Genomic DNA, 111,703 nt, shown 5'->3' with positions numbered 1-111,703 from the left:
GGCGCGGTGTGTGACCGGCGCGCGCAGCGAGGCCGACGCGGTCCAGCCAGTGCAGCGCGCGTTCGCGGGCGTCGGCGCGGCCGGCGAGTTCCAGCGGCAGCAGGATGTTTTCCAGCGCGGTGAGCGCGGGCAAGAGCTGGAATGACTGGAACACGAAGCCGACGCGGCCGGCGCGCAGCCGCGCGCGGGCATCTTCGTCGAGGCCGCCCAAGCGCTCGCCGAGCAACACGATTTCACCGGCCGACGCGTGGTCGAGTCCCGCCAGCAGGCCGAGCAGGGTGGACTTGCCGGAACCGGAGGCGCCGGTGATCGCAAGCGTTTCGCCCGCCTGGACGGCGAGCCCGACTTCGCTCAGGATGGTGAGCGTGCCATCGGCAGTCGGTACGGTCTGGGACAGGGCATGCGCGGAAACCGCGGTGGCGGGGAACTGGGGACTGTCGGCAGGCGTCATTGAAATGGGTCGACTCAGGAAGAATGAATGAATTATCGCTTGTGGTTGCTGTTGTTGCTGACTTTGCCGGGCTGGGCGCAGGCCGCTTCGTGCATGGTGTTGATCGTCGGCGACAGCCTGAGTTCCGGCTATGGCCTCGCCCAGGGTCAGGGCTGGGTGGATTTGCTCGATGCGCGTCTGAAGAAAACCGCGCTGCCGCAAAAAAATGCGCAGTGGCGTGTGATCAACGCCAGCATTACCGGCGACACCACGCAGAATGGCTTGCAGCGTCTGGCGCCTGCGCTGGATCGGCACCGGCCGCAAGGCGTGCTGATCGAGCTCGGCGGCAACGATGCTTTGCGCGGCACGCCGCCGGCGGCGATCAAGCAGAATCTGGTCGAAATGATCCGCCAGGCCAAGGCGGCCGGCGCCTGGGTGATGCTGCTGGAGGCCCCGGTGCTGCCCAACTACGGCAAGCCGTATGCCGACGCAGTGGCGCGGATATACGTTGACGTGGCGCGCGAGGAGAAGATCGTGCGCGTGCCGTGCTTCGTCTGCGACGTGGGGGTCAAGGACGGCATGATGCAGGCCGACGGCATCCACCCCAACAGCAAGGCCCAGCCGAAGATGCTCGACGCCGTGTGGCCCTACCTCAAGCCGAAGCTGCAATGCCCGGTGAAGACACGCTGACCGGCGCCGCCTGCCCCTGCGGGTCGGCGCGCGCCTTGGCGGACTGCTGCGGCCACTACCATGTGGGTGTGCCCGCGCCGGATGCCGAAAGCCTGATGCGCTCGCGCTACAGCGCGTATGTGCTGGGGCTGGAGGCGTATCTGCGCGCGACCTGGCATCCGGCGACGTGTCCCGCCTGGCTCGGTCTGGATGAGGTGCCGCGTCCGCAATGGCTGGGCCTGACCGTGAAAGCACACGCGCCGCAGGATGCGACCCATGCGACGGTGGAATTCGTCGCCCGCTACAAGCTCAATGGGCGCGCATTCAGGCTGCACGAGACCAGTCGCTTTGAACAAGTGGACGGACGCTGGCTGTATGTCGACGGGGTGATTCAGGAATGAAGGAGCGATGATGCGTGCACTCAAGCTGGGCCATGCCGTATTGAGGGTGCGCAGCCTCGACGTGTCGGTGCCGTTCTACCGCGACGTGCTGGGGCTGACCGAAGTGGCGCGCCACGGCGGCCGCATGGTGTTCTTCTCGTGCGGCGACAATCATCACGACCTTGCGCTGCTGGAACTCGGCGCGGATGCACCGCTGCCCGAAGACCGCCAGGTCGGCCTGTATCACCTGGCTTTCAAGGTCGGCGATTCGCTCGACGACCTGCGCGCCTGCCGCGATCACCTCGCCGCGCATGGCGTCGAACTCGACGGCCAGTCCGACCATCGCGTCAGCCAGTCGCTGTATTGCCATGATCCGGACGGCATCATGATCGAGCTGTACGTCGACGCTGATCCGGCGCTGTGGCGCGACGACCCGGGCGCGGTGGCGCATATCGGCACGCTGAAGCTTTAGAACTTAAATGAACAAAGCAAATGAACAAAGCCCGCATGCGCGGGCTTTGTTCTGCTTCTTTGTAAGGTGGGGTGGACGATGGGGCTCGAACCCACGACAACAGGAATCACAATCCTGGACTCTACCAACTGAGCTACGTCCACCATTGGTGTCGCCAACAAACGCTGGCAACGGAAAAACTTGGCCTGCCCGACAGGAATCGAACCTGTAACCCCCAGCTTAGAAGGCTGGTGCTCTATCCAGTTGAGCTACGGGCAGAGACTCACTTCTCGGGCGCTACTCTTACTTGCCGGATAGGGGGTGGTCGGGGTGAGAGGATTCGAACCTCCGACATCCTGCTCCCAAAGCAGGCGCGCTACCGGGCTGCGCTACACCCCGAAATCCTATCGCGCCCAGGTGCATGGCGGGCGCATTTCGGAGAGGCGAGACTATACATTGGGGACACGACGGGGTCAATTTTAGCTTGAGTCGCGTCGTGCGTTCCGGGAAAATCACGCTTTTGCTTCAGGGTGGTTTGAATGAGCGCACGGATTCTCGACGGCAAGACCATGGCCGACACCATCCTCGCAGTGATCCACGACAAGGTGGCTGAGCGCGAGGTGCAGGGCAAGCGCCGGCCGGGCCTGGCGGTGATCCTGGTCGGCGGGGATCCGGCCTCGGCGGTGTATGTGCGCAACAAGAAGCGCGCCTGCGAGCGCGCCGGCGTCACCAGCGTGGCGCACGACCTGCCGGAAACCACCACCCAGGACGAACTGTTGGCACTGATCGATACGCTCAACGCCAACGGCGCCATCGACGGCATTCTGGTGCAGTTGCCGCTGCCGGTGCACATCGACGCCGAGACGGTGATCGAGCGCATCCGTCCGGACAAGGACGTCGACGGCTTCCACCCCTACAACATCGGCCGGCTGGCGGTGAAGATGCCGACGCTGCGGCCGTCCACCCCGCGCGGCATCATGACGCTGCTGCGTGCCACCGACGTGGAACTGCGCGGCAAAAATGCGGTGATGGTCGGCGCCTCCAACATCGTCGGCCGCCCGATGAGTCTCGAACTTTTATTGGCGGGCTGCACGATTACCGTGTGCCACAGCGCCACGCGCGACCTGGAAAGCTTCGTGCGCTCGGCCGAAATCCTGGTGGTGGGGGTGGGCAAGCCGCGCATGATTCCGGGCGACTGGATCCGCGAGGGCGCGATCGTGATCGACGTCGGCATCAACCGCCTGCCTGACGGCAAGTTGTGTGGCGACGTCGATTTCGACAGCGCGCTCGAACGCGCAGGCTGGATCACCCCGGTGCCGGGCGGCGTGGGGCCGATGACGGTGGCGACGCTGCTGGAAAATACGCTGGAAGCGGCGCTGATGCACAATCCCTAGGGCTAGTTAAAATTCGCGGCCTCCGGCCGCTCATCCCCTGACTCCTAGATCCTAAGCCCTTCCTCAGCCCCGATACAGCGCTCTCAAATACCCCACATCGACGAATGGCTGGCCGAGGTCGGGGCCGGACACCACCCGGTTGGGCGCGCCGGGATCGCCCAGGTCGGACAACACCACGGCAGCGCCGCTGAAGTCATGGTCCAGCGTGTAGTCGTTGATGGTAATCAGCGTTTTCAGGCCGGCACCGAGGCTGGCGCGCAGGCCGTTTTCCGAATCTTCGAACGCCAGGCAGTCGGCGGGGTCGAGCCCCATTTTTTCCAGCGCGTAATGGTAGATGTCGGACGCGGGTTTCTTCGCCGGCACGATGTCGCCTGCGGCGATCACTTCGAACCAGTCCTGCGTACCCGGCCCCAGGCTGTGTTCCAGCAGCACGGTGACGTTTTCCGGGGTGGTGGTGGTGGCGATCGCCAGCCGCAGGCCGGCGGCGCGCGCCTCGGCCAGCAGGCGCTTGACGCCGGGGCGCATCGGGATGCCACCCTGGGCGGCCAGCGCGCTGTAGTGGCGGGTCTTGGCCTGGTGCAGTTCGGCCACCAGTTCGTCGAAGTTGTCCGGCTTCCTATAGTCCGGCCGGAACTGGTCGATATAGTGCTTCATACGCTCCTTGCCGCCGGTGACGGCAAGCAGCTTGCCGTAGAGGGCGACATCCCAGTGCCAGTCAAGACCGGCGTCCTTGAAGGCTTGATTGAAAGCGGGACGGTGGCCGTCACGCTCGGTGTCGGCCAGGGTGCCGTCCACGTCGAAGAGCAGGGCTTGTAGTGTCATATGGGTTGCGGCGTTTAAGCGATTCTGATATTAAGTTGGGTCGGGTCTGACCCGGAATAACCGATATTTGCAAAGAGAACGAGATGGCTGAAACTTTGATGCGCTTTGAGCCGTACAAGGCCAAAAAGGGCGAAGAATACATGAACGCGAAACAGCTCGCGCATTTTCGCAAAATGCTCGAAGACTGGAAAGCAGAACTGTCGCAGGACATCGATACCACGCTGCATTCCATGCAGGACGAGCAGACCGTATTTGCCGATCCCAACGACCGTGCCACGCAGGAATCGGACATGGCGCTCGAACTGCGCAACCGGGATCGCGAGCGCAAGCTGATCAAGAAAATCAACGAAACCATCGCCAAGATCGACAGCGGCGACTACGGTTACTGCGATTCCTGCGGTGTCGAAATCGGGCTGGACCGTTTGCAGGCGCGCCCGACTGCGACGCTGTGCATCGACTGCAAGACGCTCGAGGAAATCCGCGAACGTCAGGTCGCCAAATAAAGCTTGGCACGTCAGGCCCGCCCAATAAGATGGCACGTCAGATTGCCACATAATCAACCGGAGAACGCCATGGCCCAGAGCAGTTCGAATCAGCCCGACGAATTCGACCGTTACTACAACGGCCTGCTATACAGCGTGATGCGCTGGGACCAGCTCACGGCGTTCTGGCAGAAGGTCGATGCCGGGGCAGGCTGGTACCTCTACGCGGTGGGCCAGCAGGTGCCGCAGGCACCCTCGGCGGCCGACAAGGTGCAGCAGTTCACGCGCGAGCTGGACGAACTGCTGCGGCGCGAGCATCACGAGGATTACTGCGCGATCGTCTACGCTGACAACCTCGATGCCCCCAATTTCATCAAGATCTACGACCCCAACCATCTGGGCAGTTCGTGCGGCTCCAGCGCGACGAAGTCCTCGGTGCTGCCGGGCTGGCTGATGAGCAAGACGCCGCCGCGCGAGCTTGAAATGCGCGGCGTGGTGACCGGCCAGCGCAAGCGCTGGTGGCAGTCGTTTCTGGGCGAAGCGGTCTGAGACGCATCCGCAGGAACGGCCAATAAAAAACGCGCCGGGGCGCGTTTTTTATTGGCCGAACGCCCCGTGGGGCGGCGCTGTTCAGCTGGCCTGTTCTTCGTCGCTCGGCGTCGGGGCCGGCGCTTCGGGGGCTTCCAGCAGGGCCTTCATCGACAGGCGCAGGCGGCCTTTCTCATCGGCCTCCAGAATCTTCACCCGCACGACCTGGCCTTCCTTCAGGTAGTCGCCGATGGTGTTGACGCGCTCGTGGGCGATCTGCGAAATGTGCAACAGGCCATCGCGGCCCGGCAGCACGTTGACGATCGCGCCGAAGTCCAGCAGCTTGATGACCGGACCTTCGTAGACCTTGCCGACTTCGACCTCGGCGGTGATCTCCTCGATGCGCTTCTTCGCCAGTTCGCCGGCTTCCATGCTGGTGCAGGCGATCTTTACGGTGCCGTCTTCCTGGATGTCGATCTGGGTACCGGTTTCCTCGGTCAGTGCGCGGATGACGGCGCCGCCCTTGCCGATGACGTCGCGGATCTTTTCTGGGTTGATCTTCATCGCGATGATGCGCGGCGCGTAGGCCGACATCTCATGCGTATCGGAGACCGACGACTTCATGATCTCGAGGATGTGCATGCGGCCTTCCTTCGCCTGGGAAAGCGCGGCCTGCATGATCTCCTTGGTGATGCCGGTGATCTTGATGTCCATCTGCAGCGCAGTGACGCCTTTTTCGGTGCCCGCGACCTTGAAGTCCATGTCGCCGAGGTGATCCTCGTCGCCGAGGATGTCGGTCAGCACCGCAAAGCGGTTGCCTTCCTTGATCAGGCCCATGGCGATGCCGGCGACGTGCGCCTTCAGCGGCGCGCCGGCATCCATCAGCGACAGGCAGCCGCCGCACACCGACGCCATCGACGACGAGCCGTTGGATTCGGTGATCTCCGACACCACGCGCATGGTGTAGCCGAATTCTTCCTTGGTGGGCAGCACCGCCAGCAGCGCGCGCTTGGCGAGCCGGCCGTGGCCGATTTCACGACGCTTCGGCGCGCCGACGCGGCCGGTTTCGCCGGTGGCGTAGGGCGGCATGTTGTACTGCAGCATGAAATGCTCGGAATAGGAGCCTTCGAGCGCGTCGATCGTCTGCTCGTCACGACCGGTGCCGAGCGTGGTGACGACCAGCGCCTGGGTTTCACCGCGGGTGAACAGGGCGGAACCGTGGGCGCGCGGCAACACGCCGGTGCGGATCGTGATCGGACGCACGGTGCGGGTGTCGCGGCCGTCGATGCGCGGCTGGCCGGACAGGATGCGGTTGCGCACCACGCCGGCTTCCAGGCGGTGGAATGCGTCCTTGATGTGGTTGGCGGCGACGGTGTCCATGTCGGACGTGATCAGCTCAGCGAAGGCCTTGTTGCGGACTTCGTCGATGGCGGCCATGCGCGCCTGCTTCTGCTTGATGTTGTAGGCCTGCTGCAGGCCGTCTTCGGCCAGCGTCTTTAGGCGCTCGACCATCGCGGCGTCTTCTGCGACCGGCTGCCAGTCCCAGGCGTCGGCGCCGGCTTCGTCGGTCAACTCGTTGATGGCGTTGATCGCAGCCTGCATCTGGGTGTGGCCGAACACGACCGCGCCCAGCATGATGTCTTCCGGCAGTTCCATCGCTTCGGACTCGACCATCAGCACGGCGGACTCGGTGCCGGCGACGACCAGGTTGAGCGCCGAATTCTTCAGTTCGGTGTTGGTCGGGTTCAGCACGTATTCACCGTTGATGAAGCCGACGCGCGCAGCGCCCACCGGGCCGTCGAACGGCAGGCCGGACAGCGACAGCGCGGCCGAGGCACCGATCAGCGCGGGAATGTCGCCGCTGACTTCGGGGTTGGATGACATCACGGTGGCGATGATCTGCACTTCGTTGAAGAAGCCTTCGGGGAAGAGCGGGCGGATCGGGCGGTCGATCAGGCGGCAAATCAGCGTTTCGCCATCCGACGCACGGCTTTCGCGCTTGAGGAAGCCGCCGGGGATACGGCCGGCCGCGTAGGTTTTTTCCTGGTAGTCGACGGTCAGCGGAAAGAAATCCTGACCAGGCTTGACTTCATTCTTGGCCACCACGGTGACCAGCACCACGGTGTCGTCCATGTTGACGATGACGGCGCCGGAGGCCTGGCGGGCGATTTCGCCGGTTTCCAGGGTGACCTGATGACGGCCGTAGGTAAACGTTTTCTTGATTGCGCTCACACGTATTCCTTTCAAACAAAAACGCCCCGCTTCAGGCGGGGCGCAAAAAGCTCAGGGGCGCAGCCCCTGGGCCAGATTTTCGACGATGATGCGACAGCGGCTCACCGATTTCGATGCGCTTACTTGCGCAGACCGAGGCGATCGATCAGGGTCTTGTAGCCTTCGAGGTTGGTGCGCTTCAGGTAGTCCAGCAGCTTGCGGCGGCGGCTCACCATCTTCAGCAGGCCGCGGCGGGAATGGTGGTCCTTGATGTTGGCCTTGAAGTGGCCGGTCAGGTCGTTGATGCGTGCCGTCAGCAGGGCAACCTGCACTTCGGGCGAGCCGGTATCGGCGGCAGCGCGTTGGTAAGTCTGGACGATCTCTGCCTTTTGGGCGACGGTAACAGCCATGGTGTACTCCTTCTAAATCGCGTGGCCTGCGGCTGAGCGGGACACGTTCGGGGAAACCGCGAATTTTACGCCAAATCGGGGTCTGAACTCAAGCCTGCTGGGTGGCCACCAGCCGGCGCGGCGTCAGGCTGGCGCCATCGCTGTTGACCAGGCCGATGAAGGTGCCGGATGCGGCATAGACCCGGTTGAGCCCCGGATGGGCAGTGGCATGCGCGACGCTGCGGCCTTGGCACAGCGCCGCAGCGCCGGCCGCATCGAGTTCAAGCGCGGGCAGATGCGCCACCAGGCAATCAGCAGGCAGCAGTAGGGCGGGGCGCAGCGGGGCGTCGAGCGCCTCCAGTTCGGTCAGCGTATGCGCCTGATCCAGGCTGAATCCGCCCGCTGCCGTGCGTTTCAGCGCGGTCAGGTGGGCGCCGCAGCCGAGCGCTGCGCCGATGTCCTGCGCCAGCGTGCGGATGTAGGTGCCGGCGCTGCACTGCACGTCCAGCACCACGCGCGGCGGATCGCATTCGACGAGTTCGAGGGCCCGTATCGTCACCTTGCGCGGCGGTCGCTCGATCTCGATGCCGGCGCGCGCGTATTCGTAGAGCGGGCGGCCCTGGTGCTTGAGCGCCGAATGCATCGGTGGGATCTGCTCGATTTCGCCGGTAAAGCGCGGCAGCAAGGCCTCGATCTCGGCGCGGCTGGCATGGACCTCGCGGGTGGCGAGAATCTCGCCTTCCGGGTCGCCGGTCGTGGTGGTGACGCCGAGCTGCAGCACCGCGCGATAGTGCTTGTCGGCTTCGAGCAGGTAGGCGGAAAACTTGGTGGCTTCGCCGAAACACAGCGGCAACAGACCGTCGGCGAACGGGTCGAGGGTGCCGGTGTGGCCCGCCTTTTTGGCGTTGAGCAGCCACTTGGCCTTTTGCAGCGCGGCGTTGGAAGTGATGCCGACCGGCTTGTTCAGCAGCAGCACGCCATCGACAGGCTGGCGTTGCGCTTTCACTCGTCCTTGGGGTGCTTGGCGTCTTCGGCGACGGCCGTTTCGATCAGTTGGCTGAGCTCGATGCCGCGCTCGACCGAGCGGTCGTAGACGAAGGTGAGCTTGGGCACCACGCGCAGCTGCATGCGATGCGACAGCTGCGTGCGCAGAAAGCCGCTGGCGCGCTGCAGGCCCTGCAGGCAGGCGGTGTGCTCGGGCTCGCCGCCCAGCGTGGTGAAGTAGACCTTGGCGAATTCCATGTCGCGGTTGACCTCCACCTCAGTGATGGTCAGCATGCCGACGCGCGGATCCTTCACTTCCTGCCGGATCAATTCGGGCAGTTCGCGCTGGATCTGGTCGGCGACGCGGCGGGCGCGGGGGAAGTCTTTGGGCATGGTTGTTAGGGGCTAGGCGCTAGGAATTAGGGGCTAGGGAAGAAGGCGCGCGGCTCGCCGCGCTCATTCCCTAAATCCTAGACCCTAGATCCTAATCCCTCGGTCCTCACAGTGAACGCGCCACTTCCACCACTTCAAAGACCTCAAGAATGTCACCTTCCTGGATGTCGTTGAAGTTCTTCAGCGAGAGGCCGCATTCGAAGTTGGCCTTGACTTCCTTGACGTCGTCCTTGAAACGCTTGAGCGAATCGAGCTCGCCCTGGTGGATCACCACGTTGCTGCGCAGCACGCGGATGCCGGCGTTGCGCTTGATGACGCCGTCGGTGACGTAGCAACCGGCAATGGTGCCGATCTTGGAAATGACGAACACCTGGCGGACTTCCACGCTGCCGATGACGCTTTCGCGTTTCTCGGGCACCAGCATGCCTGACAGCGCGGCTTTCACCTCGTCCACCGCTTCGTAGATGATGTTGTAGTAGCGGATGTCGACGCCGCTGGACTCGGCCAGCTTGCGGGCCGACGCATCGGCGCGCACGTTGAAGCCGATCAGCACCGCCTTGGAGGCGAGCGCCAGGTTGACGTCGGATTCGGTGATCGCACCGACTGCGCTGTGGATGATGTTGACCTTGACCTCGTCGGTCGACAGCTTGGCCAGCGCGTGCGCCAAACCTTCGTACGAACCCTGCATGTCGGCCTTGAGGATGATCGGCAACTGCTGCACTTCGCCCTGGCCCATTTGGTCGAACATCGACTCCAGCTTGGCGGCCTGCTTCTTGGCGAGCTGCACGTCGCGGAACTTGCCCTGACGGAACAGCGCGATTTCGCGCGCCTTGCGCTCGTCCGGCAGCACCATCATGTCTTCGCCTGCCTGCGGCACGTCGGACAGACCCTGGATCTCGACCGGAATCGACGGACCGGCTTCGGCCACGGTCTTGCCGGCTTCGTCGAGCATGGCGCGCACGCGACCGAAGGCCTGGCCGGCCAGCACCATGTCGCCGCGGCGCAGGGTGCCGGACTGCACCAGCAGCGTGGTGACCGGGCCCTTGCCCTTGTCGAGACGCGCTTCGATGACGATGCCGCGGGCAGGACCGTCGGCGGCTGCCTGCAGTTCCAGCACTTCGGCCTGCAGCAGGATGGCGTCGAGCAGGCCGTCGATGTTGGTGTTGGCTTTTGCCGACACTTCGACGAACTGGGTGTCGCCACCCCATTCTTCCGGGGTGACGCCTTGTGCCACGAGCTCCTGGCGGATGCGCTCGGGGTTGGCTTCGGGTTTGTCGACCTTGTTCACGGCCACCACCAGCGGTACGCCTGCTGCCTTGGCGTGGTGAATGGCTTCGATGGTCTGCGGCATCACGCCGTCGTCCGCCGCCACCACCAGCACCACGATGTCGGTCGCCTTGGCGCCGCGCGCACGCATGGCGGTAAACGCCTCGTGGCCCGGGGTGTCAAGGAAGGTGATGACGCCTTTTTCGGTTTCGACGTGATAGGCGCCGATGTGCTGGGTGATGCCGCCGGCTTCGCCGCTGGCCACCCGGGTGCGCCGGATGGTGTCGAGCAGCGAGGTCTTGCCGTGGTCGACGTGCCCCATCACGGTGACGACCGGCGGTCTGGCGCGCACTTCGTGTGTGCTGACCTCGCCGCTGTCGACCAGGAAGGCTTCCGGCGTATCCAGCGCGGCCGGCTTGCCGATATGGCCCATTTCCTCGACCAGGATGATTGCGGTTTCCTGATCGAGCACCTGGTTGATGGTGACCATGCTGCCCAGCTTCATCAGCGCCTTGATCACTTCTGCGGCTTTCACCGACATCTTGTGGGCGAGTTCGGCGACCGTGATGGTTTCCGGCACCAGCACTTCGCGCACGACCGGTTCGGTGGGCGCAACAAAGGTGGTGTCTTCATGGCTGCCGGACTTGGATTTGCCCTTGCGACCGCGCCAGCCTGCATCAGGCACGGCGCCGCCACGGGTCTTGAGGCCACCCTTGCGGCGTGCGGCGTCGTCCTTCCAGGTGCCGCCGGGTTTTTTGTCCGGGCCCTTGGCGCCCTTGGCTGCAGCCGGCTTGTCCGGCTTGTGCAGGGTTTTTTCGGTGGGGGCAGCCGGTGCAGCAGGCGCTGCAGCTTTTTCCGCAGCGGCTACCTTGGCGGCTTCGCGCGCGGCTTCAGCCTGCTTGCGCAGGGCTTCGCGTTCGGTGCGTGCGCGGGAGTCGGCAGCCTGGCGTTCCTGCAGCGCCGTGTGGCGGCGAGCTTCCTCTTCGCGTGCCTTGACTTCTGCCTCGTTCAGGATCGAGGCCTTTTTGATGCGGGTGGTTTTTTTCGCGACCGGCGCGGCTTCTGCCGCCACCTCGGCGGGTGCAGCCTCGACTTCGACGGCCGCTTCGGGCACGGGCGCTTCAACGACCTTGGCCTTCTTGGCGGGCGCTTTCTTGGCGGCCGGTGCAGCTTCGGGCTCGGCGGCGGGCGCGGTTTCGACGACGGGGGTCGGCGCGGCCTCGACTTCGACGACGGGCGGGATGACGGCCTCGACCTGCGGGGCGGCCTGGACTTCCGGTGCGGGCTCTGCGACAGGCTGGGCTTCAGCCGTCAGCGCAGCGGCATCGCGCTTGACGTAGGTGCGCGACTTGCGGACTTCGACCTGGATGGTGCGCGATTTGCCGGTGCTGTCGGTCTTGCGGATTTCGCCTGTCTGCTTGCGGGTGATGGTGATCTTGGTCTTGCCGGTCTCGCCTCCGCCGCCGTGCATCTTGCGCAGATAGTCGAGCAAATGTGCCTTGTCCGCTTCGGTGACGGGGTCGACGACATCGTTCTTGCTGACGCCCGCCGCCTTCAGCTGTTCAAGCAACAGCTGCGGCGGCAGTTTCAGTTCCTGGGCGAATTGTTCAACGTTCATGCAGTCCTCTTAGCCTTGGGCGAACCAGGGCGCGCGTGCGGCCATGATCAATTGTTTGGCGCGTTCGGCATCCATGGCGGACATCTCAGTCAGTTCATCGACTGCCAGTTCCGCCAGATCCTCGGTGGTGTGGATGCCTTTGCTGGCAAGCGTGCGTGCGGTTTCGGCGTCCATGCCTTCAAGCGACAGCAGGTCGCCGGCCGAGGCCTCGACCTGCTCCTCGCCGACGATGGCCGCGGTCAGCAGCGCATTGCGGGCGCGGTTGCGCAGTTCGTTGACCAGGTCTTCGTCGAAGGCCTCGATCTCGAGCATTTCGTTAAGCGGGACGTAGGCGACTTCTTCCAGCGTGGAGAAGCCTTCGTCGACCAGGATCTGGGCGACTTCCTCGTCCACATCGAGTTTCTCGATGAAGAGCGCGAGCGTCTTGCCGCTTTCGTTCGACTGTTTCTCGTCGGCCGCTTCGCGCGACATGATGTTGAGATCCCAGCCGGTCAGTTCGGACGCCAGGCGCACGTTCTGGCCGCCGCGGCCGATGGCCATCGCCAGCTGCTCCTCGTCCACCACCACGTCCATGCTGTGCTTGTCCTCGTCCACCACGATGGAGCTGACTTCCGCCGGCGCCAGTGCGTTGATGACGTACTGCGCAGGATCGTCCGACCAGTGGATGATGTCGACGCGCTCGCCGGCGAGTTCGTTGGTCACCGAGGTGACGCGCGAACCGCGCAGGCCGATGCAGGTGCCGATCGGGTCGATGCGCGGGTCGTGCGAGACGACGGCGATCTTGGCGCGCAAGCCGGGGTCGCGGGCGGCGGCCTTGATCTCGAGCAGCTCTTCCTCGATTTCGGGCACTTCCAGTTCGAACAGCTTCATGATGAATTCGGGCGCGGTGCGCGACAGCACCACCTGCGGGCCGCGGGCGCCGCGGTCGATGCGCAGCAGGTAGGCGCGGACGCGGTCGCCGACGCGCAGGTTCTCGCGCGGGATCATCTGGTCGCGATGCAGGAAGCCCTCAACGCGGCCGGATTCGATGATCGCGTTGCCGCGGTCGATGCGCTTCACCACGCCGTTGACGAGGTGCTCCTTGCGGGAGAGGAAGTCCTGGATGATCTGTTCGCGCTCGGCGTCGCGGATCTTCTGCAGGATGACCTGCTTGGCGGCCTGCGCACCGATGCGGCCGAACTCGACGTTCTCCAGCGGTTCTTCGATGTAATCACCGATTTCGATGTCGGGGTGCTTGTCCTGGGCGTCGATCAGCAGGATCTGGTAACCCTCGGATTCCAGGTCGGCTTCGGTGACGACCTGCCAGCGGCGGAAGGATTCGTATTCGCCGGTTTCGCGGTCGATCGACACGCGCACATCGGACTCTTCCTTGAAGCGCTTCTTGGTGGCGGAGGCGAGCGCCTGCTCCAGCGCTTCGAACACCACGTCCTTGTCCACGTTTTTTTCGCGTGCCAGCGCGTCGGCCAGCATCAACAATTCACGGCTCATCATTTCCTCCAGCCTCGCCTAAACCAGGGGTTTCAGGCGGGCAGCGTCCACATTTCTCAAATCAACCGACACTTCCGTGCCATCAACGATCAACTTCACCGCTTCGTTTTCCAGACCCACCAGCTGACCGCTGAGGCGCCGCCGGTTGTCCATCGGTACCCGCAGCTTCAGCGTCACCTGCTCGCCGGCGAAGCGCACATAATCCTGCGGCTTGACCAGCGGACGGTCGATGCCGGGCGAGGACACCTCCAGCCGGTCATAGTCGATGTTCTCGACCGTGAACAGATGGGTCAGGTGATTGCTCACCGCCACGCAATCGTCAATCGTGATGCCGTCCGGCTTGTCGATGTAGATTCGCATCAACCCGCGACCGGCGCGCTCCAGCATCACCAGCTCGTATCCGAGACCGGCAAGAACAGGCTCCAGGCGCGCGGGTAAATCCATCATCGCAAATCCATTATCGCGGCAGGCGTCGCACAAATAAAAAATGGGCGAATTGCCCATTTAAACGTAATAAAGCGGCCGAATTATACCATTCGCGCCGGCAGACTGAAAGGGAAGATGGTGCCCGGAACCGGAATCGAACCGGTACGCCATCGCTGGCGAGGGATTTTAAGTCCCTTGTGTCTACCAATTTCACCATCCGGGCAAAGCGGACGGCCGAACTTGAATCTGGAGGCGCGAGCCGGAGTCGAACCGACCTACACGGATTTGCAATCCGGTGCATAACCGCTTTGCTATCGCGCCAATGCGGTAAACCACTAAACGAAAAGGGGAAAACGTCCGGACTGAGCCTTCTGTTTTCCCCGGAATGCTGGAGCGGGAAAGGAGGTTCGAACTCCCGACCTCAACCTTGGCAAGGTTGCGCTCTACCAGCTGAGCTATTCCCGCGTTGAAGGCTGCGCATTATGGTGATTCCGTCTTTTTCTGTCAACACCCCCGGGCGCAATTCAGGTCGTATTTCGCAAGGCGCGCGCGGCCATCACCAGGTAATACGCCATCGACACCAGGGTGAGCAGCGCGGCCACCCAGATCAGGACCGTGCCGAGGGTCGCGATCGGCAGGCCAGCAAATGGCTGGAAGTAGAGCAGCAGCACGATGGCGACCATCTGCGCCGTGGTTTTCAGCTTGCCGACGAAGGACACCGCGACGCTGGCCGATTTGCCGGCCTTGGCCATCCATTCGCGCAAGGCGGATATGGTGATTTCGCGGCCGATGATGATGAGCGCGACCAGCGGCGCCACGCGGCCGAGGTCGATCAGCACGATCAGCGCCGCGGCGACCATCAGCTTGTCGGCCACCGGGTCGAGGAAGGCGCCGAAGGCCGAGGTCTGGCCGAGTGCGCGCGCCAGATAGCCGTCAAGCCAGTCGGTCAGCGCCGCCACGCCGAAAAAGGCGGCCGCCAGCAGATTGGCCTGCTGCGGCGTCACCCAGCCGTCGGGCAAATAGAACACGCCCGCCATCAGGGGGATGAACAGGATGCGCAGCCAGGTGAGCAGGTTGGGGAGATTAAGGGGCATCAGTGCAGCGCAAGATTAAGGGGTATCAGTGCAGCGCATGGTAAATGGTTTCCGCCAATTCTCGGCTGATACCGTTGACCGAGGCAAGCGCGTCGACGCCGGCGTCGCGCACACCCTGCAGGCCGCCGAAGTGTTCAAGCAGCTGTTTGCGTCGTTTGGGGCCGATGCCGGCGATGTCTTCCAGCGTCGACTGCATGCGTGCCTTGCCGCGTTTGGCGCGGTGGCCTGTGATGGCAAAGCGGTGGGCCTCGTCGCGCACCTGCTGGATGAGATGAAACCCCGGATGGTCCTTGGCCAGCCTGAGTTCGCGGCCGTCGGCGAAGATCAGCGTTTCCAGACCGGGCTTGCGCGCTTCACCCTTGGCGACGCCGAGCAGCAGCACTTCGCCGAGCCCCAGTTCGTTCATCGCTTCGACTGCGCTCGATATCTGTCCCTTGCCGCCGTCGATCAGCAGCAGGTCGGGCAATACCCCGTTTTCCTCGATGCTCCTGTGGAAGCGTTTGGTGAGCGCGGCGCGCATCGCCGCGTAATCGTCGCCGGGGGTGATCCCAGCGATGTTGTAGCGGCGGTAGTCGGATTTCTTCAGGTCGTCGCCTTCATACACTACGCAGGAGGCAACGGTCGCTTCGCCCATGGTGTGCGAGATGTCGAAGCATTCGATGCGTTTCAGCCCGGGCAGGTCGAGCGTCTCGGCGAGCGCGGCGAGACGCTGTGACTGGTTGGCGCGTTCGGTGCTACGGCGCTCGGCCGACAGGCGGGCATTGGCCTGCGCCATGGTCAGCCATACACGGCGCTCGCCGGTGACGCGATGCTGGAGGGTGACCTTCTTGCCGGCCTGCTGGGAGAGCAGCGTTTCCAGGGTCTCGGTCTCGATGGATTCGCTGACCAGAATGCGCGCCGGAATCGGGTGGTCGAGGTAATGCTGGGCGATGAAGGCGTCGAGCGCCTCGGCTGGCGTCGCCCCTTCGCCGTGCTGCGGAAAGAAGCTGCGGTCGCCGAGATGGCGGCCGCCGCGGATCATCGTGAGGTTGACCGCGATCACGCCCGCGACGTCGGCCACCGCGACCACGTCGGCGTCGGCCTCGCTGCCGGTGGTGTCGACGAACTGTTTTTCGCGCACCGTCGCCAGCATCCGCAGGCGGTCGCGCAACAGCGCCGCCGTCTCGAAATCGAGCGCGGCCGCGGCGGCGTTCATCTGCGCGGTGATGTTTTCGGTCAGCGCGGTGGCTTCACCCTTGAGCAGCTGCGCGGCGGCCTCGATGTCGCGCGCGTAGGCGTCCGCAGCGATGCGATTGACGCACGGCGCGGTGCAGCGCTTGATCTGGTGCAGCAGGCAGGGCCGCGAGCGGTTGGCAAACACGCTGTCCTCGCAGGTGCGCAGCTGGAACACTTTCTGCAGCAGCTGCATGCTTTCGCGCACCGCGTAGGCATTGGGGTAGGGACCGAAGGCCTGGTCGCTTTTTTTCGGCGTGCCGCGGAAGTAGGCCAGGCGCGGGAAGCGGTGCCCGGTCAGCAGCAGGTAGGGATAGGACTTGTCGTCGCGGAACAGGATGTTGAAGCGCGGCTTCAGTCCCTTGATCAAGTTGTTTTCCAGCAGCAGCGCCTCGGCCTCGGTGCGCGTCACCGTGGTGTCGATGTGGTCGACGCTTTTCAGCATCAGCCGGATGCGCGGGCTCTGGTCGGTCTTCTGGAAATAGCTGCAGACGCGCTTCTTCAGGTCCTTCGCCTTGCCGACATAGAGCACCGCGCCGGCCGCGTCGATCATGCGGTAGACGCCGGGGCGGGTGGGCAGCGAGGCGAGGAATTCCTTGTCGACGCTCAAAGGCTCATTCTTCGTCGAGCAGCTTGCCGGCGATCGCCCAGTTCTCGTCCGGCAGCTCCTCGAACGCGATGTAGGTGTACGACGCCGGCTTGCCCGCATGGCGCTCCAGCGTGGCGGTGATTTCCTCGGCGACTTTCTGCTTCTGCTCGCGGGTCAGCGTGCCGGCGAGCTTGATGGTGACGACGGGCATGGTCAGTCCTTCGCTTGAATTTTCTCGAACACCGCCGCGAACATCTCCGGGGTGAGGCGGCGCGTCTGGGTATTGTAGCGGGAGCAGTGGTAGCTGCTGACCAGGCGCCGGCCGTCGGGCAGGCGGTAATCGCTGGCGTGGCCGAAGGGATAGTCCTTGAGCTTGAGGCCCTGCGCGCGAAGAACCGCCTGATGCGCGATCTGGCCCAGCGCCAGGATGCTGGTGTGCGCGGGCAGCGCGGCGATCTCGGCGGTGAGGAAGCGGTTGCACTCACGGATCTCGCCCGGCTCCGGCTTGTTGGCCGGTGGCAGGCATTTGACCGCGTTGGTGATGCGGCAGCCGGTAAGTTTCAATCCATCCTCGACCGACACCGATTCCGGTGCGCTGGCGTAGCCAAATTTGTGCAGCGTCTCGTACAGCAGCACGCCGGCGTAGTCGCCGGTGAAGGGGCGCCCGCTGCGGTTGGCGCCGTGCATGCCGGGCGCGAGGCCGACGATCAGCAGATCCGGCGCAGGGTCGCCGAAGGCGGGTACCGGGCGGGCGTGGTAGTCGGGATGGCGGACGCGCACCTCGTCCAGAAAGGTGGCGAGGCGCGGGCAGGCGCGGCAGTCGAGATCGAAATCCATCGGAAGCAACAAAAAACGCCCCACGGCGGGGGCGTCCATTGTACGCGCGGCGGCGCTCAGCTTTCGATCGGCCCGGCGGCAGTCTGCATGTAGTTCTGCTCGCCCATCCGCTTGACCAGGTCGAGCTGGGTTTCGAGGTAATCGATGTGCTCTTCGGTGTCGGCCTGGATGCCGGTGAGGATTTCGCGCGAGACATAATCCTTGACCGCCTCGCAGTGCGCGATGGCCTCGACATACAGCGCCCGGCCGGTGAGTTCCAGCTTGAGGTCGCAGCCCAGGCACTCGACCACGTTCTCGCCGATCATCAGCTTGTTCAGGTCCTGCAGGTTGGGCAGGCCTTCCAGGAAGAGAATGCGCTCGATCAGCTTGTCGGCGTGTTTCATCTCCTCGATCGATTCCTCATATTCGTGCTTGCCCAGTGCAGTCAGGCCCCAGTTCTTGTACATGCGGGCATGCAGGAAATACTGGTTGATGGCGGTGAGTTCCACCGTCAACGCCTTGTTCAGATACTGGATGACTTTCTTGTCGCCTTTCATGCTGCACTCCTGATGTTTGCAGGCGCCGGCGTACATGCCGGTGCTCGATGGTTGAGTCAGTGGGGTTGCCTGACCATTTTAGGAAGGGAGGCCGGTAAGACAAGCCTAGCGGTAGGGCAGGATCAGGCCGCAGCCAGTCCCGGGCAGAGCGCGTCTTCGCTGCGCATCTCGTTCACGGCTTCGCGCAGCACCTCCTTGGCACAGCGGCCACATTTGCCGCACTGAGTGGCGACGCCCAGTTCGCGGCTCAGTTCGCGCATCGTGCACACGCCTTCGGTCCGCACCAGTCGGCGGATATCGGTATCAGTGACACTGTGGCAGAGGCAAACGTACATTGCGTTCTCCAGCAAATGGATCAGATGCGCTTATTTTATATAAATGAGAATGATTGTCAACAACATTCTCGGCATCTCCCAGCCTTCAGCATACGGAAAGCAGCAGCTTGCTGCAGCCGCGCGCGCATGACGGGAAACCGGAGTCCGCGCAGTTGCAGCGCGTCCTCCGGGCGTTGCGGCTTTTCTTGACGAGCGCGACCTGCGCGCCGGCCGACAGGCCGGTCGCCCAGTTCGCCCCGGCGAGCAGTTGGCGGATTGCCGTCAGCGCGTCGGGCGCCAGCACCGTGTCAGTGATGACGACCCTGTTTTTTCGAAAGTCGTGACGCAGGGTCAGAAGGTGTATTTCGCACCCACTTCGACTGCCCGTTCGGGGCCGGCGTAGATACCCTGACGCAGACTGGCGATGTAGCGCTCGTCGGTCAGGTTCTTGATCGCGCCGAAGAGCTTGAGCTGCTTGTTGACGTCGTAGCTGCCGGTGAGGTCGACGGTGTAGTAGCTCGGAATCAGGCCCGACCAGATGGCACCGCCGCTGCCGGTAATGGGGACGCTGTTGTCGCCGGAACCGAACTGTTCATCGACATAATTCCAGGAGAGTGCGGCGTTGACCGGGCCCGACGCGTAGCCGAGGCTCAGGTTTGCCAGCAGTTCGGGCGAGTACGGCAGGCGGTTGCCTTCGTTGATGCCACCGCCGCGATTTTCGCGGTATTCCGAAACCGGAATCCAGGTCAGGTTGCCGTCCACGCTGAAGCCATTGCCAAAGCGGTAACCCAGCGCCCCTTCCAGGCCGCGATGCAGGGTGCTGCCGGCGTTTGCGTTCGCAAGCCCGCCTGAGATGGCCGGGGTGATCTGGTTGTCGAAATCCATCTGGAACGCGGTGAATTCATAACGCAGCGCCCCGCTTTGGCCACGCACGCCGAATTCGACGTTGATGGAGTGTTCGGCGTCGAGTTGCTGATCGACCCCGGTCACGATCGATTGCGCGTTGAGTGGCGGCGAGAACGCCTTGTAGACGCTGCCGTAGAGCTGGGCGGCGGGGTTCAGCTTGTAGGTTGCGCCGATCCCGGGCAGGTATTCGGTGTTCGAACTGTCGCCGTTGTTGGCACTGTTGCGGAGGTCTTCACGCTCCTGCGTGTAGCTTTCGATCCGCAGGCCGGGGGTGATCGAGAGCCTGTCTGTCACATCGAAGCGATTCTGCGCGAAGAGAGCGTAGCTGGTGGCGGAATCGATGCGGTCGGTGGTGATCGTGCCCGTACGCGGGTTGGCGCGGGTCGCGGCGATACCCTGATCGACCATTTCTTCCTGCATGACGCGCACGCCGATTTCGGCCTCGCCGCCTACGCCGAAGAGCGTGTTGGCGACTGTGAGACGGGAATCCAGGCCGATGCGGTCGAAAGAGCGGTTGTTGCCGTTGACAACGTTGGTGTAAACCCAGCTTCCGGCGGCGGTCGAGGCAGCGCTGTCGACAGCAAAGCGCCAGTAGTCGCGGTACATCTCGCTCCAGTAGAGCACGGTGTTCAGGCTCATGCCGGGGCGGATTTCCCACATATGGTTGATATCGAGCGATTTGCGTTCGGTCAGGAAGTAGTCATCCGGCGCGGGGTTGTACTCGGCGCCGGCGTTGTATTCGCCCAGGAACAGGCCGCGATAGGAAATATTGGCGTCGTTTTCGTAATACGTGAATTTCGCGCCCAGCCACTGGTTGTCACCCAGCGCCATGCCGGCCTTGACCATCAGGTCCTGCATGTCGAAGCCCTTGTCCTGGAAGCCGTCGCTCGACGCGCGGGTGTAGAACAACCCGGCCTGGGCTTCGCCCGAAGGCGTCGAGCCGCCCGCTTCGAGAGTGGCTTCGCGATAGTTGTGCGTGCCAACGCGGCCCGAGACGGCGAAGCCGTCGATGGGGTCCCTGGTCTTGTAGTTGATGACGCCGCCGATGGTGTTGGGGCCGTAGCGCAGCGCAGCGGCGCCTTTCAGCACTTCGATTTCGTCCATGCGCTGGATGCGCGGGTTGTAGTAGCGGCCGTTGCCGACGAAGAGACCCGGCGCGATGGGCACGCCGTCTTCGAGAATCAGCGTTTTGTAGTCTGCCGCGCTCAGGCCACGGATGCCGATGTTGGCGACAACGGCCGTTTCTTCTTCGCCCTTGATGTGTACGCCGGGAACCTTGCGCAGGGCATCTTCGGTGGAAAGTGGCTGGATACGGTCGAGTTGCGCCTGGTTGACGATCGAGACTGAACCCGGTTGCTTGGTAATGGCTTCTTCGCCGCCAGAGATGACGTCGATACGCGGCAATTCAATCTGGGCGGCCATCCCCTGGGCGGGGAAATTGAGTGCCACGGCCACAGCCATGGCCAGCCGGGATCGGGTGAGTGCCTGTGGCGCGCCATGCTGCCTGAAACTGCGGGTGATGCGGTTCATTGATTGCTCCTTGCGTCAGATGAATCTGGCTGGCTTGACGCAAGGCATGCGGCTGGCTGGCTGGGGTTGAAAACGGACGATTGCGTCCTTTAGTGAAACCTTATTGGGTGCGGGGATCGGTCACGAATCCCAGCTTGACGAGCCCGGCCTTGGCCGCATCGGCCATGATCTGCGCGACATGGCGATACGCGAGATCACCGTCGGCGCGCAGATGGATTTCCGGCTGTGGCGTCCGCTGCGCGGCGACGGCCATGCGGGTTTGCCACGCCGCGGCGTCGACCACCTCGGCATTCCAGAACACCGTGCCGTCAGCCTGGATCGACAGCTGGATCGTCTCGGGCTTCATCTCATTCGGCTGGCTCGACGCCTGCGGCAGGTCGACCTTGACCGCGTGCGTCATCAAGGGCGCGGTGATGATGAAAATTACCAGCAGCACCAGCATCACATCGATCAGCGGAATCATGTTGATCTCCGCGTGGTCGCCGTCGCCGGCCTCGTTCGTGAGTCCGCCGAAAGCCATCAGGCGCGCCTTGCCACGGGCGCGGCGTAGATGCGCGCCTCGTCCTTGTGCACGCGGGTGTTGTTGCGCAGCCCGGTCGACATGAAGGCGAACAGGTCATGCGCGAAGCCGTCAAGTTCGGACAGCATGGTGCGCTTGGCGCGGTTGAAGAAGTTGTAGGCGAGCACGGCCGGGATCGCGACCGCGAGGCCCAGCGCGGTCATGATCAACGCCTCGCCCACGGGGCCGGCGACCTGGTCAAGACTGCCCGAACCGCTCATGCCGATGTTGACCAGCGCGTGATAGATGCCCCATACCGTGCCAAACAGGCCGACGAACGGCGCGGAGGACGCGATCGACGCCAGCATGGTATGGCCATACTCCAGGCGCGCGGTGTCCTGGTTGATCGCGCGGCGCAGCGCACGGGTCAGGAATTCGTCTTCCGAGCCCGACTCGACCAGGCGCTGCCCGGTCTTGTTGCGGTACTGCTCGGCTGCCTTGAGCCCGTGGTGGGTCAGGTGCGAGAACGGATCGTTGATGCCGTGGCTCTGCAGGTAGTCGGCGACCGCGGCCAGACCGGGCGCATCCCAGAAACGCGCGAGGAACGCCTCGGCATGCTTTTTCATGCGCCAATTGGCGAGACTCTTCGACACGATCAGATACCAGGTGATCACCGACATCGTCACCAGCACGACGAGCAGCACATGGGCGAGACCGTCGGCCTGCGCGATGAAGTGGGCAAAGCCCAGCGGGGTTTGGGTTGCGGCGGATTCCATGGCTTAACTCCTGAGGGTGAACTGAATCGGCACGATGACCCACGCGGCCACCGGCCTGCCGCCTTGGCGGGCGGGCTCGAATTTCCAGCTGGACTGCACGGTGTCGATGGCGGCGCGGTCGAGACGCGGATGACCGCTGCTTTCCGCCAGCTCCAACTGCGCGACGCTGCCGTCCGGGTTGACCAGAATGTTGAGACGCACCGTGCCTTTCTCGCCCAGGCGTTTGGACAACGCGGGGTAGGACGGCTTGGGATTGTTCAGGTAATCCGGCGGACGCGGCGGTGTGGGCGTCGGGGGGGACGGCGGCGCCGGCTTGGGCGCTTCCGCGACCGGCGCGGGTGCCGGCGGCGGCAACAGCTCGGGCACGGGTTCGGGCAGCGGCGTCGGCTTGGGCGTTTCGACCACCGGCTGCGGGACGGGCGTCGGCTTGGCGGCCAATACAGGCGTCGGCAGCGGCTTGGTCACCGGTTTTGGCGGTTGTGGTTTGGGTTCAGGTTTGGGTTGCGGCTGCGGTGCTTCGACCGTGGGCGTGAGCAGGCTCACCATCAGCGGGCGCGGCGGCGTGATCGGTTCGGGCGTGGCGGGCGCGAACAACAACCCACCGAGCAGCCCGGCATGCGCGAGCGTCACCGCGGCCAGACTGGCGGGCGACAGACGCGAGACCGACACGTGGGCGGACTGCGGATTCATTGCGGCGGCAGTGCCTCGTATTCCAGTTCGTCAATCAGATACAGGCAGGAATCGCGCTCATCCGGGCTGAGTGCGGCATGTTGCGCGGCCCGGCTCAGCAGCAGCGCGGCGGTGGAGCGGCTGCGCGCGCAAGGGCGGCGTAGCAGGAGCAGGGCGGCGATCAGAAGCGAGGTCGGGGGCATGTGCGTCCTTTCAGGCGTGGGGCTTACTTGGTCAGGATCAGCCTGCCGTTGCGGGTGATGCGCAGGCGGTAGGTTTCGTCCCGATGGGTGATCTGGATTTCCTGCCGCCCCTGGAACAGGCGGTCCGTCGAAACCGGGTCCGGCAGGCAGGGCTGCGCATCCGGCTCGGTAGCACTACGCTTGGGATCGGTCGGGCTGGGTTTCATGGATGCGGATCCAATATCGAATACGCGAATAATAATGATTCTCAATCATAAATCAAGTGCAGGCGCAAAAAAATGCGCAGGGCGCGCACCCGTCAGGCGACGGGATGACGCTACAGCTTGCCTTCCACGCTCAGGAACACAACGCGCACGCCGTCAGCGCGGTCTGTCTCGCGGCTGTCGAGTGTGCTGCCGGACCAGGCCTCGCTGTCGTTGCCGCGACCGCTGCGGGTGAGGTTGTCGACCGACAGGCGTAGGCTCAACTGGCGGTCGAGTTTCTTGACCGCATAGAGGTCGAGCTGCTGACGCGCACGCTGGGTGAGCTGTGTGTCGGCGCTCGCCTCGCGACTGAATGCGGCGCTGAGGCTGAGATTGCCGCCGACGGTCAGCCGCCACGGCGCATGCTCGTAGTCAAAGCCGAGGTTGCCGCTGTGACGCGGGCTTTCCTGTCGCAGCTGGGGGTCGTCTAGGCTAAGACGGCTGGTCGAGGCGTTGCCGCGCAGGGTGAGCGCTGGCAGGCGGATGGGCTTGATCTTGAAATCGGCGACCAGGCTGGTTTCGTCTGCGCGGCCGACATTGGTGGGACGCTCGACATAGCGTGCGCCCTCGAGCTGGGTGAGCCGCTGTACCTTGTCGTCGATCTGGCGCAGATACAGATTGAGGCCGGCGCTGCCGCGCTTGTGGGGCAGGAAATGTTCCACTCCGAGCTGCAGCGTGGCGGTCTGTTCGGCGTCGAGCGCGGGGTTGCCGGCGCGGTCGGGGTTGCTCAGGGTGTTGGTGCCGGTTGCGGTGCGGATCACCGGCGAGAGCGCGCGCACGCCGGGCGGCGCGTCGGCGAGCGCGAGGCTGGCGCGCAGGTTCCAGCGCGGGTCGGGTTGCCACAGATAGTGCAGCGAGGGCAGCCAGGCGGTGTGGGTGTTTTTCACCGTTGCATCGAGCGCGTCGGTGACTTCGCTGGCGCTGCGCTGCAGCCGTAGGCCGGGCGTGAGCAGATGGCGCTCGGCGATCTGCCATTCGTCCTGCGCCCACAGCGCGAACAGCTGCTCGCGGCTGTCGGCGCGCGCCTGCGCACCGAGCGCGACGGGCGCGCCGTTGAGCGTGTCGCGGCGGCGATCGCGCACCTGCTTGTGGCGTGCTTCCACTCCGGCGGTGGCCAGGTGTGCACCGGCCAGCGGGCGGCTGCGCTTGGCGGCCAGGCTGACTTCGACGCCGTCGCTGGTGGTGCGCGTGCGGGTCTGGTCGACCAGCGCGTCGGCAGCATCATAGGTGTCGAGCTGCTGGCTGCGGCGTTCGCTTTCACCCTGCAGCGACAGTCGCGCACTGGCTTCGCCTGCACCCGGCAGGCGGCGCTTCCATTCGGCGGCCAGGCGGCCGTTCATGCGCTGCGTGGCCTCGCGTTCGCGCTCGCGGCCATCGCTGACCAGCCCGGTGCCCAGCAGCGGATCGGTATAGGTGCTGCGTTGGATGAGGGTGAGGCGGTCGAGTTCGCTGAAGCGGAAGAAGGGGCTGAGCGTGAGGCGCGCGCCCGAGTCGAGGTCGCGGGTAAAGCGCGGCGCCAGGTGCAGCGCGTATTCGCGGCCGCTTTCTCGGTCGGTTTCAATGTCCCAGTCGTCGCGCACGCCGGCGCTGAAATGCTCGGCAGACACCGTGCGGTCGCCGCTGAGCGGCCGCGAGTTGGCAAAGCCCATCCACAGCACGCCGGTTTCGCCTTCGCGCGCGCCATACACGCCGCCGATGCGCCCGCCGAACGCATCGCCGTTGTGGCTGAGGCCGACGCGGAAAGTGCCGGTTCTTTTTGTCGGCACGTCGCGCAGGATCAGGTTGATGGTGCCGCCGGGACCGGCCGGAAATTCCGCCGTGCTGTTGCGGATGATCTCGATGCGCTCGATCAGTTCGACCGGCAGGCTCAGCGCCATGCGGTTACCGCCGGGCAGGGCTTCGCCGTCGACGATGATGCGCGGTTCCAGGCGATCGGCCGGCTGGCCGCGGCCACGCCGGCCGCCGCCGTCGGCGGCAAGACTCACGCCCGGCAACTGACGCAGGATTTCACCGATCGTCGCGGCATCGAGCTTTTCCAGATCCTCCCGACTGATGATGAGCTTGGCGGCCGATGACTCCTGACGCGCCGCATCCGCGTCGTAGGCCGGCGCGGTCACCTGCACCGTCTCCAGCGTGGCGGGCGCGTCAGCCGGCGTCTGCGCCAGCAGCGGGGACGCTGCATGCAGGCAGAGGAAGGCAAGCAGCCGGGGCAGGGCAGTGTCCATGCGAGAAGCACGCTCAGGGCGCGGAGGCGTCGCGCGGGTCGGTGACGAAACCGAGCTTCACCAGGCCAGCGCGCGACGCGTCGGCCATGATGCGGGCGACATGACGATAGGCCAGGTCGCCGTCTGCGCGCAGGTGGATTTCCGGCTGCGGCGTCTGCTGCGCGGCGGCGGTCATGCGCGCCCGCCACGTGTCGGCGTCGACCGCCTCGGTGTCCCAGAACACCGTGCCGTCGGCCTGGATCGACAGCTGGATCGTGTCCGCCTGCTGCGGGCTGGGCTGGCTCGCGGCCTGCGGCAGGTCGAGCTTGATCGCATGGGTCAGCAGCGGCGCGGTAATGATGAAAATGATCAGCAGCACCAGCATCACGTCGATCAGCGGAATCATGTTGATTTCCGCGATGTCCTGCGAGCGCCCGCCGGAATGGAGTCCGCCGAAGGCCATCATGCGCTCCTTGCGGCAGGGTCGGGTTTCGCCCCCTGCTCCTGGGCGCGTACGCCAGTCGACATGAAGGCGAACAGGTCGTGCGCAAAGCCGTCGAGTTCGTTCAACACCATCCGGTTCGAGCGATTGAAGAAGTTGTACGCGAGCACGGCCGGGATCGCGACCGCGAGCCCCAGCGCGGTCATGATCAGCGCCTCGCCGACCGGTCCGGCCACCTGGTCGAGGCTGCCCGAGCCGCTCATGCCGATGTTCACCAGCGCGTGATAAATCCCCCATACCGTGCCGAACAGGCCGATGAAGGGTGCGGAGGATGCGATCGACGCCAGCATGGTGTGGCCGTATTCGAGTCGTGCGGTGTCCTGGTCGATGGCGCGGCGCAGCGCGCGGGTCAGGAATTCGTCCGCCGAGCCCGACTCGATCAGGCGCTGGCCGGTCTTGTTGCGGTATTGATCGGCCGCGTTCAAACCATACTCGGTGAGGTTGGAGAAGGGATCGTGCACGCCGGCGGTGCGCAGGTGCTCGGCCACCGGTTCCAGCCCCGGCGCGTTCCAGAAGTTTTCCAGGAACACCCGCGCGCTTTTGCGCATGCGCCAGTTGGCGATCGCCTTGCTGGCGATCAGATACCAGGTGATGACCGACATGGCCAGCAGCACGATCAGCAGGAAAAGTGCAAGCGCGTCGGCCTGCGTCAGAAAATGGGCGAGGCCCAGTTGAACCGGTTCGTCAGGGGCGTTCATGGTTGACTCCTCAGGGTGAATTGTATCGGCACGATGACCCAGGCGGCGACCGGCTGGTCGCCCTGGCGGGCGGGCACGAAGCGCCATTGGCGAACAGTTTCCAGCGCCGCCTGGTCGAGCCGCGGGTAGCCGCTGCCTTGCTGGATCTCGACCTGCTGCGCGAGGCCAGCGGGGTCGACCTGGACCCGCAGCCGCACTTCGCCTTCCTCGCCCAGGCGGCGCGATACGCTGGGGTAAGGTGGCCTCGGGTTGTCCAGGTAGGCCGCGTCGAAACGCGGCTGCACCACGGGTGTGGGCACTTGCGCGGGTTGCGGCGGCGCAATGGGCGCAGGCGCCGCGAGCGGCGCGACGGGTTCCGCCGGGCGCACGGCCGGCACGGGCGCGGCGGCGGGTTGCGGGGCCGTCGGTGGGGCCACTGCGACCGGAGGCGATGGCGCGCGCAATGGCTGCGGCGGACGGGGCGGCGTGACGACCGGTGGCGGCGGGGCCGTCACGGGGGCGGGCGGTTCAGCCGCGGTTTCGATCAGGCGGACATGGATCGGGCTCGGCAGTGCCGGTGCCGGCGGGGTGTGGGGCGCGGCCAGGATCAGGCCCAGGATGACGGCGTGCATCGCGATCACCCCGGCCAGCACGCCGGGCGCGCGGAACGGCGGGGCGAAGCGCAGATCGGTGGAAAGCGTGTGCATCAGGGCGGCAGGCCGGCGTGCGGTTCAGGAGCCGCATTGTGTCATGCCCGCTGGGCGCGCTGGAGCGGATAAAACAACCAGGCACACGGCAGGCTAGCGCGGCGGATAAGGGCCGCGCACCAGCGGCACCGCCGCTGGCACCTCGGGCTGCAGGGTGACGTGGCGGATGCCGTGGCGCGTATCCAGCGTCTGGCGTGCGGCGTTGAGGAGGGCCGGCCAGTCGTCCAGGCTGCGGATTTCCAGATGCGCCGACAGCGCGATGGTACCGGACGACAGCGTCCACACATGCAGGTCGTGCACCCGATGCACGCCGCCGAGCGCCGCCAGGTCGCGGCCGACGGCATCGAGTTGGACATGCAGCGGCACCCCTTCCATCAGCACGTGCACGACCTCGCGCAGCAGGCGCAGCGCGGCCACCAAGATCAGCGCGGCGACGAACAGCGACAGCAGCGGGTCGATCGGTGTCCAGCCGGTGGTCACCACCACCACCCCGGCGGTGATGGCGGCGACCGAACCAAGCGCATCGCCCAGCACATGCAGCAGCGCCGCACGGCTGTTGAGCGTCTGCTCGCCGCGATGCAGCACCCAGGCGACGGCGAGGTTCACCCCGAGGCCGATTACCGCGACGCCGATGACGGCGCCGCCTGCGATGTCGCGCGGATTGCCGATGCGGTCGATGGCCTCGCTCACGATGAAGGCGATCAAGCCCAGCATCAGCAGACTGTTGAACAGGGCGGCCAGCACCTCGGACCGCACCAGGCCGTAGGAGTGCAGCATGCTGGGCGGCCGCCGCGCCAGCCAGGCCGCGGCGGCCGCCAGCCCCAGCGCCGAGCTGTCGGTGACCATGTGGGCGGCGTCGGCCAGCAGCGCGAGCGAGCCTGACCACCAGCCGGCCACCGCCTCGACCACGGCGAACGACAGTGTCAGTAGTAGAGCGATGATCAGGGTGCGGCTGTTGCCGTCGTGCCCGACGTGGTGGTGGACGTGGCTTTCGCCGCGCTCGAGCGCGAGCGCGTCGTCGTGCTTATGAACGTGCACAGTAGTCAGTCGGGTCAGGCTGCAGGTTGAGGTCGGCCGAATCCTGCCCCAGCCCGGCAATATGGTGCAGCGCATTGACGTAGCGTGCCGATTCGCGCAGTTGGGTCAGGCTCGACGGATGCGGATGGCCGTGCATGCGCGCCAGCCGCGCACGGGACGGCGCGGGCCAGTCCACTTCGAGGCGGGCCAGTGCCTCGTCGGCGAGATCGGGGCGGTTGCAGATCAGCGCCATGTCGCAGCCGGCGTCGAGCGACGCCGTCACCCGCTCGACGATGCCGCCGGCCACGCCCGCGGCTTCCATGCACAAGTCGTCGCTGAAAATCATGCCGTCGAAACCGAGTTGCTGGCGCAGCAGTTTTTGCAGCCAGACGCGCGAAAATCCGGCAGGCTGGGCGTCGACCTGCGGATAGATCACGTGCGCCGGCATCACCGCGGCGAGCCCCGCCTCGATCATCAGGCGGAACGGCACCAGGTCGGCAATCGCCATGTCGGCCAGCGTACGTTCGTCGACCGGGATATCGACATGCGAATCCGCCTTGACGAAGCCGTGGCCGGGAAAATGCTTGCCGCAGGCGGCCATGCCGGCGTCCTTCATGCCCAGCATCAGCGCCTGCCCCAGCTGGAACACGGCGTGCGGATCAGCATGGAAGGCGCGGTCGCCGATCACCGAGGAGGCGCCATAATCGAGGTCGAGCACCGGCGCAAAGCTGAAGTCGACGCCGTGCGCACGCAATTCGCCCGCCAGCACGTAACCGGCTTCGCGCGCCAGTTCGCGGGCGCGTTGCGGGTGGTCGTTCCAGATTTCACCGAAAGCGCGCATCGGCGGCAGTCGCGTGAAGCCCTCGCGAAAGCGCTGCACCCGGCCGCCTTCGTGGTCGACGCCGATCAGCAGCGGCGCGGATTTGAGCGCATGGATCTCGGCAGTGAGCGCCGCCAGCTGCGCCGGGTCGCGGTAGTTGCGCGTGAACAGGATCACGCCGCCGACCAGCGGATGGCCAAGGCGGCGGCGGTCGTCGTCGGTCAGCTCGGTGCCGGCGACGTCGAGCATCAGGGGGCCGAGCGTCATCGACGCTCCTGAATGAAAAGTGGCGTCATCGAAGCTCCGGTAGAGAAATCAGGCGTCATGGGCACTCCAATATGACGTAGGCGAGGACCAGGTCGCCCTCGTCCGACAGCGAGACATGGTGCGCTGTAATCCCTCGGTCCACCAGCCAGGCCGCCAGTTCGGGCGCGCATTCGATATGCGGCTTGCCATGCGCATCGCGCAGCACCGCGATGTTGCGCAGCGTGATGGGCGGACGCAGCCCGGTGCCGGCAGCCTTGGCGAACGCCTCCTTGGCGGCGAAGGCCTTGGCGAGAAAGCGTGCCGGGTCGCGGCTGACGTAATAGCCCGCGTGTTCGGCCGGGGCAAGCATGCGGTCGGCGTAATGCTCGCCGAAGCGGGCAAGGCCGTCGCGAATGCGGCGGGCGTCCAAGAGATCAGTGCCGATGCCGTGGATCATGGGCGCCCTAGAAACCGTGGTTGGACGCGCCTGATGGCGCGTGCGGGCGTGTGGATGCCGCGAAACGAGGAGGCAGCAGGCCGGCGCCTGCAACGACGAGCGACAAAGGCAGGCACGCGTCCGGATGTGCCAGCAGGTGCGTAGCGCTTCCCCTTGGGTAAGGGCCCGAATCGAAGGCAAAAAGCGGGATCAGCATAGAGGCTCCAAAGCTTAACAAGCGGTCAACCACGGTTTTTAGGGTGAAACCTTCACCGGCAGCCCCGCGGCGCGAATTTTTTCAGCAAAGGCGTCGAGCCAGGCCGCCGGCAGCGCGGACAGCCGGTCGGCCTGCGGCTGCATCGAAGGCCGCGCCAGACCGTAGAGCAGCACGCCCTGCAGCGGAATGCCTTGCTGCCGGATGCGCGTCACCGCGGCCAGATAGGCCGCCTGTTCCGCATCGGAAGGCGGTGCACCGTCCGTCGCGAACACGCAAGTTTGTAGCCAGGTCGGACACAGGCGCGCGGTCGCGGCCAGTCGCTCGAACTGCTTGTCGGGCGAGATGCGCGTCTGGTTGATGCTGCGCATGCCACTGGCGGTTGCGCTGTCGAACTTGAACCACATTTCGCCGTTCAGCGCCGCCATTTTTTTGAGGCCGTCCTGCACGCGCGGCCGGTCGGCCAGACTGCCGTTGGTGATCAGCACCAGCTTGATCGTATCGATGAGACCGAAATCCGCCATCACCCGGCCGATCAGGTCGATCACCTGCGGAAAGGCGCGGGCGCTGGTCGGCTCGCCATTGCCCGACAGCGCAATGTCGTTCAGCCGCCGTGCGCCTTCGGGTACCCGCGTCTGCATGAAGTCGCCGTGCAGGATGTCGGCAAACATCGCGCGCAGCTCGGTCTCGAGTTGCGCCAGATCGATCTCCGGCGCTGCGCCGCGCACCAGATCGGGCACCTGGCAATACACGCAGGCCCAGTTGCAGGCGTTGTTGGGATTGAGGTTAACCCCCACCGATACGCCGCCGGCCCGCCGCGAGACGACGGGATAGACATAGGTCATCCCCGCGCTGTCGCGGTCATGGTTGACGGGAGTGAGGGGAGCAGTCTGGGGCATGCGGGGATTTTCTCATGACCCGACGAAAAACACCGTGTTCTTGCGCCCGGTTTCAAGCATGCGCGCTACGCACGCTGGCTAAAACCAAGTATCTGGCGGAAGCGGTGAGAGGCTTCCCGCTTCCTTGTGGGATGGGTTTTAGCACGCGTGCTGCGCACGCATGCTGAAACCACGCATCTGGCGGAAGCGGTGAGATTCGAACTCACGAACGGTTGCCCGTTGCCGGTTTTCAAGACCGGTGCAATCGACCACTCTGCCACGCTTCCAAAAAAATCTGCACGATGCGGGCGGCCGGTTTTGGCTTCGGCCGCGCTTCGCGCTTAACTGCAAGCAGGTTAGCCTGACGGCGCGAATTGTAGCGGGTTCGCCGGGCTTTGTCGGCGGGTGGGTGCGTCGGCACGGGCTGACGCGGCTTCATCAAGGAGTGTCGGGTTTTCGTTATCCCGGCCGCCGGGGCTGACGACAGCCTGACGCGGGGGTCAGTAAAACCAATGCCTTGGATGCGGCAGGGCAGCGCGGCCGGCTGGCATAGATGGTGCTGTTCAACAGCACACGCCATCCATTGAGTTGTCCCATGCCCGAATTCTTTGACATGCTGACCACGATCGCCCTCCGCAGAAAAGCCGGGAGCGGATCGCCGTTCGCCTCGGTAAAGCGCACCGAGAAATGGCTGAAGACCCTGCCTGCCGATTCCGATTACGACAGGCATCACGCGCTGGTCCAGGGGCTTGAGCGCTTCAACGCGGAACACGCTGCGGCGACGCTCAGTCGCATGAAATCGCTGCTGAAGCTGGAGGAGGCGGGGTTGCCGCTGCAGGAACGCATCGTCGAACAGTATGTCCGCAATCAGGCGTCATTTCGTCTGGCGCGTCAGGCACTGTGGCGCGAATCGTGGATGTTCTGGTCGCTGCTGGCGGAAGCCTGGTACGAGATGCTGAAGCACGCCTACCGCAATCCGGGCAGCGAAGACCTCAAGCCGCATGTGGCGGATTTTGCCGCGCGCACGCTGCGCTACATCGGCCTGGTCATGCGCTGGGACTATCACCAGGCACGCAGCCCGTCGCCGTCGGCGTGGCGTCGGCTGCACAAGATCTACCGGCTGGTCGAGCGCGACGGCCATGTGCTGACACCGGTGCGGATCGATGCGAAACCGACCCACTGCGCGCGTGAATACACGCTGGTGGTGCTGATGGGTCTGGTGCATCCGCTGGGTTATCGCACCCAGGAAATCGAATCCATCGCCGAACTGATCGAACGCTTCGAGCCGCTGCCGCTACCCGACGTTGCTGCGCGACGGCAAATCCACACGCACATGGTGGACCTGACGCAGAGCGAGGGGGCGAGCATGCTCGAACCCGACTGGGTGGAAGGCCGTCGCCTGCGCTACCTGGCGCTGGGTCCGCTGGTTGCTCATCTGCGCGGGCTCGAAAACGACGCATCCGAAGACGGCACGGGCGGGCTCGCCCAGCAGGTGGCCAGTCTGATCGAGCGCGGCGGCATCCGCCGCAACCTGCAGCGCACCAACCGCTTCGGCCGCGTGTGGGTGGCGGCCGGCATGGACAACATACTGGCCGCGCTCGCCCAGTACGACGGCGATCCGGCACGTTCGGGCCTTGAGCCCTGGATGCTGCGCGACGAAAGTCCGGAGGGCATGGGCTTTGCCCTGCCCGAGGTGACGGCGCTGCCGCACGGTCGCCTGGTGGCGGTGAGCTGGGATCCGGCTGAGAATGTCTGGCAGTTGCTGGCGATCCGCTGGAACCGCGAGGAGGACGATCAGCATCTGGTCGGCGCGCAGCGCCTGTCGCGTCATCCCAAGCGGGTGGAAATTTATTTCGAGCCGACCTCGGAAGGCAGCATGCCGGAAAAGACCTGGGCGCTGTATATGCCGATGACGCATCCCGACCAGGGCGTCAGCAACCTGTTAATCCCGCAGTCGCACTATCGCCTCGGCGCATCGCTGATGCTGCGCGACGGCGACATGCTCTACCGCCTGCGGCTGGGCGAGGTCATGGAAAGCCACGAAGGCTGGCTGCGGGTCGGCATGGATGTGCTCGGCCGCGAGCAGTTCGCCGCCGCTGCCTAGCGTCAGCGCGTGCGGATGTCGCCGAAGTGAAAGTCGAATGAGCCGGCGCGGCGGTCGTTGAAATACTGTTCCAGCGTGGCGCGCACGGTGCGAAACGCGATGTCGTCCCAGGGAATTTCGGCTTCGGTAAAGAGTTTCGTTTCCAGCGATTCGATGCCGGGCTGAAAATCCAGATCCAGCAACTGGGCGCGGAACATCAAATACACCTGGTTGATGTGCGGTAGGTTGAACAGGGTATAGAGCCCGCCGATCTCAATGCGCGCGCCGGCTTCTTCCCAGGTTTCGCGCGCCGCGCCTTCCAGCGTGGTTTCGCCGTTTTCCATGAAGCCGGCAGGCAGCGTCCACAGCCCATATTTGGGTTCGATCGCGCGGCGGCACAGCAGCACCTTGTCTTCCCATTCCGGAATGCAGCCGACCACCATTTTTGGATTCTGGTAATGGATGGTGCCGCAGTCGGTACAGATATGACGCGGCAGATTGTCTCCGGCCGGTACGCGCAGCATGACGGCGCTGCCACATTCACTGCAAAAATTCATGCTGCATCCATTTCAGCCCTAGTGGGTGCACGGTAGCAAAATCTCCCCTTCCCGATCAAGGGCGAAACAAACTGGAATGCGCGAGCACGAGCGATTATCATTTGGCTTCACTCCGTATTGTTGTAAAGCCCATGCGTCCCTCCCACATCGAAACCATCCTCGACCGCGAATTTGAAAGCGCCGCCGACGGCCACCACACGCCCGTGATGCTGTGGGGCCCGCCGGGCGTCGGCAAGTCGCAGATCGTCGCCAAGATCGCGCTGCAGCACAGCGTGCCGCTGATCGATATCCGCCTCTCGCAAATGGAGCCGACCGACCTGCGTGGCATTCCGTTCCGCAACGGCCAGCTGGTCGAATGGTCGATTCCCTCGGTGCTGCCCGATGCCGCGCGCCACGGCCCGGCCGGCATCCTATTCCTCGACGAGATCACCTCGGCGCCGCCGACCGTGTCGGCCGCGGCCTACCAGCTGATTCTCGACCGCCGCCTCGGCGAATACCAGGTGCCCGACGGCTGGGTGATCTTCGCCGCCGGCAACCGCCAGGGCGACCGCGGCGTCACCTACGCGATGCCGGCGCCGCTGGCCAACCGCTTCACCCACTACGAAGTCGAGGTGAACCTGGACGACTGGGTGGACTGGGCGCACAGCGAGGACATCGATCCGCGCGTGATTGCCTTCCTGCGCTTCCGCCCCGACCTGTTGTTCAGCTTCGATCCGGCGCACACGCCGATCGCTTTCCCCAGCCCGCGCTCGTGGGAATACGCGCACCGCGCGCTGCAGAAATTCGATCGTACCGCGCTGCTGGCCGACTCGCTGGTGGCCTGCGTGGGGCAATCGGCGGGACTGGAACTCAAGACCTTCGTCGACAACATGGCGCAGATGCCGGACATCGACGCCATCCTCGCCGGCGAGGCGGCCGAGGTGCCCGAGGGCATCGACCTGCAGTACGGCGTCGCCGCCGCGCTGGTCCGCAAGGCCCTGCAGGCAGCCGACAGCGGCAATGCGACGGCGGTCTACGGCAACATCCTCAAATACGCACAGCGCTTTCCGCAGCGTGAGATGGGGGTAATGCTGGTGTCCGACCTGCATCGCGCGGTGGGCCGTCCGCTGTTCGCCGTGCCGGCGTTTGCCGAGTGGGCCAACAGCATCACCGACCTGGTCTTGTACGAACATTAAGCCCATGGCTGAAGCCAACGACGCCGCGCTCCAACCCATCCTCACCAAGCTTGCCGCCGCGCGCACGCGGCTGATCATGGAGCGGCCGTTTCTGGGCGCGCTGGTGATGCATCTGCCGCTGAAGCCGGGCGGCGAGTGGTGCACCACCACCGGCACCGACGCGCAGGCCTTCTATTTCAATCCCAAATTCGTCGAAAACCTGTCGCTGGCGCAGACGCAGTTCGTGCTGGCGCACGAGGCGATGCATTGCGCGATGGGCCATCCGCATCGCCGCAACCACCGGGTGAAGCGACGCTGGGACGTGGCCTGCGACCACGCGGTGAACCTGATCCTGATCGAGGAAGGCCTGAAGCCGCCGCTGCACGGCATCCTCGCCGACCAGAATTTCATGACGCTGTCGGCGGAGGAGATCTACCCGCTGATTCCCGAGGACACGCCGGAGGAATCCTTCGACCAGCACCTGTTCGACAGCGACAACGAGCAGGGCGCAAGTCCCGACGAGAACGAGCGCCAGGATGACCCCGATGCCGGCGAGTCGGGCGGCCAGGGTAAGGAAGGTCAGAGCCAGGCGGAGGAAAAAGAGGGCAGCGGCAGCCAGGCCTCGCAAAAGCCGAACGAGCTGTCGCCCAGCGAACGCGAGGAATTGGCCGAGCAGTGGAAGAACCGGCTGGCCGCCGCCGCCCAGGCCGCGCGCCAGGCGGGCAAGCTGTCGCAGTCGATGATGCGCTGGGTCGACGGCCTGCTGGCGCCGAGCCTGCCGTGGCGCGCGCTGCTGGCGCGCTTCTTTGCGGTCAACCAGCGCGACGACTATTCGTGGCGGCGGCCGTCGCGGCGCGAAGGCGATGCGCTGCTGCCACGGCTGTCGAGCGAGGGCATCGAAGTCGTCGCCGCGATCGACACCAGCGGCTCGATCAGCGATGACGAGCTGCGCGAATTCGTCAGCGAGCTCGATGCGCTGAAAGGCCAGGTGCGCGCCCGCATCACCTTGCTCGCGTGCGACAACCACGTGGCTGATAAAGCGCCGTGGGAATTCGAGCCGTGGGACACCATGCAACTTCCCACTGATATCGAAGGCGGCGGCGGCACCGATTTCCGTCCGGTGTTCGACTGGGTCGAACACGAAAACCGCAGCCCCAACATGCTGGTGTACTTCACCGATGCCGAAGGCGACTTCCCCAAGCTGCCGCCGAATTACCCGGTGGTCTGGCTGGTCAAGGGCAAGGGCGCCGTGCCGTGGGGCGAGCGGGTGCAACTTAATTGAGCGCCGCCGACACGCAGCCCAGCCGGGTGCGCGGCTTTCTGTTCGAGCAACTCGACATTCGCGGCGCCTGGGTGCAGCTGGGCGATGCCTGGCAGCAGATGACCGCGGGCCGCGCCTACCCTGAACCCGTACTGGAATTGCTGGGCCAGCTGGCGGGCGTCACCACGCTGATCACCGCCAACCTCAAGCAGGCAGGGCGGATCACCTTCCAGCTGCGCGGCGAAGGCGCGGTGTCGCTGCTGGTGATGGATTGCGACGAGCAATTGCGTCTGCGCGGCATGGCGCGGGCGCCGGCCGAACTGGCGGCCGGCAGCCTGCCGGAACTGCTCGGTGCGGGCGCGCTGACCCTGACGCTCGATGCCGCCGGCATGCGCCAGCCCTACCAGAGCCATGTACCGCTGCAGGGCGAGACATTGGCGGCGGTGTTCGAGCATTACCTGGAACAGTCCGAGCAGACGCCGACCCGGCTGTGGCTGGCGGCCAATGGCGAAACCGCCGCCGGGCTCTTTCTGCAGGCGCTGCCGGGCGCAGAAGCGCGCGACCCCGACGGCTGGAACCGGCTGCAGATCCTGGCCGACACCGTGCGGCCGGACGAATTGCTCGGCCTCGGCGCGATCAAGCTGATCGAGCGTCTGTTCCCCGAAGAGGATGTGCGCGTCTACGACCCGCGCCCGGTCCACTATCACTGCCCGTATGATCCGGCCAAGATCCATGCCATGCTGCACGGCGTGGGGCGCGCGGAATGTGAATCCATCCTCGCCGAGCAGGGCGAAATCCGGGTGCACGACGACATCTGCAACCATGAATATGTACTTGATGCCGCCGCGGTGGCGGCCTTGTTCAAATGAAGGAGGGCGTGATGCGGACACGATGGATGGCAATGGGACTGCTGGTGCTGGCGAGCGGCGCGCTGGCGGACGAAGGGCGCTACCAGGCGCTGCCGCTGGCGGGCGCGCCCGGCGGGCAGGGCGGCGGGCGGGCTTTCATTCTGGACACCCGCGAGGGCCATGTCTGGATCTGGAGCGAGAACGAGCCGATCGTCGCGCCAGACGGCAGCCGGCGCTATGGCGCGGGTTTCATCTATCAGGGCACGCTGCGGCCCGGCAGCCGGCCGGGAGAACTGGTCCAGCCGCAGTCCCGCTGATGGCGGGATCCGGGCCATTTTTAAAGACATGGCCGGATCGGGCCGATACGTGCTCATCCTGACGCGTGAATGAACCGACCATGACAGAAACCGCAGCGCCGCCCGCCTCGCCGCCCCCCGCGCGCCAGAAAATTCGTCTGGGCGACCTGCTCGTCGAGCAGAAGGTGATTTCTGCCGCCGACCTGGACATCGCGCTGGCGGCGCAGAAGAAAAGCGGACGCCGGCTCGGCCGCATCATTGTCGAAAGCGGGCTGGCGGGCGAAAACGACATCGCGCAGGCGCTGGCGCGGCAGTTGAGTCTTCCTTTCATCGATCTGCGGAAATTCAGCCCCGAAGCGTCCGTGCTGCAGTTGCTGCCGGAAGCGCAGGCGCGCCGCTTCCGGGCCATCCCGCTGGCGCGACGCGACGGCAGCATTTTTGTCGGCATGGCCGACCCGACTGACCTGTCGGCCTACGACGAGATCGCCCGGCTGATCCACGAGAGCATCCAACTGGCCGTGGTCGCCGAAGGCGACCTGCTGGCGGCGATCGACCGCATCTACCGGCGCACCGACGACATTCACGGCCTGACCCAGGAACTCGCGCGCGACATGGGCGAAAGCGAGGCCAGCATCATTGGCCTCGAATCGCTCGGCGAAGGCCAGGCCGACGCGCCGGTGGTGCGCCTGTTGCAAACACTGTTCGAGGATGCGCTGCAGGTGGGGGCATCCGACGTCCACATCGAGCCGCAGGAAAAGCACCTGGCCATCCGCTTCCGCATCGATGGCATTCTGCATGCGCAGACGCAGGCCGACCTCAAGATCGCGCCGGCGCTGGCGCTGCGCCTGAAGATCGTATCCGGACTGGATATCTCCGAAAAGCGCCTGCCGCAGGACGGCCGCTTCGCGGTCAAGGTGCGCGGCCGCACCGTCGATGTGCGACTGTCCACCATGCCCACCCAATACGGCGAATCGGTGGTGATGCGACTGCTGAGCCAGGGCGACAATCTCATTACCCTCGACAATCTGGGGATGCCGCCAGACATGCTGGAGCGTTTCCGTGCCATCCTGCACCGCCCCAACGGCCTGGTGCTGGTGACCGGCCCCACCGGCAGCGGCAAGACCACCACCCTCTATGCCGCGCTCGGCGAGCTCAACGATCCTGGCACCAAGATCATTACGGTCGAGGACCCGGTGGAATACCGGCTGCCCGGCGTCAACCAGGTGCAGGCCAACGAAAAGATCGACCTCAGTTTTGCCCGCGTGCTGCGCGCCATCCTGCGCCAGGACCCGGACGTGATCCTGGTCGGCGAGATGCGCGATGCAGACACCGCCCAGGTTGCGCTCAGGGCGGCGATGACCGGCCACCTGGTGCTGTCCACCCTGCACACCAACGACGCCGCTTCCACCCCGGTGCGCCTGCTCGACATGGGCGTGCCCGCCTTCATGGTGGCAACCTCGGTGCAGGGCGTGCTGGCGCAGCGACTGGTGCGCAAGGTGTGCGGCCACTGCAAGGCGCCGCATGCCGTGACGCCGCAGGAACGGGTCTGGCTCGGACGGGCGCAGACCGAGGCCCATACGGAAGACGGCTATGTCGCGGGGGCGGGGTGCGACCGCTGCCATGGCACCGGGTATTCCGGGCGGTGCGCCGTCCATGAACTGCTCGAAATCAATGCCGCGCTGGCGGAAAGCCTGGCCCGCAAGAATCCCGCCGAATTCGTGGCGGCTGCGCGCGCGGCCCTGGCCGGTCACACCCTGCGTGATCAGACCATTGCGCTGGCGCGGGCCGGCGTGACCTCGCTGGCCGAGGCGATGCGCGCAAGCGCCCAGGACGAAACGGGCTGATGCTGCGCTTTGCCTACACCGGCCGCACCCAGAGTGGCGACAAGACCCAGGGCTTCCTCGAGGCGGACAACGCGGCCGCCTGTGCCAGCAGCCTGCTGAAAAATGGCATCTCGCCCATCGCCATCCATGAAACCGACCAGGCCGAGCGCCGGGGCGCGAAGCCGAAAGGCCCGGGCCTGTTCGCGCCCACCGTCCAGCCCATCGACGTGCAGCTGTTCTCGCGCCAGCTCTATACGCTGATGCGTGCCGGCGTGCCCATCCTGCGGTCGCTCACCGGCCTGATCGAATCGACGACCAATGTCGTGTTTGCCCAGGTGATCACCTCGCTGAAGGAATCGCTTGAAGCCGGCCGCGATCTGTCGACGGCGATGCGCCAGCATCCCAAGGTCTTTTCGCCTTTCTACGTGGCGATGGTGCGGGTCGGCGAGGCGACCGGCCGGCTCGACGAGATCTTCCTGCGGATGTTCGAGCACCTCGAGTTCGAACGCGAGACCCGTGCCCGCATCAAGGAGGCCCTGCGCTATCCGAGTTTCGTCCTGATCGCCATGGTGGTCGCGGTGGCCGTCATCAATGTTTTCGTCATCCCGGCCTTCGCCAAGGTCTATGCCGGGCTGGGAGCCGAACTGCCGCTGATGACGCGGATTCTGATCGAATCCTCGCGGATCACGATTGAGTATGGCTGGCTCATGCTGGCGGGTCTGGTGCTGGCCATCGCCGGGTTTCGCCTGTGGCGCGCTTCCCCCGAGGGGCGGCTGATCTGGGATCGCTACAAACTCAAAATTCCGCTTACCGGCTCGATCATCCTGCGCAGCACGCTGGCCCGGTTTGCGCGCACCCTGGCGCTGTCGCTCAAAAGCGGCATCCCCGCCGCGCAGGCGCTCTCGGTGGTGGCCGAAGTCACCGACAACGCCTGGATTGCCTCGCGCGTCGAGCAGATGCGCAACGGCATCGAGCGCGGCGAATCGGTCTTGCGCACCGCGCAGAACGCCGCCGTGTTCAACCCGGTGGTTCTGCAGATGATCGCCGTCGGCGAGGAAACCGGCAGCATCGACGATCTGATGCAGGAAGTCGCCGGCATGTACGAGCGTGAGGTGGATTACGAAATCAAGACCCTCGCCGCTCGCGTCGAACCCATCATCATCGTCGCCATGGGCGGCGTCGTACTGGTGCTGGCGCTCGGCGTGTTCCTGCCGATGTGGGATCTGGCCAGCGTAGCAATCAAGTAGTTTTCAACTGCAGATTCAATTACTTGCTCAAGTATTTGCGCTGACGGCCGCAATAGTTTGTATGGGCCACGCCGTTTGGCGGTGTCGGCATGCAGACTTCATCCAATTACGCAGGAGAACACAATGAAAACAAGACAGCACGGCTTCACCATGATCGAACTCATCGTCGTCATCGTCATCCTCGGCATCCTCGCCGCGGTGGCGTTGCCGCGCTTCACCAACATCCAGGGCGATGCGCGTGCCGCCAAGCTGAATGCGGCGCGCGGGGCGGTGCAGGCGGCCTCTGCGATGGTCCATGGTGTGGTGCTGGTTCGCGGCGGCGTGGCCGATACGGGCGGTTGCGCAGGTGCAGCCACCAACGCAACCAACGCTGTCACCGCCGCAGGCACGGTCTGTACCGAAAATGGTCTGATCAACATTATTAACGGCTACCCCACTTCCGATGCCCGCGGCATCATCAACGCGGCCGGGCTGACCTCTGTCTTCCTGCCCGCTGGCACGACCATCGCGCAAGCCAACACGGCTCTCGCCGCGGAAGGCTATACCGTCGCCGGCGGCGGCGCCGCGATTGCTTCGGTGCTGACGATCGGCGTTACCGGCGCACGGATCCCGGCCAATTGCCAGTTCACCTACCGTCCTTCCACCACCGCAACCGGCGGCGCCGCGTTGATCAGTGCAGCCGTGACCACGGGCTGCTAATTACGCACATGCCGGGCGACTCCGCGACGGGGCTCGAAGCAGCGACAAGCAGCTGGCCCATACCGAAGCGTGGTTGCCCGCCGCCTGAGCGCGGCTTCACCCTGGTAGAACTGATCCTCGTCCTGGTCATCGCCGGCATCCTCGCGGCGGTGGCCGTGCCGCGCATGATCGGACGTACCAGCTTCGATACCCGCGGATTTTCCGACCAGCTTTCCGCTACGGTGCGCTTTGCACAGAAGCTTGCTGTTTCCCAGCGTCGCGATGTCTCCGTTCGCCTGACCGCCGGCGATGCGACACTGTGCTATGACGCGGCCTGCGCCACCCTGGCACCCGGGCCGGGCGGCGAAAAGCCCTACACGGTCACAGCGCCGGGCGGGGTGACGATTGCCCCGGTCACGGTGCTGACGTTCGACCGGGGCGGGCGCCCGAACCTCGCGGCCCAGCTCGCGATCCAGGTCACCGGCAGTGGCACGCACACGATCCGGGTCGAGCAGGAAACCGGCTACGTCCATGACTAGCGAACGCGGCCTTAGCCTGATCGAGCTGCTGGTTTTCATCGTGGTGGTGGGCATCGCGGTGACCGGAGTGGTGTCGGTCTTCAGCTTCAACACACGTTCCAGCGCCGATCCCATGGTGCGCAAGCAGGCGCTCGCCATCGCCGAATCGCTGCTCGAGGAAGTGCTGGCCAAGCCCTACACCTATTGCGATCCGGACGATGCCAATGTGGAGACGGCAAGCGGTTTTGGCGATTGCGCGGTGCGCGAGGACACCATGGGGCCAGAGGCTGGAGAGACGCGCGATCCCGGTGTCCCGCCGTTCGACAACGTCAACGATTACGATGGCTTTTCCATGAACCCCATCGTCGACCTTAGTGGCGCTCCTGTGACCGGGCTCGCCGGCTATACCTCGACCGTGCAGGTGCAGCCGGCTGGGGCTTTCAACGGCATCCCCGCAGGCGAAACCCTGCTGGTGACCGTGACCGTCACCGCTCCCGGCAACCTGGGCGTCAGCCTGTCCGGCTACCGCACGCGTTATGCGCCCAATTTCTGACCACGCCGGCTTCACCCTGGTCGAGATGATCATCGTCATCTCGATTACCGCCATCATCGGCTCGATGGTGGCGGTGTTCCTGCGCGCGCCGCTGGAAAGCTATGTGGCCCAGGACCGCCGTGCGCGGCTGGCGGACGCGGCCGACACCGCGTTGCGCCGCATGGGACGCGACATCCGGCTGGCGCTGCCCAACAGCGTGCGGGTCACCACGGATGCGGCCGGCGTGGTGTATCTGGAGTTTCTCGCCACCCGCAGCGGTGGCCGCTATCGCGTGGCGGGAGGCGGCGACATCCTCGATTTCACGACGGCCGACAACAGCTTCGACGTGCTCGGTCCCGCCATCGCGATCCAGGCTGGCGACCGCATCGCCGTGTACAACCTCGGCATTCCGGGCGCCGACGCCTGGGCGGTGGCGGGCAATACGCTCGCCTCCTATGCCGGTGCAGCCGGCAGCGTGACCAATATCGCCATTGCCGCCAAGCAGTTTCCGCTGGCCTCGCCCGGCCACCGTTTCCAGGTCGTCGAGGGGCCGGTGACCTATGCGTGCGCGCCTGACCCGGCTAATCCCGGCCTGGGTACGCTGACGCGCTTCTGGGGCTATGGCATTGATCCGAATCAGCCCACGCCACCCGCGCCTGCGCCGAGCGCGCTGCTGGCCACCGGTGTCAGCGCCTGCAGTTTCGACTACCAGCCCGGCGTCACCGAGCGCGGCGGCCTGGTCAGCATCACGCTGGCCCTGAGCCAGTCCGGCGAAACCGTCAATCTCTATGCCACCACCCAGGTGAGCAACCAGCCATGAAGCGCGTGCCGCACACCGAGTCGGGCTTCGTCCTGCCCACCGCGATTTTCCTGCTGGTCATCCTGGCTGCGCTGGCGGCCTACATGGTGTCGCTGTCGCGCACCAGTCACATCAGCAGCGCACTCGACATTCAGGGCAGTCGCGCCTACCTGGCGGCGCGCGCCGGCATCGAATGGGCGGCGTGGCAGGTGATCGATCCGCAGGGGCTGCAGCCGAGTCCGGCGCCGTGCCCGGCCGCGACCACGCTGGTACTGGAGGAGACGCTTGCCGCCTTTTCGGTGGATGTCAGCTGCACCCCCTTCGTTGAAACCGATGGCGCCGATACGGTGGCGATCTACCAGATCACCTCGACGGCGACCTCGGGCCAACCCGGCGAGGTGGATTTTGTCGAACGCCGGATCGAGGCGGTGTTCTCCCAATGAGCACCCGACTCGTCCCTCGCCTGATGCACCGAATCGGCAGCGTGCTCGTCGCCGGCGTCGCACTCTGGCTGGCCGCGATGCCGCAGGCCTGGTCTGCGATCACGCTGGTCGGCGCGGCGTCTGCGGTGTCGGGCGGAAGCGGCACGACCAGTCTGACGCTGACGTATCCGGCGGGCAGGCAGGTCGATGATGTGCTGATCGTGCAGATTGCCGCGCGCGGCGATCGGACCTTTACCCCCCCGCCGACTGGCTGGACGCTGATCAACCTCACCTACGACGGGAGCGCGCTGACCCAGGCGGTCTACTGGCGGCGCGTCACCGCCGCCACGCCCGCCAGCGAAAACTGGGGCATCAGTGCGTCCGTGCGCGCTGCTGCTGCGGTGGTCGCGTATCGGGGCGTCGATCCGGTCGCGCCCGTCAACGTCCATTCAGTCCGCAGCAACGCCAGCAGCACGAGTGTGACGGCCAATTCGGTGTCGCCGACCGTCGCCGGCACGCGGCTCGTCGGCCTGTTTGCCGTGGCCAATGGCAATGCCGGTTTCGCGCCACCCGCCGGCATGACCGAACACGCAGATGAAAATACCGCAGGCGGCCCCAATAACGGGATCGCCATCGAACTTGCCGACGAGGCCTATTCCGGCGGGATCGCCGCGACCGGCAGCCGGGTGGCGACGGCAAGTACGGCCGCCGTCAGCGTCGCCCATCTGGTCTCACTGCAATCCAACGTCATCGCCAGCTACCGCATGGACGAGGCGGCCTGGACCGGCGTGTCGGGGCAGGTCACGGACAGTTCGGGCCGCAGCCATCACGCCTCGGCGGTCAACGGCGCCACCACCGGCGGCACGATGCCGGCGATCTCCGGCACCCCGGGCACCTGCAACTACGGCATGCTCGACGGCAGCAACGATTACGTGGCGGTGCCGACCTCGTTCCCGAATCTCGTGACCGATTTCACGATCACCGCCTGGATCCGCACCACCAACAACGCGCGGGGCGGCCAGCGCATCTTCATCGACGACCAGAGCAATTCCGGCGGCTACGGATTCAGCCTGGGTGACGGCGGCACCGGCAGGGTACGCTTCTATACCCGTTCGGTCAGCGCCATCATCCTCGATACCCCCAACGTCGTCGCAAACAACACCTGGTATTTCGTCGCGGCGGTCGCCGATCTCGTCAACCGGACCAAGCGTATTTATGTCTACAACCAGGCAGGCACCCAACTTGCCGCTGTCTCGCAAACCTATAACGGTACCTGGGGCACAGATGCCGGTGCCGCGTCGATCGGCGGCGAGAACAATGCGTCGGGCGAAAGCGGCCCGAATTTCAAGTTCAGCGGCAACCTGGACGAGGTCAATGTGTTCAGCGGCGCGCTGAGCGCGGCACGGCTGGTGGACGTGATGAGCGAGACGCGGCCGTGCAGTAGCGTGACACCGGTGACGCCGGGCGGCTTCAATGCGTTCGAGACGACGACCGCAGCCGGCAGCATCAGCGGGGTGATCCGGACCAAGGTGGCCGCCAGTGCATTCGCCGTCGATGTGGTCGCGCTCAACACGACCGCGACGGCGGTCGAAACCGCCTTTACCGGTGCGGTCGGGGTGGAGCTGGTCAACGCGGCGGGTGGCGGCGCATGCGGTGCCTATTCGCTGATCCGCAACCTCGGGACGCTCACCTTCGCCGCCGGCGACCAGGGCCGGAAGACGCTCGCCGGCATCGGCGAACCCGAAGCCTGGCCCAATGTGCGGGTGCGCATGCGCTATCCGGCGACGGGCACGGCGACGGTCGTTGCCTGCTCGGGCGACAACTTCGCGATTCGCCCGGCGAGTTTTGGCGGCGTGATGGCGAGGGATTTCGATAGCGTTACCGCCTTTAGTCCCCCACCGAGCAGCTTGCGCACGCTCGCTAACGTTGCGGTTACCGGCGGCACGGTCCACAAGGCCGGGCGACCGTTCCAGATCGAGGCGACGGCACGCAACGCCGCGGGCACGGCCACGGCGAACTACGTCGGCACACCGGTGGCCAGTCCGACGGTCTGTCTGCTGCCTGCTTCCGGTTGCACCCTCGGCGTGCTGTCACCCGGCGCCTGGTCGACCGCATCCGGCGTGCTGACGACGTCGACCGCGAGCTATTCCGAGGTGGGTGCCTTCGCGATGACACTGGTGGATGCGAACTTCGCCGCGGTGGATGCGGCCGACGGCTCCAGCGCGGCCGAGAGAACGATCGAGTCGGCGGCCGTCAACGTCGGCCGCTTCGTGCCGGACCATTTCGTGCTGACGACAGCCAGCACGCCCGAATTCAAGACCTTCAACGACCCCACCTGCGCCGCGCGCTCGTTCACCTATGCGGGCCAACCCTTCGGCTATCTCACCGTGCCCGAAGCCACGATCACGGCAAAGAACGCCGCGGGTGCCACTACGCTCAACTACGCGGGCGCGCTATGGAAGCTCGTGCCCGCAGGAAGCGTGCAAGTCCACACGCCCGTCACCGGCGGACTGGATATCGGCTTGCTGGGTGCGCCGACCGTTACGGCGAGCGGCAGCGGGGTGGGCACCCTGGCGGCCAATGCGGCGGATGAGATTGCGTTTGTGCGCACCACCCCGGTCGCGCCCTTTCTTGCGGACATCAGCCTGTCGATGAGCATTGAGGACATCGCCGAGGCGGGCGTGTCCGGCAACGGCACCATCGACACCCTCACGCCCGCGGTGTTTTCGAGCATCGGATTCGACGCGGGTAATCAAATCCGATTCGGTCAACTGGTGCTGTCGAACGCCCACGGTTCGGAACTGCTCGGCCTGCCGGTACCCCTCGAAGCCCGATTCTGGAACGGTAGCGGGTTTATTCTCGGCACGCCAGTTCTCGGCACGCCACTTACCGCAGATTCCTGCACCCAGCTTGCGGCTGCCAATGTGGTGCTTGCCAACTGGCAGCGCGATCTCGATGCCTGTGACACATCGGTTTCGCTGTCCGGTCGTTTCAACGCCGGGCGCGGCAACCTGAGGTTTTCCGCGCCGGGCGCGGGCAACACCGGCAGCGTCAATATGACGCTGCAGCTGGGCGCAACAGCCACCGGCACGACCTGTGTGGCGAACGCGGTGACCCCTGCGAGCGCGGCGTCGCAGAGCTGGCTGCAAGGGCGTTCGAGCAGCGGTGTCTACAACCAGAACCCGGCGGCGCGGGCGAGTTTCGGCCTGCATCGCGGCAGCAAGCCGCTGATTTACCTGCGCGAGATGCATTAGCCATGGTTAAATCCTTTGACAACAATGGCTTATTTGTTTAAGTTCAGAAAAACTTTCAGGTCAGACCCATGTGGTTCTTCCGTCGAGCGAGCGAGCAGGGCTTAACCGCGTATTTGCGCCTACCGGGGCGCATTGCGTTCGCGCGCGTCGACCGCAGGGTGGCCATTCCCAAGTTGCTCGCTGCCGGCGTGCTGCCGGTCAAGGGCGACAACTGGCGCGACGCCCTGGCGCAACTGCACGGCAAGGGACCGGCCAGTGTGGTGCTGAACCCGGCCGATTACCGGCTGCGTGTGCTCGATGCGCCGAATGTGCCCGCCGATGAACTCAAGTCCGCGGTGCGCTGGCAGATTCAGGACATGCTCGATTTTCATGCCGGTGACGGCACCGTCGACGTGATGCAAGTGCCGCATCCGGAACACCTGACCCATGCGCGGCAGATTTTTGCGGTGGCGGCCCAAAACAGTCTGCTTGCCGAGGAGGCCATGCTCGCGTCCCGGGCAGGCCTCAATCTCGGCATCATCGACATACTCGAAACCGCCCAGCGCAACCTGGCCACCCGGCTGGAAACGCCGGGACGCGCAATGGCCATCTTTTCCTTCATCGAATCCGGCGGCCTGCTGACGCTGACGCTGGACGGCGAATTGTGCATGGCGCGCACGCTGGGCGTGAATCAGTCGCTGCTGGAAAGCGAGGGGGTCGACACTGCACTGGAACGCCTGACCCTGGAAATTCAGCGCAGCCTGGATCACTTCGACCGCCAGTTCGGCGGCATTCCGGTCGATCGCCTGCTGCTGGTGCCAATGGAGCAGGCCGACCGCCTGCGTGACGGTCTCGCACGCAATCTGGCCCTGCCGGTCGAGGTGCTCGATGTGGCGAAGGTGCTGGATATATCGGCCGTTCCGGAAGTGAACGCGCTGCCGTCTCCCTGTTTTCATGCCATTGGCGCCGCGCTGCGCATCGAAGACACCAAGCCATGAGCCAGCAGATCAACCTCATCAGCCCGCTGCTGCTCAAAAAGCGCTATGCCTTCGGCTTGCGCGAAATGGCGCTGGGCCTGGGCGGGATTCTGGCCGTGGCGCTGGCGTGGACGGCGTATCTGCATGTTCAGGCCGGCGCGCTTGAAACCCGGGCGGCCGAGCAGGAAGCGCTGCAGGCCACTGCACAACAGGAGCTGGACCAGCTGACCGCCGCCGCCGACCGCCCGGTGAGCGCGTTGCTGACCGGGCGCATCGAGACGGTGCGGGCCCAGGTGGTGCAACGTGAGGCTTTGCTCGCGTCCATCGGCGGCACGCTCAAAAGCACCGCGACGGGCTTTGCGCCGCGCCTGCGCGCACTCTCGCACAGCCACACGGAGGGCGTGTGGCTGAATGGATTCACCCTCGCGCCGGGTTACGTGGAGCTCCAGGGATCGTCCTTGAATGCCGGATTGCTGACGACCTACCTGGACCAGCTCGGCAAGCAGGCCGCCTTTTCCGGCATGCGGTTTTCCGGAATGACAGCCGGGGCTTCCACGGCAGAGGTTGCTGGGTTGCCCGCGCATATCGACTTCACCCTGATCTCGGGCAACACGGACAAACAGGGGAAATCCGATGGCCAATAAGCAATTGACCCTGTTGAATGAGCGCATTGGCGCGATGAGCCTGCGCGAAAGGGGGTTCATCTTTGCGGCGGCGGTGATAGTCGGGCTTGCGCTCGTGCAAACGCTGCTGATCGATGTCGCGCAAGGCCGCAAGCAGGCGGCGCACGCGCGTCTGGATATGGCCACAGCAGGGCTCGAGTCCATTGCGCAGCAGCGCAGCCTGCATGCCGGACCGGCAGGGCGCGACCCCGATCAGGCTGCACGGCAAGCGCTTGCCGTGCAGGACGCGCGATTGGCGCAACTGAATGCCGAACTCGAGTTACGCGAGCGCTCCCTGATTCCGCCCGAGCAGATGCGCGAGGTGCTGAGGGATGTGGTGCGCGGACAGCCGGGTATCCGGGTCGAAGGTTTCAAGACGCTGAGTCCGCAGCCGGTTGCGTTGCCGGGCGCGCCCGAGGGCGCGTTGCCCGGGTTTTATCGGCACCGCATCGAGGTCACCGTGAAGGGGGGATATGCTGATCTGGTCGCTTATCTCGAGAAGCTGGAAGCCCTGCCATGGAATCTGAGCTGGGTCGAGGCCAGGCTCGACGCTTCGACACGTCCCGACCTGTCGCTTACCTTGATCATTCACACCCTGAGCCTGGAGGAAGCATGGCTGCGCGTATGATGCGGATGATCCTGGCTGCGGGGCTGGCGTTGCCGCTGGCGGCGGGCGCCCTGCAGGACCCGACCGCGCCGCCCGCCATGGTCGCCCCTGGCGAAGCTGCCGGAACGGACATTCCGCTGACCGCGATCATGCAGGTCGGCAACCGGCGCATCGCCATCATCGGCGGTCAGGAAATCGCCGTCGGGGGTCGATATCAAGGTGCCACGGTGGTGCGCATCACCGAAAGTGAAGTAGTGCTGCGCCGCGACGGCGACACCACGGTGCTGAAACTCTATCCGCTGGTCGATAAACGACCGCGCGGCAAATAACAGAAACAGGAGACATGCGGATGAAGACGCGCTTCACTCTGATGCTGGCCCCGCTGATCTTGTCGGCGTGTGCCGGCCCCCTCACGCAACGCGAGGCGCAGCAGGCGATCCAGCAGGAAATCGTGCAGGCGGCGCAGCCGGTGCCGGCCGCGCCGGCCGTCACCGACGCGCAGGCGCGCGCCGCGCTGATGCCCCCGCTCAAGCTGGAACTGCCCAAGGGCGCGCTCGATCCGGTGGAGCCGCGCTTCGACCTGGTGGTCAGCGGCGCGCCGGCGCAGGACGTGTTCATGGCCATCGTCTCCGGCACGCGCTACAGCATGCTGGTGCATCCCGATGTCGCCGGCACGATTTCGGCCAACCTCAAGAACACCACCGTGCCCGAAGCGCTGTCCGCGATCCGCGAGTTGTACGGCTACGACTACGTCATCGAGGATCGACGTGTCGTGGTGCAGCCGCTGACTGCGCAAACTCGTATCTTCAAGGTCAACTACCTCGCCGGCACGCGCTCGGGCGCCTCCGACACTCGGGTGATTTCGGGATCGGTCAGTTCCGCATCCGGCGGCAGCGCAAGCGGAGGCGGCGGCAGTTCGCAGCAGTCGCTGGAAACCAGCAAAATCAACACGACGCTCAATTCGGATTTCTGGGGCGAATTGAAGCTGGCGCTGACCGCCATCGTCGGTGAAGCTGGCACGGTGATCCTGAGCCCGCATTCCGGCGTCGTCGTGGTGAAGGCGGTGCCGCGGTCCATGCGCGAAGTCGAACGCTTTCTGAAGGCGACGGCGCTGGCGGTCGAACGGCAGGTCATGCTGGAAGCGAAGATCCTCGAAGTGCGTCTCAACGACGGCTTCCAGACCGGCATCAACTGGTCGATTCTGAACGACGGCGTGCACAAGGCTTCGATGGGCGCGAATAGCGGCAGCTTCGATCTGGTGACCGGCGCCGTCACCGGCACCCTGGCGAGCGTGCTCGGCAGCGGCTTGCCCGCGGCGTCCGGCACCTCCGGCGGCCTGTTCGGCCTGGCCTTCCAGACGCGCAGTTTTGCCGCACTGATCAACTTTCTGGAAACCCAGGGTTCGGTCCATGTGTTGTCGAGCCCGCGCATCGCCGCGCTCAACAACCAGAAAGCCGTGATCAAGGTCGGCACCGACGATTTCTTCGTGACCGACGTGTCCACCACCAGCAACACCGGCGGCGCCGGCACCACCACCACGCCCAGCGTAACGCTGCAGCCGTTCTTCTCCGGCATTGCGCTCGACGTGACGCCGCAGATCGACGAGAAAGGCCGCATCACGTTGCATGTGCGGCCCTCGGTCAGCGTGGTGACGGAAAAGATCAAGAATATCGACGCCGGCGAGGCGGGCAGCCTGACCCTGCCGCTCGCCTCCAGCGCGGTGTCGGAAACCGACAGCATCGTGCAGGTGGAAGACGGCCGCATCGTCGCCATCGGCGGCATGATGAAACAGTCGTTCGACGACACGGCCAATCGCGTGCCCGGGCTGGGCAGCGTCCCGCTGCTGAAGTATTTCTTCGGCAACACCAACCAGAGCGCAAGCAAGAGCGAACTGGTGATTCTGATCAAGCCGACCGTCATCAACAGCCATGACGACTGGCAGGCCGATGCGGAAGCCACGCGCATCCGCCTCGAACGCTTCGAGCGGCCCGCCCCGCAGCCATGACCACGCTGGCGTGCGCCATGCCTGCTGAACCGAATCCGAGCAGCGATAGCACCGTGGCGGCGCCGGACAGTCGCAGCCTGTCGTACCTGGCGCATTTCGGCCTCGCCGAGGCGCCGTTTGGGCTGACGCCCGACACCGACTTCTTTTTTGCCTCGCCGCCGCATCAGGAAGCGCTCAACACCTTGCTGTACGCACTGGAGAACGGCGAAGGTTTCATCAAGATCGTCGGCCAGGTCGGCACCGGCAAGACCCTGTTGTGCCGCACCTTGCTGGCTTCGCTGCCTACGCACTGTCGTGCCGTCTATCTGCCCAATCCTGCGCTCGAGCCTGATGGCATCCTGTTTGCCGTGGCCGAGGAGATGGGCCTTAAGCTGACCGGTGCGGAAAGCCATTACCACGTGCACAAGGCCATTCTGTCGCGACTGATCGCGCTGGCACAGCAGCAGCTCCATGTGGTGCTGATCGTCGACGAGGCCCAGGCGATCCCACTCGCGAGCCTGGAAACGATCCGCCTGCTGTCCAATCTGGAAACCGAAAAGCGCAAGCTGCTGACCATTGTGCTGTTCGGGCAGCCGGAACTGGACGAACGTCTCGATGCCGTGCCGCAATTGAAGACCCGGATCAGTTTCCACGACCGGCTGCGTCCGCTGACGCGCGCCGAGTTGCCGCGCTATCTCGACCACCGGCTCGCGCGCGCCGGCCACGCCGTCGGACGGGGATCGCCGTTCAGCGCACCCAGCGTCGGCCTGCTGTATCAGGCCAGCCGCGGCGTCCCGCGCGTCGTCAACGTCATCGCCCACAAGGCGCTGATGCTGGCGTACGGCCGGGGGGTATGGCATGTCGACCGGCGTGACATGCGACTGGCCGCACGCGACACCCTGGCTGCCCGCCCGCTCCACCGCGCCCGGCGCTGGGCAGCGGGTGTGCTGGCGCTGTGCGCTGCCGGCGCGGCTGCAGGTGGGTTGTATCTGGCCAGCCTGACATGATGACCCGGTCGGAGCGATCCGCATGAGCATCATCAACCAGACCCTGCGTGAACTCGATGCGCGCAAGGACGCTGCCCCCGCCGCCCCGGCGCCCGCGCAGGCGCCGGCCTCGCCGCGGCGTGTCGTCCCGGCGCTGTGGGGCCTGGCCGGCGCGTTGCTGGTGCTCGCCGGCGTGCTGCTGTGGCTGTGGCCGCAGCCGGCCGACATGCCGGCTGCGCTCGACCCCATGCTGCCCGCAGCGAACGTGCCGGTAGCGGAAACTCCGCCGCCGGTGGCCGTTGAGCCGGTTCCGGTTGCTCCCGCGCTTGCGCTGCCGGCTGAGACGCCTGCGCCCCCGGCCGCGTTGCCCGCCGAGGCCCTTGCGCCGCCCGTTGACCCCACGCCATCCGCACTGACCCCGATGCCCGTGGCGGCGGCGGTCGTCCCCGCGCCGCCCGCAGCAGCGTTGCCGCCGCCGGAGATTCGCAAGCAGGCCCGGCAGCCCACCCCCGAGGAAGACGCCGAAACGCACTATCGCAAGGCGATCGCGCAGGTCCGCGCGGGTCGTGATGCCCAGGCGCGTCCCTTGCTGGAAGCCGCGCTCCAGGCGTTTCCCCGCCACATTGCCGCACGCCAGATGCTGGCCACCCTGCTGAGCGAGGCAGGCCAGGACCGGGAAGCCGAGACGGTGCTGAATGAAGGCCGTGCGGTTGCGCCCGAGGAGGCCTGGTTTGCGCTGGCACTGGCGCGGCTGCAGGCGGCGCGGGGCGATACGGCGGCGGCCGCCGCCACCCTGCTGGGCGGACAGGCAGGACGCGGCGTCAATGCGGAATACCGCGCCACGCTGGCGGCATTGCTGGTGAACCTGGGACGGCATGCCGAGGCGGTGCGCCAGTACGAGCTGGCGCTCGACCTGCAGCCGGGGCAGGGGACCTGGTGGATGGGATTGGGCCTCGCGCTGGAAGCGCAGGGCCGGGTCGGCGAAGCGCGCGCGGCGTTTCATCGTGCGCTGGCGGCGGGAAACCTGCCGGATGCCTTGCTGGCCTTCGTGCGCGAAAAGAGCGCCGAATAGCGCCGGCGAGCGTGGTTTTGGCGGATGCGCCAGCGCGTGCCTGCCCATGCGAACAGCGCAAAGTGTTGCGGCGTAACAACGTGTAACGGCCGGAATGGAAGAAAATTAATAGATAGTGGTTTTCTTTTGCCGATTTGCTAGAATCCGCGCGTCGGCTGGATATCAAATCCCGGACCGATCTCTGGTGTGGGTTATCAATCGTAATTTAAGGGAAATCAAATGAAATATTCCGTCCTCCTGGCCGCTCTGCTGGCTGTTTCCATGACCGCTTGCGGCCAAAAAGAAGAAGCTGCTGCGCCTGCTGCTGAAGTTGCTGGCGAAGCTGCAATCGAAGCTGGCGAAGCTGCAGTCGAAGCCAGCGATGCTGCTGTCGAAGCTGGCGAAGCCGCTGCTGACGCTGCTGCTCCCGCTGCTGACGCTGCTGCTGCTGCTGGCGAAGCCGCAACTGCTGCTGGCGAAGCTGCTGGCGCCGCTGCTGACGCTGCCGCTCCTGCTCCTGCTCCTGCCCAGTAATACCAAGGCAAGGAACGAAAAAACCGGCCTTCGGGCCGGTTTTTTTTCGCCTGCAATTCGCGGGGAGCGCGTGTTCAGGCCAGGAACCGGTCGAGGCGGGCCACCGCTTCGATCAGGCGCGGGAGCGGCTGCGTGTAAGCGATGCGCAGGTAGCGTTGCGGCTGATGCTCGCCAAAATCGAGGCCAGGGGTCACCGCCACGCCGGCCTGTTCAAGCAGGTTTTGCGCAAAACGAAAACTGTCGTCGGTGTGCGCGCTGCAATCGGCATATAAATAAAAGGCGCCCTGCGGCTGGGTGGGGATGATAAAGCCGCGTTGGCGCAGCGCAGGCAGCAAATAATCGCGGCGCGCGCGCAGTTCGGCCTTGCGGGTTTCGAGTTCCTCCAGCGTGGTCGCTGAGAAGGCAGCCAGCGCCGCATGTTGCGCCGGCGTGGGCGCGGCCAGAAACAGGTTTTGCGCCAGACGCTCCAGATCGGCCAGCGCCCAGTCGGGGGCGCGCAGCCAGCCCAGCCGCCAGCCGGTCATCAGAAAATATTTCGAAAAACTGTTGACGACGAACACGTCGTCCCAGCGCGCGGCGCTGTGTTCAGCGCCGTCGTAGGTCAGCGCCAGATAGATTTCGTCGACGATCAGCGCAATGTCGTGTGCCGCGCACCAGCTGTGAATGCGCGCCAGTTCATCCGCTGCGATGGCGGTTCCGGTGGGATTGGATGGACTGGCGATCAGCACCGCACGCGTGCTGGGCGTGGCGTGGCGCTCGATCAGGTCGAGCGTGAGCTGAAAGCCGCTGTCGGCGCCGACCGGAATGCTGACCACACGCGCATTGCAGAAACGGGCGAAATGGCGGTTGCAGGGGTAGCCGGGGTCGGCCATCAGCACGTCGTCACCGGGGCCGGCCAGCAGACCCAGCGCCAGCAGCAATGCGCCCGACGCACCGGGCGTGACGATCACCTGCGCGGGATCGACGGTGGTCTGCCAGCGTGTCGCATAAAAACCAGCGATGGCCATGCGCAGGGCGGGCAGGCCCAGCGCGCCGGTGTAGTGGGTGTGGCCGGCCCGCAGCGCCTCGACGCCCGCCTCGACGATGGGCGCCGGGGTGGCGAAATCGGGTTCGCCGATTTCGAGATGGATGATGTCGCGCCCGGCGGCTTCCAGCGCCTGCGCGCGCGCCAGGATATCCATCACGTGGAAGGGCGCGATGCCGTCCATGCGGGCGGCCGTATGGGGCTTAGGCGTGCGCATGGGCTGCCAGGCGCACCAGTGGATGCTGGCGATAGAACTGCTGCAACTGCCGGTAAATGGCCGGATATTCGGCATGGAGCAGATGCGGCGTCTCGAAGAACACCTCGGTCAGCACCGCAAAAAACTCGGCGGGGTCGGTGGTTGCGTAGGGATCGATGACCGTGTCCTCGCCGGCGTCGACGCGCGCGCACAGGTCTTCATAGGCCATGGTGAAATCGCGCGCCCAGCTGGCGGCATCCATGCCGCGGTGCAAGGGCGGAAAGCCGTTGGCATCGCCGTTCAACATGTCGAGCTTGTGGGCGAACTCGTGCAGCACGACGTTGAAGCCGTCGGCCAGACCACTCGCCGCCACATCGGCGATCGACAGCACCAGCGGACCGCCGTGCCAGGATTCGCCGGCGAGGATGTCGCGCGAGTGATGCACCACGCCGGCTTCGTCGGTCTCTACGCGCTGGCGCAGGAATTCCTCGGGATACAGGATGATCTCGCTCCAGCCGCGGTAGCTGTCCTCGGACAGGTTGAGCGTCAGCAGGCAGGCCTGCAACGCGATCAGGTGCCGGGTGGCGGGCTCGACTTCAGCGCCGCCGGCGGCGGAAAACGTCTTGTCGTGGATGAACAGGCTGGCAGCTTCGCACAGGCGTGTGCGCTCCGCTGCATCGAGTCCCTGCAGGATGGGTAACGCGGCGGCGGCCGCGTCGAAATCGTCGGGGGATATGGCGTGCCGCTCGAGAATGCGGGCGCGCCGCCAGCGGGTAAACCAGTTCATTCGTCGCTGTCGAGCAGGCGTGCGCCATCCACGTCCGGGTGTTCGAGCTCGACCCGCTCGATCTGCTGGAAGCGGCGGCTGATCTTGTCGCTGGAGATGCGCACTTCGCTGACATCCTTGTTGGCCTGCTCGATGTGGCTGGCGAGCTTCTTCATGCGATCGTCGAAGCGGGCGAAATCCTTTGCCAGCTTGGAGAGTTCGTCCTTGATCACGTGCGCCATGCGCCGCGTTTCCGAATCGCGGATCACTGCGCGCGCGGTGTTCAGCACCGCCATCAACGTGGTCGGAGACGTGAGCCACACGCGCTTCTTCTGCGCGTGCTCGACCAGGTCCGGATGGTAGGCGTGGATCTCGGCGAACACGGCTTCCGCCGGCAGGAACATCACCGCGCCGTCGGAGGTTTCGCCGGCGACGATGTATTTGGCGGCGATGTCGTCGACGTGCTTCTTGACGTCGGTCTTGAACTGTCGCTTGGCCGCATCGCGCTCGCCCGACTGCAGGCTGTCGTCGAACATGCGGCTGTAGTTTTCCAACGGAAACTTGGAATCGACGCACACCGTACCGGTCGGCTCCGGCAGGATCAGGGCGCAATCGGCGCGTGCACCGCCTTTCAGCGTGTATTGGAACGCATAGGCGTCGGGTGGCAGGCTGTTCCGCACCAGCGCTTCCAGCTGCACTTCACCAAAGGCGCCGCGCGAGCGCTTGTCGCCGAGAATCTCCTGCAGCGACACGACGTTGGACGCCAGGCCCTCGATTTTCTTTTGCGCCTCGTCGATCACCGCTAGCCGCGACATCACCGAGGTAAACGTCTCGTTGGTTTTCTTGAAGCCCTCGTCGAGCCGCTCGGCCACCTTGCCGGAGATTTCGTTGAGCCGACCATCGACGGTCTGCGAGAGCTGCTGCACGCGCTCGTTGAAATGCGCGGTCATGCCCTTGAGCGTGTCCTGCAGCAGGCTTTGCTCGGCGCGTCCCTGCTCGATCAGTTTTTCCAGCATCGCGGTCTGGAACTGGCCGAACTGGCCGGTGACGGTGGCGCGCGTTTCTGCCAGCCGTTCGGTCTGCGCGATTTGCAGCGCGGCGAGCTGGCTCTGCATGCGGTCGGACTGCTGTGCAAGACCCGCATGCAGGTCGGTCAGCACCGCACGGTGGCGTGCATCCATGTCTTGCGTCAGCAGGGCGGGCAGTCCGGTTTGTTCGCGCCGCAATGCGCCGAGGCGCAGCAGCAGCACCACAGCCAGCAGAATGAGGACGGCAAGGCCAATGAAAAGGGCGATTTCGACAGGACGCATGGCGTCGATTTTACCCGTGACCCACGTAAAAAAGCCCGGCGCGAAGCCGGGCTTTTTTACGCAGTCCCGGCGCAAGGCCGGGTGGGGATTCAAGCGGCTGCGCGCGAGGCTTTCTTGCGATCATGTTCCTGCAGGTGACGCTTGCGGATGCGGATCGACTTCGGCGTGATTTCCACCAGCTCGTCGTCGTCGATGAACTCGACTGCGGATTCCAGCGTCAGTTTGATCGGCGTGGTCAGACGCACCGCTTCGTCGGTACCCGAGGAGCGGACGTTGGTCAGCTGCTTGCCCTTGATCGGGTTGACCACCAGATCGTTGTCGCGGGTGTGGATGCCGATGATCATGCCTTCATAGAGCTTGTCGCCGGGCGAGACGAACATGCGGCCGCGATCTTCCAGTTTCCACAAGGCATAGGCCACGGCCTCGCCGTTGTCCTGCGACACCAGCACGCCGTTATGGCGGCCCGGCAGGTCGGCTTTGACCGGACCGTAGTCGTCGAACACGTGGCTCATCAGGCCGGTGCCGCGCGTCATCGTCATGAAGTCGCTCTGGAAGCCGATCAGACCGCGCGCGGGAATGTGGTATTCCAGCCGGGTGCGACCCTTGCCGTCCGATTCCATGTTGGTGAGTTCGCCGCGGCGGCGGCCGATTTCTTCCATCACGCCGCCCTGGTGATCGTCTTCCAGGTCGATGGTGAGGTTTTCATACGGCTCGCATTTTTCGCCGTTGATTTCCTTGTAGACCACGCGAGGCTTGCCGACGGCCAGCTCGAAGCCTTCGCGGCGCATGTTTTCCAGCAGGATGGTGAGATGCAGTTCGCCCCGGCCGGAGACGCGGAACACGTCGGCGTCGCCGGTTTCATCGACGCGCAAGGCGACGTTGACCAGCAGTTCCTTGGCCAGGCGGTCGCGGATCTGGCGGCTGGTGACGAACTTGCCTTCGGTGCCGGCCAGCGGCGACGCGTTGACCATGAAGTCCATGTTCAGCGTCGGCTCGTCCACCGGCAGCACCGGCAGGCCGACCGGGTTTTCGCGGTCGCAGATGGTGACGCCGATGCCGATGTCGTCGAGCCCGGAAATGATGATGATGTCGCCAGCTTCGGCTTCGTCCACCGGCACGCGGTCCAGACCCTTGAAGCCGAGCACCTGGTTGATGCGGCCGGTTGCGACCTGATCTTCGTGGTTCATCACCACCACCGACATGCCGGGCTTGATGCGGCCATTGAGCACGCGGCCCACGCCGAGACGGCCGGTGTAGGTCGAATAATCGAGCGCGGCGATCTGCATCTGCAGCGGCGCATCCGCCGATCCGGGCGGGGTGGGGACGTGGGCCAGCACCGTGTCGAACAGCGGCACCATGTCGGCCGCGGCGCCACCGTGTGACGGCGCATCCTTCAGGTCCATGCAGGCCCAGCCGTTCAGGCCCGAGGCGTAGATGATCGGGAAGTCGAGTTGTTCGTCGGTCGCGCCGAGCTTGTCGAACAGGTCGAAGGTCTGGTCGACGACCCAGTCCGGGCGCGAACCGGGGCGGTCGACCTTGTTGATCACGACGATGGGCTTGAGGCCCAGCGCCAGGGCCTTCTTGGTGACGAAGCGCGTCTGCGGCATCGGGCCTTCGACGGCGTCGACCAGCAGCACCACGCCGTTGACCATGCCGAGCACGCGTTCGACTTCGCCGCCGAAGTCGGCGTGGCCGGGGGTGTCTACGATGTTGATGTGGTAGTCGCCGTACATGATGGCGGTGTTCTTCGCCAGAATGGTGATCCCGCGTTCCTTTTCCAGGTCGTTGGAATCCATCACCCGCTCGTCAACCGCCTGGTTGTCGCGGAAGGTACCGGACTGTTTGAGGAGCTGGTCGACCAGCGTGGTTTTGCCATGGTCGACGTGCGCGATGATGGCGATATTGCGGAGCTTGCGGGACATGATGGGTGCCAGGATTCGGGGAAACCCAGCATTATATCAGGGTTTATTGACTATTTATTGAGCCAGCGGATGCGCCGCCAGCCGGGCGTCGATGCGGTCGATGATCTGCTGGTAGCGCGGACCGCCGATGGGGCCGTAGTGCCGGTCGAATTCGATCTGCGACATGAATTCTGGCAGATCGCGGAAATCGGGCATCAGATCGGCGTCGCTGCGGGCGGCGGCCAGCTGTTGCTGAACCTGCGCGGCGGTCTCGCCCAGCGCGTGCTCGCCGAGCTGAACGCCGGCGCGGTTGGCGGCCAGATCGGTGAAGCTGAAGCCGGAGCCCTTGGTCGCATCTTCCTCTTCCTTGATCAGGCCGATGGCATTGGCGAGCCGGCTGCCGCCATTGACGGCGAGTGCGGCGGAAATCACATAGTGTTCGGCAAAATCGCGCCGCCCGTACAGCGACAGCAGCACGCGCGGCGCGCGCCGGATCGAGCGGCTGTCGCCTTCCAGCAGCTTGGGCAGGCTGATGCCGGAGAGGTAGGCGCCCAGGGCGGTGAGCGCGGCGCGGTTTTCCTCGGCTTCGTCGCCGTCGATTGTCCGGGCGAAGTCGAACAGCGGTGCAGCCACCTCAACCAGTGCCACGGTGCGGCCATGCGGATAGCGCTTGATCAGGCTGTCGAGGTGCTCGGCGTAGACCAGCATGCGTGCCTGATCCTCCGGCGCGATCAGCAGCTCCGCGCTTTTGCGCTCGATCTGCGTCATCAGAGCGGGGTGCCAGCGGTAATCCAGCGTGGCCTGGTTTTCGTCGAAATTCACCTGGGAAAAAGCCGCGGCAAGCGAGGCGTAGGTTTCGTCGCGCAGCAGCCTGCGGTGCGTCAGCCGTGCGATGCCGTCGGCCAGCGCGCCCGGAACCGGCAGGCTGCCGAGCTGCAGGCTGCGGATGCGAATGCCGCCGGGCACATCCGCCACTTCGGCGGTGAAGTTGAGATAGCGGCCAAACGGATTGCGCGGCACGGCCAGGGTGGTGGTGAGGGTGGCCAGACCGGGCGTGAGCTCGGCTGCGATGCCATTGACCTGGCGCAATTCGACCGCGTAATTGAGCAGCCGGTTGACCTCGGCTTCGTCGAGCAGGATGCTGTGGACCACGTCGGGGGTCTGGCGGCGCGGGTCGTGCTTCTGGAACAGCGATTTGACCCAGGCCAGGTCGGTGCGGCGGAATTCGGCGGGCGGTTCGATCGCCGGCGCGTCCTCCAGCGCCAGCCAGGGCAGCACAATGAGCCCGGCCAGCATGAAAAAAAGCACACTCCAGCCAATGAAACGTTTCATCTTATTCAGGCTGGTTGCGCATGAAATCGGCGGTCTTGAAGAAGGCGGCGGTCAGTTCCTGCTGCAGCGCCGCGTCCACGCCGACGTCCTGCATCGCGCGCATCATGCAGCCCATCCACTGGTCGCGTTCGGCAACGCCTACGGTAAAGGGCATATGCCGGCGGCGCAGGAAGGGGTGGCCGAAGCGGTCGGTGTATTCCGGCGGCCCGCCGGTCCAGCCGGAGAGAAACCAGGCCAGCTTGTTGCGCGATTCGGTGAGGTCGGCCGGATGCAGCTTGCGGATGCCGTAGTAGTCGGGGTCTTCGTCCATCAGGTCGTAAAAGCGGTCGACCAGTTGCCGGATGATCTCGTTGCCGCCGAGGCGTTCGTAGTGCGTCTGCATATTCAGATCTTCACCGGCTTGATCGCGGCGGCGGCGGCCTTGGCGTGCCGCCGCGCCGTATCGGTGTCGGCTGCGAAAGCCAGCGCCACGCCCATGCGGCGACGGACGAAGGCCTGCGGCTTGCCGAACAGCCGCAGGTCGACGCCGGGCGTGCGCAGCGCCTCGGCCACGCCGTCGTACGCAATGCCGGCCGCCTCCATGTCGCCGTAGATCACGGCCGAGGCGCCGGGTTCGCGCAGGCTGACATCGACCGGCAGACCGAGAATGGCGCGCGCATGCAGTTCGAATTCGCTCTGCCGCTGCGTGGCCATGGTCACCATGCCGGTGTCGTGCGGACGCGGACTCACCTCCGAGAACCAGACGGTGTCGCCTTTCACGAACAGTTCCACGCCGAAAATGCCGCGGCCGCCGAGGTTGCCGGTGACGGCGGCGGCAATCTCGTGTGCGCGCTGCAGCGCCGCGGCCGACATCGGCTGCGGCTGCCACGATTCGACGTAATCGCCCGCCACCTGGACATGCCCGATGGGTTCGCAGAAATGCGTTTCGATCTCGCCCGACGCCCCGACCGCACGCACCGTCAGCAGCGTGATTTCGTAATCGAAGTCGATCACCCCCTCGACGATGACGCGCCCCTTGTTGACGCGTCCGCCGGCGGAGGCGTAATCCCAGGCCGCCCCCAGCTGGCTGGCGTCGTCGATTTTCGACTGACCCTTGCCGGATGACGACATCACCGGCTTGACGATGACGGGGTAGCCGAGCTTTTCCGCGGCGGCCGTCATCTCAGCCAGCGTGTCGGCGAACACGTAGGGCGAAGTCGGCAGCCCCAGCGTTTCGGCAGCCAGCCGGCGGATGCCTTCGCGGTTCATGGTGAGGTTGGCGGCGCGCGCGGTGGGGATGACGGCCGCAATGCCGGCGGCCTCGATCTCCAGCAGCACTTCGGTTGCGATGGCTTCGATTTCCGGCACCACCCAGTGCGGCTTTTCCGCCTCGATCAGCGCGCGCAGCGCCGAGCGGTCGCTCATGTCGGTTACATAGGCGCGATGGGCCACCTGGTGGCCGGGCGCATTGGCGTAGCGGTCAACCGCGATGACCTCCACCCCCAGCCGCTGCAGCGCGATGATGACTTCCTTGCCGAGTTCGCCCGCACCCAGAAGCATGACGCGGGTGGCGGAAGGGGAGAGGGGGGTGCCGAGGCGCATGCGCAGTCCTGGTAACTCAAAGATCCGATTCTAGCGTGGCTTACAGATGTTCTTCGATCGGCAGCGTTTGCAGCACACGCAGCAGGCCGCGCTGGATCGGGCTGGTTTCGGGTTCGACCTCGAAAACCCGCGCGACGCCCTGGTGGGTATCGTGCCATTGCAGGCGTTTTGCCGTGCCGTTGTCGGCATCTGCGGTCACCAGGCGCGGCTGGTAGCTGCGTTCGGGACGCATGGCGTGCTCGACGAGGGCAGTGACCTGGCGCGCGAGTGCTGGAGATCGGATGACCAGCCCCATCTCGGTGTTGAGGTGCATCGAGCGCGGGTCGAAGTTGAAGCTGCCGATGAACACATGCGCGTCGTCGAAGACAAAAGTCTTGGCGTGCAGGCTGGCGTTCGACGAACCGCTGCCGAGATCGCGCAGGCGCCCGCCGATCGGTTCGGCGGTCGGTTTCAGTTCGTAGAGATTGACGCCGGCTTCGAGCAGCGGCACGCGGTAGTTGGCGTAGCCGGCATGCACCAGCGGGACGTCGCTGGCGGCATAGGCGTTGGTCAGCACGTCGATCTGTACGCCCTGATGGCGCCAGTAGTTGAAATACGCCATGCCCATCGCGCCCGGAACGAAGTAGGGCGACACGATCAGCGCGCGTTGTGCGGGGTCGATCCACAAACCCGCGAGCTGGCCGATCAGCAGCTCGGACGCGGCCGTCTCCGGGTTGATGGCTTTTTCGGGCGGGTCGACGATGAGATCGGCATGCGCGAGGTGCCAGGGCAGATGGCCTGCCAGCAGCTTTGGCAGCGGGTCGGCGGCCGTCAGGGTGCGGCCGTAGTCGCTGTCCAGGTTGCGGGAACGGAACTGCTGCAGAAAACGGGTTGCGCGCAGCAGCTGGACGTCATCCGGGGCGACCGGCAGGGCGGTCGCGGGCACCGCGGCAGCGCTGTTCCAGTACTGGTCGAACGATTGCGACAGGGCGTCAACAATGGCGCCGGCGGCGATAACGTCAAGGTCGATGAAAGCGAAATCCATATGAGCGTTGAAATATTCGTCGCCGATATTGCGTCCGCCGGTGATGCCGATCTGGTTGTCGGCGATGAAGACCTTGTTGTGCATGCGGCGGTTGAGCCGGACGTGGTCCAGCAGCGCCTGCCAGGCCTTGACCAGCAGGCTGGCGCTGCGGGTGTGAAAGGGGTTGAACAGGCGCACTTCGATATTGGGGTGCGCGTTCAGCGTGACGAGACGGAGCTCCTTGTCGGCGGTATCGATGTCGTCGACCAGCAGGCGCACCCGCACCCCGCGTTCCGCCGCGGCCAGCAAGGTGGCTGCGACCAGCTTGCCGGTGGTGTCGTTGTGAAACAGATAGGACTGCACATCGAGCGTGCGGGTGGCGCGTTGCGCCAGCGACAGCCGGGCTGCCAGCGCGGCGTGGCCATCGTGCAGCAGATGAAAGCCCGATTCGCCCGCCGGAATCTGCGGCGCCAGCTGCGCGTTCAAGGGCGTGTCGGCGTGCCGGGAAACGGCATGCGAGATCGGACGTTCGACGTCCAGATCGAGCGTCGCGGCGCAGCCGGACAGCGCCAGCAGCGCGGCGAGGCCAATGCTGACGTACCGCAGCGAATCAGGCCAGCGGCGCATCGAGCCGCTGCCAGGCGAAATGGGGACCGGGGTCGGTCTTGCGGCCTGGCGCGATGTCGCTGTGCCCGACCACGTCGCGGATCGGATAGGCCTGCTTCAACTGCTGCAGCAGCGGCGCCAGGGTCGCGTACTGGGCGTCGGTGAAGGGCAGGTCGTCAGTGCCCTCGAGTTCGATGCCGATGGAAAAATCGTTGCAGCAGTCGCGCGCCTGCCAGGTCGATGATCCGGCGTGCCAGGCGCGCAGACTGCACGGCACGAACTGGATCAGCGTGCCATCACGGCGGATGAAGAAATGCGCCGATACCCTGAGGCCGCGGATGCCCTGGTAATACGGGTGCGCATCCCAGTCGAGCTGGTTGGTGAAGAGTTCGATCACCGCGTCGCCGTCAAATACACCGGGCGGCAGCGAGATGTTGTGGATGACGATGAGTTCGATCGCGACGTTCTCGGGCCGGGCATCGCAATTGGGCGAAGGCAGCTGGCGCGCGTCGGCCAGCCAGCCGACGGCGTCGAATGCGGGGGGTGATGCAGCGGGAATTGACATGGCGCAAGCTTACTTGAGGCACATGCAGTCTGGAAACATCGGCGTCGAGGGCTTAGACTGCCGGTTTTTGCCTGGATGCCTGACGCCATGACACCGCCGGAAGCGCAGCAGTTGCTGGACCATGCCGAATGCGTCGCGTCTGCGGAAACCGTGCAGGCGGCCATCGATCGCCTGGCGGACGAAATCGGCCAGGCCCTGGGTGAGGCGTTTCCGCTGGTGCTGCCGGTGATGGGCGGCGCGGTGGTGTTTGCCGGGCAGTTGCTGCCGAAGCTGGGCTTTCCGCTGGAGTTCGATTACCTGCATGTCACCCGCTATCGCGGCAAGACGCACGGCGGCGAGATCGAATGGAAGGTGTTGCCGGGGCAAAGCGTGGCCGGCCGCCATGTGCTGGTGCTGGACGATATCCTGGACGAGGGCGAAACGCTGGCGGCGATCCGCGACAAGCTGCTGGAAATGGGCGCGGCGCGCGTCTGGTCGGCCGTGCTGACCGACAAGGCCAACGGCCTCGCCAAACCGATCCGGGCCGATTTCGTCGGACTGGACGTGCCCGATCGTTATGTATTCGGCTGCGGCATGGACGCCTACGGCGTGTGGCGCAACCTGCCTGCAATTTATGCATTGAAGGAAGACTGAACATGTTGGGAATCATCGGCGGCACCGGGCTTACCCAGCTCGCCAATCTGGAAATTACTCACCGCCAGGTGGCGCGCACGCCCTACGGCGAACCCTCGGGCGCACTCACCTTCGGACGCATCTGCGGCCAGGAGGTGATCTTTCTGGCGCGCCACGGCTATGGCCACACCATTCCGCCGCACAACGTCAACTACCGAGCCAACCTGTGGGCGCTGAAAGACCACGGCGTCGACCGGGTGGTCTCGGTGGCCACCGTCGGGGCGATCCATCCCGGCCTGCTTCCCGGCATGCTGGTGATCCCGAGCCAGATCATCGACTACACGCACGGCCGCGAGGCGACGTATTTCGTCGGTGGCGACAAGCCCGTGGTCCATCTCGATTTCACCCTGCCGTATTGCGAGGCGATGCGTGCGGCGCTGCTCGAGGCCGCCGCCAGCGCCGGCATCACGCTGCGCGATGGCGGGGTCTACGGCGTGACGCAGGGGCCGCGCCTGGAAACGGCGGCCGAAATCAACCGCATGGAGCGCGACGGCGTCGACATGGTCGGCATGACCGGGATGCCCGAAGCCTATCTGGCACGCGAACTCGAGCTGTGCTACGCCGCCGTCGGCGCGGTGGTGAACCAGGCGGCCGGCCGCGGGCGCTCGGCCGAAGGCATCCAGATGGGTGAAGTCCAGGCCATGCTGGGTGAAGTGATGCTGCAGGTGCGGCGCCTGATCGAACAGCTGGTGACCGACGACGCCACTGCGCAAAGCAAGGCCTGAAGGCGTGGGTGCGGGCGACATGAAACTGGTGCGTGCATTGCAGTCGCAGGGCTTCGGTTCGCGCAAGGCCTGCACGGCACGGGTGCGGGCCGGCGAGGTGGCGGTCAATGGCACGCTGTGCGATGACCCCGAGGCCGAGGTCGATCCCGCCGGGCTGGAATTGACGCTTGACGGCGTCAGCTGGCCTTACCGCGCGCAGGCCTATGTGCTGATGCACAAGCCGGTCGGCTACGAATGCTCGCACCATCCCAGCCATCATCCGAGCGTGTTTTCCCTGTTGCCGCCGCTGCTGCTGCAGCGTGGCGTGCAGTGCGTGGGGCGGCTCGACCAGGACACCAGCGGCCTGTTGCTGTTTTCCGACGACGGCCAGTTCATCCACCGCATGATCTCGCCGAAGAAAGGCGTGGCCAAGGTCTACCGTGCCCGCTGCGCCGAAGAGGTGACGGATGCCATGCTGGATGCGCTGCGCAGCGGCGTCCAGCTCAACGACACGCCGGTGCCGGTTGCCGCCCTGGCCTGCGACCGGCTCGACGCGACCACGCTGCAGTTGACGCTGGCCGAAGGCAAATACCATCAGGTCAAGCGCATGATCGGTGCGACCGGCAACCGGGTCATTGCGCTGCACCGCGAGGCGGTCGGCCATTTTCCGCTGCCTGCGGATCTGCCGCCCGGCGGCTGGCGCTGGCTCGAAGCTACAGACTTGAATCAACTGGAGCAGCCATGGCGATCCGCGACGTCCTGAGGATGGGCGATCCACGCCTGCTGGCGCCGGCGCGCCCGGTGGGCGATTTCGGCTCGCCCGAGCTCGCGCAGCTGATCGTCGACATGCACGACACCATGCGCGCGCTGAACGGTGCCGGTCTGGCCGCGCCGCAGATCGGCGTCGGCCTGCAGGTGGTGATGTTCGAGGTCAACGTCGACCCGCGGCAACTCAATCCGCGCTACCCCGACGCCGAATCCGTGCCGTTCACGGTGCTCATCAATCCGGTGCTCACCCCACTGTCCGACGAGATGGAAACGGACTGGGAGGGCTGCCTGTCGGTGCCCGGCATGCGCGGGCGGGTGCCGCGCCACGTGGCGCTGCGCTACCAGGGGCACGACGCGGCAGGGCGGCCGATCGATCGCAGCGTGAGCGGTTTCCATGCCCGTGTGGTCCAGCACGAGGTCGACCACCTCAATGGCATCCTATACCCCATGCGCATCCGCGATCTGCGCGACTTCGGCTTCACCGACGTGCTGTTTCCCGGCCAGCATCTGCAGGATGACTGACCGACCAACGGTCGTTTTGTGCCATTGCTGCCGTCTAAAGTTGTCCCGGTCCTGACCGCTAATTTGTAGCGTAACCGTGGGCGTGGTGTCCCGGCACAGGCAACAAGGACAAGAATGATCCCGGAACCCGCGATTCTGCATATTCCGCACCGCACCGCCCGTACCGGCGTGGCGATGGGCGAGGTCGCCCAACTCGACGACATCGCCGCCCAGTTGATGGACGTGCAGCGGCACTGGAACACCCCTGACCACGAACTGCGTCTGGCGCAGGCCCTGCAGGCCAGCCGCACGGTCTGGCATGCGATCCAGACCGCGCTGGCCGAAGGCACGCTCGACCTGCCGGCAGACGTGCAACACAACCTGCTGATCCTGTCGGTCTACGCCGACAGCAAGATCGATCTCTGCGAAGCCACCCCCAGCCCCGACCTTCTCGGCAGCCTTATCGCCCTCACCCGCACCCTGGCCGGCAGCCTCAAGGAATGGCGGGTGGCCGCATGAGCCACCCGGCGAGGGCCCCGCGTAGCGGGATCGACGGCCAGGCGAATGCTGCCGGAGGCCGATATGCCCTGGTGGCCGCAGAAGTGGGCACCGTGGTGCGCCCGGGGCGCGTGCGTAACCGCACCAAGACCGAGCCGGAAGAGAAAGTCAAAAAACCGGCCGACGGCGTGCGCAAGAAAGCGCCGCCTGCCCGCAAGGCACCCGCGCGCGGACGCTACGTCGACGAATACGCCCGCCCGTCCGCCTGATTTACTGCAGCACCTCACGCACGCGGGTTTCCACCGCCTGCATCCCGGCCGGCGTCTCGAGGCCGGCGCCCCGAATCAGAAACGTGTCCTCCACCCGCTCGCCGAGCGTGTCGATCTTGGCGGCATAGACGTTCACGTCATGCTGCATCAGGGTTTCCGCCACCGCAAACAGCAAACCGCCGCGATCCGCACAGGTGATCGACAACATGTGGCCGTGCCCCTGCGCGTCGGCCTCCAGCCTGACCGTGGTCGGATAGGGGTGGTGGCGCTGGTGGCGTGACAGGCGGCCCCGCGGTACCGCCTGCATCGGACGCGCCGGATCGAGATCGCGCGTCAGTTCGTGCTCCACATAGCTCAGAAAATCGCGGTAGTGAATGCCGCGATTGGCCATGTCCATCACCTGGAACGTGTCGAGCACATAGCCGTGCCGGGTGGTGTGGATCTTGGCTTCGAGGATGGTGTACTGGATGCGCGCGAAGAAGCCGCAGATGCGGGCGAACAGATCGGGGCGGTCGGGCGTGTAGACCAGCACCTGGATGCCTTCGCCAGCGGGCGACAGGCGCGCCCGTACGACGGCATCGGGGCTGCTGGTGCGGCGCCACAGCATGCGCGCCTGCCAGGCCATGTCGCGGGCGTCGAAGCGGATGAAATAGCGTGCATCAAGGTGCTGCCACAGAGTGTCGGCGGCACTGTTCGGCAGGCCATAGAGGGCGAGATTGACCCGCGCTTCGGCCTGCTTGGCGGCGATGTCGGCCACCGCTTCGTCACCGCCCGCCAGCCGGGCGTGGGTGGCGTGATAGAGGTCTTCCAGCAGCTTGCCTTTCCAGGCGTTCCAGACCTTGGGGCTGGTGCCGCGGATGTCAGCCACGGTCAGCAGATACAGCGCCGCCAGGTGCCGCGGGTTGCCGATGCGAGCGGCAAACGCGGCGATCACGTCCGGATCGCTGATGTCTTCTTTCTGCGCGGTGCGCGACATCGCCAGGTGCATCTCCACCAGCCAGGCGACCAGATCGCTGTCGGCTCGGTCGAGCCCATGCTGGCGGCAGAACCGACGCGCATCGGCCATGCCGAGCACCGAGTGGTCGCCGCCGCGGCCCTTGGCGATGTCGTGGAACAGCGTGGCCAGATACAGCAACTCGGGTTTGTCGAAGGCTGCGATCAGACGGCTGGCGAGCGGATATTCGTGCGCGAGCTCGGGCACCGTGAAGCGCCGCATGTTGCGCAGCACGGTCAGGATGTGTTCGTCCACCGTGTAGACGTGGAACAAGTCATGCTGCATCTGCCCCACCACGCGGCCGAATGCCGGGATGTAGCGCGCCAGCAGGCCGTAGCGGTGCATCGCGCGCATCGCGCGGGTGATGCCGGTGGTCTGCCGCAGCAGCGTCATGAACAGCGCCCGATGCGTCGGATTGGCACGAAAGGCGGCGTCGATGCGGGTGCTGGCACGCCACAGCGCACGCAGCGTGGCCGGCTCGAATCCGGCCAGCGCAGGATGCTGGGCATAGACGATGAAGATGCGCAACAGCGCGTCGGGCTTGCGTTCGAACAGATTGGGCGCGCGCGTTTCGAGCAGGCGGGCGCGCACCTGAAAATCGGCATCGATCGGCTGCGGCGGCGCCGTCACCGGAAAAAGCCGCACCCGCAGCGACTGGATCAGAATATCGTTGGCGCGCTGCACCAGCTTGGCGGCGCGGTAGTAGCCCTGCATCAGGGTTTCGCCCGTACGCTTGTGCGTGGCGGCGGCCAGTCCCATGCGCTCGGCAAGCTCGGTCTGGTAATCGAAGGCGAGGCGGTCTTCGCGGCGGCCCGCCAGCAAATGCAGCTGGATCCGCAGGGTCGCCAGCGCGCGCTCCTCGCGCGCGATACGGCGCGCCTCGGCCTGGGTCAGCAGCCCCGCGCGGGCGATGCCGTTCCAGCCGCCGGTGATGCCGCAGGCCTGCGCCAGCCAGTGGATGGTATGCAGGTCGCGCAGGCCGCCCGGGCTGTCCTTGAGGTTGGGCTCCAGCTTGTAGGCGCTGTCGTCGAAACGTGCATGGCGCGCCAGCTGCTCGGCCAGCTTGCCGTCAAAAAAGTGCTGGGCGTTGAAGCGCGCCTGGAAGCGGCGCTCGAAGGTGTCAAACAGCGCGCTGTTGCCCCAGACGAAGCGCGCTTCCATCAGGTTGGTCTCCACCGTGATGTCGGCATCGGCCTCGGTGATGCAGGCCTCGATGGTGCGCACGCTGTGACCGATTTCCAGGCCGACGTCCCAACAGGCCTGCACCCAGGTTTCCAGCGCAGCCTGTTCGTCCGGCGCGGGCTCGTGCGACAGCATCAGCAGCACGTCGACGTCCGAGCCGGGAAACAGCTCGCCGCGGCCGTAGCCGCCGGCGGCGGCCAGGCAATAGGCGGCGGGAAGCTGCACCCGCTCGCACAGTTCGGACAGCACGCCGTCGACCAGTGCGGCGTGGCGCGTCAGGTAATGCGCCGCGGCGCGGCGCTTGAGGTAGCCGGCTGCGAGTGCGGCGCGACCCGATTTGAGCCGCTCGCGGAGGTCGGCGAACGGCGGCGTGCTCACGCGGCCCGGCGGACGTGGTCAGGTACGGCGGGCGAGCCGGCCGACACGGTCAGCACTTCGTAGCCGCTGTCGGTGACCAGGATCGTGTGTTCCCACTGCGCCGACAGGCTGCGGTCCTTGGTGACGATGGTCCAGCCGTCGTTCATCTGGCGGATGTCGCGGCGGCCGGCGTTGATCATCGGCTCGATGGTGAAGGTCATGCCGGTTTCCAGCACCAGGCCGGTGCCAGACTTGCCGTAGTGCAGCACCTGCGGGTCTTCGTGGAAATTGAGCCCGATGCCGTGACCGCAGAATTCGCGCACCACGCTGTAGCCGTGGTTCTCGGCGAAACGCTGGATGGCATGGCCGATGTCACCCAGGCGCGCGCCCGGCTTGACGTGGTCGATGCCGACCCACATCGCTTCGTAGGTGATCTGGATCAGGCGCTTGGCCTGGATCGTCGCCTCGCCGACCGCGAACATGCGGCTGGTGTCGCCGTGCCATCCGTCCTTGATCACCGTGATGTCGAGGTTGACGATGTCGCCGTTCTTCAGCAGCTTGTCGCCCGGCACGCCATGGCAGACCTGGTTGTTGACCGAGGTGCAGATCGACTTGGGGTAGGGCGCGTGACCGGACGGCGCGTAGTTCAGCGGCGCCGGGATGGTGCCCTGCACGTTCACCATGTAGTCATGGCACAGCCGGTCGAGCTCGCCGGTGGTGACGCCGGGCTTGACGAAGGGCGTGATGTAGTCGAGCACTTCCGACGCGAGCCGGCCGGCGATGCGCATGCCCTCGATTTCTGCGCCGGTTTTGATGGTGACGGTCATGGTGCGGGTACTGGAAACAAAGACGCATTCTAGCGTGCCCGGTACGCACCGGAAAACCACGCCAGCGAGAGGCAATAGAAAGGGGACGCGCTACGGCGTCCCCCTGTTATACGGTTAGCCAGGCAAAACACCCGGCTGTGCGCGTTTACTGCATCGACGGCAGATCGCCCCCGTTACTCATCTGCTCACGGTTTTCGTAGCGATTTTCGTAACGGTATTCATTGCGCTGGGCGTTGCCGGCTTGCGAGCCGTCGCGCTTCTGGGTCCGTTCCTGGCTCCGGGTTTCGGTGCGCTGGGCATGGTCGGCGCTGCTAGCGCGGACACTACCCATGCCGCCCCCCATGCCACTACCGCCGCCGCCACCCTTGGCGTAGACCGCGCCACTGGCGAGGCTGGTGGCAATCAAAACCAGGGAAAGAACTTTTAGCGATTTCATCTTTAGTGCTCCTTAAGCGTGGATTAATTTACCGACCTCGCCGGCCTGCACCATTGCCCACGCTGGCACCCGGTCCAGCAGCACCGCCTGATCCAGCAGCACCGCCCGCCCCCCTCATCTCTTGATGACGATGTTCGTAACCACTTCCATAAGGCAAGCTGGTCGGGCGGGCGTTTGCATTCGATCCATCCCCGCTTGGGGCGGGTGCACGCAAGTTGCGCAGCGCCGCCTCATCAGCCTGCCCGTTGGCCGGTGTGTGCAGCAGCACATCCTGCGGCAGGGACAGGTTTAGGGGACGGACTTGCGAGGCGGGCGCCTTTTTCTGGCCTGCTTCCACCCAGCCTGGAAACATCAGGGTCAGGACAGACGGCAACAGGATCAGATGAAAGCGTGGCATGAGCAGGTTCTAGGTTTGAAGTTCGATTTGCGCCATCACTATTGATAGCGTGGAACGGATTTTGGGCGTGCGTAGTGGCTCGGGTATGCCCACGGGGTGGCATCGCGTGTCAGTGTGTGTCGGTGTGTGTCTACCCGACAGGAAGCATCCTGAAGTAGGGTAGGATGATTCAGAGATCCATGCCGCCCTGAGCGCAGGTTAACGCCCGCGCCCGCTTGGGGAAACAGGCTTGTTTGGCCATAAAACTTTGCGATTATTACAGGATGCAAGCGAGTAAATCTGATTCCTGCCGAACTGCCGTGTTGAGGCTTGGGGTGTGCCCATGATGGAGGGTGCGTCGGCCCGCATTCTGGTGGTGGACGATGACCCGGGCATGCGGACATTGCTGGAGGCCTATCTGGGCGACAGCGGGTTCACCGTGGCAACGGCAATGGATGGTGCGGCCATGTGGCAGGCACTGGAGCAGGGAATGCCGGACGCCATCGTGCTCGACCTGATGATGCCCGGCGAGGACGGATTGTCGCTGGCGCGCCGGCTGCGCAGCCAGTCGAACGTGCCCATCCTCATGCTGTCGGCACGCGGCGAGGAAATCGACCGCGTGGTGGGGCTGGAAATGGGCGCTGACGACTACCTGGCCAAACCGTTCAGCCCACGTGAGTTGCTGGCCCGCTTGCGTGCGCTACTGCGGCGCAGCCAGGGGCAGACCGGGCCAGTCCAGCAGGCCACACTTCCCATGTTCGGACCTTTCCAGCTCGATGCTGCCAGCCACCGGCTCACCAAGGACGGCGCCGAGGTGAAGCTGTCGACCGCGGAATTCGCCCTGCTGCGCATCTTCGTCGAGCACCCGCTGCGGGTGCTGTCGCGCGACATCCTGATCGACATGCTCAAGGGCTACGAGCGCGATCCGTTCGACCGCAGCATCGACACCCGTGTCACCCGGCTACGGCGCAAGATCGAGCTCAATCCTGCCGAACCAGCTTACATCCGCACCGTGCGCGGCGAGGGCTATCTGTTCAATCCGCGCGGCAGCGAGGCGTGAGGCTGTCGTCGCGCCTGAGCCTGACGCAGCAGAATGCCCTGCTGCTGGTGGTGTTCTTCCTGGCCTTCGAGCTGCTGGTAGCCAGCGCCGTCACCTATTTCCTGATGCTGCCTATGGCGCGCCGATCGGCGACCGACCTGGCCGGCCTGATGGCGCTGTCGGCGCAGACCTGGAGCGAGCTGCCGCCGGTCACCCGCCCTGCGTTTGAAATCGAGCTGGCGCGTTCGCACGGGCTGGCGCTGCGCGCCGAGCCGCCGCAGGATCCCGAGCGCCCTTCGTGGCGGGAACCCTATCTGCACTTTCTGACGGCTTCGCTGAACGATCGGGTGGGCGGGCCAGTGGTGTCGTCGCGCGAGGAAATCCAGGGGGCGCAATGGTTCTGGGTGTCGCTTCCGGCAGGCAGCAGGCAACTCTCGGTGGGCTTCCCCCACAGCCGCATCGGCCCGCGCCCGATCCATGCCCTGCTGGCTTCGCTGGCGGGCGGGGCGCTGCTGACCCTGCTCGCAGCCTGGTGGCTGGCGCGCCGCGCCACCCGCCCGCTGCAGCGGCTGCAGCAGGCGGTCACCTCGCTGGGGCGCGGGCAGACGCCGGAACGCCTGCCCGAAACCGGGCCGCGCGAGATCGCTGCGCTGAGCCGTCGCTTCAACGAAATGGCGAAGCAGGTGGACGACCTGCTGGCCGCCCGCACCGTGCTGCTGGCTGGGGTGTCGCACGACCTGCGTACACCGCTGGCGCGGCTGCGGCTGGCGGTGGAGATGCTGGTAAAGAAGCCGAGCGCAGAGCTGGCCGCGCAAGTGGAGGGCGACATCGAGGCGATGGATCGTCTGATCGGCGACGTGCTGACGCTGGCGCGCGGCTTCGGCCACGAAGCCCACCAGCGGGTGGCGCTGCCCGACCTGCTGGCTGATCTGGTGCAGGCCACCCCGGGCGCGGCGGAACGGGTGCAGGTCGAGGCGCCTGATATCGAACTGGATGTCCCGGTGGGCGCCTTGCGCCGCATTCTCGCCAACCTGCTGGAGAACGCCCTGCGCTATGGCGGCGGCCAGCCGGTCACCCTGCGGGCAGAAGCGATGGCAGGCGGCTGCCGTATCGGCGTGCTCGACCGCGGCCCCGGCATTCCGGAAGCGGACCGGGAAGCCGTGTTCCGTCCGTTCTACCGGCTCGAAGCCTCGCGCAGCGCCAGCACCGGCGGTTCCGGGCTGGGGCTGGCGATCGTGCGCCAGCTGGCAGACGCACAGGGCTGGCAGGTCAGTCTGCAGACGCGCGGCGGCGGCGGGCTGGAGGCCTGGCTGCAGATCGTCGCACAGCCGGCGGGCTGAGGGCGAACCTTGAAATAAGCGTCCATTCGAATTAGAATCGCCGGCTGTCCGAAATGGTTCGGACAAATTCGCACACCTGTCATTAAAGGGTGGCGGCGCGTTCGGTTCGAAAACGTGCTGCTGCTGACGGGTGGAGGCTTAACCCTTTAGGAGATTTTCATGTCTGTCACCATGCGTCAAATGCTGGAAGCCGGTGTCCACTTCGGCCACCAGACCCGCTTCTGGAACCCCAAGATGGCCCCGTTCATTTTCGGTCATCGCAACAAGATCCATATCGTCAACCTGGAAAAGTCGCTGCCGCTGTTCCAGGATGCGCAGAAATTCGTCCGTCAGCTCGCCGCCAACAAGGGCAGCGTGCTGTTCGTTGGCACCAAGCGCGCCGCGCGTGAAATCGTCCGCGAGGAAGCCGAGCGCGCCGGCATGCCGTACGTCGACAACCGCTGGCTGGGCGGCATGCTGACCAACTTCAAGACGGTCAAGCAGTCGATCAAGCGCCTGAACGACCTGGAGGCCAACCTGGCCGAGCCGGGCCGTCTGTCGAAGAAGGAAACCCTGACCGTGCAGCGCGAAGTCGACAAGCTGAACCGCAGCCTGGGTGGCATCCGCGAAATGGGCGGCCTGCCCGACGCGCTGTTCATCATCGACGTCGGCTACCAGAAGGGCGCCGTGGTCGAGGCCAAGAAGCTGGGCATTCCGGTGATCGGCGTGGTCGACACCAACAACAGCCCGGAAGGCGTGGACTACGTGATTCCCGGCAACGATGACTCCGCCCGCGCGATTCGCCTGTATGCACGCGGCATGGCCGATGCGGCGCTGGAAGGCCGTTCCCAGGTCATCAGCGACATCGTCGGCGGCGAAGAATTCGTCGAGGTCGAAGAAGAAGATACGACACCCGCTGCCGAGTAAGCGCAGCGCACGCCATCTCGCCGGAACCGGGTTCCGGCGAGCGGAATTTTAAGGAGGGGCGATGGCCCCTCTTTCTGTATTGAAGAAACTGGACAGGAGTACGAAATGGCAGAAATCACTGCAGGCATGGTCAAGGAACTGCGCGAGAAAACCGACGCGCCGATGATGGATTGCAAGAAGGCGCTGTCGGAAGCCGGCGGCGACATGCAGAAGGCGGAAGAAATCCTGCGCGTGCGCTTCGGCAACAAGGCCGCCAAGAGCGCCAGCCGCATCGCCGCCGAAGGCGTGGTGACCATCGCTATCAGCGCCGACGGCAAGTCTGCCGCGATGGTCGAAGTCAACTGCGAAACCGACTTCGTCGCCAAGAACGACGACTTCCTCGCGCTTTCCAACGCGCTGGCCGAGATGGTGCTGAACCAGAAGCCGGCCGACGTTGCCGCGCTGTCCGCGCTAGCCTACAAGGGCGCAACGGTCGAAGCCTTCCGCACCGAGCTGGTCGGCAAGATTGGCGAGAACATGTCGGTGCGCCGCTTCGTGCGCCTGGACGGCCAGGGCAAGTTCGCCAGCTACATCCACAGCGGCAAGATCGGCGTGCTGGTCGACGTCACCGGCGACGAAGCGCTGGCGCGCGACGTTGCCATGCACATCGCGGCATCCAAGCCGAAGTCGCTGGATGCGTCTGGCGTGTCGACCGACCTGATCGACACCGAACGCCGCGTGGCGATCGAGAAGGCCAAGGAAGCCGGCAAGCCGGAAGCCATGCTGGAAAAGATCGCCGAGGGGACGGTGCAGAAATTCCTCAAGGAAGTCACGCTGCTGTCGCAGCCCTTCGTCAAGGATGACAAGCAGACCGTCGAGCAGGTGCTGAAGGCCAAGAACTCGCAGTGCCACGGCTTCATGATGTACGTGGTGGGCGAGGGCATCGAGAAAAAGGTGTCCGACTTTGCCGCCGAAGTGGCCGCTGCGTCCCAGGTCTGACCGGCTATGGCGGCTGCCCGACGTATCCTGCTGAAGCTGTCCGGCGAGGCCCTGATGGGGCCGGAGGGCTTCGGTTACCACGCTGAAACCATGGCCGGTTTCGTCGGCCAGATCCGTGACGTGGCGGCGGCGGGTGTGCAGGTCGGCATCGTGGTCGGCGGCGGCAATTTGTTTCGCGGCGCGACGGGCGCGCTGTCCGGCATGAACCGCGCCAGCGCCGATTCGATGGGCATGCTGGCGACCGTGATGAATGCGGTGGCGCTGAAGGATGCGTTGCAGCAGGCCGGCGTCGATGCACGGGTGCAGACCGCGGTACACATCGCCCATCTCGGAGAGGACTTCGAACGCGACACGGCAGTGCGTCATCTGGAGGCCGGACGAGTCGTGATTTTCGGCGGCGGCACCGGCAGCCCGTTTTTCACCACCGACACCGCAGCGGCGCTGCGCGCGGCCGAGATCGGCGCCGACCTGTTGCTGAAGGCAACCAAGGTCGACGGTGTTTATACGGCCGACCCGAAGAAGGACGCGGGCGCCACGCGCTACCACACGCTGTCGTTCGACGAGGCCATCGAAAAAAATCTGGGCGTGCTCGATACCGCCGCGTTCGCGCTGTGCCGCGAACAGAACCTGAACCTGGTCGTGTTCAACGTCTTCAAGCCCGGTGCGCTCAAGCGCGTGGTGATGGGCGAGGACGAAGGCACGCGCGTGACCTTGAGTTCGTGATCTACACGTAGAGGAGTTGACATGGCTGAACCCACCATCGCCGAGATCAAGCAATCCGCCGAACAGAAAATGGGCAAGACGCTGGATGCGCTGAGGAACGACCTGGCCAAGGTGCGCACCGGGCGCGCCCACACCGGCATCCTCGACCACGTCATGGTCGATTACTACGGCAACCCGACGCCGGTGCCGCAGGTGGCCAACGTGTCGCTGGTCGATTCGCGCACGCTGGGCGTGCAGCCGTATGAAAAAAACATGGTCGCCAAGATCGAGAAAGCCATCCGCGATGGCGACCTCGGCCTGAATCCGGCGGCGCACGGCGACATCATCCGCGTGCCGATGCCGTCGCTGACCGAGGAGCGCCGCCGCGACCTGATCAAGGTGGTGCGCAACGAAGCCGAGGGTGCGCGCGTCGCGGTGCGCAACATCCGGCGCGATGCCAACGGCACGGTGAAGGAAATGGTCAAGGCCAAGACCGCGACCGAGGACGAGGAGCGCCGCACCCAGGACGACGTGCAGAAGCTGACCGACAAATTCATCGGCGATATCGACAAGATGCTGGCCGACAAAGAGAAAGACCTGCTCGCAGTCTGAGCAGCCCCGCGTGTCTACCCCAACCCTGAAAGCGACTCCGGCCAACCCCGATGTGCCGCGGCACATCGCCATCATCATGGATGGCAACGGCCGCTGGGCGAAACGGCGGCTGATGCCGCGCGTCGCGGGCCACCGCAAGGGGGTCGAGGCGCTGCGTGGCGTGATTCGTGCCTGCGCCGAGCGCGGTGTGGCGAATCTCACGGTGTTTGCCTTCAGTTCGGAAAACTGGCGGCGCCCGCAGGACGAAGTCACCCTGCTGATGGAACTGTTCATGCGCGCGCTGGAAAACGAAGTCGCCAAGCTGCATGAGAACGGCATCCGTTTCCGCGTCATCGGTGACCTGTCCGGATTCTCCGAGCGCATCCAGGCCCTGATCCGCGACGCCGAGGCGCTGACGCGCGACAACACCCGCCTCGTCCTCACGGTGGCAGCCAATTACGGCGGCCGCTGGGATGTGGTGCAGGCGGTGAAAAAGCTGATGGCTTCGAACCTGGATCCGGCGGACGTGAGCGAGGAAATGCTGGCGCAACAGCTCAGCATGGCTGACATGCCCGAGCCGGACCTCTTCATCCGCACCGGCGGCGAACAGCGCATCAGCAATTTCCTGCTGTGGCAGCTGGCCTACACCGAGCTGTATTTCACCGATGCCTTGTGGCCCGATTTCGACAATGCAGCGCTCGATGCTGCGATTGCGTCCTACCGTGCGCGCGAGCGCCGCTTCGGCCGTACCAGCGAACAGGTACGTGCCGCATCGTGACGGCATGCCGGATGGTCCATCCATGACGCCATTAGCCCGCCGGGTGCTTACCGCCATGCTGCTGCTGGCCGTATTCGTGCCTGCGGTGCTGTGGGCGCCGACGTGGCTTTGGGGCGGGTTGATGGCAGGGATGGTCGGCGTGGCGGCGCACGAATGGGCGCGGTTGAGCCATTTCCCGCCGGTCTCTGCGCGCCTCTACGCCGCGCTGCTGACGCTGTGCGCACTGGGGCTGCCGTACCTGCCCGCACTCGACTGGCCGACGTTTCAAACAGGTTTGATCGGGCTGGCCATCGCCTTCTGGCTGCTGGTGGTGCCGCTGTGGCTGGCGGGGCACTGGCGCGTCGAGGCGCCATTCATGCGCGCCATGGTCGGTGTCGTGGTGCTGCTGCCCACCTGGGCGGCCTTGCTGGATCTGCATGCGCGCGGCCCCGCCGTCCTGCTGGGCGTGATGGCGGTCGTCTGGGTCGCCGATACCGCGGCCTATTTTTCCGGCCGGCATTTTGGTCGCCACAAGCTCGCCCCCACCATCAGCCCCGGCAAGACCTGGGAGGGCGTGGCGGGCGCGCTGGTTGCGTTGGCGTTGTACGCCGTGGTGGTGAGCGCATTTGCCGGCATGCCGTTTGTCTCGCTGTTCGTCCTGATCGCCGTGCTGCTGTATCTGTCGGTGCTGGGTGACTTGTTCGAATCCTGGATCAAGCGTGTCTCCGGCATGAAGGACAGCGGCGACATCCTGCCGGGCCATGGCGGCGTGCTCGATCGCATCGACGCGCTGACCGCCACCCTGCCGGTCGCCAGCGGCATGCTGATGTGGCTGGCGCGCGCTGCATGAATGCCCACCGCATGAAGCCGCGCGTGCTGACCATCCTCGGTGCCACCGGCACCATCGGCGTCAACACGCTCGATGTGGTGGCGCGCCATCCCGACCGCTTCGAAATCTTCGCGCTGACCGGTGCCACTCAGGTCGAGCGCATGGTCGAGCAGTGCCGCGCCCATCGCCCGCGCTTTGCGGTGATGAGCGAGCCGGCCGCCGCCGCGGCGCTGCGCGAGCGGATTGCCGCCGAGGGGCTGGGTGTCGAGGTGCTCGAAGGCGCTGCCGCGCTCACTCAGGTGGCCACCGCGCCCGAAGTCGATACGCTGATGGCCGCGATTGTCGGCGCCGCCGGCCTGCCGGCCACGCTGGCGGCGGCCCAGGCCGGCAAGCGGATTCTGCTGGCCAACAAGGAAACCCTGGTGGTGTCGGGCCAGTTGTTCATGGATGCGATCGCCGCCAGCGGCGCCGAGTTGCTGCCGATCGATTCCGAGCACAACGCCATTTTCCAGGCGCTGCCGCGCGACTTCGACGGCGACTTTCAGCAGGCCGGGGTGAAGGCGCTGTGGCTTACCGCCTCCGGCGGTCCGTTCCGCACGTTGTCGGCCGAGGCGATCGCCGCCGCCACCCCGGCGCAGGCGGTGGCGCATCCGAACTGGGTGATGGGCAAGAAAATATCGGTCGACTCGGCCAGCCTGATGAACAAGGGGCTGGAAGTGATCGAGGCGCGCTGGCTGTTCAACGCGCGTCCCGACCAGATCAAGGTGGTGGTGCATCCGCAGAGCATCGTGCATTCGATGGTCGAATACGCCGACGGCTCGGTGATTGCGCAGATGGGCACGCCCGACATGCGCACCCCGATTGCCTACGCCCTGGGTTTTCCCGAACGCATTGAAGCGGGCGTTCCGGCACTGGAACTGATGAACAGACAGCTGAGCTTCGAGGCGCCCGATACGGCGCGCTTTCCGTGCCTGCAACTGGCGTTCGACGCGCTCGCCGCCGGCGGCAATGCCGCGGCGGTGCTGAACGCGGCGAACGAAGTCGCGGTGGCGCGGTTCCTCGACGGCGCGGTGCCGTTCGGCGCCATCGCCGCCAGCATCGCGCATACGCTTGAGAAACTGGCCGGCGGCGCCGCCGCCACGCTGGAGGATCTGCTCGAAGCCGACCGTCAGGCCCGCAGCGTGGCCGGCATGTATCTGGGAGCTTTGCGCGCATGAGTCTGCTGCATACGATCCTGTGGTTCCTGATCGCCATCGGCATTCTGGTGGTGGTGCACGAATTCGGCCATTACCTGGCGGCGCGCTGGGCCGGCGTCAAGGTGCTGCGTTTTTCGGTCGGCTTCGGCAAGCCGCTGCTGAGCCGCCGTTTCGGCCGCGACCAGACCGAATGGACGCTGTCCGCGCTGCCGCTCGGCGGCTACGTCAAGATGCTCGACGAGCGCGAGGGGGAGGTGCCGGCGGCCGACGCGCATCGCAGCTTCAACCGCGCCAGCGTGTGGCGGCGCATCGGCATCGTCCTGGCCGGGCCGGCCGCCAACTTCCTGCTCGCCATCGTGTTTTACTGGGCGCTGCTGCTGAACGGGCTGCCGGCGCTGAAACCCATCATCGGCGAACCGCCCGCCGGCACGCCAGCGGCGCAGGCCGGCCTGGTGGCGGGCGACGAAATCCGCCGCGTCAACGGCACCGATACGCCGTCGTTCCAGGATTTGCGGCTGACGCTGCTGCGCGTGGGCGTGGCGTCCGAGGCGATCACGCTGGAGCTGACCGACGGCCGCCGCGTGCGGCTCGATGCCCAGCCGATGCAGACCGAGAATCTGGAGCAGGACAACCTGCGCCCGCTCGGCATCGTGCGTTACGACCCCGTGATCGCGCCCGTGATCGGTCAGGTGCTGGCGGACGGGGCCGCTGCGCGCGCAGGCATGCAGACCGGCGACCGCCTGCTCGCGGCAAACGGTGAAACGGTGGACACCTGGCAGGGCTGGGTGCAAGTGGTTCGCCAGCATCCCGCCCAGGCCCTGCGCATCGAATTCGAACGGCAGGGGCAACGCAGTGAGCTGACCGTCGTTCCCGACGCGGTGGACGAAGCGGGCGAGCGCGTCGGCAAGATCGGCGCCGGCCCGCAGGTCGACGACTCCGTGCTGGCCATGCTGATGACCGAGGTGCGCTACGGTCCGCTCGACGCGCTTTGGCATGGCGCGATCCGGACCTGGGACATGAGCGTGTTCACGCTGGAAATGATGGGCCGCATGGTGCTGGGGCAGGTGTCGTGGAAGAATCTGTCCGGCCCGTTGACCATTGCCGATTACGCAGGGCAGAGCGCCACCCTCGGCTGGATCAGTTTTGTGAGTTTCCTGGCGCTGGTGAGCGTGAGCCTTGGCGTGCTGAACCTGCTGCCGATCCCGCTACTGGACGGCGGACACCTCATGTATTATGTTGCCGAGGTTTTGACCGGCCGGCCGGTGTCCGAGCGCGTCATGGAAATGGGCGCGCGCATTGGGATGGTGCTCCTGCTGATGCTGATGTCGTTCGCCCTCTTCAACGATTTGCAACGCCTGATAAGCGGATAAAACAACCATGACCCTGAACCGTTTGACGCTGGCCCTTGTCACCGTATTTGCTGCGCACTCCGCCTGGGCCGAAGCGCCTTTCGTCGTCAAGGACATCCGGGTCGAGGGCATCCAGCGTACCGAGGCGGGCACGGTCTTCAGCTACCTGCCGGTCAAGGTCGGCGACGTGATGACCGACGAAAAGACCGCAGCGGCGATCAAGGCGTTGTACGCCACCGGCTTCTTCAAGGACGTGCGGCTGGAAGCGCGCGACGGCGTGGTGATCGTCACCGTCGAGGAGCGTCCCTCGATCGCCAAGATCACCCTGAACGGCATCAAGGAATTTTCCGATGCTGACCTGAAAGCCGGCCTCAAGCAGACAGGCCTGGCCGAGGGCCGCGTGCTCGACCGCGCGCTGCTCGAAAAATCCGAACAGGAACTGCAGCGACAGTACTTCAATCGCGGCAAGTACGCGGTCGAGATCAAGTCCACGCTGACGCCGTTGGAGCGCAATCGGGTGGCGGTCCAGTTCGACGTGGTCGAAGGCGACAGCGCGAAGATCCAGCAGATCAACATCGTCGGCAACCAGGCATTCAAGGAAAAGGAACTGCTGAAGCAGTTTTCCTCCACCACGCCCGGCTGGCTGACCTGGTACACCAAGAGCGACCAGTATTCGAAGTCGCGCCTCGGCGGCGACATCGAGGCCCTGCGCTCGTTCTATCTCAACCGCGGCTACCTCGAATTCAACGTTGACTCCACCCAGGTGTCGATCTCGCCCGACAAGCAGGGCATCTACGTCACTGTCAACGTGACCGAAGGGCCGCAATACAAGGTGTCCGACGTCAAACTGGCGGGCCAGATGCTGGTGCCGGAGGCGGAACTGCAGAAGCTCATCACGATCAAGCCCGGCGAAGTCTTCGTGCGCGACCGCCTGACCGAAACCACCAAGAAAATCGGCGACCGCCTCGGCAACGACGGCTATGCGTTTGCCAACGTCAATGCCGTGCCCGAGCTCGACAAGGAAAAGAGCACGGTGGCCTTCACCCTGTTCGTCGACCCGGGCCGGCGTGTGTATGTGAACCGCATCAACGTGGCGGGCAACGCCAAGACGCGCGACGAAGTGGTGCGCCGCGAAATCCGCCAGATGGAGGGCGCATATTACGACGCCGAGAAAATCAACCGCTCGCGTGAACGGCTCGACCGCCTGGGCTACTTCAGCGAAGTCAATATCGAGACGCCGGGCGTGGCGGGTACCACCGACCAGGTCGACGTCAACGTCAGCGTGGCTGAGCGGTCGACCGGTAACATCATGCTGGGCGCGGGTTTCTCCTCGTCCGAAGGCCTGGTGCTGTCGGGCTCGGTGTCGCAAAACAACGTGTTCGGCACCGGCAACCGGCTGTCGGCCCAGCTCAACTCGGGCAGTGTCAATACCGTGTATTCGCTGTCCTTCACCAACCCGTATTACACGATCGACGGCATCAGCCTCGGCTATGACCTGTACCGGCGCGACGTCGACGCGACCGAACTCGACAACGTCGGCGATTACAAAACCTCGACCTACGGAGCCGGGGTGCGCTTCGGCCTGCCGGTCAACGAGCGGGACTTCATTTCACTCGGCCTGACCTACGAACAGACTTCACTTTCGATCGATCGCGCAACTGCGCCAATCCAGTACATAGACTTCGTCGACGAGTTTGGCGACGGCATCAATAGTGCCGATAACGACACGGTACGTCTGGATGCCTCGTGGGCGCGCGACACCCGCAACAGCGCCCTGTTCCCGACCCGGGGGATTTTCCAGCGCGTCGCGGCCGAAGTCGGCACCCCGCTCGGCAGCCTGCAGTACTACAAGCTATCGCTGCAGCACCAGCAGTATTTCCCGATGACCCGGGATTTCACGCTGATGCTGAACGGCGAAATCGGTTTCGGCGACGGCCTGTCCGGCAAGCCGCTGCCGTTCTTCAAGAACTTCTACGCGGGCGGAACCAGCTCGGTGCGCGGTTTCGAAAGTGGCTCGCTGGGGCCCAAGGCCGCCAATGGCGATGCGCTGGGTGGCAACAAGCGCATAGTCGGCAACGCGGAACTCTTCTTCCCTCTGCCGGGACTCAAGGACAACCAGTCCCTGCGCATGTCGGCGTTCGTCGATGCGGGCGCTGCCTATGGAACGAACGAGGACTTTTCCATCGACGGCCTGCGTTATTCCGCCGGCATCGCAGTGCTGTGGGTGTCGCCGCTCGGCCCGCTCAAATTCAGCCTGGCGCAGCCGCTGGTCGAAAAAGAGGGTGATGAGACCGAAGTGTTCCAATTCACCTTCGGCAATGTGTTCTGAAGGTAAGTCGTTCTGGAGTAATTAGATGATGAAGTTAAAGCAACTCGCCGTTTCCCTGCTGCTGGTGTCCGCGTTCGTGGCGGCGCCCGTTCTGGCCAACACCAAGATCGGTTTCGTCAACACCGAGCGCCTGCTGCGCGAAGCGCCACTGTCGGTTGCCGCGCAAAAGAAGCTCGAGCGTGAATTTGCTGCCCGCGACCAGGAGCTGCAAAAGCTCGCCAAACAGGCGCGTGACCTGCAGGCCCAGCTGGACAAGGATGGCGTGACCATGTCGGATACCGACCGCAAGACCAAGGAGCGCGATCTCGGCAACCTCAATCGTGACCTGCAGCGCCAGGGACGCGAATTCCGCGAAGACCTCAACCTGCGTCGCAACGAGGAGCTGGGCCAGATTCAGGAACGCGCGCGCAAGGCGATCCAGGAGATTGCCCGCGCCGAGAAATTCGATCTGATCGTCGAACAGGCCGTCTTCGTCGATCCCAAGAGCGACATCACCGATCGGGTGATGAAGGCCCTGGGTGGCAAGTAAGTCCAACCTCAAAATTCGGTTCATCCGATGGCCGTGACGCTGGCAGCGCTGGTCGCCCGTTTCGGCGGAGAGCTCGTCGGCGACGGGGCGCGGTCGGTGCAGCAGGTGGCGCCGCTTGAGCGTGCCACCGCGGACGAGATCGCCTTTGTCTCGCAGAGCAAATACCTCGCCCAGCTGGCGGACACCCGGGCGGGTGCGGTCATCCTGCCGGTGGATGCGCGCGATGCCACCGATCTGCCACGCATCCTGACCCCCAACCCTTACCTGTATTTCGCGCGCGTTTCGGCGCTGCTGAATCCACCGCCGTGTCCGCCTGCGGGGGTGCATCCCGCAGCCAGCGTTGCCGCCGATGCGGACATCGCCGCCGACGCCAGCATCGCTGCCGGCGCGGTGATCGGCCAGGGCGCGGTGGTCGGCGCGCGAAGCGTGGTCGGCCCCAACTGCGTCGTCGGCGAGCACGCCCGCATTGGTGCCGACTGCCTGCTGCACGCCAACGTCACCCTCTACCATCGCTGCGAGATCGGCGACCGCGCCATCCTGCATTCGGGCTGCGTGATCGGTTCCGATGGTTTCGGCTTTGCACCCGACGGCGAACGCTGGGAGAAAATTCCGCAGATTGGCCGCGTGCTGATCGGTGACGACGTCGAGATCGGCGCCTGCACCACCATCGACCGCGGCGCGCTGGAAGACACGGTGATCGGGGAGGGCGTCAAGCTCGACAATCTGATCCAGGTCGCGCACAACGTGGTGATCGGCGCACATACTGCGATTGCCGCCTGCACCGGCATCGCCGGCAGCGCTAAAATCGGCCGCCACTGCACCATCGGTGGCGCAGCGATGATTTTCGGCCACATCGAGATTGCCGATAACACCCGCATTTCCACCAACACGCTGATTACCAAGTCGCTGCCGAAAGCCGGCACCTACACCTCGGCACTGCCGTTCTCGGAGCACGAGGTCTGGCAGAAGAACGCCGTGCACATGCGCAATCTCGACAAGCTGGTCAACCGCATCAAACAGCTTGAGAAACGCCTAACTGAACTGGAAAATAAATCATGAGCGTTATGGACATCGAGCAGGTGATGCAGTACCTGCCGCACCGTTACCCTTTCCTGCTGATCGACCGCGTCACCGAGCTCGAGCTCGGCAAGTCGATCACCGCGGTGAAGAACGTCACCATCAACGAGCCGTTCTTTCCGGGACATTTCCCCGGGGCGCCGGTGATGCCGGGGGTGCTGATCCTGGAAGCCATGGCGCAGGCGGCGGCCATCCTGTCGTTCAAGACCAAGAACTACGCACCTGAGGACATCGGCGTCGTCTATTTCGCCGGTATCGATGGCGCGCGCTTCAAGAAGCCGGTCAAACCGGGCGACCAGCTGGTGCTCAAGATCAACATCGTGCGCGAAATGCGCGGCATCTGGAAATACACCGGACGCGCCGAAGTCGACGGCAAGCTGGTCGCCGAAGCCGAACTGATGGCCACGCTGCGAGACAAGCCCTGACATGAGAATGATTCATGAAACCGCGCTGGTCGCGCCGGGCGCGCGGCTTGCCGATGACGTCGAGATCGGACCCTATTCGATCATCGGCGAGCACGTCGAGATCGGCGCCGGCACCACGGTCGGTGCGCACGCTGTGATCACCGGCCATACGAAAATCGGTGTGCACAACCAGATCTTCCATTTCGTCTCGCTCGGCGAGGCGCCGCAGGACAAGAAATACGACGGCGAACCGACCCGTCTGGAAATCGGCGATCACAACGTGATCCGCGAGTTCTGCACTTTCAACACCGGCACCGTGCAAGACCGCGGCGTCACGACGATCGGCAGCCACAACTGGATCATGGCCTACGTCCACATCGCGCACGACTGCGTGGTGGGCGACCGCACCATCTTCGCCAACAATGCTTCGCTGGCGGGCCATGCCGAAATCGGCGACTGGGCGATCCTCGGCGGCTTCACCGGCGTACACCAGTTCTGCAAGGTCGGCGCCCATGTGATGACCGGCATTTCCAGCGTGGTGTTCAAGGACATCCCGCCCTTCATCATGGCGTCCGGCCAGCCGGCCGCGCCGCACGGTCTCAATAGCGAAGGCCTCAAGCGGCGCGGGTTTTCCGCCGAAGCGCTGGCGGCATTGAAGCGCGCCTACAAGATGCTCTATCGCGAGGGCAACACGCTGGCCGAAGCGCAGGCCAAGCTCGAACCCGAGGCCGTGAACCATCCTGAAGTGCGCCAGCTGCTCGACTTTCTCGCGCGTGCCGAGCGCGGCATCATCCGCTGATGGATATTGGACTGATCGCCGGTGAAGCGTCCGGCGATCTCCTCGGCGCGCACTTCGTCGCGGCGCTGAAGCAAAACCACCCCAACTTGCGCGCCGCCGGCATCGCCGGTCCGCGCATGGTCGAAGCCGGCGTCGAGGCGATCTACCCGAGCGACAAGCTGGCGGTCAACGGCTACGTCGAAGTGCTGCGTCACCTGCCGGAGCTGTTGTGGATCCGCTCGCGCATCACGCGCCATTTTCTCAACGAGCGGCCGCGCGTCTTTGTCGGTATCGATGCGCCCGATTTCAATTTCGTGCTGGAAGCGAAGCTCAAGCAGGCCGGCATCCCAACCGTGCACTTCGTCAGCCCGTCGATCTGGGCGTGGCGGCCCGAGCGCATCCATCGGATCAAGCAGGCTGTCTCGCACATGCTGGTGGTATTCCCGTTCGAGGAACAGATTTACCGCGACGCCGGCATCCCGGTCAGCTATGTGGGCCATCCGCTGGCCGACGTGATTCCGCTGGAACCCGATACCGCGGGCGCGCGTGCTGCACTGGGCCTGGTATCCGGGCCGGTGATCGCGCTACTGCCGGGCAGCCGGCTGTCTGAGGTAAAACGCCATGCGCGGCTGATGCTCGACGCTGCCGTGCGCATCCATCAACTTCATCCTAGGGCGCAGTTCGTACTGCCCGCCGCCAGCGAAGCGGCGGCGCGGCTGATCCGGCAGGCGGCACAGGGTCTGGACTTGCCGCTCCACATCCTGGCGGGGCAATCGCACACCGCGCTGGCGGCGTGCGACGTCGCGCTGGTGGCCTCGGGCACCGCCACGCTCGAAGCCGCGCTGTTCAAAAAACCGATGGTAATCACCTACCGGGTGCCGGCGTTGACGGCTTACCTGATGCGCAAAAAAGCCTTGCAGCCCTGGATCGGGCTGCCGAATATCCTGGCGCGCGATTTCGTGGTGCCGGAGCGGATACAGGAAGCCGCTACGCCCGAGAACCTGGCGAACGATGCGCTCGCCTGGCTGGCCGATGCGCCGCGCCGCGAGGCTGCCGTCGACACCTTCCGCGCCATGCATTTGAGCCTGCGGCAGAATGCCAGCGCGCGCATCGCCGAGGCACTCGAGCCCTATCTGGAGCGCACATGACGGTGCGCTCGACGGTCATTCTGCATGTCGGCCCGCTCGGCCTGTGCGGCGTCGATGAAGCCGGCCGCGGCCCACTCGCGGGACCGGTGACAGCGGCTGCGGTCATGCTCGACCCCGAACGGCCGATCAACGGCCTGCGCGATTCCAAGAAGCTGTCCGCCGCTGCGCGCGAACGCCTGGCGGATGAAATTCGCCAGCACGCCGCCGCCTGGTGCGTGGCCGAGGCCAGCGTCGCCGAAATCGACCAACTCAATATCCTGCAGGCCACGATGCTGGCGATGCAGCGCGCCGTCGCCGGGCTCGGGCGGCCGCCCGACGAGGTGATGGTCGACGGCAATCGCTGCCCGAACTGGGCATGGCGTTCGCAGGCGGTGGTCAAGGGCGACGACAAGGTCGCCGCGATCGCCGCCGCGTCGATTCTCGCCAAGACCGCGCGCGACCAGTACATGTGCCGCCTGCACGACGACTATCCCGCCTACGGGTTTGCAAAACACATGGGCTACGGCACCGCCGCGCATCTGGCCGCGCTGAAGGCGCATGGCGCCTGTCCGCAGCACCGCCGCAGCTTTGCACCGGTCAAACTCGTTCTCGATCAAGCCGTTTTATTCTGAAAGGAAAGCCATGAGCCTGTCCCTGTTTCTGCATGTATTGAGCGTCGTCATCTGGGTCGGCGGCATGTTCTTCGCCTACATGGTGCTGCGCCCGGTCGCCGCCAGCGTGCTCGAACCGCCGCAGCGGCTGACCCTGTGGGCCGGCGTATTCGACAAGTTTTTCCCTTGGGTGTGGGCGTCGGTGGCGCTGATCCTGCTGACCGGCCTGCACATGTTGATGGTGTTCGGCGGCATGGCTGCGCCGCATTACGTCTTGGCCATGCTGGTGCTGGGTGTGCTGATGATGGTGATCTTCGCGCACGTGTTCTTTGCGCCCTACAAGAAACTCAAGCGCGCCGTCGCCGCGCAGGACTGGAAAGCCGGCGGCGCCGCCCTCGCCCAGATCCGCATGCTGATCGGCATCAACCTCAGCATCGGATTGCTCACCATCGCGGTGGTGTTCCTCGGCCGCGCTTTGGCCTGACCGACGGTTAGGGTTCGTCCTGCGCCGGCTGGGCCAGCAGGCGGGGCACGACTTCGCGGATGACGTCGCGCCGGCCCTCGCACTGGAGTTCGGCGTGAAAATGGCCATCGCGATAGAGGTAGATCGTCGGCAGATGAAATATGCCGAAACCGCGCGCCACGCCGGTGGCTTCGCTGACATCCACTTCGAACAGGTGGTAATCCAAACCACTCAGTGACTCCGGAAGCAGCCGCTTCCAGGCCCGGCAACTGCCGCAGTGGGGTGCACTGAACAGCACCACAGCGATGCCGCACACAGCGGCGAGGCGGCTGTGGTAATCCCCCTCGTTCAAGCGTTCGAATCCGTCCGCAATGGGCCGCATGCTGAAAACTTAGGGTTTCCGGTCTGCCGGCTGCTCGCGGCGGAACGGGCCTTCCATTTCATCCATGTAGTGCGCGATGGCGTCGGTTTCGCGTTCCAGGAAACGATCGACCGCCTCGCGGAATTCGGCGTTTTCCAGCCAGTGCCAGGAATGCGTGGTGGTGGGCACCAGGCCGCGCGACAGCTTGTGCTCGCCCTGCGCGCCGCCTTCGAACACTTGCAAACCCTTTGCGATCGCGTATTCGATGCCCTGCTGGTAGCAGGTCTCGAAATGCAGGCCGGGCACGTATTCCAGCGTGCCCCAGTGACGGCCGTACAGGCGCTGGCCATCCTTGATGCAGAACGAACAGGCGACGGGCTCGCCGTCCTTGTCCGCAATGATCAGCAGCAGGTTGTCCGGCATCGTCTCGCGCAGCTTGGCGAAGAACGCGCGGTTCAGATGCGGCTCGCTGCGATGGCGGGCGTAGGTGTCGGCGTAGCAGCGGTAGAAATGGTCCCAGTCGGCGTCGGTGCTCGCAGCGCCTTCGACCCAGCGAAACGTCACACCCAGCGTGGCCAGCTTCTTCCGTTCCTGGCGGATTTTCTTGCGCTTGTCGTGCGTCAGCGCGGCGAGGAAATCGTCGAAACTGGCGTAGCCCGCGTTATTCCAGTGGAACTGGAAACCGCTGCGGTGCAGCAAAGGGGTCGCGTTGAGCGCGGCGTGATCCGGCTCGGTGGGAAACAGGATGTGGAACGACGAGCAGTTGAGGTCGCGGGTGAGCTTCAGCGCGGCCTCGATCAGCGTCGCGCGGTCGGTGTCATTCTTCGCCAGCAGCCGCGGCCCGGGCACCGGCGAGAAGGGCGCGCAGCACACCAGCTTGGGATAGTAGGCAAGCCCATGGCGGCGATAAGCGTCGGCCCACGCCCAATCGAATACGAATTCGCCCCAGGAATGGTGCTTCACATACAGCGGCATCGCCGCATCCAGCCGGTCGCCGCGGAACAGCGCCAGATGCACCGGCTCCCAGCCGATGTGGGCGCCGACGCAGTCGGTGGCTTCCAGCGCATGCAGAAAGGCATGCTGCACGAAGGGTGAATCGCCGGCCAGCGCGTTCCAGGCGTCGGCCGGCAATTCCGCAATCCGGGTCACAACGCGGATGACGGTGTCCGCAGCCTCGGCTTCCGTCGCGGGGGGCTTTGCTTCAAAATGCACGTTTTGGCGGCTTTCAGAAAAAACAATGAACCTGCACGAATTTCAGGCCAAACAAATTTTGCGCTCGGGCAACATTAACACGCCGCGCGGCCTCGCTGCGTCGAGTGCCGACGCCGCGGTCGATGCCGCCAGCGAACTCGGCGGCGACGCCTGGGTGGTCAAGGCGCAGATCCACGCGGGCGGCCGCGGCAAGGTGGGCGGCGTCAAGGTCGTCAAGAGCCTGGACGACGTGCGCGCGATAGCCGCTTCGCTGCTGGGCAAGCCGCTGGTGACCAACCAGAACGCGCCCGACGGCCAGCCGGTGAACCAGGTGCTGGTCGAGGAAACCCTGCCGATTGCGCGCGAGCTGTACCTGTCGCTGCTGGTCGACCGCGAAACCGAACGCGTCGCCATCGTCGCCTCCGCCGCCGGCGGCATGGACATCGAGGAGGTCGCCCACGCCACCCCGGAAAAAGTCCTGACCGAAACCTGCGACCCGCTGCTGGGTGTGCAGGACTTCCAGTGCCGTGCGCTGGCTTTCGCGCTGGAATTGACCGGCGAGGCCTACAAGGATTTCTGCCGACTGCTGCCCGCTTTGTACCGTTTGTTCATCGCCAATGATTTGAGCCTGCTCGAAATCAACCCGCTGGTGGTGACCACCGACAACCGTGTGTTGCCGCTCGACTGCAAGATGAGCGTCGAGGACAACGCGCTGTACCGCCGCAAGGCATTGGCCGAGCTGCGCGACGACAGCCAGATCGACGCCAAGGAAGCCGCGGCCAACGCAGCCAACGTCAACTACGTTGCGCTGACCGGCAACATCGGCTGCATGGTCAACGGCGCCGGCCTCGCGATGGCGACGATGGACCTGATCCAACTGGAGGGCGGCACGCCGGCCAACTTCCTCGACGTCGGCGGCGGCGCCACCCCGGAGACGGTGGCCCAGGGCTTCAAGATCATCCTGCTCGATCCCAACGTGCGTGCGGTGCTGATCAACATTTTCGGCGGCATCGTGCGCTGCGACGTGATTGCCGAAGGCATCATCCAGGCGGTCAAGGAAGTCGGCGTGAAAGTGCCGGTGATCGTGCGGCTGGAAGGCACCAACGCCGAACTGGGCCGCACGCTGCTGGCCGAATCGGGGCTGGCGATCCTGGCGGCGGAAAGCCTGACGCAAGCGGCGAAACTCGCGGTGGAGAAAGCGGCATGAGCATCCTCGTCGACAAAAACACTAAAGTCATTTGCCAGGGCTTCACCGGCAAGCAGGGCACGTTCCATTCCGAGCAGGCGATTGCCTATGGCACGCAGATGGTCGGCGGCGTCACCCCCGGCAAGGGTGGGCAGACGCATCTAAACCTGCCCGTATTCAACACCGTTCGCGACGCAGTGCGCCAGACCGGCGCGCAGGCGACGATGATCTACGTGCCGGCCGCGTTCGCCGCCGACTCGATCCTGGAAGCGGCCGACGCCGGCATCGAGGTCATCGTCTGCATCACTGAAGGCATCCCGGTATTGGACATGCTCAACGTCAAGGCCGCCTTGCGTGCCAACGGCGCCAAACTGATCGGCCCCAACTGCCCCGGCATCATCACCTCGGGCGAATGCAAGATCGGCATCATGCCCGGCGTCATCCACCAGAAAGGCAAGGTCGGCATCGTCTCGCGCTCCGGCACGCTGACCTACGAGGCGGTGCATCAGACCACGCAGCTGGGGCTGGGCCAGTCGACCTGCGTCGGCATCGGCGGCGACCCGATCAAGGGGCTGGACTTCATCGACTGCCTGGAACTGTTCGAGGCCGACCCGCAGACCGAAGCGGTGATCCTCGTCGGCGAAATCGGCGGCAGCCGCGAGGAAGAGGCGGCCGAGTTCATCCGCTCCAACATGAAGAAACCTGTCGCCGCCTATATCGCCGGCCGCACCGCACCCAAGGGCAAGCGCATGGGCCATGCCGGCGCGATCATAGCCGGCGGCAGCGGCACGGCGGACGCCAAGATCCGCGCGCTCGAAGCCGCCGGCGTCGTCGTCGCGCAAAGCCCGGCCGGGCTGGGCGAAGCGGTGCAGTTGGCGCTCGGCGCGCGATAAGAGATGAATGATGCGGGCGCACTTGCTGGACGTACGGGCCGAGGTATTGCGCTGATTCGGCTTTTATTGCTGGTTCTTGCTGGTCTTATGGCTTGGTGGTTGAGCCAAAGACAAACGGAGTTCGGCGAACAGTATGCTGAGGCAGTAATAGGAAAGCGCCCAGATTTGAAATTGGGATATATCGATTTTAAAGAGCAGATTGCTCAGGTCCAGTTCCAATTGATCAGGGTTCCCGAAGACGGGGTGGCAGAAGTTCCATTTGTTTCTGAGTTGGGCGATGATTTGAAATCTGTGTTCTGTGAATTTGTGAGCAAGGCTAAGTTTGAGGATGATCTGGAGATCCCATTGCTTCATGTTGGTGTGCGTTACGGTACTGGCGACTACTCTGGCTGGGTTCTGAGTCACGCGTACTCCATCAACACTTGCTCTTCCCGCAGTTGATGAAACTCGCCATCGCCCAGCTCAACCTCACCGTCGGCGACATCGCCGGCAACGCGGCCCGGATTCTCTCCGCGGCGAACACGGCGCACGCCGCCGACGCGGCCCTGTTGCTCACCCCCGAAATGTCGATCTGCGGCTATCCGGCAGAGGACCTGGTGTTGCGGCAAGATTTCACCGCGGCGTGCGATGTCGCGGTGAAAAAGCTGGCGATCGACGCGCCGCCCGACCTGGCGCTGATCGTCGGCTACCCCGAGCGCAGCGACGCCGGCCTATTCAATGCCGCGGCGCTGCTGCGCGGCGGCAAGGTCGAATCGGTGTACCGCAAATACCACCTGCCGAACCATTCCGTGTTCGACGAGCAGCGCGTGTTTGACCGCGGCGATTTGCCGTGCGTGTTCGACTGCGGCGGCCTCAAGTTCGGCCTCAATATCTGCGGTGACCTGTGGGAGGCCGGCCCGGCAACCTGGGCGATGGGGGCCGGCGCCGACTGGCTGCTGGTGCCGAACGCTTCGCCCTATCACCTCAACAAGGAACGCGAGCGCGTTGCCGTGGCGCACGCGCGACTTGCCGAAGCCGGCTTGCCCATTGTCTATGCCAACCTGGTGGGCGGGCAGGACGAACTGGTGTTCGATGGCGCCTCGTTCGCGATCAATGTCGACGGCGATGTCGTCGTGCAGTGCCCGGCCTGGCAGGAAGGCCTGTTTTATCTGGACCTCGACCGCGACACCTGCACCGGGCCGCAGGAAGCCTTACCGGACGAGGACGCCGCGGTCTACGACGCGCTGGTGCTGGCGGTGCGCGATTACGTCGACAAGAACGGCTTCAAGGGTGTGCACCTCGGCCTGTCGGGCGGCATCGATTCGGCGCTGACGCTGGCGATCGCCGCCGATGCGATCGGTCCCGAGCGCGTGCATGCGGTGATGATGCCGTCGGACTACACGGCCAACATCAGCATCGAAGACTCGAGAGACATGGTGAAGCGGCTGGGCGTGCGCTATTCCGAAATCGCCATCCGGCCGATCTACGATGCCTTTGTCGGCCAGCTGGCGGACGAGTTTGCCGGCCTGGCCGCCGACACCACCGAAGAAAACCTGCAGGCGCGCACCCGCGGCACGCTGCTGATGGCGCTGTCCAACAAATTCGGCACCGTGGTTTTGACGACAGGCAACAAGAGCGAAATGGGCACCGGCTACGCCACGCTCTACGGCGACATGGCCGGCGGCTTCGCGGTGCTGAAGGATGTCGCCAAGACCCGCGTCTACCGGCTGTCGAACTATCGCAACAGCCTGTCGGCCGTGATCCCGCACCGCATCATCGACCGCCCGCCGTCGGCTGAACTGCGCCCCGACCAGACCGATCAGGACAGCCTGCCGCCCTACGAAGTGCTCGACGCGATCCTGTCCGCCTACGTCGAGCGCGACCTGTCGGCGCGCGACATCGTCGCGCAGGGCTTCGACGCCATCATCGTGCGCCGCGTCATCCGCATGGTCGACCTCGCCGAGTACAAGCGCCGCCAGGCGCCGCCCGGTCCGCGCATCACCCCCCGCAATTTCGGCAAGGACCGCCGTTACCCGATCACCTCGAAATACCGACCCGAAGGAGACTTGCCGTGAAGAAAATCGAAGCCATCATCAAGCCGTTCAAACTCGACGAAGTGCGCGAAGCCCTGTCCGACATCGGCGTGGCCGGCCTCACCGTCACCGAGGTCAAGGGCTTTGGCCGCCAGAAAGGCCACACCGAGCTCTATCGCGGCGCCGAATACGTGGTGGATTTTCTGCCCAAGATGAAGCTCGAAGTGGTGGTCGCCGACAGCCAGCTGGAACGCGCGATGGAAGCCATCACCACCGCCGCCCGCACCGGCAAGATCGGCGACGGCAAGATCTTCGTCACGACGGTGGAGCAGGTGGTACGGATCCGGACCGGGGAGTCGGGCGAAGCGGCGATCTGAGACCGGGCAGCGTTTGCTTGTGAGGGACTTGCAGCGGTATTAAATCAGCCAGGAAGAGACGGTCGAGGTTGTCGCCACCGTCCGGTGCTCGGCCAAAGCGGCCCTATACCTAGCAAGGTAAGCGGTCCGCTCACGGTTTCTTGAGCGGTCGGATGCCAGTCATGTCTGCTGCCGCCCACATCGCTGTGTTAGTGCGTTTTCGTCAGTGGAAAGATGCCAGTCAATCCCGTTGTAGGGGATTGTTTCTGTCCGAAGTGGCTCTCCGATATAGATCGGACCTGTGAATCAACGTAACCAACGAGCTCATTGGTCCACACAAAGCCGTCTCGGTTTTCATCGGCCGCGCCTTTCATCCCTTCGGTCACCACGTAAGTGAAAAGGCCATGGCTCTTGTAGCCTTCAATCGCTTGCTGTTGCGAGGTGGCAGCCGACAGCAGCACCGAGCCAACCGCTTCCCCCAACAGTTTGAGTGCCGTTTCTTCGCTGAGCCCACGTGTCAGGAGTGCCACCTGAATTGCGTCACCGAGCTTGCCGGAGTTGCAGGAATCTATGAGCACAATTTTCTTGGTTGCTGGGATGTTGGCGATCGCGCTCGTAATGTCTTTCTGGCTCAAGGCAGAAGCGCGCAGTATGTGGCTCGACACGGAGTCAACATTCGATGTAAGGAGGTAAAACTCCCCATGATCAATCGTTCCGTGGGAAGCGATGAAGAAGAGGAATACATCGTTTGGCTTGACCTGTATTCGGTAGCCCTTAAGCGCCGCGAGAATTACATCTTTGGTGGTCTTGGGGCGAGTCGTGAGGCGTTGAATGCGAACTCGATTCTTGTAAAACTTTGCAGCGTTGTCATTCAGCGTTTTCTCTATCAGAACCGCATCAGCAACTGCATACTGGAGTTTGTATTTCGGATTGTCGTATTCGTCGATTCCGATAATCAATGCATGCAGAGTCGGCAAAAAATCGGCGATCCGTGCCTTGATTGTATGCACGGCTTCGATACTTTGCATGGAGTTCTCGGCATTGAACGCGATTACTTGGAGCGCGTTTTTGCCGGCTACGAGCTTAAGGTTATATGTTAGGGTGTGCCCTTTGCTGGTATCGGTGTTACTTCTCAACAGAATATCGCGGCTCTGTACCTGGCCAACCAGAGTGCCATTGAGATAAAACCGAACATCGCCAATGCCGCCGCCCTGGTCGGTCACATGAACACGTACTTTCACCTCTTCCTTATCCACCATTAAGGGAGTGTCAACGATGGCGACCGAGGGAGCCGGTTTAACATTGGCGATGTTGGCCAGATCGGTGATCGGCTTGCCCGCCAATGCTGCCTGCACGACAAGGGGGCGATAGAAGCGATTACGGTATTGATCAACACCGTATACTTGGTTGCCAATGCGGACATTGACATACTTATCGGCACCGGGTGAGGCGTCGTAGTAGCCCTCGGGGGTAATAGCAAGCCAACCGCCATCACTCAGGCTGATTAGCTTGACGCGCTCGGCGCCGCTATTGACATCCCACAGCCGCACGGCATTGCCGCCCGACGCCAGCATACCCTCATTGGAAAATGCGACACTGGTTACAGGACCATAGGCTTCGAGTCCGAACGGCCGCACATAAGAGCCGACTTTAAACGTGCGAAGCAATTTCCCACTTTCAGTATCCCACAGCTTGATCGGGCTATCCCCCGCCCCCCCCGACACCAGTACGCGGCCATTCGGGGAAAATGCGACACTGTCGACCCCTCCATGCTGCCAGTCCAGCGTCCGAAGCTCTTGCCCGCTCGCTGTGTCCCACAGTTTGATCGTGCCGCCCCAGTTTCCGGAGGCCAGCATGCGTCCATCCGGGGAAAAGGCAACAGTACTCATGAATCCGCTGAAATGAATCGTTCGAAGCTTACGCCCACTCGACGGGTCCCACAGTTTGATCGTGCCGTCCCTACTCCCCGACGCCAGCATGCGGCCATCCGGGGAAAAGGCGACGCTATGAACCTCATCACGCGTTTTATGACCTTTTAGCGTTCGAAGCTTACGCCCGCTCGAGGGGTCCCACAGTTTGATCCTGCCGTCCCTACTCCCCGATGCCAGCATGCGGCCATCCGGGGAAAAGGCGAGGCTATGAACCTCACGCGCTCGATAACCTTTCAGCGTTCGAAGCTCGCGCCCGCTCGCCGTGTCCCACAGTTTGATTGTCTGGTCCCAACGCGCAGATGATGCCAGCATGCGGCCATCGGGGGAAAAGGCAAGGCTAAGGATCCCCCATTTATGACCTTTTAAAGCCCTAAGCCCTCGCCCGCTCGCCGCATCCCACAGTTTGATCGTGCCTCCACTCCCCGACGCCAGCATGCGGCCATCCGGGGAAAAGACAAATGTCGGAAGATCTGCAGCGTGGCCTGTCAGAGTTCGAAGCTCTCGCCCGCTCGCCGCGTCCCACAGTTTGACCGTATTGTTTCTGTCCCCCGACGCCAGCACGCGGCCATCCGGGGAAAAGATAACCGTAAATACACTTGCAGTATGGCCTCGCAGCGTCCGAAGCTCTCGCCCGCTCGCCGCGTCCCACAGTTTGATCGTGTTGTCTCTATCCCCAGACGCCAGCACGCGGCCATCCGGGGAAAAGTCAACGCTAAGGATCTCCCCTCTATGACCTGTCAGCGTTCGAAGCTCACGCCCGCTTGCCATGTCCAACAGCTTGATTGTGTTGTCTGCGCTCAGCGACGCCATCATGCGACCATCCGGGGATGCTACCGATCTCCCTGGTACTTTCAGCGTCCGAAGCTCACGCCCATTCGGGACATCCAAGACCGTGTCACCCAACACCAGCATGCGGCCATCCGGGGAAAAGACAACTCTCGAAAGGCCTACATTGCGGCCTTTCAGAGTTCGAAGCTCTCGCCCGCTCGCCGCGTCCCACAGTTTGACCGTATTGTTTCTGTCCCCCGACGCCAGCATGCGGCCATCCGGGGAAAAGGCAACAGTCAAAACACTTGCAGTATGGCCTCGCAGCGTCCGAAGCTCTCGCCCGCTCGCCGCGTCCCACAGTTTGATTAAGTAGTAACCATCCTCGTTACTCCCCGACGCGAGCATGCGGCCATCCGGCGAAAACGCGACGCTAAGGATCTCTCCTCCTTGATCTGTCAGCGTTCGAAGCTCACGTCCGCTCGCCGCATTCCACAGCGTAATGTAGGGCCCGCCTCCAGATGCTATAAGGCGGCCGTCCAAGGAGAAGGCAAGGGCATTTACGGTTTTTCCTATTTCCTCTAGTGTTACAAACACGTCAGGCTTATCCACAGCAAAGGCGTGTGATGGCAGCGTTAACGTGAGCACTGCAAGCATGAGATATCGAAGGAACTTCATGAAGGAGGTGGCTTCTTGTCACCATTCCTTGGCTGATGCTGCAATAGATACGGATAGACCAGCACTCGTTCGCCAGAGCTCCTCTGTGCCCCATAGGTGGCAGGATCAGTTGATATCGGATCATCCGTCAAGCCCGGATTACCTCTAGCACCGAACTTGCGGGGCGGGATGTGGATTTCGGGATACTCGACCACATGCCCCGGCGCTTTCCGATAATCCGGCAATTCGCGCTGTAATCGATCCAGGTTTGGACGTTGTTTAAATGGGGACAGAATCACCAACAACCAATCTTCACCGGTCGCGCCACTAAATTGGAAGGTTCCCGATGTGGGTATCCGCGTTTCGGCACCCTTGGCCAGCCGGTTATTCGTGTTTTGCGTTTCCGATGGCCAAACACAGCTGGCCACGCCTTTGGGATTGATGTTGACAACGTACAGGTAGATTTCTCGATTGGGCGTGAGCACAAACTGGAATTCATCGCCAGTGCGAAACGTGTGATCCATGCTTACCCGGCGCTGCTGCTGACCTTCGATCAGTTGAAGGATGAATTTAGCCGCTGTTCGCTCGGATTGCCCTGCTGCGTCATCCTTATGCCAGATGTCGCGCGCGCCAAACGACTCGGCTTGAACGCTGGACAGACTGCTAGCCACGAATGCAGCTAATGATAAAAAACTCATCCATCGAACTGGCCCCCAACCTCCCCGTAGCAATCTCGAACTGATTCCATCCATGACTCTCTCCCGTCAAGATCGTGGATCCTAGATGGTTCTTCTCCAGATCATTAGTTCTTGATCTCCTCGACGGTGCGTGTCTTATATCCGAGAACGATGCGCTTGTCGGTCTTGAGGCTGGCGCGGCGCTCGCTAATTAAGCTAGGGGCAAATGTTGCGGTGGGGCCGGCAACGATCTCCGCCAACTTCTTCTGATAGGCAATATTGGCACCGCCTTTAGCCGTCCAGGTCACATCAAGCGTGATGCCCTCCGCGGCGACCACCTCATTAACGATCTTAAACCATGCCAGTTGATCGCCACGCTTTAACGTCTGGTCGAGAATTTTGTTACAAGTGTCTGCCATGTTCATCAGTTCGGCGCGCGGTATCAGCACAGTCTTCATGTCCGTAAGAACCAGCGAGAAGGTGTCAACCATGGAGGCATCAACTTTCAAGCTCGGCAGGACGTTCTTTATCAGTTGAGCTTCCAGAACTAGCACTTTACTGTTGGTGCCCCCGGCCGCAATGTCAGGAACAGCGCTTTCGTCTGTCTTCGCATCGGGGAAGCAGTCTGCTCCCCCGAGAAAGACAATGGGTGTCGTTTCTGGCACGGGGCGATTGTCGGCCCCACGACTTGTGGTCTGAATTATTACAGCAGGACGTATCTTGGACGACAGATCAGCATTGCGTGTATACCCTTTCTTTTCAAGGCTTTTCCACACCTCCTCGAGTCTTACATCTTGGGTGACATCACTGGACGGTTGCACCGTTCCACAACCCGACAAAAGAGTGGTCGACAACGCAAACGCGGCCCCAGCAATCACTCTGTGTAATACGCCACACATATGAACGGTCATCGTCGCTCCAGTCAAAATTCCCGTTGAAACAAGGCTCACCGAAGACGATCTTGTTTATCTCTTGATCCAGCCCCGCCGCTTATTGGTTGCTGAGGCCCTTCGTATTCACAAATGGACCCATTCTTTTTACGAAAGTCCTTGTCCCCAAGCAAGCTTACTGCTCCAAACATCTCACCAGCAGTCGCTAGACAGGCGGACGTAGATAGACCCGCGGTGAGGACATGTGCCGCCCGATTGTTGCTAGTACAGGCATCCGACATGTCGTCCATAAAATCCTTATCGCATTTCGCCTTCGACTTACCGTAAGTCAGGAAGCCATGCCGATAGCAATAGTCGTGGCGTTTGCAGGCGTTATTAAAGAGACCAGGAATTTTGCCAGTCCCCCCCGTGATCCAATGATGGGGTTCGATTACTTTGGCGAGCCAAGGAATCGAGCAGTTGAGCGGCTCACCCGCCCCGCACTTTCCGGGAGGGAGACGTATGTCGATTTTGAGTGGATCTCTCATGGGGTGATTCATGTGTACTTTAGAAACATATCGTTTAGACCAGTGCTTCTGATTGTTATAGTCCTGCTGTATCGCAACAACGAGGTAAACATCCGGCCGCCAATTGGTATGAAACTGTGTCTTTGGGCCATCCCAATGTTTTTCATCGTAACTCGTGTAGGTAATCCGATATTTGCCTTCCTTGTCCGTGATGGCTTCGCCCATTTTTTCATCTCGGTTAACTCTGGGGCCGATTCCGCCCGATTGGAGCTCATCTTCATCGAAGGCACGAACCCTGGCCTCAGGTAACGGCTTGCCGTCATAGCCATACACCGTTCCATAAATAGGGCCGGGACCCGAGAATGACTCAGCAGAGTGGAACAATAAAGCGACGAGAAGTATTCGTTTAAGCATTTGAAATATCATTTCGATTTTTCCTCACCTCGGTTGGCTAGTCGCCGCAGCAGCGTCAATCCGCTTGTTCTTCCCGCTACGCCAGTCAATTCGGACGCGACGCTGGCGCGAACTCGTGACGCCGATCGATTGCGCCTATCGTCGAGCCCTCCTTGGGCGTGCTCGAGTGAGAGGCGGCCATGAGCAGATAAATCATGCTTGTAGTTGAAGAAATCAGCTTAGGACAGAGGTTTTAAAATAGATATACAACTTTAGTCGTAGTTGCGGAGGTGTTATGGCTTCAATCGAGGTGTCGGCCCTCCGTCGGTAGTCAGCAACGAAGCACCGTTAATGGACTCGGCATGGCAGAAAGTTTCACCTAAGGAGTACGCAGTGTATGACTCCTTTCGATGGTTGAGAGGACGTAGGACGAACGATGCATGACCGACCGCTTAGGGTCGGGTTCTGCCGTCCGAACTGAGGGAAGCGGTCGTTCCGGAGCGAGAGGCGAGCCAACGACCGGTCTTGCGACTACAGCGGACGCGGTCAATCGAAAGGTAGTTGTCGCCTTTGGCCGATGAATGGACGCTCGCCATTACCAGCAGAAACTTCTGTTCTTGGCTGCGGATTCAACCGGTCGACGAGCACTTGGCTCGGACCTGAACGAAATCGAATTCAACAATAACTTGCGGACTTGATTTTGCGCGGGGTTATCGAGTTCATTAAGCCTGCGCACGCCCCCCAGCCCTGAAAATCAATACGCCACGCCGTTATTTAAACTGGCTCTGGCACACACTTGCACAATTACGTGTCGATTCCGACAATGTCTGCCTGCTCGTCGGTGTCGAGCGGCTCTTCGGACTCGAGTTGATGCTGCAGCACGGCGAGGTCGGCCTCCGAGACGTCGTTGCCAGCGCGTGATCGCTGGACGATGCGTTCGCGCAGGGTGGCGACGGGGACGGGGAAATCGAGGATGCGGAATTCGACGTTGCGGGTGTGCGCCACTTCGCGCAGCAGGTCGCGTTGCCAGCGTGCGGTGAAGGTGGCGTCGACGATGACCGGCCAGCCGGTGTCGAGGATTTCTCCCGCCAGCCTGGCCAGATGGGCATAGGTGCGGCGCGTGGCATCGGCTGCGTATAAATCCCGTCCGACGCCGGAGCCACTTTTCGCCAGGGCATCGAGGCCGGCGAGGCGCTTGCGCTCGACGTCTGAACGCAGGCGGATGGCGCCTGGCGTCTGCATCCGTTTTTGCGTGACGGTGGTCTTTCCGGAGCCGGACAGACCGTGGGTGATGTCGAGGCGCATGGGCTGGGCGTGGGTCAGGGTGCTTGCCAGGTTCAGCAGCGTGCGCACTTCGGCGAGCGCGGCAGCGCGCTCTTGGCCTGAGGTCTGCGCAGTGCGAATGGCGGCGACCTTGGCGCGCACCAATGCGCGGTAGACGGCGTAGTAGCGCAAGAGCACGAGCCCCGCGTAATCGCCGGTGGCTTCCAGCCAGCGGTTGAGGAACAGCCAGGCCCAGTCGGCATGGCCGCGCTGCAGCAGGTCCATGTAACAGAAGGCGACTTCGGACTGGATGTCGATCCAGCGCAACTCGGGATTGAATTCGATGCAGTCGAACACCAGCAGCTGCTCGTCGACCCAGGCGAGGTTGCCGAGGTGGAGGTCGCCGTGGCATTCGCGCACGAAACCGTCGCGCTTGCGCGCAGCCATGAGCGGGGCGAGCCGGGCATGTTCGGTTTCGCTCCAGCGCTGCAGGGCGTCGAGGCTGTGTTGGTCGGCCGGGTCGTCAAGGCGCGGCGCGATCTGCTCGAAGTTCTGCACCACTGGCTGCCGGATTTTTTCCGGCGTGCCCCAGAGGCTGTCTGACGCGGCGCGTGCGCAGCCTTCGAAATGGAAGCGGGCAAGGGTGGCGGCGATGGCTTCGACATGGTGCGCGGTCAGGCCGCCCGCTGCGTCGAGTCGGTCGAGCGTGGCGTCCACCGGGAACTGCCTCATCTTCACGGCGTACTCGAAGGTCGCGCCGCTGCCGTTGATGCGCGGGGCGGCCGGGGTGCCGGTGATGGGGACGACGTCGAGATAGATGGCCGGCGCGAGCCGCCGGTTGAGTTGCACTTCGTCGCAGCACGCGTGCAGGCGCTTGTCGAGGCTGCTGAAATCGAGGAAGCCGAGGTTGAGCGGCTTCTTGATCTTGTAGGCGAATTCGCCGGTGAGGAGAACCCAGGAGATATGGGTTTCGATGACCCGGACCGGGCCGGCCGCGTGATTGAAGCAGGCCGGGTTGTGCAGGCTTTGGATTAGTTTGGCCGACTCACTTATCGTTTCCGGCATGGTTGTGCATCCTGCGGAATACCGCGAACCACGATTTTCAGGGCTGCGTGTGCGGTGTCATTTGGAAAGCCTGGCGGTCGAAGCCCAGTGACGCCGCCTGCGCCAGCAGCGCCTCCAGTGTGGCCGCGTCGAGTTGCGGGGTGCGCGCCAGAATCCATGCATAGTCGCGCCCCGGTTCGCCCACCAGCACCCAGCGGTAGTCCGGGTCGAGCGCCAGTATCCAGTAATCGCCGTAGAACGGCCGGAAGAAGCTTACCCGCAGCTTGGCGTTGCGGCTGCCTTCCACCGCGTGAGCAATGCCTTTCGCCTGATCGAAGGTGCCGGCCGCGGTGCGGCATTCGTTCAGCACCGCAATCTGCGCATCTTCCTGCCGATAGGTCGCGCGGGTGTCCGCGACGCATTTTTTCTGGAACCAGTTGGGCAGGTGGGCGACCTCATACCAGGTGCCGACATAGCGATCCAGGTTGACCGCCGGGACGGTCGGAAGCGGCGGGTGGGCAGTCGTGCAGGCGCCGAGGATCAGGCTTGCGACGATGACGAGGGCGAGTTGAGCGCGCTTCATGGTGGGTGACTTACCTGCGTTATCGTGCGAGGGCTGGCCCGAGTTCGACGCGATTTAGCCGTGCCGCTTCATGCAAGACCCGCAGCCGGCTTCGATGGCCGGCATCGCGGGGCTCTTACCAGAACCGGTACCACGGCTTGCCCTCGATGTTCACGCCCTTGGTGTACTTGCTGTTGGGGAAGTTGAGCGTCAGGACGCGCAGGGTGTCGTCGCGCAGGTCGTTGAGCTTGAGCTTGTCGTAGGACACGACCATGATTGCCAGCGCTTCTTCCAGCGCGGGGGCTTCGGGATAGGTTTTCAGGACTTCCTTGGCGCGGTTGGCGGCGGCCACCCAGGCTTCGCGCTTGAGGTAATACTTGGCGACGTGGACTTCGTGGCTGGCCAGCGCGTTGACCAGGTATTTCATGCGGGCGGTCGAATCCTCGGCGTATTTGCTGTCGGGGAAGCGGGTGACCAGCTCCTTGAATGCCAGGAAGGCGTCGCGCGCGGCGCGCGGATCGCGTTCGGACAGGTCCTGGTCAACCAGGTTGCCGAGCAGGCCGAGGTCGTCATTAAAATTCGCCAGGCCCTTCAGATAGTAGGCGTAATCGACGTTAGGGTGATTGGGGTGTAACTTGATGAAGCGGTCGCAGGCGGCGATGGCGGAAATCGGCTCGTTGTCCTTGTAATAGGCGTAGGCGACTTCCAGTTGGGCCTGCTGGGCGTAGCGCCCGAAGGGGTAGCGCGATTCCAGCGTTTCGAACAGTTTGATCGCGCGCTCGTAGTTGCCGCCGTTGAGGTTATCCTTGGCTTCGGCGTAGAGTTTTTGCGCCGACCAGCCCGCGGTTTCATCCTGAACCTCGGGTAGCAGGCCGCAGCCGCCCAGGGCCAGCGTGGCGACGAGCAGGGCACCTCCGCACGCCCGTTTGAGACCAGGCGCCTGCATGAACGCATTAAAACCGGAAAAGCATTGCTTGAGCATGGGAACAGACACGGAAAATTTGTCCGACGATTATAAGGGAAATACGGAAACCGGCGTCCGCGAGCTGGTGATTCCGGACGCCCAGGGCGGCCAGCGCCTGGACCAGGCGCTGGCGACCATGCTGCCCGAGTTCTCGCGCAATCGCATCCAGAACTGGATCCGCGCGCGCAAGATCGCGGTGGACGACGCCTGGGGCACCACCCGGATGAAGGTCAACGGCGGCGAGTCGGTGCGGGTCGAGGTCGAGCCCGATCCGGACGCCACGCCGGATGCGCCGGAGGCGATCCCGCTCGACGTGGTGTTCGAGGATTCGATGCTGCTGGTCATCAACAAGCCGGTGGGCCTGGTGGTGCATCCCGGCAGCGGCAACCGCCACGGCACGCTGCTGAACGCGCTGCTGCACCGGGTGCCGCAGGTGGCCGAGCTGCCGCGTGCCGGCATTGTGCACCGGCTGGACAAGGACACCTCCGGCCTGCTGGTCGTCGCCAAGACGATCCGGGCGCATACCGACCTGGTGCGCCAGTTGCAGGCGCGCACGGTCAAACGCGAATATCTTGCCCTGGTGTATGGCGAGGTCGACCGGCCGGGCACCGTCAATGCGCCGCTGGCGCGCGACCCGCACAACCGCACCAAGCGCACCGTACACAGCATGGGCAAGGAAGCCATCACGCATTACGACGTGGTCGAGCGCTTCCCCGGCTTTACGCTGCTGCGCTGCAAGCTGGAAACCGGGCGTACCCACCAGATCCGGGTGCACATGCAGCACATCGGCCATCCGCTGGTGGGCGAGACGGTCTACAGCGCCAGCCGACGCAGCCATCACAAGATTCCCTTCCCGCGCCAGGCATTGCACGCCGAACGACTGGGCCTGATCCATCCGGTGACCCAGGAATCCATGCACTGGGAATGCCCGTTGCCGCCGGATTTTGCCTCGCTGCTTGCTGCCCTGCGCGACAACACGATCTGGGCCAAATAGGGTGATCCTGCCGGACTGGCCCGCGCCCGCACGGGTGCATGGCCTGATGACGGTGCGCACAGGCGGCGTCAGTCAGGCGCCGTGGGCCAGTTTCAACCTCGGCGATCACGTCGGCGACGAGCCGGCCCATATAGCGGCCAACCGCGCACAGCTGCGCCGGCAGTTGCCGGCCGAGCCGGCCTGGCTGCGCCAGGTTCACAGCGCCCGCGTGATCGAAGCCGGACGTGATCCCACTCCCGAAGCCGATGCATCGTTTAGCCGCGAAACCGGGCAGGTCTGCGTGGTGCTCACTGCCGACTGCCTGCCGGTGCTGTTCTGCGACCGGGCCGGCAGCGTGGTGGCGGCCGCGCATGCCGGCTGGCGCGGGCTGGCAGACGGGGTGCTGGAAGCCACGGTCGCTGCAATGCAGGTGCCACCGGGCGAGGTGATGGCCTGGATGGGCGCGGCCATCGGCCCGCAGGCATTCGAAGTGGGTGACGAGGTGCGCGCGGCCTTCGTCGCGCAGCATCCCGAGGCGGCCGCCGCCTTTGTGCCGCACGCGCCGGGCAAATGGCTGGCCGATATCTATGCCCTCGCGCGCATCCGTCTCGGCCACACCGGGGTGGAGGCGGTGTACGGCGGCGGACGCTGCACCTTCAATGAAGCGGACGCCTTCTATTCCTATCGCCGCGATGGCGTGACCGGGCGTATGGCGTCCTTGATCTGGCTGGGCTGATTAGCTCAGGAAAGCGCTGATTTTTTCTGTCATCGCGAGGCTCGCAGGGCCGTGGCGATCCAGCGTTCGTTGATTCCGCTGGCTTTCTGGATTGCTTCGCTGCACTCGCAATGACACTTTTTGAATTAATCAGCGTGTACTTAGCGCAGCCACTTCTGCATGAACCGCGCCTCGCCCAGTGCCGGGTCGAGCCGGTAGTCGTCAAATCCCAGTTTTTCGTAGAGCGCGCGCGCAGCAGCGTTGCCGGCAAGCACTTCGAGTGTGAGCTTGCACGCGTCACGTTCGCGTGCGATCGCTTCCACCTCGGCGAAGAGTCGCGCTGCGATGCCGCGTCCGCGGTGGCTGTCGATGACGACCACGTCGTGCACGTTGACGAGCGGGGCGCAGGCGAACGTGGAAAAGCCTTCGATCGCGTTGATGAGGCCGACCGGGGCACCATCGCCCCAGGCCAGAACGCTAAAGACGAAGGGCCGCGCGGCGAGCGCTTCGGCGAGGTGGGCGCGGGCGAAATCGGACAGCGGGTGGCCGCCGCCCGCCGGGTCGCGCGCGTAATGGTCGAGCAGCTCGACCAGCGCGGCGGCGTGCGCCGGGTCGTCGTAGCGGGCGCGCACGACTTCGATCATGTCGGCCGGACGTTGCAGTGGCGCGCGCGTCCGGCTTACAGCGTGTCGATGCGCATCGACAGATCCACCGCGCGGACATGCTTGGTGAGGCTGCCGATGGAAATGCGGTCGACACCGGTGTCCGCCACCGCGCGCACATTGTCCAGCGTGACATTGCCCGAGGCCTCCAGCTGCGCGCGGCCGGCGTTCAGCGCCACCGCTTCGCGCATCGCATCGAGGCTGAAGTTGTCGAGCAGGATCAGGGTTGCGCCGGCATCCAGCGCTTCGCCCAGTTGTGTCAGCGTCTCCACTTCGATCTGCACGCTGGCCTTGCCTTCAGCCAGGCTGAAGGCGGCCTGCAGCACCGGCGCAATGCCGCCTGCCGCCGCGATGTGGTTTTCCTTGATCAGGATGCCGTCGTACAGCCCGGTGCGCTGGTTCTGTCCGCCGCCCATTCGCACCGCGTATTTTTCGGCGATGCGCAGTCCGGGCAGGGTCTTGCGGGTGTCCATCACGGCGGCCTGGGTGCGCTGCACCGCGTCGACATAGGGCCGGGTGGCGGTGGCCACGCCCGACAGCGTCTGCAGAAAATTCAGCGCGGGCCGCTCGGCGGTCAGCAGGGCGCGGGCGTTGCCGCTGATTTCGACCAGCACGCTGCCGGCTTCCACGCTGTCGCCCTCGTTGATCCGCCAGTCGATGATGGCGCCGAGGTCGAGCGCCTTGAAGCAGGCGTCGAACCACGGCCGGCCGGCGATCACGGCGGCTTCGCGGGTGATCACGCGGGCGTGCGCGGTGCGCGACGGCGGGATCAGGCGGGCGGTGAGGTCGCCGCTGCCGACGTCTTCTTCCAGCGCGCGTGTGACGTCGGTCAGGACCTTTTCTTCGTTCAATTCGGACATGGCGGGTTGAAATGAGCAAAAACGCCACTATTTGGCGTGGTAAGAATATACCTTAGCACGAGGCCCCCCATGCGTTTTGACAAGCTCACCACCCAGTTCCAGCAAGCCTTTTCCGACGCCCAGAGCCTGGCCGTCGGCGGCGACCATACCTACATCGAGCCGCAGCACCTGCTGCTCGCGCTGCTCAACCAAGAGGGCGCCGGCGCCGGCTCGATCCTGTCGCGCGCCGGCGGCCAGGTGCCCGCGCTGAAAGCGGCGCTGACCCAGGCGCTGACCCGCCTGCCCAAGGTCGAAGGCCACGGTGGCGAGGTGTCGATCTCGCGCGAACTCAACAACCTGCTGAACCTGACCGACAAGGAGGCGATGAAGCGCAACGACGCCTACATCGCGTCCGAGCTGTTTCTGCTGGCCGCGCTGGACGACAAAGGTGAGACCGGCCGGCTGCTCAAGCAGCACGGCGTGCAGAAAGCCGCGCTGGAGCAGGCGATTGCGGCCGTGCGCGGTGGCGAGAATGTGCAGTCGCAGGAAGCCGAAGGCCAGCGCGAGGCGCTGACCAAATACACGCAGGACCTGACTGCGCGTGCACGCGAAGGCAAGCTCGACCCGGTGATCGGACGCGACGATGAAATCCGCCGCTCGATCCAGATCCTGCAGCGCCGCACCAAGAACAACCCGGTGCTGATCGGCGAGCCCGGCGTCGGCAAGACCGCGATCGTCGAAGGCCTGGCGCAGCGCATTGTCAATGACGAAGTGCCGGAGACCCTGAAAGGCAAGAAGGTGCTGGTGCTGGACCTTGCGGCGCTGCTGGCGGGTGCCAAATATCGCGGCGAATTCGAGGAGCGGCTGAAGGCCGTGCTGAAGGAACTGGCGATGGATCCGGGCCGCTACATCGTCTTCCTCGACGAACTGCACACCCTGGTCGGCGCCGGCAAAGCCGAAGGCGCGATGGACGCCGGCAACATGCTGAAGCCGGCGCTGGCGCGCGGCGAGCTGCACCTGATCGGCGCCACCACGCTCGACGAGTACCGCAAATATGTAGAAAAAGATGCCGCGCTCGAGCGCCGCTTCCAGAAGGTGCTGGTCGACGAGCCCAGCGTCGAATCGACGATCGCGATCCTGCGCGGCCTGCAGGAGCGATACGAACTGCACCACGGCGTCAATATCACCGACCCGGCGATCATCGCTGCCGCCGAATTGAGCCACCGCTACATCACCGACCGCTTCCTGCCCGACAAGGCGATCGACCTGATCGACGAGGCCGCGGCGCGGGTCAAGATGGAAATCGACTCCAAGCCCGAGGTGATGGACAAGCTCGACCGCCGCATGATCCAGTTGAAGATCGAGCGCGAAGCGGTCAAGCGCGAGAAGGACGAGGCGTCCAAAAAACGCCTGCAACTGATCGAGGACGAGTTGCAGGCGCTGCAACGCGAATCCAACGATCTGGAAGAAATCTGGAAGGCCGAAAAAGCCCAGGTACAGGGTAGCGCCCACATCAAGGAAGAAATCGACAAGCTGCGCGGCGAAATGGTTGACCTGCAGCGCCAGGGCAAGCTCGACAAGGTGGCCGAGATCCAGTACGGCAAACTGCCGCAGCTGGAAGCGCAGCTGAAGCACGCCGAATCGGCCGACACCAAGCCCGTGTTCAAGCTCTTGCGCACCGAAGTCGGCGCCGAGGAAATCGCCGAGGTTGTCTCGCGGGCGACTGGAATACCGGTGTCGAAGATGCTGCAGGGCGAGCGCGACAAGCTCTTGCACATGGAAGACAAGCTGCACAGCCGCGTGGTGGGGCAGGACGAGGCCGTGCGTGTGGTGTCGGACGCGATTCGCCGTTCGCGAGCGGGCCTGTCCGACCCCAACCGGCCGCTCGGGTCGTTTTTGTTCCTCGGCCCCACCGGCGTCGGCAAGACCGAGCTGTGCAAGACCTTGGCCGAATACCTGTTCGATTCCGCCGACCACATGATCCGCATCGACATGAGCGAATTCATGGAGAAGCATTCGGTCGCCCGCTTGATCGGCGCGCCGCCTGGTTACGTCGGCTATGAAGAAGGCGGCTATTTAACAGAGGCGGTGCGCAGGAAGCCCTATTCCGTCATCCTGATGGATGAGGTGGAAAAGGCGCACCCGGACGTCTTCAACGTGCTGCTGCAGGTGCTCGACGACGGCCGCCTGACCGACGGCCAGGGCCGCACCGTCGACTTCCGCAATACCGTGATCGTGATGACGTCGAACCTGGGTTCGCAAATGATCCAGAGCATGAGCGGCGACGACTACCAGGTCATCAAGCTTGCCGTGCTGGGCGAAGTGAAGTCCTACTTCCGCCCCGAGTTCATTAACCGGATCGACGAGGTCGTGGTGTTCCACGCGCTGTCGGAGTCGCACATCGCCAGCATTGCGCGCATCCAGTTGCAGGGCCTGGAGAACCGCCTGGCGCAGATGGAGATGACACTCGACATCACCGATGCCGCGCTCGCCGAAATCGCCAAGGCCGGTTTCGATCCGATCTACGGCGCGCGGCCGCTCAAGCGTGCGATCCAGAGCGAACTCGAAAACGCGCTGGCGAAGGAAATCCTGTCCGGCCGCTTCGCCGCCAAGGACACGATCCGCATCGACGCGCAGGACGGGGTGTTCAGCTTCGAGAAGGCGATCGCGCAAGCCGCCTGATCAGGCTCGGCAGGTCGCATCTACCGCAGCGGGGTCACCATGACCCCGTTGTGCGCTTTGGACGCCGCCGGGCGTCTGCGTGGCGGCCGCCTTGGCCTGCTGCCGGGCTTGTAGGAAAAATCTGATTTTCTGTATGGGGAGGAGATCGAACACCGCTCCGATGGCAAGCGCGAGCCCATCAGGACGATGTCACCCTGCAGGACGGCAGGGGGCATCCAATCGGTCAGCGGAATAGACGGATGGGTGGTGAACCTGATTTTTCTCCCTACCAGCGGCCGCCCCGGAATGACCGAGGCACCGGGGTTTCGCAGGCAACGCTTGCATGGGATGGCGTGGCTTGCAGCGGCAGCGCTTCTGCGTCACCGGCAGGAAAAACGGGTCTGTCTGAACCTGGCACGTATCGGGGTCATGTCAATTTATGAGCCGGCTCTGCCTCGGTGGAAGTCGCCGGCTGCTTCGGTCATGACTTTGTCCGAATCACCGCACCCCCTAGAATGACTTGACGATCACCCCCGCTGGATTTCCCTTGCCTGCCCGCCTTTTCCACGTCCTGCTGATTCTTGCCGCGCTCGCAGCGCTGCCGGCGCACGCCCTGACGGTGGAGGTGGACGCACCGGAAGAACTCAAGGCGCTGCTGACGCAGCACCTGGAAACCGCACGGGCGGCACGGCAGGGCGAGACGCTGGACGAGGCAGAACTGGAACGGCTGCGCAGCGTGAGTGCGGACACGGCGCGCGAACTGCTGGCGACGGAAGGCTATTTTTCGCCGCAGATCGACAGCACGCTGACACGGGTGGGTGACGACGGGGTGCTGCGCTATGCGGTGACGCCGGGGCCACGCACCCACGTGCGTTCGGTGACGATCGACTTCATTGGCGCGCTGGCCGAGACGGACCGCTCGTGGTTGCGCACGCGTGCCGAGCGCAGTTTCACGCTGGAAGTCGGCATGCCGTTTCGCCAGGCCGACTGGAATGCCGCCAAGGTCGCGCTGCTGGGCCCGCTGCTGACGATCCGTTATCCGGCGGCGCAACTGGCGGCGAGCGAGGCGCGCATCGATCCGGAGACGCAGTCGGCGGACCTGAGCGTGCGGGTCGACAGCGGCCCGGCGTTTTTTTATGGCGAGCCGGTCATCAGCGGCAGCCAGCGTTATCCCGAATCGATCGTTCGCAACCTGAGCCCGATGAAACCCGGCCAGCCGTATCGCCAGCAGGATCTGCTGGATTATCAGATGGCGCTGGAAACGAGCGGCTACTACGCGCAGGCCACGGTGCGCATCGAAACCGATCCGGCGCTGGCGGCAGCGGTGCCGGTGATTGTCGAGGTGAGGGAGCGGCCGCAAAAACTGTTCAGCGTGGGCGTCGGGGTCAGCACCGACACCGGCGCGCGGGTGCAGGCGGCGTGGGAACATCGCGACGTTGCGAACCGCGGGCTGCGCCTGAAGCTCGATGGGCGCCTGGAAACCGACCGCCAGACCGGTGCGGTGGAACTGGCCTGGCCGCGCAACGCACGCGGCTATGAAAACAGCCTCGGCGCGCAGATCAAGCATGAAGACATCGAAGGCCAGGAGACGCGCGGCAATGTGCTGGTCGCCAAGCGCACCCGTACGCGCGGCCAGATCGAAACCACGCTGTCCCTGCAATACCAGACGGAAGAACAGACCATCGGCGATGTGGTCAGTTCGAACAATCAGGCGCTGACCGCCAACTATGCATGGACCCAGCGCACGGTCGGGCGCGCATTCTATCCGCGTCGTGGCTATGTGCTGACGCTGCAGGGCGGCGGCGCGAGCGAGGCGCTGCTGTCCGACACCAGCTTTGTTCGTCTGTATGGCCGTCATACCCAGTATTTCCGCGCCGGCGACAACGGCCGGCTGATCCTGCGCGGCGAATGGGGCAGCGTGCTGGCCGACACGCGCGACGGCATCCCCACCGATTTCCTGTTCCGCGCCGGCGGCGACAACTCGGTGCGCGGCTACGCTTACCAGAGCCTGGGACGCACGCTGGCAGGGGGCGTGGCC

The 111,703-nt window shown here is 64.6% G+C and carries 114 protein-coding genes and 7 tRNA genes (2 of these 121 cut by a window edge); 60 read left to right on the top strand and 61 right to left on the bottom strand.

Annotation, left to right across the window (positions count from 1 at the left end; all coding sequences use genetic code 11):
- Nucleotides 1-451, bottom strand: partial view of an ABC transporter ATP-binding protein gene (locus Q8R61_RS00990; RefSeq protein WP_305533441.1) — the 5' portion only. The gene continues 257 nt to the left of window position 1, outside the view; only the first 451 of its 708 coding nucleotides appear in the window; the start codon lies at nt 449-451; the stop codon falls past the left edge of the window.
- 27 nt (nt 452-478) lie between these two features.
- Here Q8R61_RS00990 and Q8R61_RS00985 point away from each other — a divergent pair, with 27 nt between their 5' ends.
- The 3 genes from Q8R61_RS00985 to Q8R61_RS00975 are packed head-to-tail and all read left to right on the top strand — an operon-like array spanning nt 479 to nt 1,951.
- Nucleotides 479-1,120, top strand: a complete 642-nt coding sequence (locus tag Q8R61_RS00985; RefSeq protein WP_305533440.1) for an arylesterase — start codon at nt 479-481, stop codon at nt 1,118-1,120.
- Complete coding sequence (locus Q8R61_RS00980; RefSeq protein ID WP_305533439.1) at nt 1,099-1,500, top strand: YchJ family protein; 402 nt, start codon at nt 1,099-1,101, stop codon at nt 1,498-1,500. The genes Q8R61_RS00985 and Q8R61_RS00980 overlap by 22 nt, the downstream gene beginning before the upstream one ends.
- Before the next feature lie 10 nt (nt 1,501-1,510).
- Complete coding sequence (locus Q8R61_RS00975) at nt 1,511-1,951, top strand: VOC family protein (RefSeq protein WP_305533438.1); 441 nt, start codon at nt 1,511-1,513, stop codon at nt 1,949-1,951.
- Between the two features lie 67 nt (nt 1,952-2,018).
- Here the strand turns inward: Q8R61_RS00975 and Q8R61_RS00970 are convergent.
- From Q8R61_RS00970 to Q8R61_RS00960, 3 genes are all read right to left on the bottom strand, one after another.
- Nucleotides 2,019-2,094: transfer RNA gene (locus tag Q8R61_RS00970), tRNA-His, on the bottom strand.
- A gap of 38 nt (nt 2,095-2,132) precedes the next feature.
- A tRNA-Arg gene (locus Q8R61_RS00965) sits at nt 2,133-2,209 on the bottom strand.
- A 43-nt stretch (nt 2,210-2,252) separates the two neighbouring features.
- A tRNA-Pro gene (locus Q8R61_RS00960) sits at nt 2,253-2,329 on the bottom strand.
- A gap of 140 nt (nt 2,330-2,469) precedes the next feature.
- On the opposite strand from Q8R61_RS00960, the gene folD reads away from it, so the two are divergent.
- Nucleotides 2,470-3,324 carry a bifunctional methylenetetrahydrofolate dehydrogenase/methenyltetrahydrofolate cyclohydrolase FolD gene (gene folD / locus Q8R61_RS00955; protein WP_305533437.1) on the top strand — a complete coding sequence of 285 codons (855 nt, stop codon included), beginning with the start codon at nt 2,470-2,472 and terminating at the stop codon, nt 3,322-3,324.
- A gap of 63 nt (nt 3,325-3,387) precedes the next feature.
- Here the strand turns inward: folD and Q8R61_RS00950 are convergent, their stop codons facing one another.
- Nucleotides 3,388-4,146 carry an HAD family hydrolase gene (locus Q8R61_RS00950; RefSeq protein WP_305533436.1) on the bottom strand — a complete coding sequence of 253 codons (759 nt, stop codon included), beginning with the start codon at nt 4,144-4,146 and terminating at the stop codon, nt 3,388-3,390.
- Between the two features lie 83 nt (nt 4,147-4,229).
- Between Q8R61_RS00950 and dksA the strand changes: the two genes are divergently transcribed.
- Complete coding sequence (gene dksA / locus Q8R61_RS00945) at nt 4,230-4,649, top strand: RNA polymerase-binding protein DksA (protein WP_305533435.1); 420 nt, start codon at nt 4,230-4,232, stop codon at nt 4,647-4,649.
- A gap of 69 nt (nt 4,650-4,718) precedes the next feature.
- Complete coding sequence (locus Q8R61_RS00940; RefSeq protein ID WP_305533434.1) at nt 4,719-5,177, top strand: hypothetical protein; 459 nt, start codon at nt 4,719-4,721, stop codon at nt 5,175-5,177.
- A gap of 81 nt (nt 5,178-5,258) precedes the next feature.
- Here the strand turns inward: Q8R61_RS00940 and pnp are convergent, their stop codons facing one another.
- From pnp to Q8R61_RS00780, 32 genes are all read right to left on the bottom strand, one after another.
- Nucleotides 5,259-7,388, bottom strand: a complete 2,130-nt coding sequence (gene pnp, locus Q8R61_RS00935) for a polyribonucleotide nucleotidyltransferase (protein ID WP_305533433.1) — start codon at nt 7,386-7,388, stop codon at nt 5,259-5,261.
- Nucleotides 7,389-7,507: 119 nt separating this feature from the next.
- Nucleotides 7,508-7,777: a 30S ribosomal protein S15 gene (gene rpsO, locus Q8R61_RS00930; protein ID WP_305533432.1), complete on the bottom strand. Its 270-nt coding sequence runs from the start codon at nt 7,775-7,777 to the stop codon at nt 7,508-7,510.
- A gap of 88 nt (nt 7,778-7,865) precedes the next feature.
- A complete protein-coding gene (gene truB, locus Q8R61_RS00925) occupies nt 7,866-8,762 on the bottom strand; it encodes a tRNA pseudouridine(55) synthase TruB (RefSeq protein WP_305533431.1) in 897 nt (298 codons plus the stop codon).
- The gene (rbfA, locus tag Q8R61_RS00920) at nt 8,759-9,133 is read right to left on the bottom strand and encodes a 30S ribosome-binding factor RbfA (protein WP_305533430.1); all 375 of its coding nucleotides are present in this window, start codon (nt 9,131-9,133) and stop codon (nt 8,759-8,761) included. Before rbfA ends, truB begins: the two co-directional genes overlap by 4 nt.
- 106 nt (nt 9,134-9,239) lie before the next feature.
- Entirely contained in the window at nt 9,240-12,017 is a 2,778-nt protein-coding gene (gene infB, locus Q8R61_RS00915) for a translation initiation factor IF-2 (protein ID WP_305533429.1), read from the bottom strand.
- A 9-nt stretch (nt 12,018-12,026) separates the two neighbouring features.
- Complete coding sequence (gene nusA, locus Q8R61_RS00910) at nt 12,027-13,505, bottom strand: transcription termination factor NusA (protein WP_305533428.1); 1,479 nt, start codon at nt 13,503-13,505, stop codon at nt 12,027-12,029.
- A gap of 18 nt (nt 13,506-13,523) precedes the next feature.
- The gene (rimP, locus tag Q8R61_RS00905; protein ID WP_305533427.1) at nt 13,524-14,009 is read right to left on the bottom strand and encodes a ribosome maturation factor RimP; all 486 of its coding nucleotides are present in this window, start codon (nt 14,007-14,009) and stop codon (nt 13,524-13,526) included.
- A 58-nt stretch (nt 14,010-14,067) separates the two neighbouring features.
- Nucleotides 14,068-14,154: transfer RNA gene (locus tag Q8R61_RS00900), tRNA-Leu, on the bottom strand.
- 24 nt (nt 14,155-14,178) lie between these two features.
- Nucleotides 14,179-14,252, bottom strand: a tRNA-Cys gene (locus tag Q8R61_RS00895).
- Between the two features lie 68 nt (nt 14,253-14,320).
- Nucleotides 14,321-14,396, bottom strand: a tRNA-Gly gene (locus Q8R61_RS00890).
- A 59-nt stretch (nt 14,397-14,455) separates the two neighbouring features.
- A complete protein-coding gene (pgsA, locus tag Q8R61_RS00885) occupies nt 14,456-15,025 on the bottom strand; it encodes a CDP-diacylglycerol--glycerol-3-phosphate 3-phosphatidyltransferase (protein WP_305533426.1) in 570 nt (189 codons plus the stop codon).
- Between the two features lie 25 nt (nt 15,026-15,050).
- Nucleotides 15,051-16,847 carry an excinuclease ABC subunit UvrC gene (uvrC, locus tag Q8R61_RS00880; RefSeq protein ID WP_305533425.1) on the bottom strand — a complete coding sequence of 599 codons (1,797 nt, stop codon included), beginning with the start codon at nt 16,845-16,847 and terminating at the stop codon, nt 15,051-15,053.
- 4 nt (nt 16,848-16,851) lie between these two features.
- Nucleotides 16,852-17,037: a 4-oxalocrotonate tautomerase family protein gene (locus Q8R61_RS00875; RefSeq protein WP_296641616.1), complete on the bottom strand. Its 186-nt coding sequence runs from the start codon at nt 17,035-17,037 to the stop codon at nt 16,852-16,854.
- A 2-nt stretch (nt 17,038-17,039) separates the two neighbouring features.
- Complete coding sequence (locus tag Q8R61_RS00870; protein WP_305533448.1) at nt 17,040-17,663, bottom strand: uracil-DNA glycosylase; 624 nt, start codon at nt 17,661-17,663, stop codon at nt 17,040-17,042.
- Between the two features lie 56 nt (nt 17,664-17,719).
- Entirely contained in the window at nt 17,720-18,199 is a 480-nt protein-coding gene (gene bfr / locus Q8R61_RS00865; protein WP_305533424.1) for a bacterioferritin, read from the bottom strand.
- Nucleotides 18,200-18,321: 122 nt separating this feature from the next.
- The gene (locus tag Q8R61_RS00860; protein ID WP_305533423.1) at nt 18,322-18,534 is read right to left on the bottom strand and encodes a bacterioferritin-associated ferredoxin; all 213 of its coding nucleotides are present in this window, start codon (nt 18,532-18,534) and stop codon (nt 18,322-18,324) included.
- 85 nt (nt 18,535-18,619) lie between these two features.
- Nucleotides 18,620-18,817: a hypothetical protein gene (locus Q8R61_RS00855; protein ID WP_305533422.1), complete on the bottom strand. Its 198-nt coding sequence runs from the start codon at nt 18,815-18,817 to the stop codon at nt 18,620-18,622.
- 47 nt (nt 18,818-18,864) lie between these two features.
- The gene (locus Q8R61_RS00850; RefSeq protein ID WP_305533421.1) at nt 18,865-20,949 is read right to left on the bottom strand and encodes a TonB-dependent siderophore receptor; all 2,085 of its coding nucleotides are present in this window, start codon (nt 20,947-20,949) and stop codon (nt 18,865-18,867) included.
- Nucleotides 20,950-21,049: 100 nt separating this feature from the next.
- Nucleotides 21,050-21,469 (bottom strand): biopolymer transporter ExbD, encoded by a 420-nt coding sequence (locus tag Q8R61_RS00845; RefSeq protein WP_305533420.1) that lies wholly within the window; start codon nt 21,467-21,469, stop codon nt 21,050-21,052.
- Nucleotides 21,469-22,224, bottom strand: coding sequence for a MotA/TolQ/ExbB proton channel family protein (locus tag Q8R61_RS00840; protein ID WP_305533419.1), 756 nt, complete (start codon nt 22,222-22,224; stop codon nt 21,469-21,471). Before Q8R61_RS00840 ends, Q8R61_RS00845 begins: the two co-directional genes overlap by 1 nt.
- 3 nt (nt 22,225-22,227) lie before the next feature.
- Nucleotides 22,228-22,914, bottom strand: coding sequence for an energy transducer TonB (locus Q8R61_RS00835; RefSeq protein ID WP_305533418.1), 687 nt, complete (start codon nt 22,912-22,914; stop codon nt 22,228-22,230).
- Nucleotides 22,911-23,096, bottom strand: a complete 186-nt coding sequence (locus tag Q8R61_RS00830) for a hypothetical protein (protein ID WP_305533417.1) — start codon at nt 23,094-23,096, stop codon at nt 22,911-22,913. Before Q8R61_RS00830 ends, Q8R61_RS00835 begins: the two co-directional genes overlap by 4 nt.
- A gap of 23 nt (nt 23,097-23,119) precedes the next feature.
- Nucleotides 23,120-23,302: a hemin uptake protein HemP gene (hemP, locus tag Q8R61_RS00825; RefSeq protein ID WP_305533416.1), complete on the bottom strand. Its 183-nt coding sequence runs from the start codon at nt 23,300-23,302 to the stop codon at nt 23,120-23,122.
- Between the two features lie 110 nt (nt 23,303-23,412).
- Nucleotides 23,413-25,563 (bottom strand): TonB-dependent siderophore receptor, encoded by a 2,151-nt coding sequence (locus tag Q8R61_RS00820; RefSeq protein ID WP_305533415.1) that lies wholly within the window; start codon nt 25,561-25,563, stop codon nt 23,413-23,415.
- A gap of 13 nt (nt 25,564-25,576) precedes the next feature.
- Nucleotides 25,577-26,005 (bottom strand): biopolymer transporter ExbD, encoded by a 429-nt coding sequence (locus Q8R61_RS00815; RefSeq protein WP_305533414.1) that lies wholly within the window; start codon nt 26,003-26,005, stop codon nt 25,577-25,579.
- Nucleotides 26,005-26,742 (bottom strand): MotA/TolQ/ExbB proton channel family protein, encoded by a 738-nt coding sequence (locus Q8R61_RS00810; protein WP_305533413.1) that lies wholly within the window; start codon nt 26,740-26,742, stop codon nt 26,005-26,007. The genes Q8R61_RS00815 and Q8R61_RS00810 overlap by 1 nt, the downstream gene beginning before the upstream one ends.
- Entirely contained in the window at nt 26,739-27,428 is a 690-nt protein-coding gene (locus Q8R61_RS00805; protein ID WP_305533412.1) for an energy transducer TonB, read from the bottom strand. Before Q8R61_RS00805 ends, Q8R61_RS00810 begins: the two co-directional genes overlap by 4 nt.
- 93 nt (nt 27,429-27,521) lie before the next feature.
- Nucleotides 27,522-28,466 carry a cation diffusion facilitator family transporter gene (locus Q8R61_RS00800; protein WP_305533411.1) on the bottom strand — a complete coding sequence of 315 codons (945 nt, stop codon included), beginning with the start codon at nt 28,464-28,466 and terminating at the stop codon, nt 27,522-27,524.
- Nucleotides 28,453-29,532 carry a beta-N-acetylhexosaminidase gene (gene nagZ, locus Q8R61_RS00795; protein WP_305533410.1) on the bottom strand — a complete coding sequence of 360 codons (1,080 nt, stop codon included), beginning with the start codon at nt 29,530-29,532 and terminating at the stop codon, nt 28,453-28,455. Before nagZ ends, Q8R61_RS00800 begins: the two co-directional genes overlap by 14 nt.
- A 55-nt stretch (nt 29,533-29,587) precedes the next feature.
- Nucleotides 29,588-29,968, bottom strand: a complete 381-nt coding sequence (gene acpS, locus Q8R61_RS00790) for a holo-ACP synthase (protein WP_305533409.1) — start codon at nt 29,966-29,968, stop codon at nt 29,588-29,590.
- A gap of 234 nt (nt 29,969-30,202) precedes the next feature.
- Complete coding sequence (locus Q8R61_RS00785; protein WP_305533408.1) at nt 30,203-31,060, bottom strand: radical SAM protein; 858 nt, start codon at nt 31,058-31,060, stop codon at nt 30,203-30,205.
- 178 nt (nt 31,061-31,238) lie between these two features.
- Nucleotides 31,239-31,326, bottom strand: a tRNA-Ser gene (locus Q8R61_RS00780).
- Nucleotides 31,327-31,634: 308 nt separating this feature from the next.
- Here Q8R61_RS00780 and Q8R61_RS00775 point away from each other — a divergent pair.
- On the top strand, nt 31,635-33,143 hold the full coding sequence (locus Q8R61_RS00775) for a hypothetical protein (RefSeq protein ID WP_305533407.1): 1,509 nt from the start codon (nt 31,635-31,637) through the stop codon (nt 33,141-33,143).
- 2 nt (nt 33,144-33,145) lie between these two features.
- On the opposite strand, the gene Q8R61_RS00770 is transcribed toward Q8R61_RS00775, so the two are convergent.
- Entirely contained in the window at nt 33,146-33,679 is a 534-nt protein-coding gene (locus tag Q8R61_RS00770) for an NUDIX hydrolase (RefSeq protein ID WP_305533406.1), read from the bottom strand.
- 131 nt (nt 33,680-33,810) lie between these two features.
- Here Q8R61_RS00770 and Q8R61_RS00765 point away from each other — a divergent pair, with 131 nt between their 5' ends.
- The 20 genes from Q8R61_RS00765 to Q8R61_RS00670 all read left to right on the top strand — a co-directional run bounded on the left by Q8R61_RS00765 (nt 33,811) and on the right by Q8R61_RS00670 (nt 53,291).
- Nucleotides 33,811-34,854 carry an AAA family ATPase gene (locus Q8R61_RS00765; protein WP_305533405.1) on the top strand — a complete coding sequence of 348 codons (1,044 nt, stop codon included), beginning with the start codon at nt 33,811-33,813 and terminating at the stop codon, nt 34,852-34,854.
- A 4-nt stretch (nt 34,855-34,858) separates the two neighbouring features.
- Nucleotides 34,859-36,115: a VWA-like domain-containing protein gene (locus tag Q8R61_RS00760; protein WP_305533404.1), complete on the top strand. Its 1,257-nt coding sequence runs from the start codon at nt 34,859-34,861 to the stop codon at nt 36,113-36,115.
- Nucleotides 36,112-36,963 carry an Hsp33 family molecular chaperone HslO gene (locus Q8R61_RS00755; protein WP_305533403.1) on the top strand — a complete coding sequence of 284 codons (852 nt, stop codon included), beginning with the start codon at nt 36,112-36,114 and terminating at the stop codon, nt 36,961-36,963. The genes Q8R61_RS00760 and Q8R61_RS00755 overlap by 4 nt, the downstream gene beginning before the upstream one ends.
- 11 nt (nt 36,964-36,974) lie before the next feature.
- On the top strand, nt 36,975-37,259 hold the full coding sequence (locus Q8R61_RS00750) for a hypothetical protein (RefSeq protein WP_305533402.1): 285 nt from the start codon (nt 36,975-36,977) through the stop codon (nt 37,257-37,259).
- An 80-nt stretch (nt 37,260-37,339) separates the two neighbouring features.
- Nucleotides 37,340-39,082: a GspE/PulE family protein gene (locus Q8R61_RS00745; RefSeq protein WP_305533401.1), complete on the top strand. Its 1,743-nt coding sequence runs from the start codon at nt 37,340-37,342 to the stop codon at nt 39,080-39,082.
- The gene (locus tag Q8R61_RS00740) at nt 39,082-40,308 is read left to right on the top strand and encodes a type II secretion system F family protein (RefSeq protein WP_305533400.1); all 1,227 of its coding nucleotides are present in this window, start codon (nt 39,082-39,084) and stop codon (nt 40,306-40,308) included. The genes Q8R61_RS00745 and Q8R61_RS00740 overlap by 1 nt, the downstream gene beginning before the upstream one ends.
- A gap of 123 nt (nt 40,309-40,431) precedes the next feature.
- On the top strand, nt 40,432-41,007 hold the full coding sequence (locus tag Q8R61_RS00735) for a type II secretion system protein (protein ID WP_305533399.1): 576 nt from the start codon (nt 40,432-40,434) through the stop codon (nt 41,005-41,007).
- Nucleotides 41,008-41,015: 8 nt separating this feature from the next.
- Complete coding sequence (locus Q8R61_RS00730; protein ID WP_305533398.1) at nt 41,016-41,525, top strand: Tfp pilus assembly protein FimT/FimU; 510 nt, start codon at nt 41,016-41,018, stop codon at nt 41,523-41,525.
- Nucleotides 41,518-42,057, top strand: coding sequence for a type II secretion system protein (locus Q8R61_RS00725; RefSeq protein WP_305533397.1), 540 nt, complete (start codon nt 41,518-41,520; stop codon nt 42,055-42,057). The genes Q8R61_RS00730 and Q8R61_RS00725 overlap by 8 nt, the downstream gene beginning before the upstream one ends.
- Nucleotides 42,041-42,856: a prepilin-type N-terminal cleavage/methylation domain-containing protein gene (locus Q8R61_RS00720; protein WP_305533396.1), complete on the top strand. Its 816-nt coding sequence runs from the start codon at nt 42,041-42,043 to the stop codon at nt 42,854-42,856. Before Q8R61_RS00725 ends, Q8R61_RS00720 begins: the two co-directional genes overlap by 17 nt.
- On the top strand, nt 42,853-43,278 hold the full coding sequence (locus Q8R61_RS00715) for a hypothetical protein (RefSeq protein ID WP_305533395.1): 426 nt from the start codon (nt 42,853-42,855) through the stop codon (nt 43,276-43,278). Before Q8R61_RS00720 ends, Q8R61_RS00715 begins: the two co-directional genes overlap by 4 nt.
- Complete coding sequence (locus Q8R61_RS00710; RefSeq protein WP_305533394.1) at nt 43,275-46,511, top strand: LamG domain-containing protein; 3,237 nt, start codon at nt 43,275-43,277, stop codon at nt 46,509-46,511. The genes Q8R61_RS00715 and Q8R61_RS00710 overlap by 4 nt, the downstream gene beginning before the upstream one ends.
- Before the next feature lie 68 nt (nt 46,512-46,579).
- Entirely contained in the window at nt 46,580-47,488 is a 909-nt protein-coding gene (locus Q8R61_RS00705) for an agglutinin biogenesis protein MshI (RefSeq protein ID WP_305533393.1), read from the top strand.
- The gene (locus tag Q8R61_RS00700; RefSeq protein WP_305533392.1) at nt 47,485-48,111 is read left to right on the top strand and encodes a PilN domain-containing protein; all 627 of its coding nucleotides are present in this window, start codon (nt 47,485-47,487) and stop codon (nt 48,109-48,111) included. Before Q8R61_RS00705 ends, Q8R61_RS00700 begins: the two co-directional genes overlap by 4 nt.
- Entirely contained in the window at nt 48,101-48,757 is a 657-nt protein-coding gene (locus Q8R61_RS00695) for a hypothetical protein (RefSeq protein WP_305533391.1), read from the top strand. The genes Q8R61_RS00700 and Q8R61_RS00695 overlap by 11 nt, the downstream gene beginning before the upstream one ends.
- Nucleotides 48,742-49,065, top strand: coding sequence for a hypothetical protein (locus Q8R61_RS00690; RefSeq protein ID WP_305533390.1), 324 nt, complete (start codon nt 48,742-48,744; stop codon nt 49,063-49,065). Before Q8R61_RS00695 ends, Q8R61_RS00690 begins: the two co-directional genes overlap by 16 nt.
- Before the next feature lie 20 nt (nt 49,066-49,085).
- Complete coding sequence (mshL, locus tag Q8R61_RS00685) at nt 49,086-50,741, top strand: pilus (MSHA type) biogenesis protein MshL (RefSeq protein ID WP_305533389.1); 1,656 nt, start codon at nt 49,086-49,088, stop codon at nt 50,739-50,741.
- A 17-nt stretch (nt 50,742-50,758) separates the two neighbouring features.
- Nucleotides 50,759-51,727: an ExeA family protein gene (locus Q8R61_RS00680; protein ID WP_305533388.1), complete on the top strand. Its 969-nt coding sequence runs from the start codon at nt 50,759-50,761 to the stop codon at nt 51,725-51,727.
- 22 nt (nt 51,728-51,749) lie between these two features.
- Nucleotides 51,750-52,778: a tetratricopeptide repeat protein gene (locus Q8R61_RS00675; protein WP_305533387.1), complete on the top strand. Its 1,029-nt coding sequence runs from the start codon at nt 51,750-51,752 to the stop codon at nt 52,776-52,778.
- Nucleotides 52,779-52,997: 219 nt separating this feature from the next.
- The gene (locus Q8R61_RS00670) at nt 52,998-53,291 is read left to right on the top strand and encodes a hypothetical protein (protein ID WP_305533386.1); all 294 of its coding nucleotides are present in this window, start codon (nt 52,998-53,000) and stop codon (nt 53,289-53,291) included.
- 74 nt (nt 53,292-53,365) lie between these two features.
- Here the strand turns inward: Q8R61_RS00670 and Q8R61_RS00665 are convergent, their stop codons facing one another.
- The 9 genes from Q8R61_RS00665 to ampD form a co-directional block, all read right to left on the bottom strand.
- A complete protein-coding gene (locus Q8R61_RS00665; protein ID WP_305533385.1) occupies nt 53,366-54,532 on the bottom strand; it encodes a pyridoxal phosphate-dependent aminotransferase in 1,167 nt (388 codons plus the stop codon).
- The gene (locus Q8R61_RS00660; protein ID WP_305533384.1) at nt 54,519-55,298 is read right to left on the bottom strand and encodes a zinc-dependent peptidase; all 780 of its coding nucleotides are present in this window, start codon (nt 55,296-55,298) and stop codon (nt 54,519-54,521) included. The genes Q8R61_RS00665 and Q8R61_RS00660 overlap by 14 nt, the downstream gene beginning before the upstream one ends.
- Nucleotides 55,295-56,587: a DNA recombination protein RmuC gene (locus Q8R61_RS00655; RefSeq protein WP_305533383.1), complete on the bottom strand. Its 1,293-nt coding sequence runs from the start codon at nt 56,585-56,587 to the stop codon at nt 55,295-55,297. The genes Q8R61_RS00660 and Q8R61_RS00655 overlap by 4 nt, the downstream gene beginning before the upstream one ends.
- An 89-nt stretch (nt 56,588-56,676) precedes the next feature.
- The gene (gene typA, locus Q8R61_RS00650; RefSeq protein WP_305533382.1) at nt 56,677-58,509 is read right to left on the bottom strand and encodes a translational GTPase TypA; all 1,833 of its coding nucleotides are present in this window, start codon (nt 58,507-58,509) and stop codon (nt 56,677-56,679) included.
- A 54-nt stretch (nt 58,510-58,563) separates the two neighbouring features.
- On the bottom strand, nt 58,564-59,820 hold the full coding sequence (locus Q8R61_RS00645) for a hypothetical protein (protein WP_305533381.1): 1,257 nt from the start codon (nt 59,818-59,820) through the stop codon (nt 58,564-58,566).
- A gap of 1 nt (nt 59,821) precedes the next feature.
- The gene (locus Q8R61_RS00640) at nt 59,822-60,202 is read right to left on the bottom strand and encodes a group II truncated hemoglobin (protein WP_305533380.1); all 381 of its coding nucleotides are present in this window, start codon (nt 60,200-60,202) and stop codon (nt 59,822-59,824) included.
- A 2-nt stretch (nt 60,203-60,204) separates the two neighbouring features.
- Entirely contained in the window at nt 60,205-61,401 is a 1,197-nt protein-coding gene (gene purT, locus Q8R61_RS00635) for a formate-dependent phosphoribosylglycinamide formyltransferase (RefSeq protein ID WP_305533379.1), read from the bottom strand.
- Between the two features lie 40 nt (nt 61,402-61,441).
- On the bottom strand, nt 61,442-63,031 hold the full coding sequence (locus Q8R61_RS00630; RefSeq protein WP_305533378.1) for a phospholipase D family protein: 1,590 nt from the start codon (nt 63,029-63,031) through the stop codon (nt 61,442-61,444).
- Entirely contained in the window at nt 63,015-63,575 is a 561-nt protein-coding gene (gene ampD / locus Q8R61_RS00625) for a 1,6-anhydro-N-acetylmuramyl-L-alanine amidase AmpD (RefSeq protein WP_305533377.1), read from the bottom strand. Before ampD ends, Q8R61_RS00630 begins: the two co-directional genes overlap by 17 nt.
- Nucleotides 63,576-63,662: 87 nt before the next feature.
- Here ampD and Q8R61_RS00620 point away from each other — a divergent pair, with 87 nt between their 5' ends.
- From Q8R61_RS00620 to Q8R61_RS00595, 6 genes are all read left to right on the top strand, one after another.
- Entirely contained in the window at nt 63,663-64,208 is a 546-nt protein-coding gene (locus Q8R61_RS00620) for a hypoxanthine-guanine phosphoribosyltransferase (protein WP_305533447.1), read from the top strand.
- A 2-nt stretch (nt 64,209-64,210) separates the two neighbouring features.
- Entirely contained in the window at nt 64,211-64,972 is a 762-nt protein-coding gene (locus Q8R61_RS00615) for an S-methyl-5'-thioinosine phosphorylase (protein WP_305533376.1), read from the top strand.
- A 19-nt stretch (nt 64,973-64,991) separates the two neighbouring features.
- Nucleotides 64,992-65,714 carry a pseudouridine synthase gene (locus Q8R61_RS00610; protein WP_305533375.1) on the top strand — a complete coding sequence of 241 codons (723 nt, stop codon included), beginning with the start codon at nt 64,992-64,994 and terminating at the stop codon, nt 65,712-65,714.
- Nucleotides 65,693-66,241 carry a peptide deformylase gene (def, locus tag Q8R61_RS00605; protein WP_305533374.1) on the top strand — a complete coding sequence of 183 codons (549 nt, stop codon included), beginning with the start codon at nt 65,693-65,695 and terminating at the stop codon, nt 66,239-66,241. Before Q8R61_RS00610 ends, def begins: the two co-directional genes overlap by 22 nt.
- A gap of 114 nt (nt 66,242-66,355) precedes the next feature.
- Nucleotides 66,356-66,739 carry a flagellar biosynthesis regulator FlaF gene (locus tag Q8R61_RS00600; RefSeq protein WP_305533373.1) on the top strand — a complete coding sequence of 128 codons (384 nt, stop codon included), beginning with the start codon at nt 66,356-66,358 and terminating at the stop codon, nt 66,737-66,739.
- A gap of 71 nt (nt 66,740-66,810) precedes the next feature.
- On the top strand, nt 66,811-66,987 hold the full coding sequence (locus Q8R61_RS00595; RefSeq protein ID WP_305533372.1) for a hypothetical protein: 177 nt from the start codon (nt 66,811-66,813) through the stop codon (nt 66,985-66,987).
- A 1-nt stretch (nt 66,988) separates the two neighbouring features.
- On the opposite strand, the gene Q8R61_RS00590 is transcribed toward Q8R61_RS00595, so the two are convergent.
- From Q8R61_RS00590 to Q8R61_RS00580, 3 genes are all read right to left on the bottom strand, one after another.
- Nucleotides 66,989-69,541, bottom strand: a complete 2,553-nt coding sequence (locus Q8R61_RS00590) for a [protein-PII] uridylyltransferase (protein ID WP_305533371.1) — start codon at nt 69,539-69,541, stop codon at nt 66,989-66,991.
- Nucleotides 69,538-70,347: a type I methionyl aminopeptidase gene (gene map / locus Q8R61_RS00585; protein WP_305533370.1), complete on the bottom strand. Its 810-nt coding sequence runs from the start codon at nt 70,345-70,347 to the stop codon at nt 69,538-69,540. Before map ends, Q8R61_RS00590 begins: the two co-directional genes overlap by 4 nt.
- Nucleotides 70,348-70,492: 145 nt before the next feature.
- Entirely contained in the window at nt 70,493-70,783 is a 291-nt protein-coding gene (locus Q8R61_RS00580; RefSeq protein ID WP_305533369.1) for a hypothetical protein, read from the bottom strand.
- A 719-nt stretch (nt 70,784-71,502) separates the two neighbouring features.
- On the opposite strand from Q8R61_RS00580, the gene Q8R61_RS00575 reads away from it, so the two are divergent.
- The 18 genes from Q8R61_RS00575 to Q8R61_RS00490 all read left to right on the top strand — a co-directional run bounded on the left by Q8R61_RS00575 (nt 71,503) and on the right by Q8R61_RS00490 (nt 88,185).
- On the top strand, nt 71,503-72,219 hold the full coding sequence (locus Q8R61_RS00575) for a response regulator (protein ID WP_305533368.1): 717 nt from the start codon (nt 71,503-71,505) through the stop codon (nt 72,217-72,219).
- The gene (locus Q8R61_RS00570) at nt 72,216-73,538 is read left to right on the top strand and encodes an ATP-binding protein (protein ID WP_305533367.1); all 1,323 of its coding nucleotides are present in this window, start codon (nt 72,216-72,218) and stop codon (nt 73,536-73,538) included. The genes Q8R61_RS00575 and Q8R61_RS00570 overlap by 4 nt, the downstream gene beginning before the upstream one ends.
- Nucleotides 73,539-73,697: 159 nt before the next feature.
- Nucleotides 73,698-74,444 (top strand): 30S ribosomal protein S2, encoded by a 747-nt coding sequence (rpsB, locus tag Q8R61_RS00565; RefSeq protein WP_305533366.1) that lies wholly within the window; start codon nt 73,698-73,700, stop codon nt 74,442-74,444.
- Nucleotides 74,445-74,549: 105 nt separating this feature from the next.
- A complete protein-coding gene (tsf, locus tag Q8R61_RS00560) occupies nt 74,550-75,422 on the top strand; it encodes a translation elongation factor Ts (protein ID WP_305533365.1) in 873 nt (290 codons plus the stop codon).
- Nucleotides 75,423-75,428: 6 nt separating this feature from the next.
- On the top strand, nt 75,429-76,145 hold the full coding sequence (gene pyrH, locus Q8R61_RS00555) for a UMP kinase (protein WP_305533364.1): 717 nt from the start codon (nt 75,429-75,431) through the stop codon (nt 76,143-76,145).
- A 21-nt stretch (nt 76,146-76,166) separates the two neighbouring features.
- Nucleotides 76,167-76,736 carry a ribosome recycling factor gene (gene frr, locus Q8R61_RS00550; RefSeq protein WP_305533363.1) on the top strand — a complete coding sequence of 190 codons (570 nt, stop codon included), beginning with the start codon at nt 76,167-76,169 and terminating at the stop codon, nt 76,734-76,736.
- Nucleotides 76,737-76,812: 76 nt separating this feature from the next.
- Complete coding sequence (gene uppS, locus Q8R61_RS00545) at nt 76,813-77,493, top strand: polyprenyl diphosphate synthase (RefSeq protein ID WP_371133526.1); 681 nt, start codon at nt 76,813-76,815, stop codon at nt 77,491-77,493.
- A 22-nt stretch (nt 77,494-77,515) separates the two neighbouring features.
- On the top strand, nt 77,516-78,322 hold the full coding sequence (locus tag Q8R61_RS00540) for a phosphatidate cytidylyltransferase (protein ID WP_305533361.1): 807 nt from the start codon (nt 77,516-77,518) through the stop codon (nt 78,320-78,322).
- Nucleotides 78,319-79,518: a 1-deoxy-D-xylulose-5-phosphate reductoisomerase gene (gene ispC, locus Q8R61_RS00535; protein ID WP_371133524.1), complete on the top strand. Its 1,200-nt coding sequence runs from the start codon at nt 78,319-78,321 to the stop codon at nt 79,516-79,518. The genes Q8R61_RS00540 and ispC overlap by 4 nt, the downstream gene beginning before the upstream one ends.
- On the top strand, nt 79,515-80,867 hold the full coding sequence (gene rseP, locus Q8R61_RS00530; RefSeq protein WP_305533360.1) for an RIP metalloprotease RseP: 1,353 nt from the start codon (nt 79,515-79,517) through the stop codon (nt 80,865-80,867). Before ispC ends, rseP begins: the two co-directional genes overlap by 4 nt.
- Before the next feature lie 7 nt (nt 80,868-80,874).
- On the top strand, nt 80,875-83,175 hold the full coding sequence (gene bamA, locus Q8R61_RS00525; protein ID WP_305533359.1) for an outer membrane protein assembly factor BamA: 2,301 nt from the start codon (nt 80,875-80,877) through the stop codon (nt 83,173-83,175).
- A 25-nt stretch (nt 83,176-83,200) separates the two neighbouring features.
- Nucleotides 83,201-83,704, top strand: coding sequence for an OmpH family outer membrane protein (locus Q8R61_RS00520; protein ID WP_305533358.1), 504 nt, complete (start codon nt 83,201-83,203; stop codon nt 83,702-83,704).
- A 27-nt stretch (nt 83,705-83,731) separates the two neighbouring features.
- Nucleotides 83,732-84,763 carry a UDP-3-O-(3-hydroxymyristoyl)glucosamine N-acyltransferase gene (lpxD, locus tag Q8R61_RS00515; RefSeq protein ID WP_305533357.1) on the top strand — a complete coding sequence of 344 codons (1,032 nt, stop codon included), beginning with the start codon at nt 83,732-83,734 and terminating at the stop codon, nt 84,761-84,763.
- Nucleotides 84,764-84,768: 5 nt separating this feature from the next.
- The gene (gene fabZ / locus Q8R61_RS00510; protein ID WP_305533445.1) at nt 84,769-85,206 is read left to right on the top strand and encodes a 3-hydroxyacyl-ACP dehydratase FabZ; all 438 of its coding nucleotides are present in this window, start codon (nt 84,769-84,771) and stop codon (nt 85,204-85,206) included.
- Between the two features lies 1 nt (nt 85,207).
- Nucleotides 85,208-85,984: an acyl-ACP--UDP-N-acetylglucosamine O-acyltransferase gene (gene lpxA, locus Q8R61_RS00505; protein ID WP_305533356.1), complete on the top strand. Its 777-nt coding sequence runs from the start codon at nt 85,208-85,210 to the stop codon at nt 85,982-85,984.
- Entirely contained in the window at nt 85,984-87,111 is a 1,128-nt protein-coding gene (gene lpxB, locus Q8R61_RS00500; RefSeq protein WP_305533355.1) for a lipid-A-disaccharide synthase, read from the top strand. The genes lpxA and lpxB overlap by 1 nt, the downstream gene beginning before the upstream one ends.
- The gene (gene rnhB, locus Q8R61_RS00495; protein WP_305533354.1) at nt 87,108-87,722 is read left to right on the top strand and encodes a ribonuclease HII; all 615 of its coding nucleotides are present in this window, start codon (nt 87,108-87,110) and stop codon (nt 87,720-87,722) included. Before lpxB ends, rnhB begins: the two co-directional genes overlap by 4 nt.
- Nucleotides 87,723-87,732: 10 nt before the next feature.
- The gene (locus Q8R61_RS00490; RefSeq protein WP_305533353.1) at nt 87,733-88,185 is read left to right on the top strand and encodes a DUF4149 domain-containing protein; all 453 of its coding nucleotides are present in this window, start codon (nt 87,733-87,735) and stop codon (nt 88,183-88,185) included.
- A 7-nt stretch (nt 88,186-88,192) separates the two neighbouring features.
- Here Q8R61_RS00490 and Q8R61_RS00485 read toward each other — a convergent pair whose 3' ends face one another.
- Entirely contained in the window at nt 88,193-88,546 is a 354-nt protein-coding gene (locus tag Q8R61_RS00485; protein WP_305533352.1) for a co-chaperone YbbN, read from the bottom strand.
- A 9-nt stretch (nt 88,547-88,555) separates the two neighbouring features.
- Nucleotides 88,556-89,737, bottom strand: a complete 1,182-nt coding sequence (locus tag Q8R61_RS00480) for a GNAT family N-acetyltransferase (RefSeq protein ID WP_305533351.1) — start codon at nt 89,735-89,737, stop codon at nt 88,556-88,558.
- A 25-nt stretch (nt 89,738-89,762) separates the two neighbouring features.
- Between Q8R61_RS00480 and sucC the strand changes: the two genes are divergently transcribed.
- From sucC to Q8R61_RS00455, 5 genes are read left to right on the top strand one after another with little or no spacing between them, the layout of a single operon-like run.
- Complete coding sequence (gene sucC / locus Q8R61_RS00475; RefSeq protein WP_305533350.1) at nt 89,763-90,923, top strand: ADP-forming succinate--CoA ligase subunit beta; 1,161 nt, start codon at nt 89,763-89,765, stop codon at nt 90,921-90,923.
- Entirely contained in the window at nt 90,920-91,795 is an 876-nt protein-coding gene (gene sucD / locus Q8R61_RS00470; RefSeq protein ID WP_305533349.1) for a succinate--CoA ligase subunit alpha, read from the top strand. Before sucC ends, sucD begins: the two co-directional genes overlap by 4 nt.
- Nucleotides 91,796-91,798: 3 nt before the next feature.
- Entirely contained in the window at nt 91,799-92,236 is a 438-nt protein-coding gene (locus tag Q8R61_RS00465; RefSeq protein WP_305533348.1) for a hypothetical protein, read from the top strand.
- Nucleotides 92,236-93,849 (top strand): NAD+ synthase, encoded by a 1,614-nt coding sequence (locus Q8R61_RS00460; RefSeq protein ID WP_305533347.1) that lies wholly within the window; start codon nt 92,236-92,238, stop codon nt 93,847-93,849. Before Q8R61_RS00465 ends, Q8R61_RS00460 begins: the two co-directional genes overlap by 1 nt.
- Nucleotides 93,846-94,184: a P-II family nitrogen regulator gene (locus tag Q8R61_RS00455; RefSeq protein ID WP_305533346.1), complete on the top strand. Its 339-nt coding sequence runs from the start codon at nt 93,846-93,848 to the stop codon at nt 94,182-94,184. The genes Q8R61_RS00460 and Q8R61_RS00455 overlap by 4 nt, the downstream gene beginning before the upstream one ends.
- A gap of 188 nt (nt 94,185-94,372) precedes the next feature.
- Here the strand turns inward: Q8R61_RS00455 and Q8R61_RS00450 are convergent, their stop codons facing one another.
- The 7 genes from Q8R61_RS00450 to Q8R61_RS00420 all read right to left on the bottom strand — a co-directional run bounded on the left by Q8R61_RS00450 (nt 94,373) and on the right by Q8R61_RS00420 (nt 103,797).
- Entirely contained in the window at nt 94,373-97,516 is a 3,144-nt protein-coding gene (locus Q8R61_RS00450; protein WP_305533345.1) for a caspase family protein, read from the bottom strand.
- Between the two features lie 17 nt (nt 97,517-97,533).
- Nucleotides 97,534-98,268 (bottom strand): DUF4384 domain-containing protein, encoded by a 735-nt coding sequence (locus Q8R61_RS00445; RefSeq protein ID WP_305533344.1) that lies wholly within the window; start codon nt 98,266-98,268, stop codon nt 97,534-97,536.
- A gap of 50 nt (nt 98,269-98,318) precedes the next feature.
- The gene (locus Q8R61_RS00440; RefSeq protein WP_305533343.1) at nt 98,319-99,104 is read right to left on the bottom strand and encodes a hypothetical protein; all 786 of its coding nucleotides are present in this window, start codon (nt 99,102-99,104) and stop codon (nt 98,319-98,321) included.
- A gap of 35 nt (nt 99,105-99,139) precedes the next feature.
- Entirely contained in the window at nt 99,140-100,003 is an 864-nt protein-coding gene (locus tag Q8R61_RS00435) for a hypothetical protein (RefSeq protein WP_305533342.1), read from the bottom strand.
- A 783-nt stretch (nt 100,004-100,786) separates the two neighbouring features.
- Complete coding sequence (locus Q8R61_RS00430; protein WP_305533341.1) at nt 100,787-102,310, bottom strand: bifunctional aminoglycoside phosphotransferase/ATP-binding protein; 1,524 nt, start codon at nt 102,308-102,310, stop codon at nt 100,787-100,789.
- 37 nt (nt 102,311-102,347) lie between these two features.
- Entirely contained in the window at nt 102,348-102,872 is a 525-nt protein-coding gene (locus Q8R61_RS00425) for a lipocalin family protein (protein ID WP_305533340.1), read from the bottom strand.
- Nucleotides 102,873-102,987: 115 nt separating this feature from the next.
- Nucleotides 102,988-103,797, bottom strand: coding sequence for an outer membrane protein assembly factor BamD (locus tag Q8R61_RS00420; protein ID WP_371133525.1), 810 nt, complete (start codon nt 103,795-103,797; stop codon nt 102,988-102,990).
- A gap of 34 nt (nt 103,798-103,831) precedes the next feature.
- Here Q8R61_RS00420 and rluD point away from each other — a divergent pair, with 34 nt between their 5' ends.
- Nucleotides 103,832-104,809: a 23S rRNA pseudouridine(1911/1915/1917) synthase RluD gene (rluD, locus tag Q8R61_RS00415; RefSeq protein ID WP_305533339.1), complete on the top strand. Its 978-nt coding sequence runs from the start codon at nt 103,832-103,834 to the stop codon at nt 104,807-104,809.
- A gap of 46 nt (nt 104,810-104,855) precedes the next feature.
- On the top strand, nt 104,856-105,524 hold the full coding sequence (gene pgeF / locus Q8R61_RS00410) for a peptidoglycan editing factor PgeF (RefSeq protein ID WP_305533338.1): 669 nt from the start codon (nt 104,856-104,858) through the stop codon (nt 105,522-105,524).
- Between the two features lie 140 nt (nt 105,525-105,664).
- On the opposite strand, the gene Q8R61_RS00405 is transcribed toward pgeF, so the two are convergent.
- Both Q8R61_RS00405 and nadC read right to left on the bottom strand, forming a co-directional pair.
- A complete protein-coding gene (locus Q8R61_RS00405; RefSeq protein WP_305533337.1) occupies nt 105,665-106,147 on the bottom strand; it encodes a GNAT family N-acetyltransferase in 483 nt (160 codons plus the stop codon).
- Between the two features lie 35 nt (nt 106,148-106,182).
- Nucleotides 106,183-107,025: a carboxylating nicotinate-nucleotide diphosphorylase gene (gene nadC / locus Q8R61_RS00400; protein WP_305533336.1), complete on the bottom strand. Its 843-nt coding sequence runs from the start codon at nt 107,023-107,025 to the stop codon at nt 106,183-106,185.
- A gap of 69 nt (nt 107,026-107,094) precedes the next feature.
- Between nadC and clpB the strand changes: the two genes are divergently transcribed.
- Both clpB and Q8R61_RS00390 read left to right on the top strand, forming a co-directional pair.
- Nucleotides 107,095-109,686 (top strand): ATP-dependent chaperone ClpB, encoded by a 2,592-nt coding sequence (clpB, locus tag Q8R61_RS00395; RefSeq protein WP_305533335.1) that lies wholly within the window; start codon nt 107,095-107,097, stop codon nt 109,684-109,686.
- A 526-nt stretch (nt 109,687-110,212) separates the two neighbouring features.
- On the top strand, nt 110,213-111,703 hold the 5' portion of the coding sequence (locus tag Q8R61_RS00390; RefSeq protein WP_305533334.1) for an autotransporter assembly complex family protein. The gene runs 243 nt beyond the window's last position; 1,491 of the gene's 1,734 nt are visible here — the first part of the coding sequence; its start codon is at nt 110,213-110,215; its stop codon lies beyond the right edge, outside the window.

Source organism: Thiobacillus sp. (assembly GCF_030696885.1).
Classification (GTDB): Bacteria; Pseudomonadota; Gammaproteobacteria; order Burkholderiales; family Thiobacillaceae; genus Thiobacillus.
This window is presented reverse-complemented; position numbering and strand designations above follow the sequence as displayed.

Coding starts and splice junctions, on each gene's coding strand:
- Q8R61_RS00985 (WP_305533440.1), top strand. CDS start 479: ATGAATTATCGCTTGTGGTTGCTGTTGTTGCTGACTTTGCCGGGCTGG.
- Q8R61_RS00980 (WP_305533439.1), top strand. CDS start 1,099: ATGCCCGGTGAAGACACGCTGACCGGCGCCGCCTGCCCCTGCGGGTCG.
- Q8R61_RS00975 (WP_305533438.1), top strand. CDS start 1,511: ATGCGTGCACTCAAGCTGGGCCATGCCGTATTGAGGGTGCGCAGCCTC.
- folD (WP_305533437.1), top strand. CDS start 2,470: ATGAGCGCACGGATTCTCGACGGCAAGACCATGGCCGACACCATCCTC.
- Q8R61_RS00950 (WP_305533436.1), bottom strand. CDS start 4,146: ATGACACTACAAGCCCTGCTCTTCGACGTGGACGGCACCCTGGCCGAC.
- dksA (WP_305533435.1), top strand. CDS start 4,230: ATGGCTGAAACTTTGATGCGCTTTGAGCCGTACAAGGCCAAAAAGGGC.
- Q8R61_RS00940 (WP_305533434.1), top strand. CDS start 4,719: ATGGCCCAGAGCAGTTCGAATCAGCCCGACGAATTCGACCGTTACTAC.
- rpsO (WP_305533432.1), bottom strand. CDS start 7,777: ATGGCTGTTACCGTCGCCCAAAAGGCAGAGATCGTCCAGACTTACCAA.
- rbfA (WP_305533430.1), bottom strand. CDS start 9,133: ATGCCCAAAGACTTCCCCCGCGCCCGCCGCGTCGCCGACCAGATCCAG.
- infB (WP_305533429.1), bottom strand. CDS start 12,017: ATGAACGTTGAACAATTCGCCCAGGAACTGAAACTGCCGCCGCAGCTG.
- nusA (WP_305533428.1), bottom strand. CDS start 13,505: ATGAGCCGTGAATTGTTGATGCTGGCCGACGCGCTGGCACGCGAAAAA.
- rimP (WP_305533427.1), bottom strand. CDS start 14,009: ATGGGCAATTCGCCCATTTTTTATTTGTGCGACGCCTGCCGCGATAAT.
- pgsA (WP_305533426.1), bottom strand. CDS start 15,025: ATGCCCCTTAATCTCCCCAACCTGCTCACCTGGCTGCGCATCCTGTTC.
- Q8R61_RS00875 (WP_296641616.1), bottom strand. CDS start 17,037: ATGCCCGTCGTCACCATCAAGCTCGCCGGCACGCTGACCCGCGAGCAG.
- Q8R61_RS00870 (WP_305533448.1), bottom strand. CDS start 17,663: ATGGATTTCGATCTCGACTGCCGCGCCTGCCCGCGCCTCGCCACCTTT.
- bfr (WP_305533424.1), bottom strand. CDS start 18,199: ATGAAAGGCGACAAGAAAGTCATCCAGTATCTGAACAAGGCGTTGACG.
- Q8R61_RS00860 (WP_305533423.1), bottom strand. CDS start 18,534: ATGTACGTTTGCCTCTGCCACAGTGTCACTGATACCGATATCCGCCGA.
- Q8R61_RS00850 (WP_305533421.1), bottom strand. CDS start 20,949: ATGAACCGCATCACCCGCAGTTTCAGGCAGCATGGCGCGCCACAGGCA.
- Q8R61_RS00845 (WP_305533420.1), bottom strand. CDS start 21,469: ATGGCTTTCGGCGGACTCACGAACGAGGCCGGCGACGGCGACCACGCG.
- Q8R61_RS00840 (WP_305533419.1), bottom strand. CDS start 22,224: ATGGAATCCGCCGCAACCCAAACCCCGCTGGGCTTTGCCCACTTCATC.
- Q8R61_RS00835 (WP_305533418.1), bottom strand. CDS start 22,914: ATGAATCCGCAGTCCGCCCACGTGTCGGTCTCGCGTCTGTCGCCCGCC.
- Q8R61_RS00830 (WP_305533417.1), bottom strand. CDS start 23,096: ATGCCCCCGACCTCGCTTCTGATCGCCGCCCTGCTCCTGCTACGCCGC.
- hemP (WP_305533416.1), bottom strand. CDS start 23,302: ATGAAACCCAGCCCGACCGATCCCAAGCGTAGTGCTACCGAGCCGGAT.
- Q8R61_RS00820 (WP_305533415.1), bottom strand. CDS start 25,563: ATGGACACTGCCCTGCCCCGGCTGCTTGCCTTCCTCTGCCTGCATGCA.
- Q8R61_RS00815 (WP_305533414.1), bottom strand. CDS start 26,005: ATGGCCTTCGGCGGACTCCATTCCGGCGGGCGCTCGCAGGACATCGCG.
- Q8R61_RS00810 (WP_305533413.1), bottom strand. CDS start 26,742: ATGAACGCCCCTGACGAACCGGTTCAACTGGGCCTCGCCCATTTTCTG.
- Q8R61_RS00805 (WP_305533412.1), bottom strand. CDS start 27,428: ATGCACACGCTTTCCACCGATCTGCGCTTCGCCCCGCCGTTCCGCGCG.
- nagZ (WP_305533410.1), bottom strand. CDS start 29,532: ATGACGCTCGGCCCCCTGATGCTCGACGTCGCCGGCACCGAGCTGACC.
- acpS (WP_305533409.1), bottom strand. CDS start 29,968: ATGATCCACGGCATCGGCACTGATCTCTTGGACGCCCGCCGCATTCGC.
- Q8R61_RS00785 (WP_305533408.1), bottom strand. CDS start 31,060: ATGCCCCAGACTGCTCCCCTCACTCCCGTCAACCATGACCGCGACAGC.
- Q8R61_RS00775 (WP_305533407.1), top strand. CDS start 31,635: ATGCCCGAATTCTTTGACATGCTGACCACGATCGCCCTCCGCAGAAAA.
- Q8R61_RS00770 (WP_305533406.1), bottom strand. CDS start 33,679: ATGAATTTTTGCAGTGAATGTGGCAGCGCCGTCATGCTGCGCGTACCG.
- Q8R61_RS00765 (WP_305533405.1), top strand. CDS start 33,811: ATGCGTCCCTCCCACATCGAAACCATCCTCGACCGCGAATTTGAAAGC.
- Q8R61_RS00760 (WP_305533404.1), top strand. CDS start 34,859: ATGGCTGAAGCCAACGACGCCGCGCTCCAACCCATCCTCACCAAGCTT.
- Q8R61_RS00750 (WP_305533402.1), top strand. CDS start 36,975: ATGCGGACACGATGGATGGCAATGGGACTGCTGGTGCTGGCGAGCGGC.
- Q8R61_RS00745 (WP_305533401.1), top strand. CDS start 37,340: ATGACAGAAACCGCAGCGCCGCCCGCCTCGCCGCCCCCCGCGCGCCAG.
- Q8R61_RS00740 (WP_305533400.1), top strand. CDS start 39,082: ATGCTGCGCTTTGCCTACACCGGCCGCACCCAGAGTGGCGACAAGACC.
- Q8R61_RS00735 (WP_305533399.1), top strand. CDS start 40,432: ATGAAAACAAGACAGCACGGCTTCACCATGATCGAACTCATCGTCGTC.
- Q8R61_RS00730 (WP_305533398.1), top strand. CDS start 41,016: ATGCCGGGCGACTCCGCGACGGGGCTCGAAGCAGCGACAAGCAGCTGG.
- Q8R61_RS00725 (WP_305533397.1), top strand. CDS start 41,518: ATGACTAGCGAACGCGGCCTTAGCCTGATCGAGCTGCTGGTTTTCATC.
- Q8R61_RS00720 (WP_305533396.1), top strand. CDS start 42,041: ATGCGCCCAATTTCTGACCACGCCGGCTTCACCCTGGTCGAGATGATC.
- Q8R61_RS00715 (WP_305533395.1), top strand. CDS start 42,853: ATGAAGCGCGTGCCGCACACCGAGTCGGGCTTCGTCCTGCCCACCGCG.
- Q8R61_RS00710 (WP_305533394.1), top strand. CDS start 43,275: ATGAGCACCCGACTCGTCCCTCGCCTGATGCACCGAATCGGCAGCGTG.
- Q8R61_RS00705 (WP_305533393.1), top strand. CDS start 46,580: ATGTGGTTCTTCCGTCGAGCGAGCGAGCAGGGCTTAACCGCGTATTTG.
- Q8R61_RS00700 (WP_305533392.1), top strand. CDS start 47,485: ATGAGCCAGCAGATCAACCTCATCAGCCCGCTGCTGCTCAAAAAGCGC.
- Q8R61_RS00695 (WP_305533391.1), top strand. CDS start 48,101: ATGGCCAATAAGCAATTGACCCTGTTGAATGAGCGCATTGGCGCGATG.
- Q8R61_RS00690 (WP_305533390.1), top strand. CDS start 48,742: ATGGCTGCGCGTATGATGCGGATGATCCTGGCTGCGGGGCTGGCGTTG.
- mshL (WP_305533389.1), top strand. CDS start 49,086: ATGAAGACGCGCTTCACTCTGATGCTGGCCCCGCTGATCTTGTCGGCG.
- Q8R61_RS00680 (WP_305533388.1), top strand. CDS start 50,759: ATGCCTGCTGAACCGAATCCGAGCAGCGATAGCACCGTGGCGGCGCCG.
- Q8R61_RS00675 (WP_305533387.1), top strand. CDS start 51,750: ATGAGCATCATCAACCAGACCCTGCGTGAACTCGATGCGCGCAAGGAC.
- Q8R61_RS00670 (WP_305533386.1), top strand. CDS start 52,998: ATGAAATATTCCGTCCTCCTGGCCGCTCTGCTGGCTGTTTCCATGACC.
- Q8R61_RS00665 (WP_305533385.1), bottom strand. CDS start 54,532: ATGCGCACGCCTAAGCCCCATACGGCCGCCCGCATGGACGGCATCGCG.
- Q8R61_RS00660 (WP_305533384.1), bottom strand. CDS start 55,298: ATGAACTGGTTTACCCGCTGGCGGCGCGCCCGCATTCTCGAGCGGCAC.
- Q8R61_RS00655 (WP_305533383.1), bottom strand. CDS start 56,587: ATGCGTCCTGTCGAAATCGCCCTTTTCATTGGCCTTGCCGTCCTCATT.
- typA (WP_305533382.1), bottom strand. CDS start 58,509: ATGTCCCGCAAGCTCCGCAATATCGCCATCATCGCGCACGTCGACCAT.
- Q8R61_RS00645 (WP_305533381.1), bottom strand. CDS start 59,820: ATGAAACGTTTCATTGGCTGGAGTGTGCTTTTTTTCATGCTGGCCGGG.
- Q8R61_RS00640 (WP_305533380.1), bottom strand. CDS start 60,202: ATGCAGACGCACTACGAACGCCTCGGCGGCAACGAGATCATCCGGCAA.
- purT (WP_305533379.1), bottom strand. CDS start 61,401: ATGCGCCTCGGCACCCCCCTCTCCCCTTCCGCCACCCGCGTCATGCTT.
- Q8R61_RS00630 (WP_305533378.1), bottom strand. CDS start 63,031: ATGCGCCGCTGGCCTGATTCGCTGCGGTACGTCAGCATTGGCCTCGCC.
- ampD (WP_305533377.1), bottom strand. CDS start 63,575: ATGTCAATTCCCGCTGCATCACCCCCCGCATTCGACGCCGTCGGCTGG.
- Q8R61_RS00620 (WP_305533447.1), top strand. CDS start 63,663: ATGACACCGCCGGAAGCGCAGCAGTTGCTGGACCATGCCGAATGCGTC.
- Q8R61_RS00615 (WP_305533376.1), top strand. CDS start 64,211: ATGTTGGGAATCATCGGCGGCACCGGGCTTACCCAGCTCGCCAATCTG.
- Q8R61_RS00610 (WP_305533375.1), top strand. CDS start 64,992: ATGAAACTGGTGCGTGCATTGCAGTCGCAGGGCTTCGGTTCGCGCAAG.
- def (WP_305533374.1), top strand. CDS start 65,693: ATGGCGATCCGCGACGTCCTGAGGATGGGCGATCCACGCCTGCTGGCG.
- Q8R61_RS00600 (WP_305533373.1), top strand. CDS start 66,356: ATGATCCCGGAACCCGCGATTCTGCATATTCCGCACCGCACCGCCCGT.
- map (WP_305533370.1), bottom strand. CDS start 70,347: ATGACCGTCACCATCAAAACCGGCGCAGAAATCGAGGGCATGCGCATC.
- Q8R61_RS00580 (WP_305533369.1), bottom strand. CDS start 70,783: ATGAAATCGCTAAAAGTTCTTTCCCTGGTTTTGATTGCCACCAGCCTC.
- Q8R61_RS00575 (WP_305533368.1), top strand. CDS start 71,503: ATGATGGAGGGTGCGTCGGCCCGCATTCTGGTGGTGGACGATGACCCG.
- rpsB (WP_305533366.1), top strand. CDS start 73,698: ATGTCTGTCACCATGCGTCAAATGCTGGAAGCCGGTGTCCACTTCGGC.
- tsf (WP_305533365.1), top strand. CDS start 74,550: ATGGCAGAAATCACTGCAGGCATGGTCAAGGAACTGCGCGAGAAAACC.
- pyrH (WP_305533364.1), top strand. CDS start 75,429: ATGGCGGCTGCCCGACGTATCCTGCTGAAGCTGTCCGGCGAGGCCCTG.
- frr (WP_305533363.1), top strand. CDS start 76,167: ATGGCTGAACCCACCATCGCCGAGATCAAGCAATCCGCCGAACAGAAA.
- uppS (WP_371133526.1), top strand. CDS start 76,813: ATGGATGGCAACGGCCGCTGGGCGAAACGGCGGCTGATGCCGCGCGTC.
- Q8R61_RS00540 (WP_305533361.1), top strand. CDS start 77,516: ATGACGCCATTAGCCCGCCGGGTGCTTACCGCCATGCTGCTGCTGGCC.
- ispC (WP_371133524.1), top strand. CDS start 78,319: ATGAATGCCCACCGCATGAAGCCGCGCGTGCTGACCATCCTCGGTGCC.
- rseP (WP_305533360.1), top strand. CDS start 79,515: ATGAGTCTGCTGCATACGATCCTGTGGTTCCTGATCGCCATCGGCATT.
- bamA (WP_305533359.1), top strand. CDS start 80,875: ATGACCCTGAACCGTTTGACGCTGGCCCTTGTCACCGTATTTGCTGCG.
- Q8R61_RS00520 (WP_305533358.1), top strand. CDS start 83,201: ATGATGAAGTTAAAGCAACTCGCCGTTTCCCTGCTGCTGGTGTCCGCG.
- lpxD (WP_305533357.1), top strand. CDS start 83,732: ATGGCCGTGACGCTGGCAGCGCTGGTCGCCCGTTTCGGCGGAGAGCTC.
- fabZ (WP_305533445.1), top strand. CDS start 84,769: ATGGACATCGAGCAGGTGATGCAGTACCTGCCGCACCGTTACCCTTTC.
- lpxA (WP_305533356.1), top strand. CDS start 85,208: ATGAGAATGATTCATGAAACCGCGCTGGTCGCGCCGGGCGCGCGGCTT.
- lpxB (WP_305533355.1), top strand. CDS start 85,984: ATGGATATTGGACTGATCGCCGGTGAAGCGTCCGGCGATCTCCTCGGC.
- rnhB (WP_305533354.1), top strand. CDS start 87,108: ATGACGGTGCGCTCGACGGTCATTCTGCATGTCGGCCCGCTCGGCCTG.
- Q8R61_RS00490 (WP_305533353.1), top strand. CDS start 87,733: ATGAGCCTGTCCCTGTTTCTGCATGTATTGAGCGTCGTCATCTGGGTC.
- Q8R61_RS00485 (WP_305533352.1), bottom strand. CDS start 88,546: ATGCGGCCCATTGCGGACGGATTCGAACGCTTGAACGAGGGGGATTAC.
- sucC (WP_305533350.1), top strand. CDS start 89,763: ATGAACCTGCACGAATTTCAGGCCAAACAAATTTTGCGCTCGGGCAAC.
- sucD (WP_305533349.1), top strand. CDS start 90,920: ATGAGCATCCTCGTCGACAAAAACACTAAAGTCATTTGCCAGGGCTTC.
- Q8R61_RS00465 (WP_305533348.1), top strand. CDS start 91,799: ATGAATGATGCGGGCGCACTTGCTGGACGTACGGGCCGAGGTATTGCG.
- Q8R61_RS00460 (WP_305533347.1), top strand. CDS start 92,236: ATGAAACTCGCCATCGCCCAGCTCAACCTCACCGTCGGCGACATCGCC.
- Q8R61_RS00450 (WP_305533345.1), bottom strand. CDS start 97,516: ATGCTTGCAGTGCTCACGTTAACGCTGCCATCACACGCCTTTGCTGTG.
- Q8R61_RS00445 (WP_305533344.1), bottom strand. CDS start 98,268: ATGGATGGAATCAGTTCGAGATTGCTACGGGGAGGTTGGGGGCCAGTT.
- Q8R61_RS00440 (WP_305533343.1), bottom strand. CDS start 99,104: ATGACCGTTCATATGTGTGGCGTATTACACAGAGTGATTGCTGGGGCC.
- Q8R61_RS00435 (WP_305533342.1), bottom strand. CDS start 100,003: ATGCTTAAACGAATACTTCTCGTCGCTTTATTGTTCCACTCTGCTGAG.
- Q8R61_RS00430 (WP_305533341.1), bottom strand. CDS start 102,310: ATGCCGGAAACGATAAGTGAGTCGGCCAAACTAATCCAAAGCCTGCAC.
- Q8R61_RS00425 (WP_305533340.1), bottom strand. CDS start 102,872: ATGAAGCGCGCTCAACTCGCCCTCGTCATCGTCGCAAGCCTGATCCTC.
- Q8R61_RS00420 (WP_371133525.1), bottom strand. CDS start 103,797: ATGCAGGCGCCTGGTCTCAAACGGGCGTGCGGAGGTGCCCTGCTCGTC.
- rluD (WP_305533339.1), top strand. CDS start 103,832: ATGGGAACAGACACGGAAAATTTGTCCGACGATTATAAGGGAAATACG.
- pgeF (WP_305533338.1), top strand. CDS start 104,856: ATGACGGTGCGCACAGGCGGCGTCAGTCAGGCGCCGTGGGCCAGTTTC.
- Q8R61_RS00405 (WP_305533337.1), bottom strand. CDS start 106,147: ATGATCGAAGTCGTGCGCGCCCGCTACGACGACCCGGCGCACGCCGCC.
- nadC (WP_305533336.1), bottom strand. CDS start 107,025: ATGTCCGAATTGAACGAAGAAAAGGTCCTGACCGACGTCACACGCGCG.
- clpB (WP_305533335.1), top strand. CDS start 107,095: ATGCGTTTTGACAAGCTCACCACCCAGTTCCAGCAAGCCTTTTCCGAC.